The 103,243-nt window shown below is 60.0% G+C and carries 88 protein-coding genes and 2 pseudogenes; 33 read left to right on the top strand and 57 right to left on the bottom strand.

The features are described from left to right. A pseudogene (locus AC3WN7_RS11305) lies at positions 1–329 on the top strand (hypothetical protein); the annotation flags it as partial. Here AC3WN7_RS11305 and fapF read toward each other — a convergent pair. From fapF to pnuC, 8 genes are all read right to left on the bottom strand, one after another. After that, positions 301–1,608 carry a fibril amyloid transporter FapF gene (gene fapF / locus AC3WN7_RS11300; RefSeq protein WP_102673834.1) on the bottom strand — a complete coding sequence of 436 codons (1,308 nt, stop codon included), beginning with the start codon at positions 1,606–1,608 and terminating at the stop codon, positions 301–303. The pseudogene AC3WN7_RS11305 and the gene fapF sit on opposite strands and share 29 nt — an antisense overlap. A 45-nt stretch (positions 1,609–1,653) precedes the next feature. Further along, a complete protein-coding gene (fapE, locus tag AC3WN7_RS11295) occupies positions 1,654–2,415 on the bottom strand; it encodes a fibril amyloid subunit FapE (protein ID WP_102673781.1) in 762 nt (253 codons plus the stop codon). A 26-nt stretch (positions 2,416–2,441) separates the two neighbouring features. Continuing rightward, positions 2,442–3,122 (bottom strand): fibril amyloid maturation endopeptidase FapD, encoded by a 681-nt coding sequence (gene fapD, locus AC3WN7_RS11290; protein WP_095966687.1) that lies wholly within the window; start codon positions 3,120–3,122, stop codon positions 2,442–2,444. 61 nt (positions 3,123–3,183) lie between these two features. After that, complete coding sequence (fapC, locus tag AC3WN7_RS11285; protein WP_095966688.1) at positions 3,184–4,011, bottom strand: amyloid-like fimbrin subunit FapC; 828 nt, start codon at positions 4,009–4,011, stop codon at positions 3,184–3,186. A gap of 64 nt (positions 4,012–4,075) precedes the next feature. Next, positions 4,076–4,690, bottom strand: a complete 615-nt coding sequence (gene fapB, locus AC3WN7_RS11280) for a fibril amyloid subunit FapB (RefSeq protein ID WP_102673782.1) — start codon at positions 4,688–4,690, stop codon at positions 4,076–4,078. A 1-nt stretch (position 4,691) separates the two neighbouring features. Continuing rightward, a complete protein-coding gene (gene fapA / locus AC3WN7_RS11275; RefSeq protein ID WP_095966690.1) occupies positions 4,692–5,138 on the bottom strand; it encodes a functional amyloid chaperone FapA in 447 nt (148 codons plus the stop codon). A gap of 346 nt (positions 5,139–5,484) precedes the next feature. Further along, on the bottom strand, positions 5,485–6,009 hold the full coding sequence (locus AC3WN7_RS11270) for an AAA family ATPase (protein ID WP_015095001.1): 525 nt from the start codon (positions 6,007–6,009) through the stop codon (positions 5,485–5,487). After that, the gene (pnuC, locus tag AC3WN7_RS11265; RefSeq protein ID WP_095966691.1) at positions 6,006–6,569 is read right to left on the bottom strand and encodes a nicotinamide riboside transporter PnuC; all 564 of its coding nucleotides are present in this window, start codon (positions 6,567–6,569) and stop codon (positions 6,006–6,008) included. Before pnuC ends, AC3WN7_RS11270 begins: the two co-directional genes overlap by 4 nt. Before the next feature lie 232 nt (positions 6,570–6,801). Between pnuC and AC3WN7_RS11260 the strand changes: the two genes are divergently transcribed. Together AC3WN7_RS11260 and AC3WN7_RS11255 are read left to right on the top strand one after the other, a co-directional pair. Beyond that, positions 6,802–7,632 carry an undecaprenyl-diphosphate phosphatase gene (locus tag AC3WN7_RS11260; protein WP_095966692.1) on the top strand — a complete coding sequence of 277 codons (831 nt, stop codon included), beginning with the start codon at positions 6,802–6,804 and terminating at the stop codon, positions 7,630–7,632. Beyond that, positions 7,629–8,060 (top strand): DUF1294 domain-containing protein, encoded by a 432-nt coding sequence (locus tag AC3WN7_RS11255; RefSeq protein ID WP_102673783.1) that lies wholly within the window; start codon positions 7,629–7,631, stop codon positions 8,058–8,060. The genes AC3WN7_RS11260 and AC3WN7_RS11255 overlap by 4 nt, the downstream gene beginning before the upstream one ends. Positions 8,061–8,068: 8 nt before the next feature. On the opposite strand, the gene AC3WN7_RS11250 is transcribed toward AC3WN7_RS11255, so the two are convergent. Then, complete coding sequence (locus tag AC3WN7_RS11250) at positions 8,069–8,428, bottom strand: MmcQ/YjbR family DNA-binding protein (RefSeq protein WP_095966694.1); 360 nt, start codon at positions 8,426–8,428, stop codon at positions 8,069–8,071. Continuing rightward, positions 8,425–9,333 (bottom strand): LysR substrate-binding domain-containing protein, encoded by a 909-nt coding sequence (locus AC3WN7_RS11245; RefSeq protein WP_102673835.1) that lies wholly within the window; start codon positions 9,331–9,333, stop codon positions 8,425–8,427. Before AC3WN7_RS11245 ends, AC3WN7_RS11250 begins: the two co-directional genes overlap by 4 nt. Positions 9,334–9,464: 131 nt before the next feature. On the opposite strand from AC3WN7_RS11245, the gene AC3WN7_RS11240 reads away from it, so the two are divergent. Next, complete coding sequence (locus tag AC3WN7_RS11240) at positions 9,465–10,076, top strand: FMN-dependent NADH-azoreductase (protein WP_095966695.1); 612 nt, start codon at positions 9,465–9,467, stop codon at positions 10,074–10,076. Between the two features lie 167 nt (positions 10,077–10,243). Continuing rightward, on the top strand, positions 10,244–11,281 hold the full coding sequence (locus AC3WN7_RS11235; protein WP_095966696.1) for an alpha/beta hydrolase family protein: 1,038 nt from the start codon (positions 10,244–10,246) through the stop codon (positions 11,279–11,281). A gap of 13 nt (positions 11,282–11,294) precedes the next feature. On the opposite strand, the gene AC3WN7_RS11230 is transcribed toward AC3WN7_RS11235, so the two are convergent. Together AC3WN7_RS11230 and AC3WN7_RS11225 are read right to left on the bottom strand one after the other, a co-directional pair. After that, positions 11,295–12,482 carry an MFS transporter gene (locus AC3WN7_RS11230; protein ID WP_102673784.1) on the bottom strand — a complete coding sequence of 396 codons (1,188 nt, stop codon included), beginning with the start codon at positions 12,480–12,482 and terminating at the stop codon, positions 11,295–11,297. Between the two features lie 262 nt (positions 12,483–12,744). Continuing rightward, positions 12,745–14,331 carry an ABC-F family ATPase gene (locus AC3WN7_RS11225; RefSeq protein ID WP_033044478.1) on the bottom strand — a complete coding sequence of 529 codons (1,587 nt, stop codon included), beginning with the start codon at positions 14,329–14,331 and terminating at the stop codon, positions 12,745–12,747. Positions 14,332–14,819: 488 nt separating this feature from the next. Here AC3WN7_RS11225 and lpxO point away from each other — a divergent pair, with 488 nt between their 5' ends. Further along, the gene (lpxO, locus tag AC3WN7_RS11220) at positions 14,820–15,719 is read left to right on the top strand and encodes a lipid A hydroxylase LpxO (protein WP_102673836.1); all 900 of its coding nucleotides are present in this window, start codon (positions 14,820–14,822) and stop codon (positions 15,717–15,719) included. Positions 15,720–15,769: 50 nt separating this feature from the next. Here lpxO and ku read toward each other — a convergent pair whose 3' ends face one another. Next, on the bottom strand, positions 15,770–16,630 hold the full coding sequence (gene ku, locus AC3WN7_RS11215; protein ID WP_102673785.1) for a non-homologous end joining protein Ku: 861 nt from the start codon (positions 16,628–16,630) through the stop codon (positions 15,770–15,772). Between the two features lie 193 nt (positions 16,631–16,823). On the opposite strand from ku, the gene AC3WN7_RS11210 reads away from it, so the two are divergent. Next, complete coding sequence (locus AC3WN7_RS11210; protein ID WP_102673786.1) at positions 16,824–17,171, top strand: hypothetical protein; 348 nt, start codon at positions 16,824–16,826, stop codon at positions 17,169–17,171. A gap of 65 nt (positions 17,172–17,236) precedes the next feature. Beyond that, entirely contained in the window at positions 17,237–18,388 is a 1,152-nt protein-coding gene (locus AC3WN7_RS11205) for a PQQ-dependent sugar dehydrogenase (protein ID WP_102673787.1), read from the top strand. A gap of 127 nt (positions 18,389–18,515) precedes the next feature. Here AC3WN7_RS11205 and AC3WN7_RS11200 read toward each other — a convergent pair whose 3' ends face one another. Then, a complete protein-coding gene (locus AC3WN7_RS11200) occupies positions 18,516–18,851 on the bottom strand; it encodes a DUF2834 domain-containing protein (RefSeq protein ID WP_102673788.1) in 336 nt (111 codons plus the stop codon). Positions 18,852–19,098: 247 nt separating this feature from the next. Here AC3WN7_RS11200 and ilvA point away from each other — a divergent pair, with 247 nt between their 5' ends. Next, positions 19,099–20,112 (top strand): threonine ammonia-lyase, biosynthetic, encoded by a 1,014-nt coding sequence (ilvA, locus tag AC3WN7_RS11195; protein WP_102673789.1) that lies wholly within the window; start codon positions 19,099–19,101, stop codon positions 20,110–20,112. 31 nt (positions 20,113–20,143) lie between these two features. Here the strand turns inward: ilvA and eco are convergent, their stop codons facing one another. Further along, positions 20,144–20,626, bottom strand: a complete 483-nt coding sequence (gene eco, locus AC3WN7_RS11190; protein WP_095966703.1) for a serine protease inhibitor ecotin — start codon at positions 20,624–20,626, stop codon at positions 20,144–20,146. A 294-nt stretch (positions 20,627–20,920) separates the two neighbouring features. Between eco and AC3WN7_RS11185 the strand changes: the two genes are divergently transcribed. Beyond that, positions 20,921–21,187: a DUF1652 domain-containing protein gene (locus tag AC3WN7_RS11185; RefSeq protein WP_102673790.1), complete on the top strand. Its 267-nt coding sequence runs from the start codon at positions 20,921–20,923 to the stop codon at positions 21,185–21,187. On the opposite strand, the gene AC3WN7_RS11180 is transcribed toward AC3WN7_RS11185, so the two are convergent. The 15 genes from AC3WN7_RS11180 to AC3WN7_RS11110 all read right to left on the bottom strand — a co-directional run bounded on the left by AC3WN7_RS11180 (position 21,184) and on the right by AC3WN7_RS11110 (position 36,395). Next, complete coding sequence (locus AC3WN7_RS11180; RefSeq protein ID WP_095966704.1) at positions 21,184–21,579, bottom strand: hypothetical protein; 396 nt, start codon at positions 21,577–21,579, stop codon at positions 21,184–21,186. The two genes, AC3WN7_RS11185 and AC3WN7_RS11180, sit on opposite strands and share 4 nt — an antisense overlap. A 91-nt stretch (positions 21,580–21,670) precedes the next feature. Beyond that, the gene (locus tag AC3WN7_RS11175) at positions 21,671–21,937 is read right to left on the bottom strand and encodes a DUF2790 domain-containing protein (RefSeq protein ID WP_102673791.1); all 267 of its coding nucleotides are present in this window, start codon (positions 21,935–21,937) and stop codon (positions 21,671–21,673) included. 289 nt (positions 21,938–22,226) lie between these two features. Continuing rightward, the gene (locus AC3WN7_RS11170; RefSeq protein ID WP_102673792.1) at positions 22,227–23,171 is read right to left on the bottom strand and encodes a carbohydrate kinase family protein; all 945 of its coding nucleotides are present in this window, start codon (positions 23,169–23,171) and stop codon (positions 22,227–22,229) included. A 13-nt stretch (positions 23,172–23,184) separates the two neighbouring features. Further along, the gene (gene xylB, locus AC3WN7_RS11165) at positions 23,185–24,681 is read right to left on the bottom strand and encodes a xylulokinase (RefSeq protein ID WP_102673793.1); all 1,497 of its coding nucleotides are present in this window, start codon (positions 24,679–24,681) and stop codon (positions 23,185–23,187) included. A gap of 152 nt (positions 24,682–24,833) precedes the next feature. Then, positions 24,834–26,306 carry a mannitol dehydrogenase family protein gene (locus AC3WN7_RS11160; RefSeq protein ID WP_102673794.1) on the bottom strand — a complete coding sequence of 491 codons (1,473 nt, stop codon included), beginning with the start codon at positions 26,304–26,306 and terminating at the stop codon, positions 24,834–24,836. Between the two features lie 16 nt (positions 26,307–26,322). Next, positions 26,323–27,426: an ABC transporter ATP-binding protein gene (locus tag AC3WN7_RS11155; RefSeq protein WP_102673795.1), complete on the bottom strand. Its 1,104-nt coding sequence runs from the start codon at positions 27,424–27,426 to the stop codon at positions 26,323–26,325. A gap of 160 nt (positions 27,427–27,586) precedes the next feature. Continuing rightward, positions 27,587–28,417 carry a carbohydrate ABC transporter permease gene (locus AC3WN7_RS11150; RefSeq protein WP_095966710.1) on the bottom strand — a complete coding sequence of 277 codons (831 nt, stop codon included), beginning with the start codon at positions 28,415–28,417 and terminating at the stop codon, positions 27,587–27,589. 8 nt (positions 28,418–28,425) lie between these two features. Beyond that, a complete protein-coding gene (locus tag AC3WN7_RS11145) occupies positions 28,426–29,352 on the bottom strand; it encodes a carbohydrate ABC transporter permease (RefSeq protein WP_095966711.1) in 927 nt (308 codons plus the stop codon). Between the two features lie 145 nt (positions 29,353–29,497). Continuing rightward, positions 29,498–30,808: an ABC transporter substrate-binding protein gene (locus AC3WN7_RS11140; protein ID WP_102673796.1), complete on the bottom strand. Its 1,311-nt coding sequence runs from the start codon at positions 30,806–30,808 to the stop codon at positions 29,498–29,500. 190 nt (positions 30,809–30,998) lie between these two features. Next, complete coding sequence (locus AC3WN7_RS11135) at positions 30,999–31,418, bottom strand: hypothetical protein (RefSeq protein ID WP_095966713.1); 420 nt, start codon at positions 31,416–31,418, stop codon at positions 30,999–31,001. 95 nt (positions 31,419–31,513) lie between these two features. Then, positions 31,514–32,419 (bottom strand): AraC family transcriptional regulator, encoded by a 906-nt coding sequence (locus AC3WN7_RS11130; protein ID WP_102673797.1) that lies wholly within the window; start codon positions 32,417–32,419, stop codon positions 31,514–31,516. Between the two features lie 108 nt (positions 32,420–32,527). Beyond that, entirely contained in the window at positions 32,528–33,397 is an 870-nt protein-coding gene (locus AC3WN7_RS11125; protein WP_102673798.1) for a phosphatidylinositol-specific phospholipase C domain-containing protein, read from the bottom strand. 177 nt (positions 33,398–33,574) lie between these two features. Further along, positions 33,575–34,450, bottom strand: a complete 876-nt coding sequence (locus AC3WN7_RS11120) for a phosphatidylinositol-specific phospholipase C domain-containing protein (RefSeq protein ID WP_207258324.1) — start codon at positions 34,448–34,450, stop codon at positions 33,575–33,577. 212 nt (positions 34,451–34,662) lie between these two features. Next, complete coding sequence (locus AC3WN7_RS11115) at positions 34,663–35,958, bottom strand: glycosyltransferase (RefSeq protein WP_102673799.1); 1,296 nt, start codon at positions 35,956–35,958, stop codon at positions 34,663–34,665. A 74-nt stretch (positions 35,959–36,032) separates the two neighbouring features. After that, entirely contained in the window at positions 36,033–36,395 is a 363-nt protein-coding gene (locus AC3WN7_RS11110) for a response regulator (protein WP_102673800.1), read from the bottom strand. A gap of 256 nt (positions 36,396–36,651) precedes the next feature. Here AC3WN7_RS11110 and AC3WN7_RS11105 point away from each other — a divergent pair, with 256 nt between their 5' ends. The 5 genes from AC3WN7_RS11105 (at position 36,652) to AC3WN7_RS11085 (ending at position 43,196) form a co-directional block, all read left to right on the top strand. Then, on the top strand, positions 36,652–40,143 hold the full coding sequence (locus AC3WN7_RS11105) for a response regulator (RefSeq protein ID WP_102673801.1): 3,492 nt from the start codon (positions 36,652–36,654) through the stop codon (positions 40,141–40,143). Further along, positions 40,143–40,976 carry a CheR family methyltransferase gene (locus tag AC3WN7_RS11100; protein ID WP_102673802.1) on the top strand — a complete coding sequence of 278 codons (834 nt, stop codon included), beginning with the start codon at positions 40,143–40,145 and terminating at the stop codon, positions 40,974–40,976. The genes AC3WN7_RS11105 and AC3WN7_RS11100 overlap by 1 nt, the downstream gene beginning before the upstream one ends. Further along, positions 40,973–41,566: a chemotaxis protein CheB gene (locus AC3WN7_RS11095; RefSeq protein WP_102673803.1), complete on the top strand. Its 594-nt coding sequence runs from the start codon at positions 40,973–40,975 to the stop codon at positions 41,564–41,566. Before AC3WN7_RS11100 ends, AC3WN7_RS11095 begins: the two co-directional genes overlap by 4 nt. Then, positions 41,560–42,741 carry a hybrid sensor histidine kinase/response regulator gene (locus AC3WN7_RS11090; RefSeq protein ID WP_095966722.1) on the top strand — a complete coding sequence of 394 codons (1,182 nt, stop codon included), beginning with the start codon at positions 41,560–41,562 and terminating at the stop codon, positions 42,739–42,741. Before AC3WN7_RS11095 ends, AC3WN7_RS11090 begins: the two co-directional genes overlap by 7 nt. Positions 42,742–42,818: 77 nt before the next feature. Beyond that, entirely contained in the window at positions 42,819–43,196 is a 378-nt protein-coding gene (locus AC3WN7_RS11085; RefSeq protein WP_007970583.1) for a response regulator, read from the top strand. 4 nt (positions 43,197–43,200) lie between these two features. Here the strand turns inward: AC3WN7_RS11085 and AC3WN7_RS11080 are convergent, their stop codons facing one another. From AC3WN7_RS11080 to AC3WN7_RS11070, 3 genes are all read right to left on the bottom strand, one after another. Then, the gene (locus tag AC3WN7_RS11080) at positions 43,201–44,871 is read right to left on the bottom strand and encodes a response regulator (RefSeq protein ID WP_102673804.1); all 1,671 of its coding nucleotides are present in this window, start codon (positions 44,869–44,871) and stop codon (positions 43,201–43,203) included. Continuing rightward, a complete protein-coding gene (locus AC3WN7_RS11075) occupies positions 44,868–46,370 on the bottom strand; it encodes an ATPase domain-containing protein (RefSeq protein WP_095966724.1) in 1,503 nt (500 codons plus the stop codon). The genes AC3WN7_RS11080 and AC3WN7_RS11075 overlap by 4 nt, the downstream gene beginning before the upstream one ends. Positions 46,371–46,481: 111 nt before the next feature. Continuing rightward, complete coding sequence (locus AC3WN7_RS11070; protein ID WP_095966725.1) at positions 46,482–47,537, bottom strand: tetratricopeptide repeat protein; 1,056 nt, start codon at positions 47,535–47,537, stop codon at positions 46,482–46,484. Positions 47,538–47,923: 386 nt separating this feature from the next. On the opposite strand from AC3WN7_RS11070, the gene AC3WN7_RS11065 reads away from it, so the two are divergent. The 4 genes from AC3WN7_RS11065 (at position 47,924) to AC3WN7_RS11050 (ending at position 55,441) form a co-directional block, all read left to right on the top strand. Next, positions 47,924–52,060 (top strand): hypothetical protein, encoded by a 4,137-nt coding sequence (locus AC3WN7_RS11065; RefSeq protein ID WP_146022365.1) that lies wholly within the window; start codon positions 47,924–47,926, stop codon positions 52,058–52,060. A gap of 85 nt (positions 52,061–52,145) precedes the next feature. Continuing rightward, the gene (locus AC3WN7_RS11060) at positions 52,146–54,281 is read left to right on the top strand and encodes an FUSC family protein (protein WP_102673806.1); all 2,136 of its coding nucleotides are present in this window, start codon (positions 52,146–52,148) and stop codon (positions 54,279–54,281) included. After that, complete coding sequence (locus AC3WN7_RS11055) at positions 54,271–54,471, top strand: DUF1656 domain-containing protein (protein WP_102673807.1); 201 nt, start codon at positions 54,271–54,273, stop codon at positions 54,469–54,471. Before AC3WN7_RS11060 ends, AC3WN7_RS11055 begins: the two co-directional genes overlap by 11 nt. A gap of 4 nt (positions 54,472–54,475) precedes the next feature. Further along, complete coding sequence (locus AC3WN7_RS11050; RefSeq protein ID WP_102673808.1) at positions 54,476–55,441, top strand: HlyD family secretion protein; 966 nt, start codon at positions 54,476–54,478, stop codon at positions 55,439–55,441. 219 nt (positions 55,442–55,660) lie between these two features. On the opposite strand, the gene AC3WN7_RS11045 is transcribed toward AC3WN7_RS11050, so the two are convergent. From AC3WN7_RS11045 to mexE, 3 genes are read right to left on the bottom strand one after another with little or no spacing between them, the layout of a single operon-like run. After that, positions 55,661–57,082: an efflux transporter outer membrane subunit gene (locus AC3WN7_RS11045; RefSeq protein ID WP_102673809.1), complete on the bottom strand. Its 1,422-nt coding sequence runs from the start codon at positions 57,080–57,082 to the stop codon at positions 55,661–55,663. After that, positions 57,082–60,261 carry an efflux RND transporter permease subunit gene (locus AC3WN7_RS11040; RefSeq protein ID WP_095966731.1) on the bottom strand — a complete coding sequence of 1,060 codons (3,180 nt, stop codon included), beginning with the start codon at positions 60,259–60,261 and terminating at the stop codon, positions 57,082–57,084. Before AC3WN7_RS11040 ends, AC3WN7_RS11045 begins: the two co-directional genes overlap by 1 nt. Before the next feature lie 12 nt (positions 60,262–60,273). Continuing rightward, positions 60,274–61,527 (bottom strand): multidrug efflux RND transporter periplasmic adaptor subunit MexE, encoded by a 1,254-nt coding sequence (mexE, locus tag AC3WN7_RS11035; RefSeq protein ID WP_102673810.1) that lies wholly within the window; start codon positions 61,525–61,527, stop codon positions 60,274–60,276. Positions 61,528–61,977: 450 nt separating this feature from the next. Here mexE and AC3WN7_RS11030 point away from each other — a divergent pair, with 450 nt between their 5' ends. Next, complete coding sequence (locus tag AC3WN7_RS11030) at positions 61,978–62,985, top strand: Ldh family oxidoreductase (protein WP_102673812.1); 1,008 nt, start codon at positions 61,978–61,980, stop codon at positions 62,983–62,985. A 125-nt stretch (positions 62,986–63,110) separates the two neighbouring features. On the opposite strand, the gene AC3WN7_RS11025 is transcribed toward AC3WN7_RS11030, so the two are convergent. The 16 genes from AC3WN7_RS11025 to AC3WN7_RS10950 all read right to left on the bottom strand — a co-directional run bounded on the left by AC3WN7_RS11025 (position 63,111) and on the right by AC3WN7_RS10950 (position 79,785). Continuing rightward, complete coding sequence (locus tag AC3WN7_RS11025; protein WP_102673813.1) at positions 63,111–64,691, bottom strand: aldehyde dehydrogenase (NADP(+)); 1,581 nt, start codon at positions 64,689–64,691, stop codon at positions 63,111–63,113. Positions 64,692–64,844: 153 nt separating this feature from the next. Beyond that, the gene (abaF, locus tag AC3WN7_RS11020; protein ID WP_102673814.1) at positions 64,845–66,239 is read right to left on the bottom strand and encodes a fosfomycin efflux MFS transporter AbaF; all 1,395 of its coding nucleotides are present in this window, start codon (positions 66,237–66,239) and stop codon (positions 64,845–64,847) included. 72 nt (positions 66,240–66,311) lie between these two features. Beyond that, positions 66,312–67,229, bottom strand: coding sequence for a dihydrodipicolinate synthase family protein (locus AC3WN7_RS11015; protein ID WP_095966736.1), 918 nt, complete (start codon positions 67,227–67,229; stop codon positions 66,312–66,314). A gap of 126 nt (positions 67,230–67,355) precedes the next feature. Further along, on the bottom strand, positions 67,356–68,384 hold the full coding sequence (locus AC3WN7_RS11010; RefSeq protein ID WP_102673815.1) for a trans-3-hydroxy-L-proline dehydratase: 1,029 nt from the start codon (positions 68,382–68,384) through the stop codon (positions 67,356–67,358). A 117-nt stretch (positions 68,385–68,501) separates the two neighbouring features. Continuing rightward, positions 68,502–69,224 carry an amino acid ABC transporter ATP-binding protein gene (locus AC3WN7_RS11005; RefSeq protein ID WP_047530195.1) on the bottom strand — a complete coding sequence of 241 codons (723 nt, stop codon included), beginning with the start codon at positions 69,222–69,224 and terminating at the stop codon, positions 68,502–68,504. Continuing rightward, the gene (locus AC3WN7_RS11000) at positions 69,217–69,867 is read right to left on the bottom strand and encodes an amino acid ABC transporter permease (protein ID WP_095966737.1); all 651 of its coding nucleotides are present in this window, start codon (positions 69,865–69,867) and stop codon (positions 69,217–69,219) included. Before AC3WN7_RS11000 ends, AC3WN7_RS11005 begins: the two co-directional genes overlap by 8 nt. 10 nt (positions 69,868–69,877) lie before the next feature. Then, positions 69,878–70,543 carry an amino acid ABC transporter permease gene (locus tag AC3WN7_RS10995; protein WP_007997725.1) on the bottom strand — a complete coding sequence of 222 codons (666 nt, stop codon included), beginning with the start codon at positions 70,541–70,543 and terminating at the stop codon, positions 69,878–69,880. Beyond that, positions 70,536–72,314 carry a cis-3-hydroxy-L-proline dehydratase gene (lhpI, locus tag AC3WN7_RS10990; RefSeq protein ID WP_102673837.1) on the bottom strand — a complete coding sequence of 593 codons (1,779 nt, stop codon included), beginning with the start codon at positions 72,312–72,314 and terminating at the stop codon, positions 70,536–70,538. Before lhpI ends, AC3WN7_RS10995 begins: the two co-directional genes overlap by 8 nt. 10 nt (positions 72,315–72,324) lie before the next feature. Continuing rightward, positions 72,325–73,143 carry an ABC transporter substrate-binding protein gene (locus tag AC3WN7_RS10985; RefSeq protein ID WP_102673816.1) on the bottom strand — a complete coding sequence of 273 codons (819 nt, stop codon included), beginning with the start codon at positions 73,141–73,143 and terminating at the stop codon, positions 72,325–72,327. Between the two features lie 409 nt (positions 73,144–73,552). Then, positions 73,553–74,302 carry an AraC family transcriptional regulator gene (locus AC3WN7_RS10980; RefSeq protein ID WP_102673817.1) on the bottom strand — a complete coding sequence of 250 codons (750 nt, stop codon included), beginning with the start codon at positions 74,300–74,302 and terminating at the stop codon, positions 73,553–73,555. 74 nt (positions 74,303–74,376) lie between these two features. Then, positions 74,377–75,633 carry an NAD(P)/FAD-dependent oxidoreductase gene (locus tag AC3WN7_RS10975; protein WP_102673818.1) on the bottom strand — a complete coding sequence of 419 codons (1,257 nt, stop codon included), beginning with the start codon at positions 75,631–75,633 and terminating at the stop codon, positions 74,377–74,379. Continuing rightward, positions 75,630–75,866 carry a (2Fe-2S)-binding protein gene (locus AC3WN7_RS10970; RefSeq protein ID WP_102673819.1) on the bottom strand — a complete coding sequence of 79 codons (237 nt, stop codon included), beginning with the start codon at positions 75,864–75,866 and terminating at the stop codon, positions 75,630–75,632. Before AC3WN7_RS10970 ends, AC3WN7_RS10975 begins: the two co-directional genes overlap by 4 nt. Next, the gene (locus AC3WN7_RS10965) at positions 75,859–76,974 is read right to left on the bottom strand and encodes an NAD(P)/FAD-dependent oxidoreductase (protein ID WP_102673820.1); all 1,116 of its coding nucleotides are present in this window, start codon (positions 76,972–76,974) and stop codon (positions 75,859–75,861) included. The genes AC3WN7_RS10970 and AC3WN7_RS10965 overlap by 8 nt, the downstream gene beginning before the upstream one ends. Beyond that, on the bottom strand, positions 76,971–77,903 hold the full coding sequence (locus AC3WN7_RS10960) for a 4-hydroxyproline epimerase (RefSeq protein WP_102673821.1): 933 nt from the start codon (positions 77,901–77,903) through the stop codon (positions 76,971–76,973). Before AC3WN7_RS10960 ends, AC3WN7_RS10965 begins: the two co-directional genes overlap by 4 nt. 114 nt (positions 77,904–78,017) lie before the next feature. Continuing rightward, positions 78,018–78,701: a GntR family transcriptional regulator gene (locus tag AC3WN7_RS10955; protein WP_095966743.1), complete on the bottom strand. Its 684-nt coding sequence runs from the start codon at positions 78,699–78,701 to the stop codon at positions 78,018–78,020. Between the two features lie 169 nt (positions 78,702–78,870). Continuing rightward, positions 78,871–79,785: a LysR family transcriptional regulator gene (locus tag AC3WN7_RS10950; RefSeq protein ID WP_053160139.1), complete on the bottom strand. Its 915-nt coding sequence runs from the start codon at positions 79,783–79,785 to the stop codon at positions 78,871–78,873. Between the two features lie 269 nt (positions 79,786–80,054). On the opposite strand from AC3WN7_RS10950, the gene AC3WN7_RS10945 reads away from it, so the two are divergent. From AC3WN7_RS10945 to pgm, 4 genes are all read left to right on the top strand, one after another. Next, positions 80,055–81,077, top strand: a complete 1,023-nt coding sequence (locus tag AC3WN7_RS10945; protein ID WP_095966744.1) for a zinc-dependent alcohol dehydrogenase family protein — start codon at positions 80,055–80,057, stop codon at positions 81,075–81,077. Between the two features lie 569 nt (positions 81,078–81,646). Further along, positions 81,647–83,137 carry a hypothetical protein gene (locus AC3WN7_RS10940; RefSeq protein ID WP_102673822.1) on the top strand — a complete coding sequence of 497 codons (1,491 nt, stop codon included), beginning with the start codon at positions 81,647–81,649 and terminating at the stop codon, positions 83,135–83,137. A 40-nt stretch (positions 83,138–83,177) separates the two neighbouring features. After that, complete coding sequence (locus tag AC3WN7_RS10935; protein ID WP_102673823.1) at positions 83,178–84,578, top strand: aminotransferase-like domain-containing protein; 1,401 nt, start codon at positions 83,178–83,180, stop codon at positions 84,576–84,578. A gap of 111 nt (positions 84,579–84,689) precedes the next feature. Beyond that, complete coding sequence (gene pgm, locus AC3WN7_RS10930; protein ID WP_102673824.1) at positions 84,690–86,336, top strand: phosphoglucomutase (alpha-D-glucose-1,6-bisphosphate-dependent); 1,647 nt, start codon at positions 84,690–84,692, stop codon at positions 86,334–86,336. Positions 86,337–86,563: 227 nt separating this feature from the next. Here pgm and AC3WN7_RS10925 read toward each other — a convergent pair whose 3' ends face one another. After that, on the bottom strand, positions 86,564–87,259 hold the full coding sequence (locus AC3WN7_RS10925) for a pirin family protein (protein WP_095966748.1): 696 nt from the start codon (positions 87,257–87,259) through the stop codon (positions 86,564–86,566). A 279-nt stretch (positions 87,260–87,538) separates the two neighbouring features. Between AC3WN7_RS10925 and AC3WN7_RS10920 the strand changes: the two genes are divergently transcribed. Beyond that, entirely contained in the window at positions 87,539–90,013 is a 2,475-nt protein-coding gene (locus tag AC3WN7_RS10920; protein WP_102673825.1) for a UvrD-helicase domain-containing protein, read from the top strand. A gap of 162 nt (positions 90,014–90,175) precedes the next feature. Here AC3WN7_RS10920 and AC3WN7_RS10915 read toward each other — a convergent pair whose 3' ends face one another. Continuing rightward, entirely contained in the window at positions 90,176–90,448 is a 273-nt protein-coding gene (locus AC3WN7_RS10915) for a DUF1652 domain-containing protein (protein ID WP_007970606.1), read from the bottom strand. Between the two features lie 264 nt (positions 90,449–90,712). Here AC3WN7_RS10915 and AC3WN7_RS10910 point away from each other — a divergent pair, with 264 nt between their 5' ends. From AC3WN7_RS10910 to AC3WN7_RS10895, 4 genes are read left to right on the top strand one after another with little or no spacing between them, the layout of a single operon-like run. Beyond that, a complete protein-coding gene (locus AC3WN7_RS10910) occupies positions 90,713–91,528 on the top strand; it encodes a helix-turn-helix transcriptional regulator (protein WP_102673826.1) in 816 nt (271 codons plus the stop codon). Between the two features lie 51 nt (positions 91,529–91,579). Further along, positions 91,580–92,986 (top strand): NAD(P)/FAD-dependent oxidoreductase, encoded by a 1,407-nt coding sequence (locus AC3WN7_RS10905; RefSeq protein WP_102673827.1) that lies wholly within the window; start codon positions 91,580–91,582, stop codon positions 92,984–92,986. A 43-nt stretch (positions 92,987–93,029) separates the two neighbouring features. Next, positions 93,030–93,371 carry a cupin domain-containing protein gene (locus AC3WN7_RS10900; protein WP_015095054.1) on the top strand — a complete coding sequence of 114 codons (342 nt, stop codon included), beginning with the start codon at positions 93,030–93,032 and terminating at the stop codon, positions 93,369–93,371. A 44-nt stretch (positions 93,372–93,415) separates the two neighbouring features. Further along, positions 93,416–94,501 (top strand): polyamine ABC transporter substrate-binding protein, encoded by a 1,086-nt coding sequence (locus tag AC3WN7_RS10895; RefSeq protein WP_102673828.1) that lies wholly within the window; start codon positions 93,416–93,418, stop codon positions 94,499–94,501. Between the two features lie 46 nt (positions 94,502–94,547). Here the strand turns inward: AC3WN7_RS10895 and AC3WN7_RS10890 are convergent, their stop codons facing one another. Together AC3WN7_RS10890 and AC3WN7_RS10885 are read right to left on the bottom strand one after the other, a co-directional pair. Beyond that, the gene (locus tag AC3WN7_RS10890; protein ID WP_095966754.1) at positions 94,548–95,219 is read right to left on the bottom strand and encodes an MliC family protein; all 672 of its coding nucleotides are present in this window, start codon (positions 95,217–95,219) and stop codon (positions 94,548–94,550) included. Positions 95,220–95,356: 137 nt separating this feature from the next. Continuing rightward, positions 95,357–95,581 carry a YgdI/YgdR family lipoprotein gene (locus tag AC3WN7_RS10885; protein WP_095966778.1) on the bottom strand — a complete coding sequence of 75 codons (225 nt, stop codon included), beginning with the start codon at positions 95,579–95,581 and terminating at the stop codon, positions 95,357–95,359. 259 nt (positions 95,582–95,840) lie between these two features. On the opposite strand from AC3WN7_RS10885, the gene AC3WN7_RS10880 reads away from it, so the two are divergent. The 3 genes from AC3WN7_RS10880 to AC3WN7_RS10870 are packed head-to-tail and all read left to right on the top strand — an operon-like array spanning position 95,841 to position 101,663. Next, positions 95,841–97,445, top strand: coding sequence for a VRR-NUC domain-containing protein (locus tag AC3WN7_RS10880; RefSeq protein WP_256585640.1), 1,605 nt, complete (start codon positions 95,841–95,843; stop codon positions 97,443–97,445). Next, positions 97,442–99,727, top strand: a complete 2,286-nt coding sequence (locus AC3WN7_RS10875) for an ATP-dependent DNA helicase (protein WP_102673830.1) — start codon at positions 97,442–97,444, stop codon at positions 99,725–99,727. Before AC3WN7_RS10880 ends, AC3WN7_RS10875 begins: the two co-directional genes overlap by 4 nt. 16 nt (positions 99,728–99,743) lie before the next feature. Further along, positions 99,744–101,663, top strand: coding sequence for a hybrid sensor histidine kinase/response regulator (locus tag AC3WN7_RS10870; RefSeq protein WP_102673831.1), 1,920 nt, complete (start codon positions 99,744–99,746; stop codon positions 101,661–101,663). Here the strand turns inward: AC3WN7_RS10870 and AC3WN7_RS10865 are convergent. After that, positions 101,641–103,002 carry a cation:proton antiporter gene (locus AC3WN7_RS10865; protein ID WP_102673832.1) on the bottom strand — a complete coding sequence of 454 codons (1,362 nt, stop codon included), beginning with the start codon at positions 103,000–103,002 and terminating at the stop codon, positions 101,641–101,643. The two genes, AC3WN7_RS10870 and AC3WN7_RS10865, sit on opposite strands and share 23 nt — an antisense overlap. 35 nt (positions 103,003–103,037) lie before the next feature. Between AC3WN7_RS10865 and AC3WN7_RS10860 the strand changes: the two are divergent. Further along, positions 103,038–103,243, top strand: a pseudogene (locus tag AC3WN7_RS10860) (hypothetical protein); the annotation flags it as partial.

The following is a 103,243-nucleotide window of genomic DNA, read 5'->3' as shown; positions in this document are numbered from 1 at the left end:
CAGCGTGGGCATGGCCCCTTGTGGGAGCTGGCTTGTCGGGTCGCCGCATCGCAGCGATGGTCGTTAACGATAACGCGTGTGAGCTGGATAAACGCGGCGCGCTTGAGCCCATCGCCAGCAAGCTGGCTCCTACAGTTTCAGCGTGGGCATGGCCCCTTGTGGGAGCTGGCTTGTCGGGTCGCCGCATCGCAGCGATGGTCGTTAACGATAACGCGGGTGATCTGGATAAACGCGGCGCGCTTGAGCCCATCGCCAGCAAGCTGGCTCCTACAGTTTCCCTGGATTGCGTGAAGAGCCTGGTCAGAAGTAGTAAGGGAATTTCAGGCTGAACTGGAAGTCGGGGGCGTCGTCCGTCATGCCAATGGACAGGTTGGGTACGATGGTCAGTCTGTCGGTGGCCGCAATGGTCATGCCGATGTTGAAGTAACCGGCGTTGGCATCGCTGGACACCACCGATTGCCAATCCCCGCCATCTTCCTTGAGCTGGCTTTTGCGTTGCACCAGGTCAGAGACCGAGAACGACATGCTCATCTTTTCGTTCAAGGCGAACGCAATACCGGCGCCAATCTGGAAACTGTCGCCAATGCGTACTTTGCCCGGGGTCTTGAGCGCCGGGTTGGAGCTGATGTCGTCGAAAGACTCCTCCAGGTTGTGCGTGTACGACAGGCTGCCGAACAGCACTGCCGGATCGAAGGTCTTGACCAGAGAGATCCCCGGCGTGATCGACCAGACGCCGTTACCGGTAGGCAAGGATTCAGGCACGGCCAGGTTGGAGTTTTCGTCTACCCGAACCAGCTTGATGCCGAACGGGTCTTTGCCGGTCGGTGCCTTGACGCGCAAGGTCAACACGGCATCCGGCGTGTTGGCCGACTCGTCGAGGAATTTGTAGGCGATACCGAAGTTGACGTCGCCAATGGTCGGGTCTTGCTTGACGGTGTCTTCGGTCGTGACGTTGGCGGCACCGCTATTGCCGCCACCGGACTGGTACGTGGACTGGCGGTAGACCACCGGCACGTTCAGGTCGAACTGCCAGCGATTGTTGAAGTTGTAGCGGCCGGTGAGGTCCAGCGTCCAGGTGTCAGCCTTGATCCGGTCCAGGTTGATGGCGCCGAGAAAGATCGAGTCCAGGGCGAGAAAACCGTTGAGGACCAGTTGGCGGGTATCGTACCTGGAGTAGGTTATCCCGGTTTCGACGCTGAACTTGCCACCGCCGAAGAACCCGCTGGCCTCGTCATACAGGTTTGAAACGCTTTGCGCCGGTTGTGAGTCTTCGGCCAGCGATTGTCCATACGAACTGCCGCTGCCTCCGGCGGCCCCCCCTGAAGCCGCCGCGGCACCGGTGCCGGTGGCGACGTTTGGATTGCTCTTCAGGTCCGCTGGTGACTTGGCCAGGCGTTTGGGAGGGGGGGCAGCGGGCTGTTCTTCGACCTGGCGGACCCGTTGCTCAAGAACCGCCAGCGCTTTTTGCTGGACTTCGTATCGTTGTTTCAACTCCAGAAGCTCTCGTTTGAGAGCCTCCAGTTCCGGGTCAGGTGCTGCCTGCACCATCGCCACCGGAAGTAGAGAGCACAAGCATATAGCTGCACGCAGTGATACCGATCGGTACATGAAAAAGCCGTCCATTTGTGCCCAATGGTCGTGACTTAGCGTAGCTCAATACCCCAAGGTCCGTAATGCAGTGAGTTGGTTCAGGTTGTAGCCCAATGCACCGGCACTCGGGCTTTTATTGTCGAGCACGACGTTGAGTCGAGTCATGTTGTTGACCACATTGCTGCTGCCCAGCAACCGGGTGTCTTGAAGTAATCCGCCCTGGGCGACTTGTTGCAGGCTTGAGCCCTGGTTGTTGTTGGCAGTAATGGCCAGCTGAACACCGCCGCCGGTCGCGGACACGGAGACACTCCCTGCAGCATTGCTTCCGGTGATGGTTTGACCGGCTATCAGCGCCTGGCCCCGGCTTTGCACCGGCGCTGGGGCCGTGCTGGCCTCTTTGACGTTGATGGCGATTTTGTTGTTTGAGCGGTTGCCATCGCCTGCAGCCCGTGTGACCTGGGTAATGCCCTGAGAGGTGCTCAATCCGGCGCCACCGGTTACACGACCGGTACCCGAGTTGGGCGAACCGCCTTTACCGCTGTGTTTGATGGTTGATACGTAGAACTCGGGCTTGACCGTTTCGGCTTGAAGACGCATCGAGGTGGTTGCCCCGATCAGGTCACCACTGGCGTTGCGCCAGGTACTGCTCATGACAACACCGAAGCTGATGATCCGCCCCGGCATCACATACCGGCCACGCAACTCGGCCAGTTCCTGGTCCTTGATTTCGATGGGTCTGAACTCATCAGCAAAACCTGAAGTGGTCGCTGCCAGACAGGCAGTGACCACCCAATACGAGGTTTTCATTTGCTGCTCCCGGAGCATCCTGCCCCCTGTCATCTTATTGGCGATTAGAAGAAGTCGCTCTGTATGAAACCAAATTCCATCAATTCAGCATCTTTGACCGGGTTGAAATTATCCATCTTGTTCTTGGCAGTCAGCGGTTCCGGTGGACTGCGTAACGCATTGGTCTTGTCGTAACCGGCACCGATGATAGCGAAGACAATGCCATTCCAGCCTTTGACAAAATCATCATGGGAGTAGCGTTTGTGACCGAGCACCGGGTCACCGATGTAGACCCAGTTCTTGTCCGCCCGCTGCAACACTACAAAGTGCTTGTAGCCACGAGTTTCCATCAGTACGACCACCGGAATCGTCACGGCATCGAGTCTTTCAGGCGGGATCTTGTAACCCCGGGCGCGCATGCCGATGCTTTCTATGTAGCGCTTCATGTCCAGCATGGAAAAACCCTGGGTACGGACCAGGTCCTGGTCGGCGAAGACCAGCATGCCTTTGATGATGTGCTCCTCATCGACGTCGAGCCAATAGGCCTGGCGCAGGATCGTTGCCAGCGCGGCGGCGCCGCAGCTGAAATCGGTTTTCTGTTCGACGATGTCGCTGAACTTGCGCTCACGCAAACTCTGTACGTGCTTGTACACCAGCACGCCGCCCGGCAGGGCGGCAACCGGCATCTGTGCAGCCTGGGTCAGGCCAGACAGGCACAGCAGAACGAAAAGGGCCGTCTTACGCATGGACGATACGCCTTCAGACCAAGGAAATGCGCCGTCGCCGGGGCTTTCATGGCGGTCGCGATTATGGGCATGATTTACAGCCTGCGGCGATGGACAGCGAGTTGCTTTGCTGGTTGCCGACGCCGGACGATACGTTGGCTCCGCCGTTGCCGGAGAAGTTGTTCATCGAACTCGTGATCGAAGCATTGTTGGTTACAGGAGGTCTCCAGCCTTCTGGCGTCATCACTTGTTGAGTGGTTATGCCGGACAGACCGAGTACACCCACGGGTACGAATTCAGTCCTGGCGTTGTTGGTGACGTTCAGCCCGGACGTGCTTTGGTTGGCCGCCGCCGCGGCAACTGCTACACGGCCGCCGGAAACGGCAATTGCCAGGTTGTTTTTCTGTTGGTTGAAGTCGCCGGTGGTCACGTTGATGCCGATGTTGCCGGAACCGCTGTTGCCCGCGTTATTGAGCGATGTGTTGTTGGTGTTGGAGTGGTTCCTGGCGGTGTTGCCAGTGCTCCTCTGAGTCGCGCTGGAGACGGTTACGGCGGAGCCGAAGATGAAGGCTTCGTCAGCCGTGGCGAGGGCGGCGGCGTTGTCTTGCTGGTTGCCGTTACCCGCTGCAACGTTGGCGCCCATGTTGCCGTTGGAGTTGTTCAGGGAGTTTTCGATTTTGGCGTCGTTTTGGGTACCCCGGTTCACTACTCTGCTGTCACTGCTTTCCTGCGAGTCCAGCACGGCGGCCCCGGCGCCTGAGGTAATCTGCAGAATCTGATCCAGCGACGGGCTATCAGGCTGTGGGTTGTTGCCCTGTCCATTGCCCTGCACGGGATCCGCCTGGGCTGCAAATGCCATCACTGCTGCCAGGGCGAAAGCCAGTGGTTTGAGAGCAGTTGTCGGGTTCATGGTGATTCTCCGTGCTCATTAGTTGGTCAAGTGTTGATACTTCCCCATTGGCACTGTGTCGGGGTCAGTCAGAGACCCGGATACTCAGGGTGTTAGCCATTCGGTTCCCCACCCCGGCACTCTGGTTCACCTGGATCACGCCCCGGCTACCGGTGAAGGCCTGGTCGCTTGTCACGACCTGGCGACTGCCGTTTGGGGTGCCAGTTGCTCCCGAGTTCGGTAGCAACGCCACGTTCTGTTGAGAAAGAGCACTGTCGTCGATGGCTTGTGGTGCAGCGCCGATGCTGATGCGCAGGGCGTTGGCCATCTGGTTGTTCGCCCCGGCACTCTGGTTGACGCCCAGTACGCCGTTGCCATTACTGAAAGAGGTGCCACCGATATCGGCCGTCGCATCCATCGACGGATTGGCTGGCGTGGTGATGCTCTGCCTGACGCTGGTGGTCGCCCCGGTTTCGGTTCCAATGGCGATCGCGCGGACGTTGGCCTGCTGCTGTTGATCACCCGCCGCCTGGTTGACGCTGAAGTTGCCTCGGTATTGGGTACCGGAATCCAGGAGGGTGGCGTTGTTCACCGAACTGACGCCCGAATCGGCCATCACGCTGGTGCCGCCGAGCAGGGCAAGTAACAGGGCAAATAACTGGGCAGGTAAAAAGGCAGGTAAAAAAAGGGAACGATCCATCTCATTGCCCCCCCGTTATTCTGCCCAGTGGACTGAGGCCGCTGCTCATGGCGCGGTTGATGGTTCCGGAAATGGTGCCGCCGCTGCCACCACCGTGGCCGACGGACATGCCGGGCAAACCGTTGGGGTTGGTGATGACATTCAGGCCGTGCATGCCGCCCGGGTTTTGCCCGAAGCTGTTATGAGGGGTCGTTCCGGTGGTTACCCCGGCGATGTCGGCGTCGCTGAGTTCGCCGGTGACGCGGGCAGAAGGGTTGGCGCTGATCGTGGCCGGGTTCGGATCCCTGCCGCCGCTGCGACCGATGAGCGTTGGGTGAACGGTACGGTCAAGCACGATGACACCGTTGCCTTCGGCTTGAACGTTTAAACTGAGAACAGTGCCAGTAGCGGTCGCGATCAGCAGGAGGCACATCAAGCCTTTTTTTTTGAATATCTCCACGACATTCATTCCTTCATTTGTAAGCTGGCCACGGTCAGCTGTGTGAGGAATACAGCGAAAGCTGTGCCGCCTTTTGAATATCGAGGTGATTCAATGGCTTACAGACTTGGTTCGGGAACCCTTTGTCGAGGGTGTACCAACGGTGAGACGAATCCCTGCGCTGGCAGCCCGTAATTGCGGACAAACCCCTCTGGAACAAGGGTTCTAGCGTTGTTGTAACAATGCCTTAACACCTCCGGCGAGCAAACGAGGAGGAGCGTTGAAATGAATGGTTTCAGGCAGGGAGGGTGTTTCAGGATCGGACACTATCCCCCCCGCCGCAGGGGGAAGATGGGGGAATTGCCCCAAACGCGGGTCAGGCGCCGAGCAATCGGGTCACGGCGTTCAGTGCCTGGATTCGGCGTTCTGCCCAATCTCCGTGCAGCACTTGAACCGGTTGTGCGTGGTGTTCAAGCCAGGCCAGGGTCTGCTCGAAAAATGCCTGGCGCTCACTCAATCGGGGCTGGCAACGCTGGCCGTCATCCGTCCACTCGACGTGCTCCGGTGACAGCAGCAGGTGCAAATCGTAATGCCGGGCCAGTAGCGTTTGTTCAATCCAGGCGGGGCAATCGCCAAACAGGGTCTGGCTCCAGAGAATATTGCTCAGCAGGTGCGTGTCGAGGATGAGCAAAGGTGGCTGTTGCGCCCGCGCCTGGTCTTCCCATGCCAATTGACCGCGGGCGATGGGCGTAATGTCGGCCAGCGTGGTGTCCCGCGGATTCTGCTCGATGAACCAGCGCACGTACTCGTCAACCAGCATCCCGCCGAAACGCTGTTGCAACTCGGCCGCCAGCCAGCTTTTACCGCTGGATTCAGGGCCTGTGAGGACCAGGACTTTCATGCGCGCAATGCCGGATCGGCACGCCATTCGCGCCAGCCCTGTACGGCGATGACGGCGAACAACCCGTACAGGGTGGCGGTCAGGTACAGGCCTTTATAGACGAACAACCCGACGAATATCACATCCAGAGCGATCCACAACGGCCAGCACTGGACACGTTTTTGCGCCATCCAGACCTGCGCCACCAGGCTGAACCCGGTCAGCGCCGCATCAAGCCAGGGCTGTGCAGCGTCGGTCCAGTGGGCCATGGCGGCTCCCAGCGACAGACTGCCGACGGCACCAATGACCAGGCTCAACACCACGGTTCGAGCGTCGAGGCGACTGACTTCGCGACCATGGGTCGTGTCGCCAACCCGTGTCCACTGCCACCAGCCGTAAAGCTGCAAGGCGGCATAGACAACTTGCAGCAGCATGTCGGAATACAGTTTCACCTCAAAAAAGATCCAACTGTAGAGCAGCACCATGACCAGGCCGATAGGCCAGCACCAGGGGTTCTGTTTGACCGTCAGCCAGACGGCAATGACACCGAGGGCGGCGGCAAACAGTTCAAGCCCGGACATGGAGATACCTTGGGGAAATCAAAGAGGGGCGGATTGTAACCGCCGATCGGACTTGTCTGATAGGATTTCGCCCCCCGCACGGGTAAAGCTGATTCAAGGTGGTTTTTTCACAGGATTTTAACGGTTCTGTGGTGATCCTTGATGCGCGGGAGACCTCAGCCAGGCTGATCGCAAAAAGCATTTGAAAAATATTAACGGGGCATGCCGGCGTGCATAGCCTTTTGGGGGATTGATGGATCTTTGGACCGCCTTTCAGGCATTGATTCTTGGGGTTGTAGAAGGACTTACCGAGTTCCTGCCCATTTCCAGTACCGGCCACCAGATCATCGTGGCCGACTTGCTCGGCTTCGGGGGCGAGCGGGCGATGGCGTTTAACATCATCATTCAGTTGGGTGCCATCCTGGCGGTGGTGTGGGAGTTTCGACGCAAGATCCTCGACGTAGTCATCGGTCTGCCAACCCAGCCGGGCGCCCGGCGGTTTACCGCAAACCTGTTGATCGCGTTCTTGCCGGCCGTGGTGTTGGGCGTGATCTTCGCCGACCTGATCCACCATTACCTGTTTAATCCCATCACCGTGGCAACGGCGCTGGTCGTGGGCGGGATCGTCATGTTGTGGGCCGAGCGCCGCCAGCATGAAGTACACGCCGAATCCGTGGATGACATCACCTGGAAAGATGCCTTGAAAGTCGGCTTCACCCAATGCCTGGCGATGATCCCGGGCACTTCGCGGTCGGGCTCGACCATCATCGGCGGTTTGCTGTTCGGTCTGTCGCGCAAGACCGCTACCGAGTTCTCGTTCTTCCTGGCGATGCCCACCATGGTCGGCGCAGCGGTGTACTCGGGCTACAAGTACCGTGAACTGTTTGTCCCGGCGGATTTCCCGGTGTTCGCCATCGGCTTCGTCACGGCGTTCATTTTTGCGATGATTGCGGTCCGCGGGCTGCTCAAGTTCATCGCCAACCACAGCTATGCGGCGTTTGCCTGGTATCGCATTGTGTTCGGCCTGATCATCCTGGCGACCTGGCAGTTCGGCTGGGTCGACTGGAGTGCGGTCAAGCCGTGAGTGACTCAAGCTCGCGCAATAACCCCGGGCGCCAGCCCGGGGGACAGATCCGCCATTCACGGCTGAAGTGGCTGGTGTTTGCAATCCTGTGCGCGTTGCCGCTGTCGGGTTCGGTGTCGTCATGGCTGCACGGGGTGTCGCTGATTCCCCTGGCGGTCTACGGCATTGTCAGCGTCGTGACGTTTTTTCTGTACTGGAGCGACAAGCGCAAGGCGCGCGCCAATCAATGGCGGACGCCGGAGAATGTCCTGCATGCGCTGGAGCTCGCCGGCGGCTGGCCCGGTGCATTGCTGGCCCAGCAGGCGTTTCGCCACAAAACCCGCAAAGTCTCGTACCAGTTGGTGTTCTGGATCATCGTGCTGTTGCACCAGGTGTTCTGGATCGATCACCTGTTTCTCGGCGCACATTTGTTCGCCTTGACCCGATAAACAACGCCCTACAGCAACAGTCCGACTTGAGTGCGCTTGGGCAGTCTGCTCACCACTAATTGGTGGGAACGCTGCAGCAATCCCTGTAGTTCTTCGCCACCGAGCGGGTAGGGCGTTTGCATGATGATCCACTGGGCGCGGGCCAGATACGGCGCCGGGTGAATGCCCGGGCGGTCGCAGTGACCGAGAAACAGATCCTTGTCGACCTTGAAGGCCAGGGAATCACCCCTCAGGCCCTGCAAGGCGAACATCTTGTTCCCTGCAATCGAAAACACCCGCACACCTCCCCATTTGTAATCTTCCCGAGCACCGGGCAGGGCGAGGCAAAATTTCGCGACATCCTCTTCGCTCATCCGTCCAGTTTTCATATCAACCGTTCCCCACAGGCATTGAATGATTCGACCAGATGATCAATCCAGGCGCGTACCGCCGGCATCACCCCGCGTCGATGAGGATAGACCGCCTGCAGCCAGCCACCGGGCAGGGACCACTCGGGCAACAGCTGCACCAGTGAGCCGTTTTCCAGCTCCTGTTCGCAATACATCATGGGCAGCATCGTAAAGCCGATGCCGGAGAGGGTGCTGGCCTTGCGCACGATAAAGTCATCGATGCCCAGCCGGGCCTCGAGCGCGAGTTCACAACTCTTGCCGTTTTGATCCAGCAGGCGGATGTGCACCAGGCGGTCGGCTTCCAAGGCGCCGAGCACCGGCAGGCTTTTCAGATCTTCGGGGTGATTGATCTCACGACCTTTGAGGAAACCGGGGCTGGCGACCATCAGCATCTGCGCCTGACGCAGGCGGCGGGTGACCAGCAGCGGGTCTTCGTCGCCCAGCTCCCGCACACGCAGGGCAACGTCAATGCCTTCGTTGACCAGGTCAACCCGGCGGTTGAGCAGCATGACCTCCAGCTGGACCTGCGGGAACCGTTCCAGAAAGTCGCTGATCACCCCCGGTAATATTTCGTGGGCCAACCCGACCGGGCAGGACACCCGCAAACGCCCGCGGGGTTCACTGGACATGCTGGCCACGGCCTCGTCGGCCATTTCCGCTTCCAGCAGCATCGCCTGGCAGTGCCTGAGGTAGCGTTCACCCACTGCGGTCAGTTTCAGCTGTCGCGTGGTGCGTTGCAGTAAACGTGCACCCAGGCGTTCTTCCAGTTCGGCGATGCGCCGCGACAGTCGGGACTTGGGGATGCCCAGCAAGCGTCCGGCTGCCGCGAATCCGCCGGCTTCCACGACTTTGGCGAAGTAATACAGGTCGTTGAGGTCTTGCATGATGTGCATCCGATTGTTCTATCTGTGGGACGAACTATCGCATTGTTGCCGACTAATCAGCTATTGGTTTCGTCTGTAGGATTAGTCCCATCAGATCGCCCTTGTGGGCGATCCTCACTTGGAGATCCCACATGAAACTGCTGCACATCGATTCGAGCATCCTGGGCGACAACTCGGCTTCCCGTCAGTTGAGCGGTGATGTCGTCAAGGCCTGGCAAGCCGCCGAGCCGACCGCCGTCGTGACCTACCGCGACCTGGCCGCTGACGCCATCAGCCATTTCTCTTCCACTACCCTGGTCGCCGCCGGCACCACCGCTGAACTGCGCAACGCCGCACAACAGCACGAAGCCGAACTGAGCGCCTCGACCCTGGCCGAATTCCTGGCTGCCGACGCCGTAGTGATCGCTGCACCGATGTACAACTTCACCATCCCGACTCAGTTGAAGGCCTGGATCGACCGCATCGCCGTCGCCGGCCAGACCTTCCGCTACACCGAAGCCGGCCCTGAAGGCCTGTGCGGCGGCAAGAAAGTGGTGATCGTTTCGACTTCCGGCGGCATGCACGCCGGCCAGGCAACCGGTGTTGCCCACGAAGAATATTTGAAGTTGCTGTTCGGTTTCATCGGTATCACCGACATCGAAATCGTCCGCGCCGAAGGTCTGGCTTACGGTGACGACGTTCGCAGCAAAGCGATGAGCGCTGCTCACGCGCAAATCAACGAGCAGTTGTTCGCCGCAGCGTAAGGCTTGCGTAAAAGTTAGCAACCGTTCCGGTAAACCAAAAAAAACTCTGTATTCTGGTTGCGCAAGTACCAGCTACGGAGTTTTTTGTTTCTGGTCGTTTCAATATGTGGCCCGACTTATGCTATTCAGGGGGTACGTCTCAAGTCCGGTAACAAGGTGGGCATCTCATGGTGCGTCTTTGTGCAACTTTACTGATTTGCCTGCTCTGCAGCCTGAATACAGTGCACGCCGCGCCTGCACCGCATCCGCACTGGAGCGTCGGCTTTCATGAGATGACGTTTCTCGACCCACTGGACCTGCAGCCGATGCGCGCCATCGCCTTCTATCCTTCCAGTGATTGGGAGCACACCAGCAAACTCGAGGGTTATACCGTCGAAGCCGGGGAGGACACCAAGGTCGCGATAGGCCGGTTCCCGATGCTGATGCTGTCCCACGGCAACACCGGAACCCCCCTGGCCTTGCACGACCTCGCCACCTCGCTGGCACGCAAAGGTTTCGTCGTGGTGGCGGTGATCCACCCCGGTGACAACTCCAGGGACCACAGCCGCCTCGGTACTTTGAGTAACCTGTACGGCCGGCCGATCCAGATTTCCGAAGCCATAACGGCCACCCTGGGCGACCGCATGTTGTCCCCCTTCGTCAACGCCGATCAGGTTGGCGTCATTGGTTATTCGGCCGGTGGCGAGACCGCATTGATTCTGTCCGGCGCCACGCCGGACCTGGATCGCCTGCGCCGTTATTGCCAGGAACGTCCGGACGACCGCGACGCCTGCAATACCCAAGGCGAATTGATTGTCGACCGCGACGACCTGCAACCGGTGGCGGACCCACGCGTGCACGCCTTGATGCTGATGGCGCCGTTGAGCCTGAAGTTCGGTCGCCACACCCTGGCCGATGTGCACGTGCCGGTGCTGCTTTACAGCGGTGATGGCGACAAGCTGGTGGCGGTGGACAAGAACGCCGCGGCACTGGCGCGCAAGTTGCCGACGGCGCCTGACTTCAAGTTACTGGCGGGAGCAGGGCACTTCGTCTTCATGGCGCCGTGCAATGACGAGCAGATAGCGATCATGCCCGCGCTGTGTACCGATGCCGATGGCGTCGATCGGCAAGACATTCATCGCAATCTGATCTCTGAAGCCGGAAGCTTCTTCTCGCGCACCCTGGGCAGGGCGACCCGGGCCGGGATGCAGACGGCTGATCAATAGCTCCTGCTGAGGGTCAAGCCATGGCGCGGTGCTTGAGCAGCAGGGTCAGTCCCAGGCCGATCACCGACAACAACGCCGCACTGAAGAAAATCCACGAATACCCCATGTTCAATGCGATCGCGCCCATCAAGGGGCCGGCGATCGCCAGCGCCAGGTCGAAAAACACCGCATAGGCACTCAATCCTGCCCCCCGGCTGGAGTTGGGCACCTGTTTGATGGCCTCGACGCCCAGCGCCGGGTACACCAGCGACAGGCCGAAGCCGGTCAGGCCGGCGCCAATCAGCGCGTACCCGGTCGATGGTGCCAGCCACAGCAGCACCAGGCCCACCGTCTCGATGCACATGCAGGCAATGGCGCAGGTGAACCCGCCAAATCGGTTGATGGCGGAAATGAACAGCAGCCGCGACAGAATGAAACAGACCCCGAACACGGTCAGGCAATAGGCGGCACCGGTCCAGCCGCGATTGACGTAATACAGGGTGATAAAAGTCGTCAGGGTGCCGTAGCCGATGGAAGCCAGGCTCAGGCTCGCGCCAAACGGCGCAATGCGCCCGAACACCGCCCAAAACGGCAAGCGTTCACCACGTACCACCGGCACCGAGGGCTTGTTGCGAATCAGCAATAGTGCAGCCAGGGCCAGCAGCGACAGGGCGATGCCCAGGCTGGCGAAACCGAGTTGTTGCACCATGACCACGCCCAGCGGCGCACCAATGGCAATCGCACCATAGGAGGCGATGCCGTTCCAGGAAATCGACCGCGCGGTGTGCTCGGCGCCCACCTGACCCATGCACCAACTGATGGTGCCGACGCCGATCAAGCCTTGGGCAATGCCCAGCAACAAGCGCCCGGCGATCAGGATCAGCAGGCTGAGCAATGGAAAACCTTGCAACAGGGTCGACAGCAGCGTCAGCAGGCCACTGAGCACAATCCCGGACAAGCCATAGATGATCGCCCGCTTGGTGCCGACGCTGTCCGACATGCGCCCGGCCATGGGGCGACTGAGCAGGGTGGCGAGGTATTGCGAGCCGATGGTCAGCCCGGCCACGATGGCACTGAACCCCAATTGCTCGTGGACATAACCCGGCAATACCGCAATCGGCAAACCGATGCAGAGGAAGGCAATAAAGGTATAGAACACGATGGAGACGATCTGCAGGGTGATCGCCATGGCGCTTTGCGGGGGCACTTGCTGCACAGACATGAGGGCTCTTTCGCGGGCGGCGGTGGGAGAACTGCATCATGGCGCGGTGGTGGGGTAAAAGGAAGCAGGCTAACTAATTATTGCTGGTATCGAGGGCCTCTTCGCGAGCAAGCCCGCTCCCACAGGGGAAATGCATCCCAAATGTGGGAGCGGGCTTGCTCGCGAAGGATTCGGTACCCAACAAAATCCTGGCCATGAAACACAAAAAGCCCCGTCACATGGACAGGGCTTTTCACTTGCAGCTAAAGGCTTTTAGCTGCCCTTAGAACACCACACCCTGACTGCGCAGGTAGTCGTCATAGGTGCCGCTGAAGTCGGTCACGCCGTTCGGGCTCAACTCGATGATGCGGGTGGCCAGGGACGATACGAACTCACGGTCGTGGCTGACGAAGATCAGCGTGCCCGGGTAGTTTTCCAGCGCCAGGTTCAGCGCCTCGATGGATTCCATGTCCAGGTGGTTGGTCGGTTCGTCCATCACCAGAACGTTCGGCTTTTGCAGGATCAGCTTGCCGAACAGCATGCGGCCTTGCTCACCACCGGAAATGACCTTGACCGACTTGAGGATCTCGTCGTTGGAGAACAGCATGCGGCCCAGGGTGCCACGAATGATCTGCTCGCCCTGGGTCCACTGGCCCATCCAGTCGAACAGGCTGACGTCGTCTTCGAAGTCATGGGCGTGGTCCTGGGCGTAGTAGCCCAGCTCCGCGCTTTCGGTCCACTTCACGGAACCGGCGTCCGGGGTCAGCTCACCCATCAAGGTACGCAGCAGGGTGGTCTTGCCGATACCGTTCGGGCCGATGATCGCCACGCGCTCGCCGGCTTCGACGGTGAAACTGAAGTTCTTGAACAGGGTCTTGCCGTCGAAGCCCTTGGACATCTGCTCGATGGTCACGGCCTGGCGGTGCAGTTTCTTGGTCTGTTCGAAGCGGATGAACGGGCTCACGCGGCTCGATGGCTTGACTTCGGCCAGCTGGATCTTGTCGATCTGCTTGGCGCGGGAAGTGGCCTGCTTGGCTTTCGAGGCGTTGGCCGAGAAGCGGCTGACGAACGTTTGCAGTTCGGCGATCTGGGCTTTTTTCTTGGCGTTGTCCGACAGCAGTTGCTCGCGGGACTGGGTCGCCGCGGTCATGTACTCGTCGTAGTTGCCCGGGAACAGGCGCAGCTCGCCATAGTCCAGGTCGGCCATGTGGGTGCAGACGCTGTTGAGGAAGTGACGGTCGTGGGAAATGATGATCATGGTGCTGTTACGCACGGTGAGAATCGATTCCAGCCAGCGAATGGTGTTGATGTCCAGGTGGTTGGTCGGTTCGTCGAGCAACAGCACTTCCGGATCGGAGAACAGCGCCTGGGCCAGCAATACGCGCAGCTTCCAGCCCGGAGCCACTTCGGACATCGGACCGAAATGCTGTTCCAGGGGAATACCCAGGCCCAGCAGCAGTTCACCGGCGCGGGATTCGGCGGTGTAGCCGTCCATTTCGGCGAATTCGGTTTCCAGCTCGGCCACGGCCATGCCGTCTTCTTCGCTCATTTCCGGCAAAGAATAGATGCGGTCGCGCTCGGCCTTGACCTTCCACAGCTCTTCGTGACCCATGATCACGGTGTCGATCACGGTGAATTCTTCGTAGGCGAACTGGTCCTGGCGCAATTTACCCAGACGCACGTTCGGCTCCAGCATGACCTGGCCGCCGGACGGCTCCAGGTCGCCGCCGAGGATCTTCATGAAGGTCGACTTGCCGCAACCGTTGGCGCCGATAAGGCCGTAACGGTTGCCACCGTTGAACTTGACCGAAACGTTTTCGAAGAGCGGCTTGGCGCCGAACTGCATCGTGATGTTAGCTGTAGAAATCAAAGGTTTTTCCTGCGAAGCATTCAGAGTAGCTAGGGTTGCGGCAGTACCGGTTCAGTACCCGTTTCCACTGTCCGGTCCGCGGGACATTCATCCCGATCGGCAGTGGAAGTTCAATCTGGCATTAAGTGGACAGCAGCATGTGGCGCGCCTGACCCGAGTCGACGTGCGCTGAAAGGGGAATTTCCCGCTTTCAACCTGGGGGCGCGTAAAGTTTGGCGGCGATTGTACTGGTCTGGCTCTTTAAACGATAGGGCGTTGAGGCCGCAGTGACGTTTCGACGGATTTTGTGGACAGTTTTTCACAGTTACAGGTTAACTATCGGTTACAAACTGTGGCTAAAATGCCATCTGTCGGCTAAGCGCCGATCGTCGGTGTAGCTCAATGGTGCTACAGGGCCGCTGTTTCGTTTTCAGCCGCTGCACAAGACCCGGAGACCGGCATTCCGGTAAAGGGCGCAGTTTGTTTTCTTCTGACGTGTGACGATTTCCGTGAAACTGATCATTGCCGTTATCTACGTTGTCTCTATTGCGTATGTCCACCTGCGTGGCCAAGTGCGCCATAAGCTGGGCCGCCAGTTGAGTGATCACTCGACGTTTCTGGCTCCGATCAATTGCTTTCTTTATCTGTTTTCGAAAATCCCCAACAAACCCTATCTCGACCCGGCCGACTTCCCCGACCTGCGTCCGCTGCAGGCGCACTGGGAAGAAATTCGTGCCGAAGGCCAGAATTTGCTTCGGGCCGGCCAGATCAAGCGTTCGAACCAGTTCGATGACGTCGGTTTCAACTCGTTTTTCAAGACCGGCTGGAAGCGCTTCTACCTCAAATGGTACGGCGACAGCCATCCATCGGCCATGAAGCTCTGCCCGCGTACCACCGAGCTGGTGCAGAGCATTGGTTCGATCAAGGCGGCAATGTTCGCCGAGTTGCCACCGGGATCCAGACTGGTGCGCCACCGCGACCCGTATGCCGGTTCGTACCGTTATCACCTGGGTCTGGAAACCCCAAACGCCGAGGGTTGCTACATCAATGTCGATGGCCAGGACTACCATTGGCGCGATGGCGAAGCGGTGATGTTCGATGAGACCTACATTCATTACGCAGAAAACACCACGCAGCAAAACCGCATCATTTTGTTCTGCGACGTCGAGCGGCCAATGAAATACAGGTGGGCAGCAGCATTCAATCGCTGGTTCAGTCGCCATGTCATGTCGGCGGCGGGTGCGCCAAACGAGGCGGGCGACAAGACCGGCGGCCTCAACCGCCTGTTCGGCAAGATCTACAAGGTTCGCCTGCACGGCAAACAACTGAAAAAACGCAACCGCAAGCTTTACTACCTCGAAAAGTGGTCGATCTTCGCGGGGTTGCTGGTGGTCATCATTCTGATCTGAGTGGTATGTCCGGGCGGCGTCCAGACGATAAGGCCGGTACATCCAGCCAATCACTGACCGGCTTTCTTCTTCGCCGCCGGTTTGCTGTTCGCCTTGGGCCTGGCCGTTGCTTTGCCGGCACCCTTGCTGCCCAGGCTACGCTTGAGCAGTTCGGTCAGGTCAATGACATCCGCCGTTTTACGTAGCTCTTCACCAGAGGCGGTTTCGACGTCTTCAATCTTGCCTTCGTGCGCCTTCTTGTCCACCAGGGCCATGATCTTGTCCTCGAAACCATCCCGATAGTCCTGCGGCGACCACTGGGCGCTCATGTCCTCCACCAGGCGCCTGGCCATGTCCAGCTCGCCCTTGGCCAGTTCCGGCCGGGTCACTTCGCTGCCCAGCGCCAACTCATCGAGGCTCCGGACTTCCGCCGGCCAGCGCAGCATCACCAGCACCAGCGCCGACTCCAGAGGCATCAGCGCGGCCAGGTGCTGACGGGTGTGCAGTACCACATGGGCGAGGGCGACCTTGCCGGTTTTGCTCAGGGTTTCGCGCAGCAGGGCATAGACCTTGCCGCCGCGCTTGTCGGGCGCCAGGTAGTAGGGTGTGTCGATGTTCTGCAAGGGAATCTGCTCGCCGTCGACAAAGGAAAAAATGTCGATGGTCTGGGTCGAGAGCGGGTGAGCGCTGCGGATCTCCTCCTCACTGAGCACCACGTACCGGCCTTTTTCGTATTGCACGCCCTTGACGATGTGCTCCTTGGTGACTTCCTTGCCCGTGACCTTGTTGACACGCTTATAGCCCACCGGGTCCATGCTGCGGCTGTCGAGCCAGTCGAAATCGACGCCCCGGGAAGACGTTGCCGAGACCAGCGCCACGGGGATATGCACCAGTCCGAAGCTGATTGCGCCTTTCCAGATTGCCCGTGCCATGGTCGTCTACTCGCGAGTGATGTTCAGGTGACCTGCGGCCTCGAGCAAAAGTTTCCGTGGCCTTTGGGGCCGTTCCTTTAACCGGATCAACGTCGTGTTACATCTTGCCGGGGAGGTTTTTGTTAACAAATACGAACCCCGGGCGTAGCGTGATATCGAAGTCCTTATCCACGTGACGTAGCGAGGCACCGCCATGAACCGATACGTGTCTGGCGCCATTGCGCTGGCCCTGAGTGCTGTACTGGGCCCAATGGTCGAGGCCGATACCTCTGCTTCGCTGCGCATGGCCCAGAATCTGCCGGGCAACACCAACAATAATCCTTACAGCAGCCCGATCAACCGGGCCAACCCCAACAGCATGCAAGGCACCCGACCCAGTGCCCCGGCCATTCGCGGGCCCAATACCGTGCCGGTCCCGCGCCCGCCGACACTGGACAACGGCGGCATCGGTAATCGCTACCCCGAGCGGAGCGCTCCCGCCAGCCCACCGACATTCATTCCCAATCCTGCGCCACGAGACGCCGGCACCGGCAACCGCTGAGCGGCCGGCATGACGTGTGCCCAGGGGTTTTTTCAGACCTTATGATCATCAGAAAAGGAGTCTGCATGTTGCGTAAAAACTCATTGGCAATCCTCTGTACCAGCGTATTGATCACCGCCACTGTCCCTGTGCTCGCCGCGCCCACCCAGACGATGAAAAGCGAAGAGGGCACACTCGAGGTGACCCCTGTCGTGACGGGACTGGAGCACCCCTGGGCGCTGGCATTCCTGCCGGATGGTAAAAGCATGCTGGTCACCGAGCGGCCCGGCAACCTGCGGCTGGTCACCGCCGACGGCAAGCTGTCGGCACCGCTCAATGGCGTGCCGGCGGTCTGGGCCAAGGGGCAGGGCGGCTTGCTCGACGTCGCGCTGTCACCCGATTTCAGAAAGGACCGGATGGTCTATCTGTCCTATGCCGAAGGGGGTGGAGAGGACAACAAGGCGGGAACTGCGGTGGGGCGCGGCCGGCTCTCCGACGATCTGACGGCGATCAAGGACTTTCAGGTGATCCTGCGCCAGGAACCCAAACTCTCGCAAGGCAACCATTTCGGTTCGCGGCTGGTGTTCGATCGCGACGGCTATCTGTTCGTGACGCTGGGGGAAAACAATGAACGCCCGACCGCCCAAGACCTCGACAAGCTGCAAGGCAAGGTGGTGCGAATCTACCCGGACGGCACGGTGCCCAAGGACAACCCCTTTGTCGGCCAGGCCAACGTGCGCCCGGAAATCTGGTCCTACGGGCAGCGCAACCCGCAAGGCGCGGCGCTCAACCCGTGGAACGGCACGCTGTGGGAAAACGAACATGGCCCTCTGGGCGGCGATGAAATCAACATCATCGAGCGCGCCAGGAATTACGGCTGGCCGCTGGCGACCCATGGCATCAACTACTCCGGTAAACCGATTCCCGAAGCCAGGGGTGAAACCGTTGAAGGCACCGTTGCCCCGAACCATGTCTGGGAAAAGTCCCCGGGCCTGAGCGGCATGGCGTTCTACGATGCCGATCGGTTCAAGGCCTGGCAACGCAATGTGTTCATCGGCGCGTTGGTCAGCCAGGAGCTGATTCGTCTCGAGTTCAATGGCGACAAGGTGGTGCACGAGGAACGGTTGCTCGGGGCGTTGAGAAAGCGCATTCGCGACGTGCGACAGGGGCCGGACGGGTATTTGTATGTGTTGACCGATGAAGAGGATGGTGCGTTGTATAAAGTCGGATTGAAGTGAAGCTCACACGCCGCCTTCGCGAGCAAGCCCGCTCCCACAGAGGATTTCAGTGTGAGGGCGCAAAACCAGTGAACAACACAGCCCCAGTGTGGGAGCGGGCTTGCTCGCGAAAGCAATTTCAAGGCTTCTACAACTGTCGAGTCGTAGCAGGCAATTTTCGGCGATCCTGAACCCCGCGTACCACCAGATACAACAATGGCCCGACCGACACAAACACAGCGGTGATCAATAGATAAGGCACCACCGAAAGCGTCGACAGCCCGCGCTTTCGCGCATCCCGGTACATCCAGATACCCGCCAGCGTCGCCAGCAAGTACAGATCGATCACCACCTGCGCAGTATCGGGACGTGACATCAGGCTGATGCCGAAGTCGATCAGCGATTGTTCGGCCTGGAGCATCACCGAAAGGGTATAGCCGGCAAAGGCGATCAGGGCGATAAGGGGCAGGGCAATGGCATTCATGTGTTCCTTCCTTGGGCAATGACTGGAATCGGCAGCCTAGAGGGATCTGCACAAATTTGCCATTGACTTGCCATCAACGCCCGGCTAATTTCGAGCCATGACTTCCACCGTATTGCGCTGCCAGCCAAGCATTATTACCGCCATTCCTCATTTGGCGGGCTAGCTCACGACTGCAGCACCCAACCCGCCCTCGAGGCGGGTTTTTACTTTCTGTCTCCTGGGCCCCGATCCATGTCAGGAGACGACCATGAGTTTTACAACCGACCAGCAAGCCCTGCTTGAACGCTACGTCAAAAAAATCCTTGCCGCGCCGGTGTATGAACTGGCGGTGCGCACGCCGTTGCAAACGGCACCGGCCTTGTCCGAGGTACTGGGCAACCAGATCCTGCTCAAGCGTGAAGACTTGCAACCGACCTTTTCCTTCAAGATCCGCGGCGCCTACAACAAGCTGGTGCAACTGAGCGACACGCAAAAGGCTTGCGGCGTGATCACGGCTTCTGCCGGTAATCATGCGCAGGGTGTGGCGCTGGCAGCGCGGGAGTTGGGGATCAGTGCCACCATCGTAATGCCTTCCACTACGCCGCAATTGAAGGTGATCGGAGTTCGTAGCCGGGGCGCCGATGCGGTATTGCATGGCGAAAGTTTTCCGTTTGCGCTCACCTATGCACTGGAGCTGGCCGGGGAAAGCGGGCGCACCTTTGTTTCGCCCTTTGACGATCCGGATGTGATCGCGGGCCAAGGCACGGTCGCCATGGAAATCCTGCGTCAGCATCAAGGTCCGCTGGATGCGATCTTCGTGCCGGTGGGGGGCGGGGGGCTGATCGCCGGCATCGCCGCTTACATCAAATACTTGCAGCCGCAGGTGCGCATCGTCGGCGTCGAGTCGGAGCATTCGGCGTGCCTGCAAGCCGCGTTGCTGGCCGGTGAGCGAGTCATCCTGCCCAGGGTCGGCACCTTTGCCGATGGAGTGGCGGTGGCGCAGATCGGCGCTTACGGTTTTGAGGTCTGCCGGTTTTGCGTTGATGAGGTGGTGACGGTCAGCAATGACGAGCTTTGCGCCGCCATCAAGAATATCTACGACGATACCCGCTCGATCACCGAGCCTTCCGGTGCACTGGCCGTGGCCGGAATCAAGCAGTACGTGGCACAAAGCGGGGTCCGTGGTCAGACCCTGGTCGCCATCGATTCCGGTGCCAACATCAATTTTGACAGCCTGGGGCATGTGGCCGAGCGCGCCGCGTTGAGCAGCGCGCCGGCATGACCCTGGTGCAGGCCGATAACAGATGCCCGGGTTATTCCTGAATGGCCTTCTCGACCTTGTTCGACGCCGACCAGATTCGGTAGCGCACTTCGATGTCCTTGGGCACGTAGAGCACGAGCGGCAGCTTGCTGTTGTAACGCAGCAGGAAGCCGTCACCGACCACCGGCACAAAATCCTGTTTGCTCGTGCCGTCCGGGCAGGCCATCAGCGTGCTCATCGGGCCAATGACTTTTTCCAGGCGATAGAAGGGGTAGCCCCAACCCTCGAGGTTCTTCTCTTCGAGAATGCCGCCCAGACGCGGGCGGTTGCAGTCCACGGTCATGGTTTTGCCGGCCAGGATCTCGACCTGGAAGTCGTCTTCCCGGGGCTGTGGCGCCAGGTGAATCACCTGGCGGATAAACCCGCTCCCGGCTTTCGGATAGGGCGCGGTGTCTTCGAGTTTGGCGGCATGTGCCACGCTGGCAAGGCCCAGTGCGAACAGCGCAGCGCCAGCGTTAACGGTCAAAGAATTCATGATGCTTCCTTGCTTGAAGTGAAGGGCGGCATTTTCACTGTCGAGTGGTACGAATGCAAATCCGCGGCGCCCAGCGTGCAAATTGCAGGGGGCGCCAGGGGCGTATAATGCAAGCTGCACGGCAGGTTTTACAGGTGACTGACCTAAACCCTTGAATTGCCGATGAGCTGCGCTCCGAAATCCGGGGTATGTTTTATGCTGTAGCTGTCCTTGAAGCTTGCCGGGCTTTTATATGAGAGAGCATACGAGCGAGCGTTGATGTTGATTGGCAGTCTCACAAAGGAGAAGGTCGCCATGTTTCTTTCTGCCTTGGAACTTCGCAATATCATCGAAGCCAGCTTTTTACCCAAACGTTGCGAGTGCACGTTGTCACCGGATCTGTCGATGACCGTGAAGATCTATGCCGACGGGCAAACCGATCAGCTCGATCTGATGGTCACCGGCATCGATGCCTCCGGACTCAATGGTTGTCGGGAAATAAACGAGTTGATCACCCAACTGCGTTCCAGACAGCATCACGTAGAAGACGAACCATACTCCATGCTGGGCAGGGCGCTTTAACCTGCCGTTTCGAGCTCCACCGACACGCGCCGGGTCTGGAAGAATGCCAGGCCCAGCGCCAGTTCAAGCCCGACAGCCAGCAACATGCCCGGCCCGACATGGCCGGCGAGCCATTCGGCAAAACCCAGCACGGCCAATCCCCAGCAGCCGACGACGAAGCCGAGGCTCAGCGCATTGCGGGTTGCGCAAGGGGGGGCGTTGCGAACCAGATAAGAGATCACGCTAAACGCTGCGAACAGCACCGCGGTGCGGCGCGCGACCAATCCCGCCACGAATGAAAATTCGATACCCCACAGCGACAGTAGCCATTGAGGTGCCAAACCCCAGACCAGGCTCAGCAAAAGGCATAAGGCGGCGGTAAACATCGACAAGGTGCGAAACGAAAACTGCATGGCCAATCCTTGCGGGCAGTGAGGGGGGCGCTAGAGCATAGCGCCGCAGCCCTCAAAGGAACACCGTCAAGTATCAAATCAGACGTTTCGGTCAGCCTTGGTTCTCGCAGGCGTCGGAAAGTTTACGGTAGGTGATTTCTGCGGGCTTTCCCGTGTCATCGAGGTACTTCATGTCGGCCATCACCACTTTGCACTCCAGGGTGTCCGGCTCGGTCAGTGAAATCACTTTGCTGACATGCAATGGCATGCCGTAGTGATAGGGCACGGCTTGAGAGGTAGCGGTGTCATTGGCCTGTGCCAGGCCGGTAAACGCGGTGCAGGCGAGGGCGGCGGTAACCAGCAAGGTGCGAGTGTTCATCAGCGATCTCCAGTGCGTACGGAAAGTCAGTTCGATGTGTGGCCTGTCGAACCTGCCGCACCGGGCGTCAGAACAGTCTGAGGGCGTGCGGTCCAGTGAAGTGTTGGACCGCACGGTTAAACGAGGGTTAACCCGGCTGAACGCCGCCTGTCGCGAAGGCGCGATCCTGTGTATCAGTTAAGACCATCGCGAGCAGGCTCGCTCCCACATAGCCCGAGCGTCGACACAAATGTCATGAACGCCCCGCAACCTTGTGGGAGCGAGCCTGCTCGCGAAGAGGCCCACAAATTCAGCGCAAATCCAACTGCTCCCGATAAGGCAGATCCGGCCCGGTCTTGCTGCACGTCAACGCCGCCGCCTGCACCGCGAACTTCAGCATGCCGTCAATCTGCTCGCGGCCAAGTTGCTTTACTCCCGCCACCGAATCCAGTTGCTGCTCGGTCAACCAGGCAATCAACGCCGCTTGAAAGGTATCGCCGGCGCCCACGGTGTCGGCGATTTTTACCGCGCAGGCCGGAGTCGACCACGAGCCGTGGGCCCGGCTGAACACGGTCGCGCCTTCGCCACCCCGGGTCAGGAACACCAGCTGGCAGCGATGCTGCATCCAGCCCTCGATCACTTGCGCCGGGTCCTGGCCTGGGTACAACAGATGCAGGTCCTCGTCGCTGACCTTGATCAGGTCGGCCAATTCCACCAGCATCGCGATCCGTTTACGCCACCGTTCAATGTCCGGTTCCGGGTTCAGGCGCACGTTCGGGTCGAGGCTGATCAGGCGTTTGCCGCTTTCCCGGCGCACCAATGCCAACAGGGTGTCGGCAATCGGCTGCACCACCAGGGAAAACGATCCGATATGCAGGCCGCGTACTTCAGGCCCGAGTGCCGGCAGGTGCTCCGGCTGCAACTGTCGATCGGCGCAGCCTTCGCCACGGAAGCTGTATTGCGGCGAGCCATTGGCGCCCACGGCGACCATCGCCAGGGTGGTCGGCGCGGCGAAATCCAGCAGGAAGTCCTGGCGCACACCTTCATCCTGCAGCACCTGCAACAGGCGCCGGCCCAGGTAGTCGGTGGACAACCCGGCCAACAACGCCGAATCCACGCCCAACCGGCGTAATCCCACGGCCACGTTGAACGGCGAGCCACCGGCGATGGCTTTGAAATTCACTTTGGACGCCAGACCACCGGCGTCGTTTTCACTGAAAAAATCGAACAGCGCTTCGCCACACACCAGGTACATAGTTGTTCACTCTTCAAAGGGTTGCGACTTGCTGTCGATAGCGTTCATAAGCCTGCTGACTGGCTCGTACATTGTCGGCGACCGGCAGGGTTTCACTGGCCGGGTCGAGTTTCACGCAGCGCTCGCACAAGTCCGCCAGGCTGAGTTCGTTCCCGGTTCCCCGGGATACGCACCAGGCCGCCTGGATCGCCGCACCCAGGGCCGCGGCCTCGCTGTGTTCCGTGCAGATCACGGGGGTATTCATGATGTCGGCGACGATCTGCCGCCACACCGCGCTTTTCGAACCGCCACCGATCAGCCGAATGCTGCGGCTTTGTAAGCCATTGTGGCGTAGCAGGTCCAGTCCGTAACGCAAACCGAACGTCGTGCCTTCGACGACCGCGCGACACAGGTTGGCCCGGGTCAGGTTGCTCATGGTCAGGCCCGACAGGCAGCCGCTGGCATGGGGCAGGGCGGGCACCCGCTCGCCGTTGAAGAACGGCAACATGCTCACGCCTTCAGCACCGATGGGCGCTTTGGCAACCAGTGCGTTGAACTGATCGATGTCGAGGTCCAGCAAGTCGCGAATCAGGCCGGTGGCATTGGTCAGGTTCATGGTGCAGATCAATGGCAGCCAGCCGCCGCTGGAAGAACAGAACGTGGCGACTGCGGCATCCGGGGCGATGTTCGGCTGATCGGCATAGGCGTACACCGTGCCTGACGAGCCGAGGCTCATGGTGATTGCACCGGGCTGGATATTGCCGGTGCCGATGGCCCCCATCATGTTGTCGCCGCCGCCACTGGACACCCGTGCCCGCGGATTGATGCCCAGGTGCTCGGCAATCCCCGGCACAATCGTGCCGACAGCCTGGTGCGCGTCGATCAGTTCGGGTAGCGCCGCTTGCAGGCGTCCACTGGGGTCGATGTCGCGCAACAACTGCACATCCCACTGCCGGGTACGCACATTGAAGTACCCGGTGCCCGAGGCATCACCGTATTCGCTGCAACTGCGGCCGGTGAGCCAATGGTTGAGGTAGTCGTGGGGCAGCAGGATACGGGCGATCCGGGAAAACACCTCGGGATGTTGCTCTTTGGTCCAGAGCAGCTTGGATACGGTATAGCCCGGCGCGATGACCACGCCGAGGCGCTCCAGCGAAGCCTGTTCGCCGCCGAGGTGGGCCAGGAGACGGTCATTCTCCGGCGTGGTTTCGGTGTCGCACCAGAGCTTGGCCGGACGCAGCACCTGGCCCCGTTCGTCGAGCAGCACCAGGCCATGCTGCTGGCCGGACACGCCAATGCCGAGGATCGACTGGCCATCGACCCTGGCCGCGAGCAACGCGCGGCGGGTGGCCGTGGCGAAGGCTTCCAGCCACTGACGGGTGTCCTGTTCGCGACGGCCATTGGCCGCGCTGATCAGGCTATGGCTGGCCGCGCCCTGGCCGAGCACTTCACCACTGACTGCGTCGAGGATGATGGCCTTGGTGCCCTGGGTGCCGCAGTCGATGCCGAGGAAGCGTTGTTGGTTTGGCATAGTGGATCCTTGGATCATTCAACATGGATGTCGCCTGTCAGGCCGCCTTCGCGGGCAAGCCCGCTCCCACAGGTCATGCGCAGAACTTGAAATGGCGCTTTCCTGTGGGAGCGGGCTTGCTCGCGAAGACGGCAGCAGCTCCGCCGCAGGACTTACGCCAACACCCGCTCCAGCGTCCGCGACACCCCCACCTCGCGCAAACTGTTGCAGCACCACTCGAACGCCGCGACAAACTCCGCCGAGCGGGGTATCGCCGTACCAAAAATATCTTCGACAGCCAGCAACCGCTGGGTAATCAGCACATCATCGGCCACCAGCGCCTGGCAGAACCCGGCACGAGGATCGGGAATGCTGTACGTGTCGCCATGTTCATCCACGCCCTTCAGGTACAAGGCCCACGCCGCCACCACCAAGGCCGCGCGTTTGGTCTCGCGGCCATCGGCGATCAGGCCGTTGATGGTCGGCACGGTGAATTTCGGAAACTTCGAAGAGCCGTCCGAACACACCCGTTCAAGCTGGTCGGCAATCGCCTGATTGGAGAAACGCGCCACCAGGGTGTTCTTGTACTCGGTCAGGTCGATTCCCGGCACCGGGGCCAGTTGCGGCGTCACGTCCAGGTCCATGTAGGCGCGCATATAGCGTACGAACAACGGATCGTTCATGGTCTCGTGGACGAAACGGTAACCCTTCAGGAATCCCAGGTAGGTCAGCGCCAGATGGCTGCCATTGAGCAGCTTGATCTTCATGTCTTCGTAGGGCGTGACGTCGTCGGTGAACTGCACGCCGACCTTTTCCCAGGCCGGGCGACCGTTGACGAAATTGTCTTCCAGCACCCATTGCACAAAGGGTTCGCAGACCACCGGCCAGGCATCGTCCACCCCATGCTGGTCCGCCAGTTGCAGGCGGTGCGAGGTGCTGGTCATCGGCGTGATGCGGTCGACCATGGCGTTGGGGAAACTGACGTTGGCGTCGATCCAGTCGCGCAGTGGGCTGTCGTGCAAGGCGGCGAAGGCCAGCAGGGCCTTGCGGGTGACGGCGCCATTGTGCGGCAGGTTATCGCAGGACATCAGGGTGAAGGCCGCTGTGCCGGCGGCGCGGCGCCTGGCCAGTGCGGCACAGAGCAGGCCGAACACGGTCGTTGGCGTGTCGGGGTGCGCGAGATCATGCCGGATCTGCGGCAAGTGCGCCATGAACTCACCGGTACTGTCGTCGATGCAGTAACCGCCTTCGGTGATGGTCAGCGAGACGATGCGGATCTCGGGGCTGGCCAGTTTGTCGATCAATGCCCGGGTGTCGTCTTCGGCCAGCAGCATGTCGCGGATGGCCCCGATCACCCGCACTTCGGTATCGTCGCCATCGCCGAGCTCGAACAGGGTGAACAGGTAGTCCTGATCCTTGAGATCGTCACGGGCGCGACGGTCCTCGGCACGCAGGCCGATACCGCAAATGGCCCAGTCCAGGCCTTCTCCGGTGTTCATCAGCGCATCGGTGTAAAACGCCTGGTGGGCGCGATGGAAGCCGCCGACGCCGATGTGCGCAATGCCCTGACGGGTATCGTCCAACGCGTAGGCGGGCAGGGCCACTCCGGGAGCGAGGCGGCTGAGGTTCTGTTTATTGAGTTTCATCACAGGCTCTCTGGGATCAGGCGGCAACGCGCAACGGGCGAGTCAACGCCATGCCGTCGGCATCGAATAAATGGCAGTGTTGCGCGTCCAGGTGCAGGCTCAGGGTTTCGCCGTAGCGGCTGGCCAGGTCGCCGCGGACGCGCAGGGTCAGGGCTTCGCCGGAGGAAGTCCGGACGTGGCAGAACGTGTCGCTGCCCAGGCGTTCGCTGACATCGGCGGTGACCTGCAAGGTGCAGTCGCCGGGCTTGGCCAGTTCCAGGTGTTCCGGGCGAATGCCCAGGGTCACTGCGCTGCCGACGCTCAGGTTGGCGCCGCTCAGAGCGAGGCTGATGCAAGTGCCGGCGTCCAGTTGCACCTCGCAGCCCTGGCTGTCGACGCGGGTGACCTTGCCCTTGAGGAAACCCATTTTCGGCGTACCCAGGAAACCGGCGACGAACAGGTTGGCGGGCTGGTGGTAGAGATCCAGTGGCGAGCCGACTTGCTCGATCTTGCCGCCGTTGAGCACAACCACTTTGTCGGCCATGGTCATGGCTTCGACCTGATCGTGGGTGACGTAGATCATCGTCGCTTGCAGGTCTTTGTGCAGGCGCAGCAATTCCAGGCGCATCTGCACCCGCAGGGCCGCGTCTAGGTTGGACAGCGGTTCGTCGAACAGGAAGATTTTCGGGTTGCGCACGATGGCCCGGCCAATCGCCACACGCTGGCGCTGGCCGCCGGACAGTTGCTTGGGCTTGCGCTCCAGCATCGGCCCCAGTTCGAGGATGCGCGCCGCTTCGCTGACCTTTTTCTCCACTTCGGCTTTGGCCACGCCGGCAAGGTCAAGGGCGAACGACATGTTCTTGCGTACGCTCATGTGCGGGTACAGGGCGTAGGTCTGGAACACCATCGCCAGGTCGCGCTTGGCCGGACTCACTTCGGTGATGTCGCGGCCATCGAGTTCGATGGTGCCGCCGCTGACTTCTTCGAGCCCGGCAATCAGGCGCAGCAGCGTGGATTTGCCGCAGCCCGACGGGCCGACGAAGACCACGAATTCCTTGTCGTTCACTTCAAGGTCGATGCCCTTGATGATGGAAAAACCTTCGAAGCCTTTGTGCAGATTCTTGATTTTCAGGTTGGCCATGGTGATGGGCCTCCGTTTTCGTTATTCGGTTGAACCTGTAGGAGCGAGCTTGCTCGCGATGAACTAGCGGGCGGCGCTTTCATCCAGGTGGTACACGTTATCGTTCACGTCCATCGCGAGCAGGCTCGCTCCCACAGGGATCGCATTTGGTCGGGGGGCTTCATTTCACAGCGCCGAACGACAGGCCGCGGACCAACTGTTTCTGGCTGATCCAGCCGAAGATCAGGATCGGCGCGCAGGCCAGGGTCGAGACCGCCGACAACTTGGCCCAGAACAGCCCTTCGGGGCTTGAGTACGAGGCAATCAAGGCGGTCAGTGGCGCGGCTTTCGACGAGGTCAGGTTCAGCGACCAGAAGGCCTCGTTCCAGCACAGGATCAGCGACAGCAGCACCGTGGACGCCAGGCCACCCTTGGCGATCGGCAGCAATACCCGGAGCATCTCCTGGACCAGCGTTGCGCCATCCAGCCGCGCGGCTTCGAGGATGTCCCTGGGGATGTCCTTGAAGTAGGTGTAAATCATCCAGACCACGATCGGCAGGTTGATCAGCGTGTAGATGACGATCAACGCAATCCGCGTGTCGAGCAGGCCGAAACTCTTGGCCAGCAGGTAGATCGGCATCAGCACGCCCACCGGCGGCAACATCTTGGTCGAGAGCATCCACAGCAGCGTGCCTCTGGTGCGCCGGGTTTCGTAGAACGCCATGGAGTAGGCCGCCGGCACCGCGATCAGCAGGCACAGGGCCGTGGCGCTGAAGGAAATCACCACCGAGTTCCAGGCGAAGCTGAAGTAGTCGCTGCGCTCGTTGATGTGCAGGTAGTTCTCCAGCGTCGGTGTGAAGATGAACTGTGGCGGCGTGGCGAAGGCCTCGATTTCGGTCTTGAAGCTGGTCAGTACCATCCAGAAGATCGGGAAGAAGATCAGGATCGCGATGGCCCAGGCCAACGTACCGAGCAACAGGCTTTGCAAACGACGGGATTGTTGAAGAGTCATGGCAGGCCTCAGGCTTTGTCGGTCAGGTTTTTGCCGATCATCCGCACCAGAATGATCGCCGCGATGTTGGCGATGACCACCGCGATCAAACCGCCCGCCGAGGCCATGCCGACATCGAACTGCACCAGCGCCTGGTTGTAGATCAGGTACGCGAGGTTGGTCGAGGCGTAGCCGGGGCCGCCGTTGGTGGTGGTGAAGATTTCGGCGAACACCGAGAGCAGGAAGATGGTTTCGATCATCACCACCACCGCGATCGGCCGCGCCAGGTGCGGCAGGGTCAGGTGCCAGAAGATCGCGATGGGGCCGGCACCGTCCAGGCGAGCGGCCTCTTTCTGTTCCTGATCGAGGGACTGCATGGCGGTCATCAGGATCAGGATGGCGAACGGCAGCCATTGCCAGGAGACAATGATGATGATTGACAGCAGCGGGTAGTGCGCCAGCCAGTCCACCGGTTGTGCGCCGAACAGTTTCCACACGTAGGCGAGAATCCCCGACACCGGGTGGAAGATCAGGTTCTTCCAGATCAGCGCGCCGACCGTGGGCATGATGAAAAACGGCGAGATCAGCATGACCCGCACAATGCCGCGACCGAAAAACTCACTGGCCTCCAGCAGTGCACTGATCAGCACACCGAACACCACGCTGATCAACAGCACGCTGCCCACCAGCAACAGGGTGTTGGTGGCGCCGGGCAGGAAGCCTGAATCGGTGAGGAAGTAGGTGAAGTTCTCCAGCCCGACGAACGCGTTCTCGCCGGGATCGAGCAGGTTGTAGCGAATCGTCGAGAAGTAGAGGGTCATGCCCAGCGGCACGATCATCCACAACAGCAGCAGTGCCACCGAAGGGCTGACCAGAAACCAGCCGGGATTGGCCACGCGGCTTTTGCGCTGCGGCTGGGCAATGTCCATGTGAGCTTTGGCAGTTGATGTATTCATGGTGATCAGAACCGGTTGAGTACGGGCAGATGAAGATCAACTGTGGGAGCGGGCTTGCTCGCGAAGAGGCTGGTACATCCGATGCATCTTTTGCGACTGGAACTCCGCTTTCGCGAGCAAGCCCGCTCCCACATTGGTGACGGGGTTACTTGGGATACCCGGCGCGTTTCATCTCGCGCTCGGTGATTTGCTGGGCCGCCGCCAACGCCTGGTCGACCGTGGTCTGGCCGATCAGCGCCGCCGAGAAGGATTTGCCGACCTGGGTACCAATGCCCTGGAACTCGGGAATGGTCACCAACTGGATGCCGATGTAAGGCACCGGTTTGAGCGTCGGCTTGCCCGGGTCCGCGGCCTTGAGCGATTCGAGCGTCACCCTGGCGAACGGCGCGGCACTCATGTAGGCCTCGCTGTAGGTCGAGGCCCGGGTGCCGGGCGGCACGTTGGCGATGCCGTCTTTTTCCGCGACCAGTGCGCTGTATTCCCGGGAAGTGGCCCAGGCGCTGAAGGTTTTCGCCGCGTCCTTGGCCTTGGAACTGGCCGGAATGGCCAGCGCCCAGGAATACAACCAGGCCGAACCCTTGTCAGTGACCTGATGCGGCGCATAGGCGAAACCGACGTGATCGGCGACCTTGCTCTGGCTCTTGTCGGTGACGAACGAGCCGGCGACGCTGGCATCGACCCAGATCGCGCATTTGCCGCTGTTGAACAGCGCCAGGTTTTCGTTGAATCCGTTGCTCGATGCACCCGGCGGGCCGGATTGCTTCATGGTCTCGACGTAGAAGTTCAGCGCATTCTTCCACTCGGGCCCGATGAATTGCGGCTGCCACTGTTCGTCGAACCAGCGCGCGCCATAGGCATTGGCGATGGTGGTGGCCAGCGCCATGTTCTCGCCCCAACCGGCCTTGCCGCGCAGGCAGATGCCGTACTGTTCCCGGTCCGGTTTGTTGAGTGTGGCGGCGAACTCACCGATCTGTTCCCAGGTCGGGCGCTCGGGCATGCTCAGGCCGGCGTCCTTGAACAGGTCGGTGCGGTAATAGGTGATCGAGCTTTCGGCGTAGAACGGCAGGGCGTACAGCGAGCCTTTGACCGACAGGCCTTCGCGCACCGACGGGAACACGTCGTCCAGAGCATAGCTGGCCGGCAAATCCTTCATCGGCTCCAGCCAGCCTTTGGCACCCCAGAGTGCCGCTTCGTACATGCCGATGGTCAGCACGTCGAATTGCCCGCCCTGGGTGGCGATGTCGGTGGTCAGGCGCTGGCGCAGGACGTTTTCCTCGAGCACCACCCAATTGAGCTTGATGTCCGGGTGCTCGGCCTCGAAGGTTTTCGAGAGCTTTTGCATGCGGATCATGTCGCTGTTGTTGACGGTGGCGATGGTCAGGGTCTGGGCGCCAAGGCTGACACTGCTGAGGGTCATGCAGGTGAGGGCAAGCAGGGTTTTTGCCGAAGGTTGCATCGTGCACTCCTTTTCTGCACCCGGCGGGTTACAGAAGGACAGTTATTGTTTTTGTGTCTTCCGAAGGCAGGAAGAATGTGCACTGATTACAACCTTCAATACGGACGATGACAAAGCGTTGGCAGCACTTTGGCTGATACTATTTTGCACTGATGGAGAGTTGCTGAAATGCTAATCCTTGCTTTGCAGCTCACACGGGCGCTCGCACATGGATTGAATCAATCGACATGGTTTGTCCGGTGGCCAATTTAAACTGCACGAAGAATTTTCCATCCGCATCGGCTTTTGCACCTGTAATCAGGTACGAACTGTGCTGACGAAAAGGCAGCCCCTGGATCTCGTGGACACCAGCGGGATGCTCAGCAATCAATGTTTCGCCGGGAAAAAGACCGCGGAGGCGGATCAGCACCCGGACGTCAATCGACGGCGTAAGTTGCTCCCCAAAATCCCGCCGGGCGCGGGTTGAAAACCAGCAGTTCTCTTCGGTGATGTCATCCTGTTTTATTTCACCTTCGCCCGTCCACTGTTGGGTTTCTCCCGGTTTGTTGAAGCGTGCGTATTCGTCGATGATTGTTGGAGTGACGGAATCTTGCGAGGAATCGGGGCGCATGGTCTGAGGTCTCGATGTGGATGGCTGGGGTGCTGCAAGCATGGATAACCCATCACGGCCAAACCACTGTCAAAACTACCAGTTCCGACCAGCGGCTATCCCTGGTTTTGCTCGGTCAGCCGCTGCACCACCAATCGCCGGTAATGCGAAGGCGTCATGCCCTTGAGCTGCTGGAAGCGCCGGTTGAAGTTGGAAATGTTGTTGAAGCCCGATTCGAAGCACACGTCCGTGACCGGTTTGTTGCCATCGGCCAGCAACTCGCAGGACTTGCTGATGCGCAGGCGATTGACGAATTCGATGAAATTGCGCCCGGTGGCCTGTTTGAATACGCGGCTGAAATATGTGGGCTTCATGCCCAGATGTTCGGCGACTTCTTCCAGCGGCAATTCCCGGCCGTAATGGGCGAAGATGTAATCCACCGCACGGTTGGTACGATCGATGTTGTTCTCGTCGGCCAACTGCGGCGTCGTGGCGCCGGAGAGCAATTGGTAGTCGTCGGTGGCGGCGAGCAATTCGAGCAGGATGAAAAAATGCCCGAGCCGGGTCATGCCGCTGGTGTCGGCAATACGCTGCATCAACTGCATGGCCTGGGCAATGGTGTGCTTGCTGCGAAACTCGATGCCGTACTGCGCGCGCTCCAGCAAGGGTGCCAGGGTCTTGAGCTCGGCGAACACGTGATAGCCGCTGTCGAACAACTCGTCGGTGAAGTTGACCAGCATGTCGCGCTTGGGCACCACTTCGTCCTCGGCCACCTGGCTGATCCAGTTATGCGGCAGGTTGGGGCCGGTCAGGAACAGGGTTTGCGGATAGAAGTTGCCGATGTAGTCGCCAATGAACACCTTGCCGGAGCTGGCGACGATCAGGTGCAACTCGTATTCCTTGTGGAAATGCCAGCGCACCAGCGGGCAGGGAAAACCGTGCTGGCGGTAAATGATGGACAAACCATTGTGGTCGTCCATCAACTCATAGGAAGGATCGGTGACTCTGGCAATACGGGGCATGTCGATGCACTTTTCTTGTTATCGCGTCCTGATCATGCCTCTTGTGGGGGGGCTAATGCCAGTTGTCGATGTCGTGAAACCTGACAGGAGCCTTCTCGGCTTTCGCGACTATCTGGCTCTTCTGGCATTTATCAAGCTTGCGCTACGGCAGTAGGCAACCAGTTGCGACTCCTCCATGAAATCGACATTGATAATGTTGCACCTTTCGCTTCGGTTGTGGGTGGCAGGGTCAAACCAGTTATCCAGTTCATCATGGATATCGACGGGGCCTCCAGCTTTTGAGTAGCTTGTGGCGGACAGTGACCACAAGCGGGTACGGGGAGGTGGCGACCTCAACACGTTCGTGATGTGCTGCTCCAGTTCCTTGACATTTGTGTCGCCAATTCCGCTCCATTTGTGTTCGATTTTCTCGCAGAACCAGGCGGGATTTAACTCCGGATGTTGTTGGGCCGCTACCAGAACTCGCTGCTTGCCGCTGATTTTCTTAAGCTCGCCAAGTGGCAGGCCTCTATTGCCGGTAGGGATTATTCTCTCGCCAAGATAACGCAGCATCATCTCGCTGAAGAGTGCGTAGTCGAACGATTGTTGCCCGTCCTTGAGTTGATGAAAATCCAGAATCACAAACTCGTCAGGGTTATCGCGCAAAAACAGATTCACTGCAGCAAATAAAGCTAACAGGTTACGAGATGAGCGATAGCCATTGTGCTGGAATCGGAATTTTTCAAACTCTGGGGCCGCGCCGTCAAAGTCCAGTCGTAAATCCAGTGCGCGTGAACCGTTGTTCAGTTGAGCTGCGAACGAATCGTGCTGGCAGGCCAGCCAGTGGGCGCCGGGGATCAGTGGATAGCTCGCTTGCCGGTCGCACCCTGCATTGTGTGTGCCGGGTAGCGTAAGTTCACCAAGCGAGAGGTTGTCGATTGCCGGTGTAGCGCTCATCCAGTTATAGAGTGCGTAATCGTCTCGGGTCGTATTGTTCATTAATGCGTCCTTGCATTGATTGATGAATGACAAGTTGTGCCAAAGTAGTGTTGATTGAAGGCGATCAAGTATTTTGTCGTGGGACGCGCGCGGTCAATCATCAACTTCATACGGGATGTTGGGTAGCGGCAGGCCAGCGAGTGCCGGTCCTGCGCACTTTATTGGTTCTCGCCTCGATCATGTCTTGTGCAGTGAGGGGCCGTAAACAGCCTTCATGCTGCTGGCACTCCAGCAGTAACGGACAATTTCAGATGTGTCGAAAAAGTCGGTATTGATGATGCTGCAACGCGTCACCCAGTCTGCGGTGGTATTGAACCAGTCGTTGATCTTTTCTTTGATATTCCTTGGTCCGCCAAATAGCGTGTAGGCAGTTGCCGACAATGACCAAAAAAATGTGTCGTAAGGCGCATCTTCCAGGGTTTCCGCAATATAGGTCCGCAGATCGCCGGAACCGGTGAATGTACTGTCGCGCCATTTGTGGGGGATGCGCGGCCAGAAACAGTTATCGTCCAGACCAGGCCTGAACTGCGCTGCCATGACAATTCGCCGACTTGTACTGGAGCGCTTGAGTTCGCCCACGGTGGCATGCCTGTTGGCAGGAAGTATGACCCGCATCCCGAGTCGCCGCACCAGTTGCTCGTTGAGCTTCTTATAATCGAAAGGCTTGCCGCCATCCCTGAGTTCATGAAAGTCCAGTACGAGGAATTCATCCGGGTTGCGATCAAGAAACGACAGCACTGCCTCGATCAATTCGTCCAGTACCCGACCCGAGCGATGGCCACTGTGCTGAAAGTAAAAAACCGCTTGCGGATCTTCCGCGTATTCGAGGCGAATATCCAAGGCCCGTGCGCCATTGGCCAGTTGCCAGGCAAATGAATCGCTCTGGCAAGTGGTCCAGTTACCGGTCACATCATCAAAATCAGGTGCTTTTTTGTCCATGCCGGCGTTATGGGTGCAGGGCCAGACAATATCGGTGAGTTTTAATCTGTCTACGTCGAGGATGTTGCTCATCCAGTTCTGTTTGTAGATAAATTCCGTTTTTTTGACTGTCATGGTTGTTCCTTTGTCTGAATGCACTGGCAACCTGAAGGCTTCAGGTTCCAGGCAGCCCGAAACTATCCGGAGTGACAAAGGGAGGGGTGTTACTTATCTACAGCGTCGCAGTGCCTTGAATAGGTTAGCCACCCTGAAATGCAAAACGCCGACGGAATTCAGTGAGTATCCTGTCGGCGTTTTGATGGGGATGTGGACGAGCGCTACAAAATTTATGCTTGATTGCGATTTTTTTCCTCGATCCATTGCGCCATGTACTGGGTACTTTTGTGTTGATGATGGCGCAACATGCTGCCGGTAAAGTTATCGCGCCTGATCTGTGGCAGATACCTCTGGCATTCGATCAGCTTTTCGATCAACGCAGGGCCATGGGTGGACTGCGGGTAGCGGCTGCTCAGTAGGTGACGGGCCTGGGCCTGGGCGACAAGCCACTGCGCCTTGTCCTGATAAAGCCGCACGGCGCTGTCGGCGAATTCGCGCGCCGTACGGGTTATGGCACCGGGCCAGGGCTCTTGATCGTGCATGGCTTCCGCGCCCACTGGCGTGGTGACATTGGGTGTTCCACAGAGCATCGCATCGACGATCTTGCCTTTGATGCCGGCACCGAAGCGCAGCGGTGCCAGGCACACCCGCGTCTTGGACATCACCTGCAAGGCATCTTCTGCCCAGTTAAGTACATGAAAGCCCTGTGCCGCGTTGTGCAGGGCAGTGGCCTTGGGCGGGGTGTACGCGCCATAGATGTGCAACTGCGCATCAGGCAGTTGCGCGCGAATCAGCGGCCAGATCGCGGTTTTCAACCAGAGCACCGCATCCCAGTTGGGCGCATGGCGAAAGTTGCCGATGTGCAGGAAATGCGCGCGATCTTCATACCCTACTGGCGCGCCGGCCGGAAGATCGACCATCAATGGGCACCAGTGCAGCAAGTTGCGCGGAATTCTGAACTGCTCGACCAGCAATTCGATTTCCACTTCGGAAACCATCAGCGTCAAATCACAACGATAAAACGAGGCGATTTCGCGCTTGGCCAGATCGGTATTGGCCATGTGTTCAAACTCTTCACGCGACGCCGGGGCGAACAGGCCGCTGAAGTCATTGTTGTCCTCGCTGGCCTTCAAGCGCTCCTTGAGGCGTTGATGCCGACCCTGCCTGAGGCTTTGCAAGTCGCAACTTTCCAGCACGCGCAACGCATCGGGACAATACTTCTCGACCCGCCAACCGAACTGTTCCTCCATCATGAATTGGTCGAACAGCACGATGTCGGGCGCCAGTTCACTGATGAATGTGTCGAAACTGCTGTTGTTCAGCTCGATGGGTACTTCACGAATACCCAGTGCCGTCAGGTCTGCGCGCTGTTCGCCGAAACCTGCCGGGCTGCTGAAGGTGATCTCCCAGCCTTGCTGCAGGAAAACCTCGAGAATCTGCATGACATGCCCGCTGGCCGCTGAAGAGCGGGGCTCGGGCCAGACGTAACCAATGACCAGGACTTTGGTTGCGCGGGGCTCAATCATGTACGGAATTTCCTTGAAGCGAAGACAGGGCAGGGACGAAAACGGCGCGCATTAAACCACAGTGGATCGCCAGGTCACCCGAGAATGCCTTTGACCTTGTCGCGCAACTGATCAATGGAGAAGGGTTTGCCGATCACGTGCATGTCGGCGGGCACGTCAATGCTTTCGGCATAACCGCTGGCAAACAGAATGGGCAGGGCAGGACGCAAGACACGTGCTTCTTTGGCCAGCTCGCGGCCATCCATGATCGGCAGGCCGACATCCGTCATCATCAGGTCAATGCGTTGCTTCGAGTCCCTGAGCGTCTCCAGCGCCTGTACGCTGCCGTCGGCCTCCAGCACCTTGAACTCCAGCTCCTCCAGTACGTCGACAATCAGCATGCGCACGATGGCATCGTCTTCGACGACGAGGATGGTGTAGGCGTTGGCGGATGACATAGTGGACTTCCTGAAAAGATTGGCATTGCCGGTCGCTGGAAATCACCGGCCTCTTGCATCAGTAAGTGGCAGATCCAGACAAGTTCCCGAGGTGGCGCAAAAAAGCAGGCGACGCAGGTCAGCAAGGATAACCCGTCGTTTAGCGTGGGCGCAGCGGAATGTAGGTCTCTGCGCGAAAACATGTCAGAAAAATGGATCCATGTGCCAGTTTTGGGGCAAACTCCTTGCATTCTGACAGTTCGACAAGGCCTGCCCCATGACCTCTGCGTCCTCGGTTGATGAGCAACGATTTCGTAAACTCCTGAGCCGCAATATCAGCCTGCCGTTGGGGCTGGGCCTTATCAGCGCGGTGTTCTTCGTTTCGCTGATCACCTATCTGCTGTCGACGATCCAGTGGGTGGAACACACCGACCGGGTGATCAATAACGCCAATGAAGCGGTCAAGCTGACCGTGGACCTGGAGACCGGGATGCGCGGTTTCCTGCTCAGTGGCGACGAGCACTTCCTCGACCCTTACGAAACCGCCAAGCCGCGGATTGCCGTGGCCCTCAACACCTTGCTCGAGCTGACCGCCGACAACCCGGTGCAGACCGACCGCTTGCTGCGTTTGCAGGCGTTGCAACAGGAGTGGGCCAGCTATGCGCAATCGTTGATCGATTTGCAGCGCAGCAGCGGTGATTATCGCTCGGTGGTGAAGGCCGGGCGGGGCAAACGCCTGACCGATGAAATTCGCACGCAGTTCGAGGAGGTGATCGACTCCGAACAACAGTTGCGCACCACGCGCAATGAAGAGGTGCGGCGCACCACTGTCTGGAGTATCAGCCTCTATCTGTTGTTCATTGCCGGCGTCAGTGGTTTGCTGGCGTATGTCGGGCGTCGCGATTTGCTCAGCCTTTCACAAAGCTACAGCGTCAGTCTCGCAGCCCAGCAAGCCAGTGCCCAGCGCCTGGAGCAACAGGCCTGGTTGCGCAACGGCCAGACCGAGCTCGCTGAGCAGGTGCTGGGACAGTTGAGCCTGAACCTGCTGGGTCGCAACATCCTGCAGTTTTGCGCGCAGTACCTCGGTACCGCCGTGGCGGCGATCTATGTTCGGGAAGACCACGGCGGTCTCAGACGCATCGCCAGCTACGGTTTTTCCCGCGAACAGGAAGAGCGCGAGCAGCAGATTTACAGCGATGAAGGCATTGTCGGTCAGGTGGCGCAGCAGGCGCGGCTGATTCGCCTGGACGAGGTACCGGGGGATTATTTCAAGGTCAGCTCCGGCCTCGGTGACGGTTTGCCGCGCAGTGTGCTGGTGGTACCGACCAGCGACGACGACCGGGTCAATGGTGTGATCGAGTTGGGTTTCCTGCGTCCGCTGGATGACCGCGATGTCGCGTTGCTGGAATTGATTGCCGGCAACATCGGCACGTCCATCGAGGCCGCACGCTATCGCCAGCGCTTGCAGGAAGTGTTGGCCGAAACCCAACAGCTCAATGAAGAGTTGCAGGTGCAGCAGGAAGAGCTCAAGACCACCAACGAGGAGCTCGAAGAACAGTCGCGGGTGCTCAAGGAGTCCCAGGCGCACCTGGAAACCCAGCAGGTGGAGCTGGAGCAGACCAACGAACAACTCGCCGAGCAGGCACAAGTGCTGGCTGAGCAACGCGACGCCATGGACCTGAAGAACTCCGAACTCAATCAGGCGCAGATCCAGCTCGAAGAGCGCGCGTTGGAATTGCAGCGTTCGAGCAAGTACAAGTCCGAATTCCTCGCCAACATGTCCCACGAGCTGCGCACGCCGCTCAACAGTTCGTTGATCCTGGCCAAGCTGCTGGCGGAAAACCCGGAAGAAAACCTCACGGCCGAGCAAGTGAAGTTCGCCGAGTCGATCTACTCCGCCGGCAATGACTTGCTCAACCTGATCAACGACATTCTGGACATCTCCAAAGTCGAGGCCGGCAAGCTGGAAATCCGTCCGGAGAACACCAGTGTGGCACGCCTGGTCGATGGCCTGCGGGGCCTGTTCCAGCCGTTGGCCATGGACAAGCACCTGGATTTCCAGGTGGACTTGCTGGACGGCGCGCCGCTGATGCTGTTCACCGACCGCCAGCGCCTGGAGCAAGTGCTCAAGAACCTGTTGTCCAACGCCGTGAAGTTCACTGAAAGCGGCAGTGTCAGCCTGTCCGTCGCTGCGGCGCCGAATGACGGCATCGCGTTCAGCATCCGCGATTCGGGGATCGGCATCGAGGCGGATCAACACGACAGCATTTTCGAAGCCTTCCGTCAGGCCGATGGCACCACCAATCGGCGCTACGGCGGTACCGGGCTGGGCTTGTCGATCTCCCGCGATCTGGCCGCGCTGCTCGGCGGTACCATCAGCGTGACCAGCAAACCGGGGCAGGGCAGTGTGTTTACCCTGGTCATGCCGCAGCAGTACGTGGAACCGGGCGAGGTGCCTGTCGAACCGATGCGGGCCGTTGCGGTGGCGGCTGTACCGAATGCAGTGCCGCCCACGTTGTCGCCATTGGTGGCCGAAGTCGACATTGCGCGTTTCGACGACGATCGCCACAAGGGGCCGTTCACCAGCCGCTGCATTCTGGTGGTGGAGGACGAGTCGAACTTTGCGCACATCCTCTACGATCTTGCCCATGAGCTGGGTTATCAGTGCCTGGTGGCCCATGGCGCCGACGAAGGCTACGACCTGGCCAAGGCCTTCATCCCCGACGCGATCCTGCTGGACATGCGGCTTCCGGATCATTCCGGCCTGACCGTGCTGCAACGCCTGAAGGAGCACGCCGAAACCCGGCACATCCCGGTGCATGTGATTTCGGTCGAGGACCGGGTCGAAGCGGCGATGCACATGGGCGCCATTGGCTATGCGGTCAAACCCACCACCCGCGAGGAACTCAAGGACGTATTTGCGCGCCTGGAGGCCAAGCTGACCCAGAAGGTCAAACGTGTACTGCTGGTCGAGGACGACGACCTGCAGCGCGACAGCATTGCCCGCCTGATCGGCGACGATGACATAGAGATCACCGCCGTTGGCCTGGCGCAGGAGGCACTGGACCTGCTGCGCGCGTCGGTCTTCGATTGCATGATCATCGACCTCAAGCTGCCTGACATGCTCGGCAACGACCTGCTCAAGCGCATGTCCACCGAAGACATCTGCTCCTTTCCACCCGTCATCGTCTATACCGGGCGCAACCTGACCCGCGATGAAGAGGCTGAACTGCGCAAGTATTCGCGTTCGATCATCATCAAGGGCGCGCGTTCGCCAGAGCGGCTTTTGGACGAGGTGACACTTTTTCTGCACAAAGTCGAATCGCAGTTGTCCCATGACCGGCAGAAGATGCTCAAGGTCGCCCGCAGTCGCGACCGGGTCTTCGAAGGACGCAAGGTGCTGCTGGTGGATGACGATGTGCGCAACATTTTCGCCCTCACCAGCGCGCTGGAGCAAAAGGGCGCAGTCGTGGTCATTGGTCGTAATGGCCGGGAAGCGATTGAACGACTCAATGAAGTGGAGGACATCGATCTGGTGTTGATGGACGTGATGATGCCGCAGATGGATGGCTTTGAAGCCACCGTTGAAATCCGCAAGGTCCCGCGTTGGCGCAAATTGCCGATCATCGCGGTGACGGCCAAGGCCATGAAGGACGATCAGGAGCGCTGCCTGCAAGCCGGCGCCAACGATTACCTGGCCAAGCCCATCGACCTGGACCGCCTGTTTTCGCTGATTCGCGTGTGGTTGCCGAAGATGGAACGCATCTAGTGGAGCGCCATTCTTCAGGGGAGCGAAGTAGCGAAATCGAATTGCGCCTGTTGATCGAGGCGATTTACCTCAAGTACAGCTACGATTTTCGCGATTACTCCGGCGCGTCGATCAAGCGTCGGGTCAATCATGCGTTGAGTCAGTTCGAGTGCCAGACCATCTCGGCGCTGCAGGAAAAGGTCCTGCACGATCCGGCCGCTTTCATGCAACTGCTGCAGTTGCTGACCATTCCTGTCAGCGAGATGTTTCGTGACCCCTCGCACTTCCTGGCCATCCGCAAGGAAGTGGTGCCGCTGCTGCGAACCTACCCCTCGATCAAGATCTGGATCGCCGGATGCAGTACGGGGGAAGAGGTGTATTCGATGGCCATTCTGTTGCGCGAAGAGGGCTTGCTCGACCGTACCATCATCTACGCGACCGACATCAATCCGCGCTCTCTGGAAAAAGCCAAGCAGGGGATTTTCTCGATGGAGAACGTCCGTGCCTACACTGCTAATTACCAGCAGGCCGGTGGCCAGTGTTCATTTGCCGACTACTATACGGCGGCCTATGGGTACGCGATTTTCGACAAGACACTGCGCGAAAACGTGACCTTCGCCGATCACAGCCTGGCGACGGACAGTGTATTCTCCGAAACTCAATTAATTTCATGTCGTAACGTATTGATTTATTTTAATAAAAAGCTTCAGGATCGAGCGTTCGGACTGTTTCATGAGTCCCTCTGTCATCGCGGATTCCTGGTGTTGGGCAGCAAGGAAACCCCGGATTTCTCGTCTTTTGGCGATGAGTTCGAGCCGTTGGTCAAACAAGAACGGATCTATAGAAAAACATGAACAGTGCAACGAGCCTGCCAGCTATCGAAGCGATCGTGATCGGAGCCTCCGCCGGTGGCGTTGAGGCGCTGTTGAACATCCTCGGCCCGCTGCGCGAAGGTTTTTCGTTGCCGATCATTGTTGTGCTGCACCTGCCGGACGAACGCCGCAGCCAGCTGGCGGATGTGTTTGCCCGCCGGGTGGCCATCCCGGTGCTGGAGGCGTGCGACAAGACCTCGGTCGAGGCCGGCACGCTGTATTTCGCCGCGCCCGGTTATCACCTGTCGGTGGAGCGGGACCGCAGCTTTTCCCTGAGCCTGGAGCCTCGAGTGCATCATTCGCGTCCCGCCATCGATTACCTGTTCGAATCGGCTGCCGACGCCTACGGCGCCGGGCTCGTTGCAGTCTTGCTCACAGGCGCCAACCGCGATGGCGCGCACGGGCTGGCCCAGGTCAAACAGCGCGGTGGCATCACCGTCGTGCAAGACCCGCAAGAGGCTCAGGTCGCCACCATGCCCCAGGCTGCGCTGGATATGCACCGGCCAGACCACATACTTTCTGTACGCGGCATCGGCCGTCTGCTTGTCGAGATGGAACGAATCGCATGCTGAGTAATATCCAGGCCAAACTGCTGATCGTGGACGATCTGCCGGAGAATCTGCTGGCGCTTGAAGCGCTGATCAGGCGTGAAGACCGGATTGTGTACAAGGCGCTGTCCGCCGACGAAGCCTTGTCACTGCTGTTGCAGCACGAATTCGCCATGGCCATCCTCGATGTGCAGATGCCTGGCATGAATGGCTTCGAGCTGGCCGAGTTGATGCGCGGCACCGAAAAAACCAAGAACATCCCGATCGTTTTTGTCAGCGCCGCCGGGCGTGAAATGAACTACGCGTTCAAAGGCTATGAAAGCGGCGCCGTGGACTTCCTGCACAAACCACTGGACATCCACGCGGTCAAGAGCAAGGTCAATGTGTTCGTCGACCTGTATCGCCAGAGCAAGGCGATGAAGGAACAAGTGCTGGCCCTTGAGCAAAGTCGCCGCGAACAGGAAGCCCTGCTCGAGCAACTGCAGAACACCCAGCTGGAACTGGAGCAGGCGGTGCGCATGCGCGATGACTTCATGTCCATCGTCGCCCACGAAGTGCGCACGCCGCTCAACGGCCTGATCCTTGAAACCCAGCTGCGCAAGATGCACCTGGCCCGGGACAACGCCGCCGCCTTCACCCTGGACAAGATGCACGCCATGGTCGACCGCGACGAGCGGCAGATCAAAAGCCTCATTCGCCTGATCGAGGATATGCTCGATGTCTCGCGCATTCGCACCGGCAAGCTGTCGATCCGACCGACACGGTTCGATCTTTCGACGCTGGTTCGCGATTTGCTGCACAACTTTTCCCGGCAGATCGACGCCGCCGAGACGTCGGTCAGCCTCGATGCCGAGCAACCGGTGATCGGAAACTGGGATGAATTTCGTATTGAACAGGTCATATCCAACCTGTTGACCAATGCCTTGCGCTACGGGGCCAAGAGCCCGGTCTCGGTGAAGGTATACAGTGAAGGAGGCCTGGCGCTGGTAGACGTGCGCGACCAGGGGATCGGGATCAGCGAAGAAAACCAGACGCGCATATTCCAGCAGTTCGAGCGCGTATCGGCCAGGCAGGCCGTCGCCGGACTGGGCCTGGGATTGTTTATTTCAGAACAGATCGTGACCGCCCATGGCGGTACAATTACCGTCCAGAGCCGGATTGGCGAGGGCGCCTTGTTTCGCGTTTGTCTGCCGCTGTAGGAAAACAGCCAGATAAACGCAACCTCTGATCGACCCCACGGTCGTATCAGCAGCAATTGACCGAACAAAGGCTTCCCATGAGCGAAGATGCACAAGACGTAGTACTCGTTGTCGAGGACGATCCCTCGATTCTGATGGTGCTGTCCGCTTACCTGTCGGGCGAGGGTTATCGCGTATTGCAGGCCGAAAACGGCGAACAGGCTTTTGAAATCCTGGCGAGCAAACCCCACCTGGACATGATGATCACCGACTTCCGCCTGCCCGGTGGAATCTCCGGCGTGCAGATCGCCGAACCCGCCGTGAAGCTGCGACCGGAACTCAAGGTGATCTTCATCAGCGGCTATGCCCAGGAAATCCGCGAGACCGACAGCCCGATCACGCGCAAGGCGCCGATCCTGGACAAGCCATTCGATCTGGATAAGTTGCAGGAACTGATGCAGGACATGCTTTCGTAAGCATTCAGGCGCTGATCATCTCCCGCACCTTCGCCGTCAACAGGTCGAAGGTGAACGGCTTGGTGATCATCTGCATGCCCGGATCGAGGAACCCGCCGCGCACGGCGGCGTGCTCGGCGTAGCCGGTGATGAACAGCACCCTGAGATCGGGCCGCAGCTGCCGGCCGATTTCCGCCAGTTGCCGGCCGTTCATGCCGGGCAGGCCGACATCGCTGATCAGCAGGTCGATGCGCTGGGCCGAATCGAGTATCGGCACCGCGCTATCGCCATCACAGGCTTCGACGAAGTCATAACCCAGGTCGCTCAACACCGTGCTGACCAGCACTCGTACCGCCGGATCGTCCTCGACGATCAATACCGTCTCGCCATTGTTGGCGAAGGGCGAGTGTCCGACATTGACCGGATGCTCCTGAGGCAGATCACCCCCGAAGCGTGGCAGAAACAGACTCACCGTGGTGCCTTCGCCGACTACGCTGTGGATGACGACATGACCGCCTGACTGCTTGCTGAAGCCATAGATCATCGACAAACCCAGCCCGGTGCCCTGGCCGATGGGCTTGGTGGTGAAGAAGGGGTCAAAGGCGCGGTTGACGATGCTTTGCGCCATGCCGCAACCGGTGTCGGTGACGCTGAGCACGACGTAGTCACCGGCATCGAGATTGCTCTGGGACTGAGCAAAGTCCTCGTCAAGGTGCCGGTTCGAGGTAGAGACCACCAGCCTGCCGCCATTGGGCATGGCATCGCGGGCGTTGATCACCAGGTTGAGCAGGGCGCTTTCCAGTTGATTGGGGTCGGCTTCGGCCACCCACAGTTGTTCATCGAGTTGCATGTCCAGGCGAATGCTTTCGTTGATGCTGCGTTGCAGCAGTTCATCCATGGAGATCACCAGGGCGTTCATTTCCACGGGTTTGGAATCCAGCGACTGGCGGCGGGAAAACGCCAGCAGGCGGTGAGTCAGGGCGGCCGCGCGGTTGGCCGAGGTCACCCCCAGATCGATCAGGCTGTCCAGGTCTTCGGTACGCCCCCGGGCCAGGCGTCGACGCAACAATTCCAGGCTGCCGATGATGCCGGTCAGCATGTTGTTGAAGTCATGGGCGATGCCGCCGGTGAGCTGGCCGACGGCTTCCATTTTCTGCGACTGGCGCAGCGCCTCTTCGTTGTGACGCAGTTGCGCGGTACGCTCTTCCACCTGCTGCTCAAGGGTTTCGAGGGTGTTTTGCAGGCGCAATTCACTCTGGCTCAGGTCGATCAGCCGATCCCTGGCCTCGTACTGTCGTCGCCGTCCGCGCAAGGCGGTGGTAACCAGACTGATCAGTGTGATCGGGTGAAAGGGCCGTTCGAGGAAGGTGACATTGCCCAACTGCGGGCCGAAACGTGATGCCGGATTCTGTTGCGGGCCGCCATGGTGCGTCATCAACACGATCGGCAGGTCCGACCACGCGGGCTGTTGTTCAATCAGCCTGATCAGCGGTTCGAGATCACGACCCAGCAGCGCTTCGCTGGAAATCAGCAGCAGGCCGGCACCGAGCTCCAGCTCGGCGCACAGCCCGGGCAGGTCCTGGCTGATCACCCCATGAAACCCGGCTTCGTTGAGCATCATCAAGGCAATCTGGCTGTCACGCCCTCGCGGCGCAAGGATGAGGGTGCGCTCGGGTGTCGCCAGCACCGCAGTCACCGGATATCTTCCGCAAGCAAGGGGTTGCTCGCCCCGAGATAGGTGGGCACCCCGCGCAGTACGCCCTGGAAGGCTTCCAGCGGTTCACCGATGGTCATGCCCTGGGCGCTGATGCGGTATTCACGGATGGTCGATTCATGGCTGCCGGTGCGTTTCTTGATGATCGAAATGGCCCGGCGTACCTTGCCCAGGGCTTCGAAATAACGCAGCAGGATCACCGTATCGGCCAGGTAGGTGATGTCGACCGGGGCCTGCATGTCGCCGACCAGGCCATGCTGGGCCACCGTCATGAAGGTCGCGGCGCCTTTTCGATTGAGGTACAGCAACAACTCGTGCATGTGCAGCACCAGGGCGTTCTCTTCCGGCATTGCCGCCTGATAGCCATTGATGCTGTCGATCACCACGGTCTTGATATTGCCTTCGTCGACACAGCGCCGGACCCGGTGGGAGAACTCGCCGGGAGACAGCTCGGCGGCGTCCACCTGTTCGACCAGCAAATTGCCGCTGTCTTGCAGGGCCTGCAAATCGATGCCGATGTTCTTCATGCGCTCGTACAGCAACCCCAGCTCTTCATCGAAGATGAACAATGCGGCTTTTTCACCCCGGGCCACCGCCGCGGCGGCGAACACCATGGAGATCAGTGATTTGCCGGTCCCGGCCGGACCGAGAATCAAAGTGCTGGACCCGGTTTCGATGCCGCCGCCCAGCAGCGCATCCATTTCCCGGATGCCACTGGTCAATTGCTGGCGCAGGTACTGACCGCGATGTTCGGCGGCCACCAGACGCGGAAATACATGCACGCCGTCGCTGGCGATGGTGAAGTCATGAAAGCCGCCCCGGTATTTCTGGCCGCGGTACTTCACCACGCGCACGCGCCGTCGCTCGGCACCGTAATTGGGCGTCAACTCTTCCAGGCGAATCACGCCGTGGGCGACGCTGTGCACGGTCTTGTCCAATGACTCGGTGGTCAGATCGTCGAGCAACAAGACCGTGGCGTCATAACGCACGAAATAATGTTTGATGGCCAGAATCTGCCGGCGATAGCGCAGCGAGCTCTGTGCCAACAGGCGAATTTCGGAAAGGCTGTCCAGGACGACGCGGGTCGGTTTGACCCGTTCGACCACTTCGAAAATCTGCCGGGTGGCCTCGCCCAGCTCAAGGTCGGAGGAATAAAGCAGCGTCTGCTGCTGTTCGGCATTGAGCAGGTTTTCCGGAGGCGTCAGCTCGAAGATGTGGACGTTGTCGTCCATCTCCCAACCATGGGACAAGGCGCCCTGGCGCAGCTCGCGTTCGGTTTCGGACAGCGTGATGTACAACGAGCGCTCGCCGGCTTGCGCGCCGGCCAACAGGAAGTGCAGCGCCACCGTGGTCTTGCCGGTTCCCGGTTCGCCTTCCAGTAGAAACACATGACCGCGGGACAATCCTCCATCGAGGATATCGTCAAGGCCTTCGATACCGGTGGCCGCCTTGGTACGGTTCAATTCGTTGATTAGAGACAAATAAGAGTCCTCTTGTGGCCAGGAACAATGAGGCAGCCACTTGCAAGAGCCGCAACGGGCTGCCTTTTCACTTGACCCCTGGCCCGGACGAGCGTTCAACCTTTTTTGTATTCAGAGCCCCTGCTGCAACGACGGATCATCAGGGTTCATCTGTTCGAGCTGTGCGGTCAGGATCTGCACGTTTTGCAGCTGCCCGCTTTCCTTCCAGTAGTTGATCAGCAGCACCCGTGCCTTGCGATCGTTCGGATGGCGCTGAACGATTTCCTGCAACTGTATCTGCGCCGCTTCGAGTTCCTGCTCACCGCGCAACGTGGTCGCCAGGTCGTAGCGGTAATCCCGGTTATCCGGCTCAAGCTCAACGGCCTTGGACAGGCCGAGCAGGGCGAATTCGCTTTGGTCGTGATGCAGTAGCCAGAGCCCCAGGGCATGTTGCAGATACGCCGAGTTGGGCTGTGCCTGCAGTTGCCTGGCCAATAGTTGCCGGGCGGCGTCGTTCTGGCCCTGTTTGTCCAGCACTTCGATTTGCAGCACCAGCGCCGGCAGGTTGTCCGGCGCCAGGCGCAGGGTATTGTCCAGCGCCTGTTGCGCTTGCTTGAGTTCGGCGTTGTGCAGGTGCAGCCGGGCCAGCTGATATTGGTTTTCGGCGCTTTGCGGCTCGCTCTTGAGCACCAGCTCCCAGGCATCGATGGCTTGCTCCAGCGGCCCGAAATACAGGCCGAGTTCGTCCGGGGACAACCCCAGCAGCGCATTGATTGCCGCCAGCCGCACGCTCTGTTCGCTGTCGTCGAGCAATGGCCCCAGCAAAAGACTGCGCTGGCCGTTCGGTACCAGGGCGCTGACGCTCCTGATCGCGGCGATACGCACTTCGGGCGACTCGTTCTGCAAGTCGGCATCCGCCAGTTTCAGGGCCACCGAGCTTGGATAATTGGGCAGCTCGGCATGCAACCAGACACGGCGCTTGGGGGACAGGTCCGGACGCTTCAACTGCTGATAGAGCACCCGCGCAGCACCTGGTTGACCGCCCCGGGCCGCTGCCAGCGCTTCGCTGTAACCGTGCTTGATGGCTTCGGGAACCACCGGGGTGGTATCGCGCAGGGAAAACCATGCAAGGCCGATGACGAGCAGGGCGAAGAGGCTGATAAACAGATAGCGGCGGGACTGGGACATGCAAAAAATCCGGGAGATGAGGCATCAGCAAAAGAGTGCCAGCTTCGATCAGTCTGGGAAGGGAGTCAAACCTGTGTGGCTCTGAGATGCCGTCACCATGTTCCTGGTGGGCGGTTCAGTAGCGTTTTTTACAAGTCGTTTACCGTGACAGTGCGTAGCCTCGCGAGAACTGAGTCAACTGAAACGGAAAATCCCGAGTGCCTCTCCCTCCTAGCGTCACAAGCATCAGACATGCGCCATCCACAACCTCTTTATCCTGCGATCAAATGAATAGAACGTTGGTTTTCGACGAGGTCCGGCATACCGAGAACACGCCCCTGGTTCTGCACAAGTCCGGTCGTGCACCTGCAAGGTCCACGGGCACTAATGCCGATATTCCACCCCCAATGCTCGCACGCAACGCCTTCGAAGATCGCTTCACCAGTCAGGATGATCTCGAACAGCAGTGGTCAGAACTCAAGGCGCAATTGCAGACGGAGTCTCTTACCGAGCAAGAAATACTAGCTGTTCTGAGAAGCGGTATTTTGCAAACGAACACTGGCAAAGCCATTGCCGGGCTATTTGCAGCCGCAATGTTTCGGTCGATCCGACCATCGGGGTCGACGACCGACGATCGTTTGAAAACAATAGTTGATGTGGTTTGTCATTTGCCGCCCGGCCAATGGCAGGCGGCGCTGGGTGAAAACATCAGGTTTACGAGTGGACTAAACCCCGAGCGGGTGACGGGCTTTATCCAGTCACAGCTGGATCGTTCAACAGCGCTGCTGAATGAGCGAATGGCAAACAATGAGGTGCTTACAGACTCTCAGTGGGCAGCCCTCAAGCAGATTACACAGCAAGCCCGGACCTATATTCGTCATTCAAGTGAAAGCGTGCTCAATAGCGCCCTGATGATGCTTGAAGACGCGTGCGTTGTTCGACCTTCTCCCAAGGACGCGCATCAGCAGTTGGCCAAGTTCCTTGATGAACTGCGCAAGCCGCTACAAAGCGAGCGTGTGCGGTGGCCGGACCGCTTTCCGATAGAGGTCGAAGTGATCTGCAATCAGCTTGAACCCGCCGAAGAGGATAAACAGACTTGGCTGGAGTGGGTGATCGGCCCCAGCTGGCTGGAAAGCTTGCTCGGGCGACCGATTTCATTTTCAACGCCGATGAACTCATCGGAACCCGCGCAAGATGCAAAGCCAACCACCGAGAAGTCCACGCCTCTGCTATCGACCTTGCAGGCATTCGAGCGCAACGCCGACTTTTACTTGAACGTCAGCACAAAAGGTTCGAGCAGTACCGAGGGGGTTGCTGCCAGGTTTTTGTGGGTCTGCAATGTGCTGGATTCGTTCGGGGCGTTGAGATTGGACAGCAGGCATATTGCAATCGGTCGACCGGCTTCGACACAAGACGACCAGACGAGCAGGGGGGCAACCGAAGATCTGCCGGCATCCTCGGTTGATTTGTCGGGACATCAACCCGATGCCGCCTCCCATTCGTTCGAACAGTTTGCTGCGCAGTTGGACGGCGTTTTAACCCGGGCCATCAACAGCATTACGCCCTGGAACAGCGCTTATGCCGAAGAGCTGGATGAGGTTAAAGTTCTGCTGAATGAACAAGTCTACAGCCCTACAACCGAAGCTCTGCCCTCCGATTCATTCTGGTCCCGTATGCCCGACATGGACGCACTGGGAGAGCAACTGGGCAATTGGCTGAGTGCAATGAGTGGGCGTTTGCTCAGCACGGGCGTCGCGGTCCTGAGCCGAACGGGAGACTTGATAGAGCGCAATTCGCGTGGTGCCGTGGGAGTCTTTGCTGCCTACGTGGCGATCAGCAACCTTTACATCAGTTGGCATCTGCCTGCCAATGACGAAACTGCCGAAGCAAGACAATCGAACTCAAAACCGGACTTTGAACCTGATGAAGCATTCGTTGTTCATGAAAATACAATAGAGGGCATCACTGAGCTCCTTGATGAACAGCCAGACTTTGCAGCCAGGGTTCTACAGCGTATCAGCGAATCCGACTATCTTGATCCGGGCGACGATCCACAGCTGATAGAAGATATCGAGGCGCTTTTAAAACAGACCGTCCAGGGTAGTGCCGATGTAACTTACCAGGATTATCTCGAAGAAATTATCCAGTTGGCGGCTGCCGATGCTCACGAAGAATTCGAGGAGTTCGAGGAATATTCAGGAGGAGGTTCAACCACGGAGCATGCTTCAGCTCAGGTGGAAACTGATGACATCCATGGTGGCGTGCGCAGGAAACGAAGCCTGGGCGGTAACATGCAAACAAATGAAAAAGGCGTATCCGCACATGCTTCTGCTCGTTGGCTAATTGAGGCGGGACAACACTCATTAAACGCTCACGCAACAGGTCGCCCGGACGAGGAAATAGCTCCTGGTATGACGATTGGTCAGGCAGCTGACAGATTCATCAATACGCTTGAAGGCCTGCAAAAGGTTTCCGATCCTTCAGTTTTTATACGGACAGTCATCGAGGAAACCATTGCTGGTTCGAATCTGCCGAAGGACATAAAGTCAACGCTGAATTATAAAACCAAATTCACAGTTTGGTTTCGAGGGTTGCCAGAGAAGCACACGCCTGGAGAGCATATTAGGAAAAGATATAATCTGGCACAATTATTTACGGGGCAACATAAAAAAGAAGCGAACGGCAAATCAATTACCATATCGTGGCCTGATCGTTACACGTCGCAGTTTATTGCGCAAGTTGACGAGATGGATCTTCTGGAATTGTATAACGAGCACGCGCAGGGAATACTTTCACAGCCAGATGTTTTTGATTTTTGGAGGGTTGGCAAGCAAAAAGAACTGGAACGCGCCCTGAAAGTATTCCTGCAGGAAGGTAAGGGCACGGCGCAAAACAAGAATATTGCAAAGAAGTTTCTTGATGGCAAGATCAAGGCGCAAACGATCTCGATTCGTGATGGTGGTCTCAGTACTCCTCACAAAGTGAGTAACGCCGTTTATTTGCAAGACTGGAGTAATTCAGGGGGGTTGTTCGTTTTTTTGGGTGGGAACAGCACGGTGATCGAGCACCCTCCCGAATTGAGACAAAGAACGAAGTCAATCGAGCAGTTTCCAGAGCTGCGAGGTAATTTGTCCATGCGAATTGCTCTGAATGAACTTTTGGGGCGGGGCGAATATGACTTCAAGTACAGCCTGGGTTTTATCGATCCTGAAAAATTAGAACTGGAACCATTGGATTTTTTTAACATATTTAACCTTCCTTCATTTTTCGCAAAAAAGATAGATGGAAAGTTATCCTATGAACCTATTCTGTTTGGATGGCCAGACAGTGATGTCGAAGCGATTTATGAGGAGCTTTACAAAAGACAAGGTGATCAGGTCAAGGCTGCCATAGACACGTTGACCTCAACCTTCGCCGAGCGCATGACAGATGCCATTTTGGCATTGGTGTCCGATGCACTTGCCATGCTGTCGATGTGCACCGCATTTATTCCTGGCCCTGGTGCTCTAGCAGCGGGAATGTCGATGTTGTTAGGCTTTGGCTCGGTAGGGGCAACTTATGTACGAGGTGAACTGGAGGACGATCCGGGCCTGGCAGCGCAACACAAGGCCAATGCGTTACGTGGAGCCATTTTCGAACTTGTCGGGCCATTTATAGGGAAAGTGGCTGGTAAAGCTATTCCCAAGTCTTCATACAAAAAAATTGGCAATGAAGTAATCGAGCGGATGGCTTCGTCAGGGCGTGTGTCAGATGATGTAGCTAAATATTTATCGGAAAAAAAGCCAAAAAATCCCATTCTGGAAGCAGTAAAAAAAATACCTAGATGGGTCGCTCCTGTGGAGAAGGATATCTTGGAGATACTTTCAAAGGTTGACTGGAAGTTTATAAATCATCGAGCTGCAAACAAGTTTATGCGATTGAATCGTGGACCGAAGGTTGCGCAAAAATTAATGGATAGAACAGGGGTGACGTATTTTGGTGGGCCATCAAAGGGTTATGTGTATAGGGGGGTCGTCATGCGAGGGGATATGCGTCCGCCAAGCGAAATTTTTGAGGAGGGCTTCAAGTTGCGCAAGGAATATACGGATATAAAGCAGATTAATGGAATGCAGGGTGGTTTTGGCGGAGATGCAAACGCACTTGGTCTGGACGGGAAGGGAATATCAACCTCTGCTTATTACAGTGGTGGTAGACTGGGGGCGGCTTATTATGGGGGCAAAAGAGGAGGATATACGTATGTCGTTGATGGTCGAGATATAGAAGGTTTTCATATGTATTATAATAAAGAGCTGGCAACTAATCCTGGTTCAAAACTTAGGAAAAAGGCCTACGAAATCAACTACCCAAATGACATTCCGCCGGAAAAAATACTAGGCGCTTATGACGCTAACAAGATCTTCTACCCCAACCCAACAGCCATCGGCAGAAGTGTTGCACTAAGCACTCCTAAACATGGTTCAAATGTTAAACTTCCGATGCAGAAAGCAGCAACTAATAGTACAGGCATTACTTTCCCTCTGAGCGGCGAGCGAGCCAACCAATAAACCTGAATATCGCCTCGGCAGGGATTCCTGTCGAGGCGCCGCACAAATGACTACGCTTGCTGGAGACAGTCCGACAGGCTTTCCCATGCAAGCGCTGCTGCAATACTTCAAAGCGATGCTCAACCCCGGCCCCGGGGTGTTGCTGTTTGCCTTGCGAACCATCGCGGCCGGTTTGTTGACCCTGTACCTGGCGTTTTTGTTCGATCTGGACCAACCCAAGTGGTCGATCATGGCCGTGGTCATCATCAGCCAGCCACTGGGCGGCATGGTGCTGGCCCGCAGTTTTGGCCAGGTGATCGGCACCACGTTGGGGGCAGCCGTGGCGGTGTTGATCATGGCGATCTTTCCCCAGGCTCCGCTGCCGTTCATCACCACCCTGGCATTGTGGCTGGCGTTGTGCACCGCCGGTGGCACCTTGTTGCGCTATACCAGTTCCCAGGCATTTGTCCTCAGCGGCTACACCGCCGTGGTGGTGGCCTTGCTGGCGGTGCCGGATCAGGACGGCATGTTTCTGCTGGCGGTGACCCGCGTCACCGAGACCTTGCTGGCAGTGGCCTGCGTGTGTCTGGTCAGCCTGCTGACCGCCAGGCCTGAAACCGTCGCCCGTGACTACTTCGCCAGGATCGACCAGATCACCCGGTTGCTGGCCACCCATGCCAGTGCCGTCATCCGCACCGAAGAGAGCGAAGCCGATTTCCAGCAGCGACAAATGCAGCTGTTGGGCCAGATCAGCGGTCTGGAGGGCGTGCGCCGGCACATGTACTTCGATGCGCCGCGGTTGCGCAGTGCCAACGGCCTGGTGCAACTACTGGGCAACCAATTGGTGTTGTTGACCGCGCGGTTGACAGCCCTGCGCCACCAGCGGCTGCTGTTGACCGAGCGTTGGGAGGGCGAGTTGCCCGAGGAAATTCAACGTTTGCGGGCCGAAGAACTGGCGTTTCTCGATGAGCTGGCGCGGGAGGGGCGTTCGCTGTCCAGTGACAAGCGCCATCATTTCACGTCGTTGCAACAACGCTTTGATGAGCTGGCCTACAGAGCCGAACAATTGACCGAGCCGTTGCCGGCCACCTTGCGCTCGCTGGCCTGGTCACTGCGCTGGGAGCAGGCTCGCCTGCTGCAGCAGCTGGAGCAGATTCTGGAATTGAGTGACGCCATCCAGAGCGGGCGACCGGCCAGCAGCGTGTTTCGCGGGCGGGAAAATCCGCTGCATCTGGACTTCACCCTGGCGACCATGAATGCCATCCGGGCTTTTTCCGCGCTGTTGATTTGCGGCTTGATCTGGATCGAAACCGGCTGGGACGGTGCGCGGGGCGGGATGGTGCTGGTGGGCATCCTTTGCTCGCTGATGTCGACCTTTCCGAGGCCGCTGCTGGCCGTGCAAAGCTACGCGAGGGGATTTGGGCTGGCACTGCTGGCCTCGGCGCTCCTGCAGTTCATGTTCGTGCCGATGATCAGCAATTTCGAGATGCTTGCCTTGCTGTTGGCGCCCTTGCTCTATGCCGTTGCGGTGGGGCTGGCCAGTCCGGCCACGACAGGCACTGGCATTGGTCTGGGACTCACGACTTTTCTGCTGCTCGGTCCGTTGAACGTAGGGATCGGTCAAAACACCGCCATCCAGTGGTTCGAATTTGCCGGGGCCTATACCTGCGCGACCGTGCTGGCGTTGAGCGTCTATGCGCTGATCTTTCCGTTCAGGCCGGATTTGCGCATGGGGCGGCTCTATAAAGAGAACGGCGAGCAGGTGTACGCCTTGCTGAAAACCGCGCCGACCGATGAACAGCAGTTTGCTTTCGAGAGCCGCATGGTTGATCGCCTGACCATGATGCTGGGGCTGCTGCCGGCAACGCAGGAGCCACAATCCCATGAGCGCTTTCAAGTCAGCCTGGCCTGCATGGCACTGGGGATTGCGATGAATCAGCTCAGGCAGCAGGGGCAGAACAACGCACTGTTGAGTCCGGATCTGCAAAGTCGCCTGTTTTCCACCGTCCGGGAAACGGGCAGGCTGGTTGCCGGCCGGCCCGGGGTCGAAGTGGCACAGGTGCTCGATAGCCTGCACACCCTGGGTGACGAACTGGATGCTCTGCATACCGATGTCCATGAGCGCTTGTGGTCGGTGTTCCGTATGCGCGTGGCGCTGTTGATCGTGGTGTCGTTCGTCGAGCGTTATCGCGGCTACTTTCAACCCTCCGGCATTGAAGGAGACCCTGTCCTTGCCCATTGATCTGGAAGTGGGTGGCGCCTATCTGCCCCCGATTGCCCAGGCGTTGCTGCTGGGCTTGCCGATTTTCCTGTTGCTGGCCTGGGTGCTGCGCCGCCTCGGTGTGCTGCAGTTCGTCTGGCATGAGGCCTTGTTCGAAGGCGCGTTGTACGTCTGCGTCTGCGCCACCTTGATACTGGTGATGGGAGTCTGATGCCTTGAAGAACATCCTTCCCCGACTCACGACGCTGGCGGTGGTACTGCTGGCCTTGGTCCTGGGCTGGTTCGCCTGGGAGCATTACACCCGTGCCCCCTGGACCCGGGATGCCCGGGTGCGTGCCGATGTGGTGACTCTGTCCGCCGATGTGTCGGGGCGTATCGTCAGCCTGGCCGTGCAGGACAACCAACATGTGAACAAGGGTCAGGCGCTGCTGGAGATCGATCCGGCGCGTTACACGCTGGCGGTGGAGCATGCCAAGCGTGCCGTCGAGGTGTCGAAAGCCTCGCTCGGGCAGGCCCAGGCGTCCATTACCGCCAGCGAGGCCTTGCTCAAGCAACGTCAAAGCGAGGAGCAACGGCGGCGCACGCTCAAGGACCGTTCGGCGATTTCCGGCGAAGAGTGGGAAAAAGCCAACACCGATGTGTCGGTGGCCCAGGCGGATCTGCTGCGAAATCAGGCCAACCTGGTGTTGGCCCAGGCCAACGTACAACTGGCCATTGCGGCCTTGACCCAATCGGAGCTCGATCTGCAGCGTACCCATGTCGTCTCCCCGGTGACGGGCTATGTCACCAACCTGCTGACCCGGGAGGGCGACTACGCCTCGGCCGGGGGGCCACTGCTGGCGCTGGTGGACAGCGATTCGTTCTATGTCAGCGGTTACTTTGAAGAAACCAAGTTGCCGCGGATCGGCGAGGGCGACCGGGTCAGGATCGAGTTGATGAGTGGCGAAACCTTCGGCGGCAAAGTGCAGAGCATTGCCTTTGCCATTGCCGACCGGGAAAACCTGCCGGGCGGTCGCCTGTTGGCCAACATCAACCCCAGTTACACCTGGGTCAAACTGGCGCAGCGGGTGCCGGTGCGGATCGAGATCGATGCCGACTATGCCGGTAAAGACAAACTCAGGGCGGGGACCACGGCCACCGTGACCGTCCAGGAAAACCAAAAATCCAAAGACCAACAATAACCGCACTCTGTAGGAGCGAGCTTGCTCGCGATGGTCGTTAACGATACCGCGTGCTTACCGACTAAACGCCGCGCTCTTGAGTCCATCGCGAGCAAGCTCGCTCCTACAAGAAAATTCATTGCCTTTTAAAAGGCAAAAAAAGCCCCGCGACCGAATGAGACGCAGGGCAAAGGAATTGGTTGGTTGCGGCCAACCAAAGGAGCGCCTTAAACCATCGGGCTAATTGCTGGCGACCGTCTCGGGCTGCCAGCCGCCCCCGAGGGCCTTGTAGATGGCGACGATGCCGCGATACAAATCGACTTCGGCCTGGGCCTGGGTGTCTTCGGCCGCCAGGCGTTCACGCTGGGCGTCGAGCAGCACGAGGAAATCGGCGGTGCCTTCGCGGTAGCGAATCTCGGCGAGATCGGCTGCGGAACGGCTGGACTCGCTCTGGCGAATCAGCGAGATCAGGCGCTGCTGGCGCTTGCCGTAGTCGCTGAAAGCGTTTTCCGACTCTTCCAGGGCCAGCAACACTTGCTGTTCGTAAGTCGCCAGTGCGCCTTCGGCATCGGCGTCGGCGGCGCGCAAACGGGCGCGCACGCTGCCCAGGTCGAACGCCGCCCAGGTGATGCTCGGGCCCAGCGCCCAGGCGTTGGCCGCCGAGGAGCCGATTTGCGAACCGCGCCCGGCGGTGAAACCAAGGAAGCCGCTGAGGCTGACTTGCGGGAACAGGTCGGCCTTGGCCACGCCGATCCGCGCCGTGGCCGACGCCAATTGGCGCTCGGCACTGCGAATGTCCGGCCGGCGTTGCAGCAGTTCACCCGGATCACCGATCGGCAAGGCTTTGGCAATCGCCGGCAAGTCTTTCGGGCTCAGGTCCACGGTCAGCTTGTCCGGACGCTCCCCCAGCAGCGTGGCGATGCGGTTCTTCTCCCGAACCTGTTCGGCCTGCAATTGCGGCACGCTGGCTTCGACCGACGCCAGTCGCGCATCGGCACGTTCCACATCGAGTTGATCGCCGACGCCGGCATCACGCAGGTTGATGGTGATCTTGCGCGACTCCTGCTGGTTCTCCAGGTTGGCCAGGGCGATCTTTTCCCGCAGTTGCGCGCCGCGCAGTTGACCGTAGGCATCCACCAGTTCGGCAATCATGCTCACCTGAAGCTGGTACAGATCGGCTTCAAGCGACTGTTGCTCGGCATTCGCTGATTCCAGGTTGCGCTGGATACGGCCAAACAGGTCGATCTCCCAGGCCATGTCCAGGCCCAGGTCGTAGCGTTCGCTGTTGACCCGGTCGGTGGTCTGGCCAGGAATCTGGCCCTTGCCCAAGTCACTGCTGACACGGCTGGTGACGACCGGCAAGTTGTCGTTACTGATGTCATCGCGGATCGCCCGTGCGGCTTTCCAGCGGGCAAAAGCGACGCGCAGATCACGGTTGCCCTTGAGCGATTGCGTCACCAACTGGTTGAGGGTCGGGTCTTCGAACTGCTGCCACCAGATGCCTTCGAAACGCGAACGGTCAAAGTTCTTCTGGCCGGCGGCGCCATCGGTGGCGGCCGTGATGTTGGCCGCCTCGGTGTTGGGCGTCTGGTAATCCGGACCCACGGCACAGGCACTCAAGGCCAGGACCAGCAGGCTCGGCAGGAAGGCTTTCAAACTCATCAGTGCGACTCCAGCTTCAGGGCGACCTTGGCGGCTTTGCGCGCCTGGCCACGCTCGACAAAGTTACGAATCAATACGTAGAACACTGGCGTCAGCAACAGACCGAAGAAGGTCACCCCGAGCATCCCGGAGAACACCGCCACACCCATGGCGTGACGCATTTCGGCACCGGCACCGCTGGAGAACACCAACGGCACAACCCCCATGATGAACGCGAAGGAGGTCATCAGGATCGGCCGCAGACGCAGACGGCAAGCTTCCAGTACCGCGGCCAGCGGGTTGAGGCCTTCCAGCTGTTTGTCCTTGGCGAACTCGACGATCAGGATCGCGTTCTTGCACGCCAGGCCCACCAGTACGATCAGGCCGATCTGGGTGAAGATGTTGTTGTCACCGCCGGAGGCGATCACACCGGTGATGGCCGACAGCAGGGTCATCGGTACGATCAGGATCACCGCCAGTGGCAGGCTCCAGCTTTCGTACTGCGCCGCCAATACCAGGAACGCCAGCAGGACGCAGAGCGGGAACACGAACAGCGCGGTGTTGCCGGACAGGATCTGCTGGTAGGTCAGGTCGGTCCATTCGTAGGTCATGCCGTTCGGCAGTTCTTCCTTGAGCAGTTTCTCGATGGCTTTTTCGGCCTGGCCGGAGCTGTAGCCGGGGGCTGCCGCACCGTTGATTTCAGCGGTGATGAAGCCGTTGTAGTGCATCACGCGGTCAGGGCCCGAGGTGTCGCTGACCTTGATGAAGGTCGCCAGCGGGATCATCTCGCCTTTGTTGTTACGCACTTTCAATTGGCCGATCTGGTCGGATTCGAGGCGGAACTGCTGTTCGGCCTGAACGTTGACCTGATAGGTGCGCCCGAAACGGTTGAAGTCGTTGGCATACAGCGAACCCAGGTAGATCTGCAGGGTGTCAAAGATGTCGCTGACGGCCACGCCGTGGGTCTTGGCTTTTTCCCGGTCGATGGCGGCATCGACCTGCGGCACGTTCACCGTGTAGCTGGTGAACAGGCCGGCCAGTTCCGGCACGTTGTGGCTCTTGGCGATGATGTTCATGGTTTCCTTGTACAGCTCGTCGTAACCCAGGTTGCCCCGGTCTTCGATCTGCAGGCGGAAACCACCAATGGTGCCCAGGCCTTGCACTGGCGGCGGCGGGAAGATCGCCATGTAGGCTTCCTGGATGTTCGCATACTGGCCGTTCAAGGCACCGGCAATCGCACCGGCGGACATGCTCGGGTCTTTACGCTCGTCGAACGGTTTGAGGGTCACGAACACGATGCCGGCGTTCGGGCTGTTGGTGAAACCGTTGATCGACAGGCCAGGGAAGGCCACCGCGCTTTCCACGCCAGGCTGTTTCAGGGCCAGGTCGGACATGCGCTTGATCACGTCTTCGGTACGGTCCAGGCTTGAGGCGTCCGGCAATTGCGCGAAGGCCACCAGGTATTGCTTGTCCTGGCCGGGTACGAAACCGGTCGGGGTGCTGGAGAAGCCGAAAAAGGTCAGGACCATCAGACCGGCGTACAGCAGCAGGGCGATGCCGCTTGAACGGATCACACGGGCAACGGTGCCGACGTAACCATGGCTGGCCTTCTCAAAGAAACGGTTGAACGGACGGAACAACCAGCCGCCAAACATCTTGTCCAGCACCCTGGAGAAACGGTCTTTCGGTGCGTCATGGCCCTTGAGCAACACAGCAGCCAGTGCCGGCGACAGCGTCAGGGAGTTGAAGGCCGAGATCACCGTGGAAATCGCAATGGTCAGGGCGAACTGCTTGTAGAACTGCCCGGTCAGCCCGGAGATGAACGCAGCAGGAACGAACACCGCACACAGCACCAGCGCCGTGGCAATGATGGGACCGGTCACTTCACGCATGGCGCGCTTGGTGGCTTCAATCGGGGTCAATCCGAGCTCGATGTTCCGCTCGACGTTCTCCACCACCACGATGGCGTCGTCGACCACGATACCGATGGCCAGTACCAGGCCGAACAGCGACAGGGCGTTGAGCGAGAAGCCGAACAGGTGCATCACGGCAAAGGTACCGATCAGCGAAACCGGCACAGCCACCAGTGGAATGATCGAGGCGCGCCAGGTCTGCAGGAACAGGATCACCACCAGCACCACGAGGATCAGTGCTTCGAAGAGGGTGTGAACCACCGCCTCGATCGAGCCGCGCACGAAGATCGTCGGGTCATAGACGATGCTGAAGTCCATGCCTTCGGGGAAGCTCTTCTTCAGCTCGGCCATTTTCGCCCGGACTTCGTTGGAGATCTCGATGGCGTTGGAACCCGGGCGCTGGAAGATCGGGATCGCCACCGCCGGCTGATTGTTCAGCAGCGAACGCAGGGCGTACTGGCTGGAACCCAGCTCGACGCGAGCGATGTCCTTGAGGCGAGTGATTTCACCGTTGTCGCCAGAGCGAATGATGATGTTCTCGAACTCTTCCTCACTGACCAGGCGGCCCTGAGTGTTGACCGACAGCTGGAAGCTTTGGGCATTCGGGGCAGGGGGCGCGCCCAATGCACCGGCGGCCACCTGGCGGTTCTGTTCACGAATGGCGGTGACAACATCAGTGGCGGTCAGGTTGCGCGAAGCGGTCTTGTTCGGGTCGAGCCAGACACGCAGCGAGTAGTCGCCCATGCCGAACAGTTGCACGTCGCCGACACCGCCCAGCCGCGCCAGCTCATCCTTGATGTTGAGGATCGCGTAGTTGGACAGGTAGAGCATGTCGTAGCGTTTGTCCGGCGAGGTCAGGTGCACCACCATCGTCAGGTCCGGCGATGCCTTGTCCACGGTGATACCGATGCGCGTCACTTCCTCGGGAAGTTTCGGCTCGGTCCGGGTCACGCGGTTCTGCACCTGCACCTGCGCGTTGTCCAGGTCGGTACCCAGGGCAAAGGTGATGGTCAGGGTGATCTTGCCATCGGCGGTCGACTGCGAGGACATGTACAGCATGTTCTCGACGCCGGTGATGGCCTGCTCCAGGGGAGCGGCCACGGTTTCACCGATGACTTTCGGGTTGGCACCGGGGAAGTTGGCGCGCACCACCACGGTCGGCGGCACGACTTCCGGGTATTCGCTGATCGGCAACTGGAACAGCGAGATCGCACCGGCGATCAGAATCAGCAGCGACAGCACCGCTGCAAAGATCGGCCGTGAAATGAAGAATTGGGAAAAATTCATCGTAAAAATCCCTTAACCGCGTGGGGTCGTGGCAGCCAGTTTCACAACCGTGCCCGGCGCGACCTTGGCAGGCGCGACTTGGGGCAGGTTGCTGGCTTCCAGCGCTTGGCGTTGTTGTGCGAGTGCCGCTAGGGTTTGTTCGCTGGCCATCGGAATCACTTCAGGGGTGACCGGTGAGCCGGGACGTACCCGTTGCAGGCCCTTGACGATGATGGTGTCGTCCTTGTTCAGGCCACTGCGCACGATGCGCAAACCTTCGATCTTCGGCCCCAGTTCCACCGCGCGGTAGGCGGTCTTGTTGTCGCCGTCCATCACGATCACGAACTTCTTGCCCAGGTCGGTACCCACCGCTTCATCGTTGATCAGCATGGCGCTGTAGGTGCCGCTGCCCACCAGTTTCAGGCGTGCATACAGGCCCGGGGTGTAGCTGCCATCGCTGTTGTCGAACACGGCGCGACCACGGATGGTGCCGGTCTTCGGGTTGACCTGGTTGTCGACGAAGTTCATCACGCCCTGGTGCGGGTTGCCGTCCTCGTTGGACAGGCCCATGTACACCGGGGTGGTGGCGCCGCGTTTGCCCTGGCGAGCGAGCTCGGTGTACTTGAGGAACACACGCTCGTCCGCGTCGAAGTAGGCATAGACCTTGTCGGTGGAGACCACGCTGGTCAACGGCGTGGTGTCGGCGGTCACCAGGTTGCCGGCGGTGATTTCCGCACGGCTGACGCGGCCGCTGATCGGTGCGGTGACGCGGGTGAAGCTCAGGTTGAGCTTGGCCAGGTCGAGCTGTGCCTGAAGCGCACCGACTGCGGCGCGTGCTTCCTGGGCGGCGCTGGTGCGCGAATCGGCCAGCTCGGCGGAAATGGCGTTGCTGATGCGCAGGCGTTCACCGCGCTGGGCTTCGTTTTCGCTACGGGTGGCATTGGCGCGCGATTGTGCAACCAGGGCTTCGAGGCGGCGGACCTCAGCCTGGAACGGACGCGGGTCGATCTGGAACAGCAGGTCGCCTTTCTTGACCAGGGCGCCTTCAGTGAATGCCACTTCATCGATCTGGCCGGAGACCCGTGGACGAATCTCGACCGTTTCCGGCGCTTCCAGGCGCCCGGTGAATTCGTCCCACTCGTTGACCGGTTGTTCCAGCACCTTGGCCACGCTGACCTTGGCTGCTGGCATCGTGGCGGCGGTTTCCGGGGCCTTGCCGCAAGCGCTGATCACCACGACGGCCAACAAAGCCAACGGGAAGCGCAAATGTTTGAATGACTGTTCCATGGATGCATCCGCCAATGTATTGAGATTGGCGAATGATGCGCGGCGGGTTTGTATCTCACGAATCGAATGGGGCGAAGGTAACTATCATTCGGAATGATATAAGGCCCGAGCCAGCCCTCTAGATTGCGCCTTTGATTAATCGGCGATCAATTGGGTTGATGACAATTGTGTGTTGCCTCGTCTGCAAAGATCAGGCTTGGGACCGAGTCGTGCCCTTCGCGAGCAAGCCCGCTCCCACAAGGTACAGTGTGAACCCTGTGGGAGCGGGCTTGCTCGCGAAGAGGCCAGCAGCCTTCTACACAATCAGGATCAGGGACCCGTCATCAGCCATTGATTTAACAGGGTCCAACGGCCTGCACTGTGCCAATTTCGTCACCGCCACGGCCCAAACCCATCAAGCCATGACGCCTCGGATAGACCACCCTGACCGGTCTGCCCAAGGAGATGACCATGATCCGACTGACCCTGATCGAAGCTCGTGAGTTGGCTGAATCGATCTTGTTGCACAACGGTTTTAATCTGGCCCATGCACAAGCGGTGGCGGCGACGGTGGTTGTTGGCGAACGTGATGGCTGTGCCTCCCACGGTTTGTACCGGATTCTGGGGTGTGTGAATTCCCTGCGCGCCGGCAAGGTGTCAGCCGATGCCGAGCCACAGGTGATCGACCAGGCGCCATCGATTGTGCGGGTGGAAGCTGGCGGTGGGTTTTCGCAGTTGGCGTTTCAGGCGGGGTTGCCGTTGCTGGCGCAGAAAACCCGGGCCAACGGCATAGCGGCGTTGGCAATCAACCGCTGTGTCCATTTCTCGGCGCTGTGGGTGGAGATCGAGCAGCTGACGGCTGCCGGCCTGGTGGCGCTGGCGTGTAATCCGAGCCACGCCTGGGTGGCGCCGGCTGGAGGACGACTGCCGGTGTTCGGCACCAATCCCATTGCCTTCGGATGGCCGCGTGCGGGGCAAGAGCCGTTTGTGTTCGACTTCGCCACCAGCGCGATTGCCCGGGGTGATATCGAACTGCACCGGCGTGCCGGCAAGGCGATTCCCGAAGGTTGGGGCGTGGACGCCCAAGGCCAGCCGAGCACCGACGCCAACGTGGTGCTTGATAGCGGCGCGATGCTGACGTTCGGCGGGCACAAGGGTTCGGCGCTGGCGGCCATGGTGGAGTTGATTGCCGGGCCGCTGATCGGTGACCTGACCAGCGCCGAGTCGTTGGCTTACGACGGGGGCAGCAAGTCGTCGCCGTACCATGGCGAGTTGATCATCGCCCTTGACCCTCGGCGCTTTCTGGGGGACGCCACTGAAGAGCATTTGGCCCGGGCCGAAACGTTGTTCCAGGGCATTGAAGGGCAGGGCGCACGCTTACCGTCGCAGCGACGATACGCGGCGCGGGCACGCAGCCTGGTGGAAGGCGTGCAAATTCCCGAGGCGCTGTACAACGACCTGACAGCACTGCTGGCTTGAATGGAATGGGTGCGCCCACTCCTGTGGGAGCGAGCTTGCTCGCGATGACGGCAGCACATTCAACATCAATGTTGGCTGACAGTCCGCTATCGCGAGCAGGCTCGCTCCCACAGGGGGTCGTGTTGTTAAACCGGCTCGCGTTGGCTGCTGCCATCCACCAGCCGTGCAATCCCCAGCGGGTTGGCGTTTTTCAAGGCGTCGGGTAGCAAGGCGTCCGGGCAGTTCTGGTAGCACACCGGACGCAGGAATCGATCGATGGCCAGGCTGCCAACCGACGTGCCACGGGCGTCGGAGGTTGCAGGGTAAGGCCCGCCATGGACCATGGCATCGCAGACTTCGACCCCGGTGGGGTAACCGTTGAACAGTACCCGGCCGACTTTTTGTTCCAGCAGTATCAGCACGTCCCCATGGGTCTGAAGATCCGATGCTTCGCCAATCAATGTCGCGGTCAGTTGCCCGTGCAAGCCGTTCAACGCCTGCCGCAGCTCAACCTTGTCCGCCACTTCAACGACAAGGGTGGTCGGCCCGAACACTTCTTCCTGTAACAGCGGATCCCCATTGAGCAGCAGGCTGACGTCGGCCTTGAACAGTTGCGGCCATGCCTGATGTCCCTGCTGGTCGTGGCCCGCCAGGTGCTTCACGCCCGGATGCTCGAGCAAGGCCCGCACCCCTTTTTCATAGCTGCCGAGGGTGCCAGCATTGAGCATGGTTTGCGCCGGTTGTTCGGCCATCAGGTTGCCTAGCCGCGCAGTGAACGCCGTCCATTCAGGGGTGCGAATACCAATGACCAACCCCGGATTGGTGCAGAACTGCCCGCAACCCTGGACCACCGATGCCACCAGCTCACCGGCGATTTTCTCGCCCCGCGCGCGCAAGGCTTCGGGCAATACCAACACTGGATTGATGCTGCTCATCTCGGCGAACACCGGGATGGGTTGTTGCCGTGCTGCGGCCATGTCGCAAAGGGCACGGCCACCTTTGAGTGAGCCGGTGAAACCGACGGCCTGAATCGCCGGGTGCTTGACCAGCGCTTCACCGACACCCGCGCCGTAGATCATGTTGAACACACCCTTGGGCATGTCGGTCTGCTCGGCGGCGCGCAGAATCGCATTGGCCACGCATTCGGCGGTTGCCATGTGCCCGCTGTGGGCCTTGAACACCACCGGGCAACCGGCGGCCAGGGCTGCTGCGGTATCGCCGCCAGCAGTCGAAAAGGCCAACGGAAAATTGCTGGCGCCGAACACTGCCACCGGGCCGACGCCGATCCGGTACTGGCGCAGGTCAACCCGTGGCAGCGGCTGACGCTCCGGCAGGGCGCGGTCGATGCGCGCGCTGTAGAAATCGCCCCGACGCAGGACCTGAGCGAACAGACGCATCTGGCCGCTGGTGCGGCCGCGCTCGCCCTGAATCCGGGCGCTGGGCAGGGCGGTCTCGCGGGTCACCAGGGCAACGAACTCGTCATCCAGGGCATCCAGTTGCGCGGCGATGGCTTCAAGGAATTGCGCCCGGCGCGTCGCCGGCAAATTACGAAAGACTGGATAGGCGGCCGCAGCGGCCTGGACGGCCGCGTCGACTTCTTGCGCGGTGGCTTGCACGAAAGAGTAGGGCAGTGCTTCGCCGGTGCTGGCGTCATGGCTGCTCAGGATGATGTCGCCGACGGCGCTGCGCGCTCCGCCGATATAGTTGTGGCCAAGGATCTCAGGCATCAAAAAAGCTCCTGTCGAAAAATGGGGTAGCAACACAAAACCTCTGTGGGAGCGGGCTTGCTCCGGGCGGCGTTCCGACGAATAACGCAAGGACAACGCTTCCATTCAGACAACACGCGTTATCGTTGACGTCCATCGCGAGCAAGCTCGCTCCTACGCCAGAGAGTCGGCCCGGCGTGGGCCAGTTGAGGCTGGGTCCAGCGCAGCAACCCGCGCCGCCGACTCGGCATCCACCTGGCGCAATGACTTGCCACGGGTCTCGCGGGTCAGGCCGACAGCCACCACGGAAATCAGCGCGGCGCCCACCAGATACCAGGCGATCGGAGTCGAGCTGTGGTACTTGTTGAGCAAGGTGATGGCGATCAGCGGTGCCAGGGAACCGGCGAAAATCGGCGCCACCTGGTAGCACAGGGACAGAGCGGTGTAGCGTACGTGGGTCGGGAACAGTTCAGCCATCAGCGCCGAGTAAGGTGCATAAGTCATCGACTCGATGGCCAGGCCCAGGGTGATGGCGGCCATGATCAGCCAGTTGTTGCCGGTGTCCATCATCGGGAAACCGATGAAACCCCAGAACGCTGTGAGCACCGCGCCGGTCAGGTACACCGGCTTGCGCCCGATGATGTCCGACAGATAGCCCATCAGGGGAATCAGGAAAAAGTGCACCAGGTGCGCGCCGAACATCAGCAGCAGAATTTGCGAAGTGTCCTTGTGCACCACCAGTTTCAGATAGGTAATCGAGAACGTCACTACGGTGTAGTAGAGGATGTTCTCGGCAAAGCGAGCGCCGATTCCCACCAGCACCGAACGCCAGTGATGACGCAGTACTTCCACCACACCGAGCTGTTGCTGTTTGGTCTGGGCCTGACGGGCCTGGGCTTCCTTGAAGATCGGCGCGTCATCGACGCTGGTGCGAATCCAGTAACCGATCAACACCACTACCGCCGAGAACCAGAACGCCACGCGCCAGCCCCAGGCAAGGAACTGTTGCTCTGACAGGTTCGACGACAACAGCAGCAGGGCGAGCGTGGCCACCAGGTTGCCGGCCGGCACCCCGGCTTGCGGCCAACTGGCCCAGAAGCCCCGACGATTGTCCGGGCAGTGTTCAGACACCAGCAGAATCGCGCCGCCCCATTCGCCACCGAAAGCGAAGCCCTGGATCAACCGCAACAGCACCAGTAGCACTGGCGCTGCGTAACCGATCTGGTCGAAGCCAGGCAGGCAACCCATCAGGAAGGTGGTGATGCCGACCACTACCAGGCTCAGTTGCAGCAGGCGTTTGCGGCCGAATTTGTCACCGTAGTGACCGAATACCAAGCCGCCTAACGGCCGGGCGAGAAAGCCGACCGCGTACAAGGCGAAGGCGGCAATGATGCCGTCGATGGGGCTGTCGGTCTGGCGGAAGAACAGCTTGCCAAAAACCAATGCCGAGGCGGTGCCGTAGAGAAAGAATTCATACCATTCGGCGACGGTGCCCGCCATGGCGGCGGCCACCACGCGTTTGAGTCCCGAGGGTGTGGTTGCGCTTTGCGTGTGTTGAGGATTCGACATGCTGACGTACCTTGTTGAAACGCAAAAAACGGGCAGCCGGGCGGGGCCAGTAAAGACCCGCCCGGCAATCACTCAGAGACCGACGTCCGGCAGTTCCGGGCGGTTGGCCAGCGCCTTGGCCATGATCTGCTCGACGAATACGCGGTCGGCTTCCGGCAGGGCCAGGCGTGGCGGACGGGTCAAGGCGCTGCCGCGACCGGCAATGGCTTCACACAGTTTGATGCACTGCACCAGGTCGGCACGGGCATCGAGGTGCAGGATCGGCATCAGCCATTCGTAGATCGGCATGGCTTCGGCGAAACGACCGGCCTTGGCCAGGCGGAAGATGGTTTCGCCTTCTTTCGGGAACACGTTGGACATGCCCGAGACCCAACCTTCGGCACCCACGGCGATGCTTTCCAGCACCACGTCGTCGAGGCCGGCGAACAACACGAAACGGTCACCGACTTCGTTGCGCACGTCGATGAAGCGGCGGGTGTCGCCGGAAGAATCCTTGAAACACACCACGTTGTCGCAGTCGGCCAGGGAAATCAGGATGTCCGGGGTGACGTCGTTCTTATAGATAGGCGGGTTGTTGTAGACCATCAGCGGCACGTCGGCGTTTTTCGCCACGTAGCGGTAATGCTCGGCGGTCTCGAACGGCTTGGAACCGTAGACCAGCGCCGGCATCAGCATCACGCCATCGACGCCGACCCGGCGTACGGCATTGGCGACCTTGGCCGCTTGTAGGCTGGTGAACTCGGCCACGCCGCAAATTACCGGTACGCGACCACGGGCGGCATCGACAGCGACCTCTGTCACGGCGATTTTCTCTTCGGCGGTCAGCGAGGTGTTTTCACCCACCGAGCCGCAGACCACCAGGCCCGACACGCCGTCGCGGATCACGTTGGAAATCACCTGATGGGTTTTTTCCAGGTTGATGGAGAAGTCATCGTTGAATTGAGTGGTCACCGCTGGGAAGACGCCACTCCAGTTAATGCGCTTGCTCATTGTTACCTCCGGTTCGTTAATTGTATTTCGTATACGATATTTAAAATGACAATGCTCGGCTAGTGCTTTTTTTGGTTTTTCAGGGGTTTTTACTGGCCGTTGGTCTGGGGGGCAGGGATTGCGTGATCAGGCGCCGGGCCAGGTGTCGGACAGGCGATAGCCTTGTGGCCACGGATCGCTTGGGTCGAGCAGCAATTGATGGGTGCCGGTGATCCACGCCCGGCCGGAAATGCACGGGTAAATCGCGGCGCGGCCGGCAACTTCGGTCAGCGAATCAATGCGGCAGTGGAACTCCGAACCGATAATCGAACGGCCGACAAAGCGCTCGCCAACCTGCATCAAGCCTTTGGCCTGCAACACCGCCATGCGCGCCGAGCAACCCGTACCGGTGGGGGAACGGTCGATCTTGCCCGGTTGAATCACCACCGCATTGGCGCCGGTGGCGATGCCGTTCTCATGGACGATGGGCGCGGCGATCTGGCAGAAGGAAATGTGCGACCACTCGGGATTCAGCGGATGCACGAAGCCCAGTTGTTCGTTGGCCGCTCGAGTGATTTTCAGCCCGACTGCGACCAGATCGGCCGCTTCATCCGGGCGGATGGAGAAACCCAGGCCTTGGGCATCGGCAATCACAAAACTGTCGCCACCATAAGCGGTGTCAACCTTCAGCGAGCCGATGCCTTCGACTTCAATCCAGGCATCCAGGCGATCAGCGAAGGACGGCACGTTTTTCACTTCCACCCGTTGCACCTTGCCATCGCGGCAGTCGGCCAGGGCTTCGATCAGGCCGCCGGGCGCTTCCAGCACCAGGCGGGTTTGCGGCTCGGTCATGGGCAGGATGCCGCTGTCGAGCAATACGGTGGCGACGCACAACGAGTTGGAGCCGGACATCGGCGGGGTGTCCGCCGGTTCCATGATGATCCAGGCCATCTGCGCCCGTGGGTCCTTGGCCGGGACCAGCAGGTTGACGTGGCGGAACACGCCGCCGCGGGGTTCGTTGAGGACGAAGTTGCGCAGGGTTTCGTCCCGGGCGATCCAGCGCGACTGTTCCCACACGGTGGCGCCGGGCGGCGGGGCGACACCGCCCACGATCACGTCGCCGACTTCGCCTTCGGCGTGGCAGCTGACTACATGAATGACTTTTGATGAACGCATGGCTTGCTCCTTGTTTTGTCTGTTAGGGCCCTTTCGCGAGCAAGCCCGCTCCCACACTGATTTTGTGTACACCATTAAACCCTGTGGGAGCGGGCTTGCTCGCGAAGGGGCCATCCGCTACTTCACTGATTTCAGGAAGGCCGCAGTCTCCGCATGCACCGGATTGCCGATCACCTGATCCGGCGAACCAATCTCATGCACCAGGCCATTGCGGAAGAACGCCACACGGTCGGACACGTCCCGGGCAAAGCGGATTTCGTGGGTCACCAACACCATGGTCATGCCGTCTTCGGCGAGCATGCGCATGGTGTCCAGCACTTCACCGACCAACTGCGGGTCGAGGGCCGAGGTGGCTTCGTCAAACAGCATGTAGTCCGGTGACATGGCCAGGGCGCGGGCGATGGCCATGCGTTGTTGCTGTCCACCGGACAGCTTGCCAGGGAAAGTCTTGAGCTTGTCGCCCAGGCCGACGTGGGTCAGTTGCTTCACCGCCAGTTCTTCAGCCTCAGCCTTGCTTTTGCCCAGCACTTTGCGCGGCGCGAGCATGACGTTTTCCAGCACCGTCAGGTGCGGGAAGGCATTCCATTGCTGGAACACAATGCCGATTTTCTGCCGCAGGCGATTGAGGTCGGTGGCGCTGTGATGGACCTCGACGCCGTCAACGCGAATGTTGCCTTTCTGGATCGGTTCCAGGCCGTTGATGCACATCAGCAAGGTCGATTTGCCGGAGCCGGAGCCGCCGATGATCGACACCACTTCGCCCTTGTTCACCGTCAGGTTGACGCCCTTGACCACTTCGAGGTTGCCGAAGGATTTATGTACGTTGTCGATCTCAATCATTTTCTTGCCACCTTCTTTCCAGACGAGCGCCCAGGCGTGCGACCACCAGGCTCATGACGTAGTAGATAAGGCCCGCGATGCACAGCACCAGCAACGGTTCTTGGATGCGGGTGACGATGGTTTGCGAGGCGCGCAGCAGTTCGACGATGCCGATCCACATCACCAGCGCGGTGTCTTTCATGACACCGAGCACCAGGTTCAGCCAGCCGGGGAACGCTACCCGGGTGGCCATCGGCAGGACGATCCAGCGCAAGTCCTGCAAGAAGCTCAGCCCCAGCGAACGGCTGGCCCGGCGCACGGTGAACGGCACCGCCAGCACGCCGGCCCGCACGATCTCGGTGAAGTACGCCGCAGCGTAAACCCCCAACACAATGCAGCCGACGCTGAAGGCGCTGATGTTCAGGCCGATGATGCTTTTGAGTGAGTTGAACAGTACGAACTGGATCAGCAACGGCACGCTGCGAAACACGTCCAGCACCCAGGCCAACGGCAGGCTGGCCCGTGGCAACAAGGCCCGCAGCAGGCCGAATAACAACCCGGCCAAGGAACCGAGAATGATCGACCAGAACGTCAGTTGCATCGTGACCCACGCACCGTTGAGCAGGAACATCAGGTCATTCGAGGAAAAATCGGTGGAAAACATGGACAGCTCCTCAGTAACGGAACAACCGCCAGGCCATCAGCCGGGCTGCCGCGACGATCGCCTTGGCAATCAAGTAATACAGCACCGCTGCGATGGCGAAATACTCGAAGGTGCGGAAGGTTTTGACGTTGTATTCCTGGGTCACACCGGTCAGATCATTGTTTAGTCCGACGATCACCCCCAGCGACGTCATCAACACCGCCCAGACCATCTGATTGGTCAGCGGGTAGAACACGATCCGCAGCAGTTGCGGGACGATGATCATGCGGTAGGCCTGGAAGGCACTCATGCCGAGGGAACGCGCCGCACGCACCTGCGTGTCAGGTACGGCCTTGAGGCCGCCGCGAAAGTTCTCCGCCAGATACCCGGCATTGTTGAAGGTGATCCCGGCCAGCAGGGCGAACCAGGAACTGACGTGCAGGTTCAGCGAGCCGAGGCCAAAGTAGAGGATGTAGATCTGGAACAGCGACGGGGTGTTGCGGGCAATCGATACCCAACCGTTGCCGAACCCGCGCAGTAACGGGTGTTTGGCCTCGCGCATCACTGTCAGGGCCAGGGCGATCAGCACGCCGAAGATCATCGACAGCGCGGCGGTTTCGAAGGTGACGATGGCACCGGCAAGCATGTCCGGCAGGGCGCGCAGGGCGGAACGCCATTGGAAGCTGTAGTCAAACATGCGCAGGGCTCTCCAGTAGGGCAGCAGGTTGTAGCCAGGCCGGCAAACGTCCGCTGGCCGTTGCGGTGCAGGCCGCGTCGACGCATTCGGCAAGGCTGGCGAAGTGCACCTTGCGGCCGACCAGGCCCGGTGCGTAGTGGGCGTATTTGCCCGAGTTGGTCATCAGGTTTTCAGCCGCCAGGGGGATTACGGGTTCGCCGAGCATGCACCAGCAGGTGTCGGTGACCAGGGTCGCGCCAAACGCTTGGATCACGGCGATGTGCCCGGCCTCACGGGCCTGCTCCAACACGGCACGGCCGCAGGTGATGGCAAGCACCACATCCGGGTGTCTTTGTCGTCCCCGGCACAGTCGCGCCAGGTGAGCGAACTCGCTGAGGGAAAAGTGCGGGTTACCCAGCGACACCACATCCACCCGGTTATCGCGAGCACTGTTGAGTTCGCGCCAACTGCGCAGCAGGTCCTTCAGGGGGATTTTTTCCACGGCGATGGAAGTGTCCGCATCCAGCACCCGCGCCGGGTCAATGGCCTCCGGCGTGACCCCGGCGATGTGGAACAGTGGCGCCGCAGAGGTGGTGGCGAAGGCCGCGCCAAAGGCTTTGAGGTCGTCCAGGCTCGGCTTGCGTTTTTCCAGTCCCAGCACCAGCGGCACGCGACTGCCGGCCAGGGCACCAATGTGGTAACCCAGCAGCGGGTAGAAGGCATCGTCCAGTTCACCGAGGGCAGGCATCTCGATCTGCAACCGAGCCTTGCGTTGCGCGTCCAGGTGGCAGCCGATCAGCGGGGCACGACCGCTGAGGGCGATGCAGATGTCCAGGTAATCCGGGTATTTGAGGGTGCGTGCACCGAGCACGCTGTTGGCGTAGACCACGGCGTTAGATTCCGCCCAGACGATTTGCTCGCCAGCCTTCGGTGCAGTGTCGAGCAGGTAGGGCGCGCAGGTGAAACTGAGCTGTGCGCCCATCGCCATATAGGCATCGCCCAAGGCACTGGCCGGTTCACCCAGTGCCGGGTCGATACCCAGTTCACGCCAACGGCGCTGGTCGACGGAAATTGAATTGAGCGTGGTGGGCACTCGCACTTTTGCTCCCCATTGCACCAGCTGCCGGGCAAAGCGCAGGCTCGCAGGTCCCGTGTAAATGCAGCCGTCGATGTGTGCTTGAGTGACATCCACCAACTGGTCGGCACCCTGCAGTTCGGCCATACGCAGGACGATCTGCATGGCCATTTGCGCGGCCTTGCCATGCCGGCCATCGAGCAGCGCCCGATCGTGCTCGGTGAGCCTGATCGAGGCGATGCTGTCAGTGTCTGGTAATGGGCTGTCGAGCGCCTGCCAGGCGTCGCCCGGCAGGTGATCGAACAGGCTCAGCGTTGTGTTTTCGACCCGGGCGAAGGCCTGGCCGCGCAAGGCGGCGAAGGCCTCCCGACCGATGCACAGCACCGGCAGGGAACGGGCAAAAATGGTCTGCGCCACCAGCACGCCCAAGGTCAGGATCTCGTCGGCTTCGGCCAGCACCAATGCCGCCGGTGCATGGCCGTTGCTGATCAGTTCCATCAACACACTGCTGCCGGTGCACGAGCCGCGACCGCTGGGAATCGCCAGCACGCGGTCGGCCAGGTGTTGGCCGCTGAGCGGGTGATGGCGGTCGATGACTTCACCCGTGCAGGGATCGACTCCGCCCCAGAAACTCAAGCCGACATCGGCGAACAGCAGGGCGCCTTGCGCAGCACCCGCCACCAGGCTGCGCCCGGTCAGAGACATTGGCCCAGGCATGCCGGACATCTCAGTAGTAGACCTGAGGCACGGTCAGGTTGGTCGGCGAGATCTCGGTGCCGACCCATTTAACGAACAGCTCCTCGTAGCGACCGGTGCGCACCTGTTGGTTGACGAACAGGTTGAGGTAGTTGAGCAGGCCGTACTCGCTGCGCTTGGCGCCCAGGGACACGTAGTCGATGACGTACGGGGCGTTACCGGCGACTTTCAGGTTTTTGTATTTGCCTGACTTGAGGGTGGCGGCGGCCACGGTGTTGGTGACCACGGTGGCATCGATGTGGCCTTGGGTGACGGCCAGCAGGGTATCGTTTTGCGACTGGTAGGCTCGGAAACTGCCCGAGCCCCAGTTCTTCACGTCTTTCTCCAGGGCGATGGCCTCATAGGTGCCGCTGGTGTTGCCCACGGCTTTGCCCTTGAGGTCGTCGAAGTCATTGATGCCGGTGTCGTCGCGGGTCAGCACCACCATCTGGAAGGCAAAGTAGGGCACGGTGAGGCCAACGGTCTTGGCGCGTTCGAGGGTGTCGGAGGTGGACGCGACGATCACGTCAGCCCGCCCGGAGACCAGTGCCGGAATGCGATCCGGGAACGGCGTTTCCACCACTTCGGCCTCGACCCCGAGGATCTTCGCCAGGTCGCGGCAATAGTCCACATCGAAGCCGGCCGGCGAGTTGCTGGCGTCGCGAAAGCCCATGGGCGGGAAGTCCAGGGTCACGGCGCAGCGCAGCTTGCCCGAACCGATGATGTCGTCGAGCTTGTCGGCCTGGGCAGTGGCGATAAAGGAGGTACTGAGAACAGCGCTGAGGGCTACGGCAAATGCGGGGTTTTTCATAGAGGCCTCGTGACGTGAAGTGCTGTTGAATATCGTATTGGGGATTTCGTATACGATATTAACAATAGCAATCAACGTGCCCGATTCCAGTTCTGACGGTGAATAAATCGTCAGGCCTTGAAGTAGAGGTCTTGCGGGGGAGCAACGAGCGGGAGAGTGGAAGCCTGGGCAGACGATGGCAGTGTTACAGATGGGAGCAATGAGTGTGTGGACGCACCTTTAAGAAACACTGGCAGGTGAGAGGTGCGTGCCTGCTTATCGGTTCATTGCAGTTTTTGTGGTGGATGGACTGGCCTCATCGCGAGCAAGCTCGCTCCCACCATTGACCGCGTGCGCAAGGTAAATGCAATCCCCTGTGGGAGCGAGCTTGCTCGCGATGAGGCCCGGAAGAACACTCGTCATCACCCGCCTAACGCTGATTATCGCGATACTGACTCGGCGACAAACTGGTCAGCGCCCGAAACTGCCGGCTGAAGGCACTGTGGTCGGTGTAACCACAGCGCAAGGCAATCTCGGTAATCGGCAATTCGGTGTGCAGTAACAACCGCGAACCTTCTTCCAGGCGCGCCTTGTGAATCATTTGCCGTGGGGTGAGCTGGAACACCCGTTTGCAGTGCCGCTCCAATTGCGCCACGGAATAGCCAGCGATGGCGGTCAGTTCGGCGAGGCTGATGGAGCGGGCGAAGTGGCGGCGGATATGGGCATCCACGGCGGCGAGTTTCTGGAACGCCGGATGGTTCGACTGCGGCGATTGCAGGTCGCGGGAGATTCCGGCCAGGCCCACGATTCGACCCTGTTCATCCTTCAAGGCGAGTTTGTGGGTCAGGCACCAGATCGGCTGATTGCCATAATACAAATGCAACTCCAGCTGATCGGCCAGTTCGCGACCACTGGACAGCACGCGCCGATCCTGTTCGGTGTACAGCGGACCGAAGCGTTCCGGGAAGACCATTTCGGCGGTGCGCCCCAGCAGCTCGTCCCTGTGTCTGAAACCACAACGCCGGGCCAGGGTCTGGTTGACGAAGGCGTAGCGGGCCTCGCAGTCCTTGATGAAAAACACCACGTCCGACAAGGTATCGAGCAACGGCGCGATGGGTTGAAGGCTGTTCAGCAGCGTCGGCAGGTCGCAAGGTTTGAAGGTGGTGAGCGATGGATACATGGCGCCGGGAGTCTGAGGGTGACCCCCGGGATCATAGAGACTCGGCAGCGTGGCCGAAACCCCAGGCGTGGTCATCACGCCGGCGGGGTATCGTCCAGGGACATCAAGGTTTCGATCCGCGCCGGGCTGAAGGGTGGGCGCGGTGCCGAGGGCTGCCAACCAAACAAATGCTGCACAGCGCCGCCACACACCCGGCCCTGGCAGGCGCCCATGCCGCAGCGACTGGCGAGTTTGGCTTCGCGCCAGTCAGAGTGACCGGTCAATGCCGCGTACGGCACGTCTTCGCAGCGGCAAACCAGGGTGTCGGGTTGGGCCAGGGACTTGAGTCGCGGGTCGAGGGCGAACGCGCTGTTCAGCGCCTTGGCAAAACCCTGCCAGCGCGTCCGGCGCGGCCACAATTGCCTGGCGGCTTGCAGATTGCCGACCGCAGCGTGGCCGGCAATCGCACCTTCCACCAAGGCCAGCTCACTGCCGCCGAACCCTGTGCATTCGCCTGCCGCATAGTGATCGGCGCGGCTACTGGCCTGCCAGGCATTCACTGCGATGGCTTGATCTTCAATGGCGCAACCCAATGCCTGACCCAACTGGATGTTCGGAATCAACCCGAATCCACAGGCCAGCCGATCACATTCCAGTTCGACGATGTTGCCTTGTTGTTGCAGGCGCACGCCTTCCACTCGGTCGGTGCCAAGCGCCGCCAATACGTGGGTGGCAGTGCGGTAGCGGTGGTCGAACAGGCTGAACGATTGCAGCCATTTACCGGGCCAGCGCGGCAGTTGCGCGGCGAAACCGGCGAGGGCGCCGCGGCTGGCTTGTTCGGCGATGCGTTGCACTTGTGCGCCATGCTGTTTGGCGGTGGCGGCACTGGCCAGTAACAGCGGGCCGCTGCCGGCAATCACCACGCGCTCGTTCTGCACCGGCAAACCAGCCTTGATCAGTGCCTGCAAACCACCCGCACCGGTGACACCCGGCAGGGTCCAGCCGGGGAAGGGCAGCAGCAATTCACGGGCGCCGGTGCACAGAATCAGTTTGTCGTAGCCGATCAACCAGCCATGGTCGTCATCTTCCACCAGCAGTTGTTTCGCGCCGGGATTGGCGATCACCCGAGTACCGGCGTGATGGCGGATGTTGTTGCACGACGCCAGACGCTCGCGCAGGCGCCGGGCCTGACCGGGCACGTTGGCTTGAGGTCCGTCGCGCCAGATTTGCCCGCCCGGCAGCGGGTTGTCGTCGAGCATGACAATGCGGGCGCCGCTGGGGGCGGCGGCAAGGGCGGCGCTCATCCCGGCAGGGCCCGCGCCAATGATCAACAGATCAGCGTATTCATTCATGGGCGAGTCTCCACCTGCATGCCGTCACGGCACAGGGTCTGGCAAGCCAGGCGACGCCGGCCATCGATGGTCACCCGGCATTCCTGGCAAATGCCCATGCCGCACAGCGGCGCACGGCGCTGACCGCTGACCGAGGTGCGCGTGCAGCCGTCACTGGCCAAACTCAGGGCAGCGGCGACGCTGGTGCCTTCGGCGACTTTCAGGGCGTGGCCGTCCAGCAACAATTCAGGCATAGACCGGTTCTCCGAGAAAACGCTGGGGCAGATAAGGTTGTGCGGCCAGTGGCGGGGTTTCGTTGAACAGTTGCGCCACCAGTAAATCGGCGGTGCCGGGGGCGGTGGTTACGCCCAGTCCTTCGTGACCGACTGCCAGCCACAAGCCTTGACGTTGTGGATGCTGGCCCACCAGCGGCAAGCCGTCGGGGCTGGCGGCGCGAAAGCCGGTCCAGGCACGGATGCCATTGAGCCGGGCCAGCCCCGGCATGTACTCGGCGGCACGCTTGAGCATCTTGGCGAGCATCCAGCCTTCGACCTGCGGGTCGCTGGTGCCGAATTGCCGCGAGGCCCCGATGAACAGTTGCCCGGTGGGGCGCGGCTGGATATTGCAGGCGGTCGACGGCCCCGTGGCGTTGTGGGCACTGGTGACGTAACCCAGTTCCACCAGCGTATGGGTGACGCTGCCGGGGTAGCGGTCAGTGATCAGCAAGTGGCCTTTTTTCGGCACGATGGGCAATTCCGGGCACAGCTCGTTGGCTTGAATACCGTTGGCCAATACCACGGCATCGGCACTCAACCAACGACCATCATCGAGGCAGACGCGGTTGCCATCGACCGCACTGACGCGTGCCCGGCGCTGGCGGATGTTCGGTGTTTCGAGCATCCATCCGGCCGTCGCCGGGGCGTATAGAATGCCGTCGCCATTGATCAGCAAGCCGCCTTCCAGTCCTTCGCGCAGTTCCGGTTCGCGCTGGCGCAGGGCAGTGGCACCGATCAGTTCGCAAGCCACGCCCTGGGCTTGCAGGTTGAGGAATTTGCTGTGGGCCACCGCCATTTCTTCGGCATTGGCCGCCAGCCACAGCGTGCCGTTGCAGCGGTAGGCACAGCTGTCGGGCAGGTCTGCGCCCAGATCGCGCCAGCGCTGCAACGAATATTGACTCAGGGCCAGTTCGGCGGGGTTGTCGTCGAGTACCAGCAAGTGGCCCATGCCGGCGGCCGTGGCGCCGTGCAGACCGGCGTCCAGCACCAGCACCTGCAAGCCGCGACGGGCCAGCGCCTGGGCACAGGCGGCGCCGATAATGCCGGCGCCGATCACGATCACATCGGCCACCTGGCCCTCGTTCATGGTCGAATGCCCCAGGCGAACGGGTCGTCCTGTTCGATGATCAGGCTCGCCTCGGCACTGATGAACGCGCGACCACGAATGGTCGGCACGATGCGCTCACCCTGCAGTTCGTAGGAACCCTCGAACTCGCTGCCGATGATGCTGGCCTGGCGCCAGATCTGCCCCGGTTGCAACTTGTCGTCGGCCGCCAGGCATGCCAGTTTGGCACTGGTGCCGGTGCCGCAGGGCGAACGGTCATAGGCTTTGCCGGGGCAGAGCACGAAGTTGCGGCTGTCGGCGTGATCGTCATCGGCGAACAACTCGACGTGATCGATCAGGCCGCCGTCTTCACCGCGAATGCCTTGGGCTTCCAGTGCCTGCTGCACGGCGAAGGTGTAAGCGGTCAGCGCTTCGAGGTTGTCGCCGGCCACCCGCAGGCCGTGCTCGGCGACCAGGAAAAACCAGTTACCGCCCCAAGCGATATCACCGACCACTTGGCCGATGCCCGGCACCTGCACCGCCAGCGCCTTGCGATAACGGTAGGCCGGCACGTTGCGCACACTCACCGAATGGTCTTCGTGCAGGGTTGCCTGCACCGTGCCCACCGGCGTTTCGATGCTGTGCACGCCGGGGCCGATCTTGCCCAGGTGCGCCAACGACGCCACCAGGCCGATGGTGCCGTGGCCGCACATGCCCAGATAACCGGTGTTATTGAAGAAAATCACCCCGGCACAGGCGCCAGGGTCCACCGGCGTGCAGAGCAGGGCGCCCACCAGTACGTCACTGCCCCGTGGTTCCAGCATACAGGCGGCGCGCCATTGATCATGCTGTTCGGCTAATACCTTGCGCCGTTCGGCCATGCTGCCGGTGCCCAGCTCAGGAAAGCCGGCGGTCACCAGGCGGGTCGGTTCGCCACCGGTGTGGGAGTCGATCACAGAGATGCGTTTCATGGGAGGGCCACGTCCATTCGGTTGAGTGAACGCAAGAGTGGCCCGTGCGGCGGGGTGTCGGCTTGATGGATTTAGTCTGCGTCGATGACGAAATCGGCACAGCATCCACAGCGGTCAGTGGGGGTGGGGCAGGTGCTCGAACAGGGTCGTGCAGACGCCGGCAATGTGCTCGTCCAGAAGCTTCACCGCCAGTTCCACATCCCCGGCGCGGCAGGCCGCCAGGATCTCGCGGTGTTCGTGATCGGCCCGTTCCTTACCGGCCGACAAGCTCATCTGCATGCGCAGATAACGCTCCAGCTTGTCGTTGACCGAACGGATCAGACTCACCAGAAACGGTCGCTGCGCAGGCTCGTACAGGCAGGAATGCAGCTCCCAGTTGAGCTCGGCCCAGCGCCCCACATCGTCCTCGCCGATGAACTCCTGACAGATGCGCTCGGCACGGGCGAAGGTCTCTTCGGTCATGTTCGGAATGGCCAGGCGCAGAATCTTGTCCTCCAGCAACATCCGCACTTCGAACATCTGCGCCAGCTCCGCATCGGAAACCCGCGTGACCATCGCCCCGCGATTGCGCTGGAACATCACCAACCCTTCGGCCTCCAGCCGCTTGAGGGCTTCGCGCACCGGGATCTTGCTGACATTGAACTGGCGGGCGATGTCGTCCTGGCGGATCGGTTCATCCTCGGCAAAATGCCCGGCGACAATCGCATCCCGCAGATGGCGGGTGATGATTTCCGACGTCGAAGGCGTGTTACCGAGGTCGGGTGCGTTGAGTTTGGGTAGGTTCACGGCGGCGGTCATTTGGAGTGAGATAGCGCTAGGGTATACGAAATTCTTTTGCTGATCTTCCCCGGTTCGACGTCGGTGCGCCCGTTTTCATTCAGGCTTGCGCCGCGCCCATTTTACCGTTTGCCATGATTTACGCTGGAAGGATTGCCCGCTGCATAGCCGATCAGGCAGCCAACCCTTCTCAGAGACTATCCGGATCCCCAAAGAACATCTGAATCCGCGACCGTAACCAGCGCTCCCCCGGATCATTATCCTGCGACCCGCGCCACGCCATGTGCAGTTCAAAGCTGCGCACCGGCAACGGCGGATCTTCCGCGCGCACACCGCCTGCGGCCGTCAGCGCATCGGCCGTGTAGTCCGGCACGGTTGCGACGATGTCGGTACCGGCCAGCAAGGTACTCAAGCCATTGAACTGCGGCACCGCGAGCACCACATGACGTTTGCGCCCGAGCTTTTCCAGTTCTTCATCGATAAAGCCGCTGAGGTCGCCGGCGAACGACACCAGTGCATGGGGGCGCGCGCAGTAATCATCCAGGCTCAATGGCCCCGGCACGGTGTCGGCGCGCAACAGCTTGGGCTGGCTGCGGCGCAGTACCTTGCGCTTGGCGTTGGCCGGCAGGTCGGTGGTGTAGCTGACGCCGATGGAGATCTCGCCGGAGGCCAGCAACCCCGGCATCAGGATGTAGTTGACCCGGCGCACCACCAGCACGATCCCCGGCGATTCGGCGCGCAGGCGCTTGAGCAGCATGGGCAGCAAGGCGAATTCGACGTCGTCCGAAAGGCCGATGCGGAACACGGCGGTACTTGTGGCAGGATCGAACTCGGCCGCACGGCTGACCGCGGTGGAAATCGAATCCAGAGCCGGCGAGAGCAGGGCGAAGATCTCGATCGCCCGGGCGGACGGCTCCATGCTGCGGCCGGTACGCACAAACAACGGGTCATCGAACAACCCGCGCAGGCGCGAGAGCGCCGCACTGATGGCCGGCTGGCCGAGGAACAGTTTTTCCGCAGCACGGGTCACGCTGCGTTCGTGCATCAATGTTTCAAAAACGATCAACAGGTTCAGGTCGACACGACGCAGGTCATTACGATTCATCTGGAGTCCTGGCAGAGTCAGCAAACTTGACGTGGGCGGCCATATGAGAACAATGGCCAGCAGGAATATTAAGGGGAAAGGCTGGTACTCTGCACCGGGTAATTCAGATTTCCTGCAAAGGAGGCTTCGGTATCTTGCGGCATTTGACAATGTCGCCGCCGCTGCGGAATCAATGACAGGCATGTCGACTATTAATACCCACTGATAGTGTTGGGTTGAAAGCCCAGCTAGAGTTCATGGCATTAGAGGTTCATTTGGCGAGGTTTGTGATGTCCCGCACGATCCGTTTTCACAAGTTTGGTCCAGCCGAGGTGCTCAAATGCGAAGAGCATGCGGCGGCTCTGCCTGCACCGGGCGAAGTGCAGGTGCGCGTCGAGGCCATTGGCATCAGCTGGTACGACACGCTCTGGCGCCAGAACCTGGCGTCGTCCCACGCCCGTCTGCCTTCGGGCCTTGGCCAGGAAATGGCCGGTATCGTCACGGCTGTCGGTGAGGGTGTGGATGACCTGGCGATCGGTGACAAGGTCGCCAGTTTCCCGGCCCAAAGCCCGAACGACTATCCGGTCTACGGAGAACTGATTGTCCTGCCGCGCTCGTCGCTGACCCGTTACCCGGACGTACTGAGCCCGATCGAAGCCAGCGTGCATTACACGCCGCTGCTGGTCGCCTATTTTGCTTATGCCGACCTGGCACGGGTCAAGCCTGGGCAATTCGCCCTGGTGACCGACGCCAGCCATTGCGCCGGACCTTCGTTCGTACAGCTGGGCAAGGCCTTGGGTGTTCGTGTGATTGCCGCAACCAAGTCAGCAGAGGAACGTGAGTATCTGTTGTCGCTGGGCGCCGAAAAAGTCATCGTTACCGAGGAAGAAGATCTGCTGATACGGATCAACAAGATCACCGATAACCGCGGTGTGGATGTGGTCTTCGATGGTTTGGGCGGTCCTCAGATGTCGTTGCTGGGCGATGTGCTGGCGCCTCGCGGCAGCCTGGTGCTGTACGGCCTGCAAGGTGGCAACCAGACGCCATTCCCGGCCTGCGCGGCGTTCCAGAAAAACATTCAGTTCTTCGTGCACTGCATCGGCAACTTCACCGGCAAGCCGGAACTGGGCATCATCCAGGATCAGGTCGCACTGCAACGTGCCTTGCGCGACATCAACCAGTTGACCGCTGACCGCGTGCTGCTGCCGCTCAAGACTCGGGTCTTCCCGTTTGCCGAGGTGGTCGAGGCACACCGCTACATGGACGAATGCCCTTGTCGCGAGCGGGTCGCCCTACAGGTCGAACCGGCATAGCACTTACCCCAAGAGTCGACGCAACCCCCCCCCCAAGAGTCCGTGCCCACACGGACTCTTTCGTTTGTGCCCCCCCAAAAAAACCGTCGATCCGCAGGCCGGTCCAGCAACTGAACTGGTTTTTGCCCGTAATCTGTAGCTTCTAATCAGCCACTAAGCCCTGATAATTGAATGATTACTTTCATCTCAAGGAATGAGTCATGGCTGGGTGTCAGGCTAAAACTTTTCAATGTGCGCCCTCGGTGCACGCCTCCAATTTAGTTAGTTGTTGTGTAATAGCCAGAAAGACAGCAACAACTTCTTTCCTTATTTCTTGTGTTAAGTGTCTGTGGGACGTTGTAGGACGCTTCCTAGGACGCCGCCTTCAGTTGATAAAACCCTTGCCAGCCGCGCGTTACAGTCATGTCTGCAGTTTGCGAAAGCAGGACTGTTACGATCAATTCAAATGATTGCCAGACAATTCAAGTGCTAGCATTTGGCAATAAAGTCGATGACTCCATTTGTGCAGACAGTCCAGCGGAATGTGTTGTCCGCGCGATATTGAACTTACGAGTACCAGGTAAATAAAGATGACCAGCATCCATGACCAAGCGATGAACTATGTCTATCAACAAGTGCTGCAGCGATTGCTGGGTTTCTTCTCCCGTGCCGAGCGCACTGCATTGCAGTTGTTGATTCAGCGTCTGGCAGTGGCGGCGGGGGGCATGGAGCGCATTGGCGATTTCAAGGTGTTGGCGGTTCAGTCCGGGGCCCGCGACAACTGCTACAGCCTGGCGCTGTTGCGTGCGGCGCAATTGACCATCGCCACGCGGGCGCCGGCGACATTTCAGTTGCGCATCGCCTCGTTGCGGTTGAACGGGACAAGCCGGGCGGCCGTGGAAAACATGCACCGGACCAACAGCGCACTGTTCGTCTATGACGATCCTCGGGTCGAGGTGTTGATGGTCGATGATCGGGAAGTGTTGCCGTTCGATCACCTGACGCGGATCTCCGACGCTGGTCGCGAATCCAGCCGCCTGAACCTGTTGCTGATCGGTCATCGCCGGGCGTGGCACGGCGGGTTCGACCTGTGGGATGACGGATATCTGGCCACGGGCGAGTTCTACGGCCAAATCGCCCGCTGGGACGGTGGCGTCGACGCTTTGCTCGTCAGTGACACGCCGCGTCAGCAGAAACAGTTCATCGACGGCTTGAAGCGTGCCGCCACCAAGGCAGGGCTCAAGCCTTCGCCGGTGGGCGAGGCCGGCCACACGGGGTTGTTTGCATTGCTTGATGAGCTGGGCAGCGACTGTTATCAGGCGTTCTATGCCGATGACGTCCAGGCCCGATGGCGTCCTGAAGAGCGCTTTGAGACCTGCCGTCGTACCACCTGCATCGAGATTCACGACCTGCTGGTCAGCAACCTGGAGGAGCGCTGGTCATTGCTGACTGAATTTCTCGGCTTCCAGCCTGACGAACTGTCCGCGCAGATCAGCGACAACGAATTCGTCAGCGCGTCGATCTCGGCGCACGTACGTGGGTTGCAAGCGAGCTTCGTGCAGGGCCGCGATTATGAGTCAGGCGTTGCGCAATACCTGCAACGCGCCCTGGTGATGATGCGCCGCAAGCGTTTGCCCGAGCGTTTGTGCGAGCAGGCCATCGAGGTGTTCGGCAACCCGGCGACACTGGGCGATCAGCGTGCCCGAGCGGCGGCCGAGGCGCAAAAGAACCTGGGCCTGAGCGAAGCACAACTGGTGTGTCTGCTTTTTGCGCCGTTTATCGAAGAGGGTGCGGGGCTTGAGCGATTTTTGCGTCAGTGCCATCCGGGCATGCTGGTGGCCATGCCCGAGTTGCACCGGGCCATGCAGGGGCAGCCGGTCGCCGAACAGATCATGCAATGGATGATTGATGTCAGCGGATTGCCCGTCAGCCTGATTGGCCGGCTTTATCGCATGGAACGGGTGCCAGGCAGCGACGAAGGGGGGCTCGAAGCGCAGATCCAGTGCGCCGCGTTGCAAGAGGCAGCGGGCGATCCTGACACTGGCAACACGTTGGTGGATGAATGGTCAGCGGGTCACTGAGGGTGAGCGGACTATCAGCCAGTGCGGTCGGCCTTCAGCCATGAAAGGTCCACGAGAAACGGATTTCGCCTATCAGGCCGTTTATCGGTATCTGGGCAGCTTGATCAATGAGTCCGAAGGGGATTCACGCATCCGCCTGCCGTCGCTGCGGCAGCTGGCGGAGCGCCTCAATGTGTCGATCTCGACCATTCAGTACGCCTATTCGTTGCTGGAGAAGGAAGGGCGCGTGTTTTCGGTGGCCAAGTCGGGCTATTACGCATTGCCAGTGTCGTCTTTCAACCCGCAGGACAGCGGCAGCGATCTGCTCGAAGCTGTCTATGTCAATACCAGACGTCCGGGGATGCTGGTCCTGAGCGCCGATGAACCGGCTTTGTTGCAGCCGCTCGACAGTCCCTTGTTGCTGCTGGAGCGAGAGATGCTGCGCCAGTATCCAAGGCAGCCGCAGTCGCCCTCGCAACCCTGCGGCGAGCTCGAGCTGCGCACCGCCTTGGCCGCACGCTACACCACGTCACCCATGCGTTACTGGCATGCCGATGATGTCTACATCGGTGCCGACCTGCGCGGCGTCCTGGAAATTCTCATCGCCGTGCTGGGCTTGAAGGACGCCACGGTAGTGGTTGAGTCGCCGTGCGACTGGACGATCCTGCGCTTGTTTCAAGCCGCCTGTGTGCGGGTGATCGAGTGGCCTGTGCAAGCCGATGGTTGCCTGGATCCGCACCGGCTGAAAACCTTGCTGGAGACCGAGCCGGTACGACTGGTGATACTGTCATCGGCCCTCAACATGCCCCGTGGCAGCCTGGCGCCTGAGGAAAACAGGCAGGCCATTGCCCGGCTGTTGGCCGCGCATGACAGTTGGGTGCTGGAGAACGATTGTTATGGCGAGCTCGGATTCGACCCGGGCGGCCTGCGTTTTCGCGACTTGCTGGACCCTGAACGGCTGATGGTGTTTTCCGCGTTCGAGAAAATCATTGGACCGGAAGCGCCCTACGGCTACCTGCTTTCCAGGCACTTGAGCGCCGAACTGCAACGGCACTTCCTGCTGCGTTCGTTTCGACTGTCGCCGATTCGCCAGAAAGCCATCGCCCGTTTGTACAGCAGCGGCCGCATCGATCAACACCTGCTGGTGCTGCGACGGCTACTCAAGGAGCGCAAGAGTCAAATGACCCAGTTGTTGCAGGAGCGACTGGGAGACGCCTTGCATTTAGTCGAGCCGCAAGGCGGTGCAACGATCTGGGTGCGTTCGTTGCGCCGGGTCAATGTCCGTCGTGTGTTCCAGCGCCTGCTGGCGCAACAGGTGGTCATCGCACCGGGCGAACTGTTCAGCCTCCACGGTCTGCACGGGCAGCATTTGCGCCTCAGTCATACCTTCGGCGGTGATCACAACCTGGCGGCCGCGCTGGGATTGCTGGGGGATGCGCTGCGCCTGGAATCGATCGAGTGAGTGACAAAAAATAACAACCTCCACTGTGCTGGATCGATCCCATCGCGTTGCGGTCAAACTGCCAGTAAACTGCGACTCAATTCCTGAACCACTCGATTCCAGAGGTTTTGCATGACACTCAGTCCTTTTGCGGGTAAACCGGCACCGGCAGAATTGTTGGTCGACATCCCGCGACTGGTAACGGCCTATTACACCGGCCAGCCTGATGCCGCCATTTCGACCCAGCGCGTTGCCTTCGGCACGTCGGGTCACCGCGGTAGCTCGTTCGACTTGAGTTTTAACGAATGGCACGTGCTGGCGATCAGCCAGGCCATTTGCCTGTATCGTGAAGCTCAGGGCATCGATGGCCCGCTGTTTGTCGGTATCGACACCCATGCGCTGTCCACGCCGGCCGGTGCCAGCGCCCTTGAAGTGCTGGCGGCCAACGGCGTGACCGTGATGATTGCCGCTGGCGACGAGTACACCCCGACACCGGCCATTTCCCATGCGATTCTCTGCTACAACCGTGGTCGCACCAGCGGCCTGGCGGACGGCATCGTCATCACGCCGTCGCACAACCCGCCACAAAGCGGTGGCTACAAGTACAACCCCACCAACGGTGGTCCGGCCGATACCCACATCACCAAGTGGATCGAAGCCAAGGCCAACGAATTGCTGGCCAACAAGCTCGCAGGCGTCAAGCGCATCAGCTACGAGCAGGCACTCAAGGCCAGCACCACCCATCGTCACGATTACCTCAACACCTATGTCGCCGACCTGATCAACGTGATCGACTTCGACGCCATTCGCGAAGCCAAGCTGCGCCTGGGCGTCGATCCGCTGGGTGGAGCAGGGGTGCGCTACTGGTCGGCGATTGCCGAGCATTACCGTCTGGACCTGGACGTGGTGAACAAACAGGTCGACCCGACCTTCCGCTTCATGACCGTCGACTGGGACGGCCAGATCCGCATGGACCCATCGTCCAGCCATGCGATGCAAGGCCTGATCGGCCTGAAAGAGCGCTTCGACGTGGCGTTTGCCTGCGACCCTGACCATGACCGCCATGGCATCGTCACGCCGTCCGGCGGTTTGCTGGCACCGAACAACTACCTGGCCGTTGCCATCGACTACCTGTTCCAGAATCGTCCGCAATGGCGCGCCGATGCTGCCGTAGGTAAAACCGTGGTCAGCAGCGGTTTGATCGATCGCGTGGCCAAGCGCCTGGGCCGTCGCCTGTACGAAGTGCCGGTCGGTTTCAAATGGTTTGCCGATGGACTGTTCGATGGCTCCCTGGGGTTCGGCGGCGAAGAAAGCGCCGGTGCCTCGTTCCTGCGCAAGGACGGCGGCGTCTGGAGTACCGACAAGGACGGTTTGATTCCGGCCCTGCTGGCTGCCGAGATGACGGCCCGGACCGGTCGCGACCCGAGCCAGGCGTACCGTGCCTTGACCGATGAACTGGGTGAACCGTTCTCGGTACGGGTCGACGCCAAGGCCAACCCGGAGCAGAAAGCCCTGTTGAGCAAGCTGTCGCCGCAACAGGTCACCTCGACCCAACTGGCCGGCGAGCCGATCCAGAGCATCCTCAGCCATGCGCCGGGCAATGATCAGGCCATTGGCGGTCTCAAGGTCATGACCGAAAACGGCTGGTTCGCAGCGCGTCCGTCGGGCACGGAAGACATCTACAAGATCTACGCCGAAAGCTTTGTCAGCGACGACCACCTCAAGCAGCTGGTGGCCGAGGCGCAAACGCTGGTGGATGGTGCCATTTCCGCGAAATGATCGCGGGCACTGTGATGAGTGGGCACTGTGGCGAGGGAGCTTGCTCCCGCTCGACTGCGAAGCAGTCGTAAATCCAGACGATGCGGTGTTTCATGAAACCGCGTTTGCCGGTTTCAGGGTCGCTTCGCAACCCAACGGGAGCAAGCTCCCTCGCCACAGGTGATTCACATGTAAAAAAAGGGGCGACCAACACGGTCGCCCCTTTTTTTGCGATTGCCCTCAGCAGGTCACGCCAGGTCCACCAACACGATCTCACTGTCCTCGATGGCCGTCACCCGCAGCACCTGCTCATCGGCTACCGCGACACCGTCTCGAGCTTGTGCGCGCAAGCCATTGACTTCAATGACCCCGGTGGCCGGGACCAGGTAGGCACGACGACCGCTGTCCAACAAGTATTCGGCCGTTTCACCGGCCTTCAGATTGGCAGCCACCAGCCGGGCATCGGCGCGGATGCGCAGGCTCTGCTCGTCGCCTTGTTTACCGCTGGCCAGGGTGACAAAACCTTCGCGATCGCCTTTCGGGAACGGCTTGGCGCCCCAGGACGGTGCCAGGCCGGTCTCATTCGGGATGATCCAGATCTGGAAAATCCGGGTCGGCGTCGCTTCCAGGTTGTACTCGCTGTGGGCGATCCCGGTACCGGCGCTCATGACCTGGACGTCGCCCGCTTCGGTCCGGCCCTTGTTGCCCAGGTTGTCCTGGTGGGTAATGGCGCCTTCACGGACATAGGTGATGATTTCCATGTCCCGGTGCGGGTGTTGCGGGAAGCCGGTGCCGGGAGCGATCACGTCGTCATTCCAGACCCGCAGGTTGCCCCAGTTCATGCGCTGTGGATCGTAGTATTCGGCGAACGAAAAATGGTGATGTGCATCCAGCCAGCCGTGGTGAGCACCGCCAAGGGTTTTGAAAGGTCTGAGTTCAAGCATGATCGTCTCCAGAAAAGGTTCGTCATGGGGCGGGGCGCCTGAGCCACGAAGCGAGACCGGTGGTTGATGATGGCCATCATCCATCAGGCAACAATCGATAAAAAGCGTAAAAAATGCGGTATTCCCATCGAATGATTTGATATGAAGTAGGCTCAAAACTTTCTCATCCCACCTTCACTTCATCGCATAAGCCAATGAGTCATAAGCAATTGACTAGAACTCAATGGCAAATGCAGACACCATAGCGCCCAACAGCCTCACACCCTGGAGTCAGTCCGCGTGCCGCAACACACCCCCGATCTTCCGCCTGAACTTCGCCCCCTGGCCGAGATGCCGCTGATCAAGCGACTGCTAGCCCGATTCTTCGGTTACAGCCTGACCCGCCTGCACGCACAGCATCGTGCGTCGTGGTTGCATGGCCAGGCCGACGGTTTTCGCAGTGGTCACAGCGCCGGGGTCGATTACGGCTACAGGGAAGGCAAGCTCGAGGGGCTGGAGGAGGGGCGGCAGGTCCTGCTGATCCGCGACTCGCGCTCTACTGAACACCGTCCACCGAATGTCGATGACCTGCTGTTCGACGATTGGCGCCTGCCGTTGAGCGCCGAGTTGAAGAAGCGCATGAAGGCAGATGTGGCCCGGTTGCTGCCGGCCCATGCCCAGCCCAGCGCCGCACAGTGGAAAATGATCTTCAGCGACACGCCGTCCACCTCGGTGATCGCCGGTGCCGGCGCAGGCAAGTCGACCACGTTGGTGCTGCGTATATTGCTGTTGAGCCATTACCTGGGCTTCGAGCTGAGTTCGATGACGGTGGTGACCTTCACCCGCGAGTCGCGCAAGGACTTCATCAACAAGCTGATCGAACTGTTTGCGCTCTGGGGCCGCGCGATCAGTTTCAAGGAGGCGCGGGACCTGGTGCGCACCTTTCACTCGCGGATCCTGCCGATGGTGCGCAGTCTTCCGGGTTTCGAGCGACTACAGGCCTTCGAGAACCTCAGCCTGCGGGCTGCACAGGGTGACGAGGAGGTCGACAGCAATCCGTTCGACCTGCGTATCAACGACGCTCAGCGCCAACAGCTCAACGCTTGCTATCACCGCCTGCACAGTAACGACGAGCGTTTTCGCGAGCTGATCAAGCCTTTGTCCCGGCATGCCTTGCAACTCAAGGAACTGGAGCGGGATCATCCGGATGTGCAGAAACGCATGGGCGTCACCGAACTGGCGGCCAAGCGTGATGAAGAGTTGTGCGACGCCATTGAAGACCTGTGGTTTCGTGCCGGTGCCTGGCCCATCAAGGGCATCGAACCGAATCGCCAGTCGTTCGATATCAACGGCTCGACATTCCACTGTCACGGCTACATCCCGACGCTGGACGCCTGGGTGGTGCTGGGGTTCGATCCTCGGGAGAACCCGCAGGTCACGCGGCCCAATGCCAAGCTGACGGTGCGCGCAGAATGGGCAGTAAAGCGCACCCTGTTTCAAGCTTTCTGCCGTAAACCTTTGATATGGCTGGATAGTTACGAATCATCAAAGCGTGTTTTGGCATCGCTCGCCGGCGATGCCAGCGCCGGGCCGGGCTTCGATTACAAGGTCAAGGGCGAGCTCGCTTCCGCGCCGTTGCTCGATTGCTTTGTCGCCGCCGCCGGGTTCATCGAAAACCTCGGGCTGGATGTGCCGAGTGCGGTGGGACAGATGAGCTTCGCCAAGGACGATCCCGACCGGTTCTTCTTCGAGGCCCTGAGCCTTTACTGGCGGGCGCTGGAAGATCATTTGCTCGACCAGAAACCGCCGATCATGACCTACAACCGGATGTTCGCCCTGTTCAGCGAGCATTCGCCGGAGAACCTCAAGCTGCTGAGTGATGAGCTGCTGCGGCCGCTGTCACACCTGATGATCGACGAATTCCAGGACGTCTCGCCGCAGATCGTCTCCTGGATCAGGGCCAGCCTGGCGGAGATCCGCAGTCGCGGGCCGGCCATGCACGTCGGACGCGGTGCCCAGCGTTCCTCGCTGCTCTGTGTGGGCGATGACTGGCAGTCGATCTATGGCTGGCGCGGCAGTTCACCGAGCTACTTCATGGAGTTCAACAAGGAGTTCCCGTCGCCGAGCACCACCAAGGTCATGCTCAGCGACAACTACCGTAGCCACCAATACATCATCGATGCCGCCGAGCACATCGTGCGCGCAGCACCGGCGATTGCCGGGAAGAAAGCCAAGGCCAGCGGTGAGCCCAAGGCATTGCTGCCGGTGAACGTCCTCGATCGTGATGACCAGGGCATGGCGCAGCGCCTGATGGAGCATTACCGAAAGGGTGATTCAATCTTGATGCTTTATCGAAAAAGTAGCGATAAGTCATTGATAGAAGAGCATATTAAGCCAGTGCTTAATGCTGATTCGAGCTTGCCCCATACAGCTCGCAGGCTCAAACAACTGACGTATCACAGTGCCAAGGGCCTGCAGGCCGATGCGGTGTTTTTGCTGGGCGACTGCCAACACCTGACCAGTTCGCCCTACAAGAATCAGGTTTACCGGATGGCGGGCCTGGGCAAGGCCGGTGACAGCGAACCTTACGACAATGCCCAGAAGGACGAGATCCTGCGCCTGGCCTACGTGGGTATTACCCGCGCCGTCAGCCATTGCTATTGGTACGTCGATGCGCAAGACACCCAGGCCGAGAACCTGCCCAAGGCGTCCGACCGGATCGGCAAGGGCAAGGCGTTCTTTGTCGATCATCGTAAAAGCCAAACCACGGCCTGATTTTGTAGGAGCGAGCTTGCTCGCGATGGTCGTTAACGATAACGCGTATTTACTGGCTAAACGCGGCGCTCTTGAGTCCATCGCTAGCAAGCTCGCTCCTACAGGGAATAGCGCTCAACAAAAAGCCCACGTGATGTGGGCTCTTTTGGGAGTGGACAGGCTTCAGGCATAACTCCTGAGGGCCTGGGGTGGAACGAAGGCTTCAAGTTCATCCTCCACTGCTTCGATTATTCGTTCTACATCCGCGGCATTCATGACGGTGGCGCAAGGAATACCGGCAATGGCGATCATGGTCTCGCCAGTGGCACGATCGAAAAGACGGGCAATCATGCTGCCCGGCGCGTCCATGCTCGCCTCGAAACCCATGGGATGAAAATGCCAGCGCATCAGCTGGCAGGCGTTTGGAAACGTGACCTTACTGAACCCTCTATTCATGTGTTGCCCGCCTTCATTATCGAGCGCTTCCTTTAGCTCATGGTAGGAGGGAAGAACCTTCAATGGCTCAACCAGTGACAGTCTTTAAAAGTAGCATCCGGATGTGAAAAGAATGTGGTTTTTTCAGGTCGTTTGGCGATTGCCGCCATTTTTTTGATTCAGGTCACGCTTCCTTGATATTGGCGGCCCAAAACCCGCATCCGTTTAGTCGTTGAAGACAAAGCGGAAGTTGGGCAAGCTCGGTTTTTTGCGTCGAGACTTTCAATGCACGCCGAGGATGATGGCCCGCTGCAAACCCAGGCCACGGGCGAGACGGTCATGCGCTATCACTTGCGCTGGAAACACCGGGACCTGGACGGCGTCATGGCGCTCTATCACCCTGAAGTCCAGTACAACGACTTTTTCCAGAACCGGGTCATGGGCCTGGCCGAATTGCGCGACTATGTGCGCAGCAGCATGCCCCGGGATCCGGATGAAGCGCTGGAGCACTCCGACCGCATTCGACTGGACGGCAACACCGCCTTCATTCAGTACCGCATCACCCTGCGCGGTGGTGAAGGACTGGTGTCGTTCCGCGCCAGCGAGGCGATCACCGTCAAGGACGGGCTGATCTGGCGGGTCAATGAATACGCTTCGCTGGTGCATGAGCAACCCGTCAGCAAAGCCACCCACAGCCAACGCCCGGCGGTCAGCCGGCTGGGCCTGTCGCCTCGTCAGTTGAGCTTCATGGCCGATGACCTGCAGCAGTATTTCCAGCGCCAGCAGCCGTATCTCGACCCGGAACTCGACCTGCAACGGGTGGCGAAGGAGTGCGGGTACAGCCGTAACCAGATTTCCTATCTGTTGAACCAGGTGCTGGGCCAGAGCTTCTACCGCTACGTCAACCAGGCACGCCTGCAACACTTGCTCGCGGCACTGGATGACGCCACGCCACCGCTGCGTATCGATGAACTGGCGTTCGCTGCCGGATTCAATTCGCTGTCGGCGTTCTACAGCTGTTTCCGCCAGCACACCGGCCAGTCACCCAAGGCTTACGTCAAACAAATTTCTTTGCGTGCACGCGCGCAAGACAGCGCCTGAGCCCACGCACTAGGATCGACGCCATCGAAGTTTTCAGTGGCGGAGTCTTGCATGCCGGCGTGGCGCACTATCAGTTTGTGGATGGACCAGCTCGACGAGCCTTTGTTGGCGCGTCCGGCGCTGGAGCGGGACCTGGATGTGGACGTGGCGATCATCGGCGCGGGCTACACCGGTCTCTGGACCGCGTACTACCTCAAGCAGCACAAACCGGAGCTGAACATCGCCATTGTCGAAGCGCAGACCGCCGGTTTCGGCGCGTCGGGTCGCAATGGCGGCTGGCTGATGGGCAACTTGCTGGGTGAAGACCGCCTGCTGGCCGGTTTGCCGGTCGAAGAGCGCCGCGCTTCCTACGGTTTGTTGCATGGCATTCCGGATGAAGTGGAGATTGTCCTCGAACGTGAGGGCATCGACTGCGATTTCCGTAAAGGCGGGGTGCTGTATTGCGCTGCGCGTTACCCGGAGCAGGCGACCAGCCTGCGTCACCACCTGGACGATCTCCATCGCCAGGGCCTCGACGACAACCACTATCGCTGGCTGAGCCCGGAACAACTGGCGCAGCAGATCCGCGTCGCCAAACCCTATGGCGGCATCTATGCGCCGCACGTGGCGACCCTCCACCCGGCCAGGCTGGTACGCGGGTTGGCCCGGATGGTGGAGCGCCTGGGGGTCAGGATCTACGAAAACAGCCCGGTCACCCATTGGCAATCCGGCAGCCTGCGCACGGCGAAAGCGTCGGTGCGCTGTCACTGGGTCGTTCCGGCAGTAGAAGGCTACGCCGTCACCTTGCCGCCCCTGGGGCGTTATCAGATGCCGGTACAGAGCCTGATCGTCGCGACCGAGCCCTTGTCGGCGGCCACCTGGGATGAAATCGGCCTGAGCCGTGGCCAGGCATTCAGCGAGGCCAGTCGCCAGGTGACCTACGGCCAGCGCACCGCTGACAACCGTTTGATCTTTGGCGCCCGTGGCGGCTATCAGTTCGCCGGCAAGCTGCGCCATGACTTCGAGCTGACCACGGATGAAAAGGACCTGCGGCGCTACCTGTTCGGCGAACTGTTCCCGCAGTTGAAGAACGTGCAGATCACTCATTCCTGGGGCGGCAACCTGGGCATGTCCCGTCACTTCAAGCCGCACATGCTCTGCGACCGGACCAAAGGCATCGCCTTGTCTGGCGGCTACGGCGGGGAGGGCGTTGGCGCCAGCAACCTCGGTGGACGAACGCTGGCCGACCTGATCCTGGGGCGCGACACCGATCTGGTGCGCCAGCCGTGGGTCATCCCGCAGCGGGGCCTCGACGCGCTCAGGGCCTGGGAGCCGGAACCGATCCGCTGGCTTGGCTACAACGCAATCATCCGCAGTTTTGTCCATGAGGACCAGACCCTGGCCAACCCGGCTACCGCGCCCTGGCGGCGCAAGCTGGCCAGCGGGGTGGCCGGTTTCATGGAAGGTTTCATGCACTAAACGGCGCGCTCTTCATCGACAGGCCATATCGACAGGTAATCCCATGAGCATCACGCAATTCAAGCACACCGCAACCCTGAAGCTGGAGGAATCCAACCCGGTCGCCGTGCCCCTCGGCACGCCCGTGGCCGTGGCTTCGACCACCAGCGTCGAACGCGACGACGGCGTCGAGACCGGCGTCTGGGAATGCACCCCGGGGCGCTGGCGGCGGCAGATCGTCGCCCAGGAATTCTGTCACTTCATCCAGGGGCGCTGCACCTTCACCCCGGACGGCGGTGAACCGCTGCACATAGAAGCGGGCGACGCACTGATGTTGCCGGCCAACAGCCTCGGGATCTGGGACATCCAGGAAACCGTGCGCAAGACCTACGTCCTGATTTTCTGATCCTTGATTGCCTGCCAACAAAAACAACCTACAGGAATCGACTCATGCTCCGAAAGACACTGACCCTGGCTCCGCTGCTGCTGGTTGCATCGATCAGTCAGGCGGCCGAAACCGTCAAAATCTATAACTGGTCGGATTACATCGCGCCGGACACCACGAAAAACTTCCAGAAAGAAACCGGCATCGGCTTCACCTACGACGTCTACGACAGCAACGAAACCCTCGATGGCAAGCTGATGACCGGCAAATCCGGGTACGACGTGGTGTTTCCGTCCAACCACTTCATGGCGCGGCAGATTGAGGGCGGCGCACTGAAGAAGCTCGACAAGAGCCAGTTGCCGAACTGGAAAAACCTCAACCCGGTATTGCTCAAGGCCTTGCAGACCAACGATCCGGGCAACGAGCACGGCTTCCCGTACCTGTGGGGCAGCACCGGCATCGGCTACAACATTGCCAAGGTCAAGGCGGTGCTGGGCGACAACGCCCCGGTGGACTCCTGGGACTTGATTTTCAAGCCCGAGAACATGCAGAAGTTGCAGAAGTGCGGCGTGGCCATCCTCGACAACGGCCCCGAACTGCTGCCGGCCGCGTTGAACTACCTCGGCTTGCCGCCTCACAGCAAGAACCCGGACGACTACAAAAAGGCCGAAGCCTTGCTGTTGAAAGTGCGGCCCTATGTCAGCTATTTCCACTCGTCCAAGTACACCAGTGACCTGGCCAACGGCGATATCTGCGTCGCGGTCGGTTTCTCCGGCGACATCCTGCAGGCGGAAAACCGTGCCCGGGAAGCCAACAATGGCATTGACATCGGTTATGCGATTCCCAAGGAAGGCGCCGCCATCTGGTTCGACATGGTCGCGATGCCGGTCGACGCTCCCGACGAAAAGGCCGGTTACGCCTTCATGAACTATCTGCTGCGCCCGGACGTCATGGCCAGCGTCAGCAACTACGTGCACTACGCCAATGGCAACGAGCAGGCTGACAGCCTGATCGACCCGGCGATCAAGAACGACACCAAGGTTTACCCAAGCCCGGAAATGATGGGGAAACTGTTTGCCCTGGAAGCCATGCCATTGAACATCGACCGGGTTCGCACACGCGTGTGGAACAAGATTCGCACCGGCAGCTGAAGGCCTGATCAGGCAATCGGGACAGGATGTCCCGTTGCCATCCTTGTCAGCCGACCGGCTCGGCTGCGCAACTCATCTGGCCTGAGCCGGGTATCTGGAAAAAAACCTCATCGCCGATTTGCCAGAAGCTGTAGCTGCCTTTGTAATCCTTGCCCCTGTACTGGGTTCCGGAATTGTTCGGCACCTGGTTCAGCGTCACCGAGGCGTTGGCCCATTTGAGGAACACCACGCCCGGTTCGACCGTAAAGAAGGTCGCGGCAACCAATGCGTTGAACCCTGCGCAACGATAAGCCAAGGGGCCTTCGGAGAGCCTGCTGGGGTCCTTGGTTCTGGCAATGGCCGAACCCTGGCGCAGTTGGAACGCACGCTCGGCATAACTGGCGATGACGCACCCCTTGGCTTGCGGCCCGGCACCACACTGGTTACGGGACTCCATCCAGAACCGATGATCTATCTCGACTTTATTCGGGCGCGGCACTGAATGTTCGTCGGTGAGCGCCAGGCGATAAAGACGATCGAGTTCCAGGTCCATGCGCGCCAGCTGAGCGTCGTGACAGATAAGCTTTTCGGTGGATGCCTGGGGCGTGGTGCAATCGAAACTGGTTTTGTAAGTTGGCAAGGGTTTTGGCTTTGCCTTTGTCGCGGCGTCACAAAGGCTCGCCGTCACGCACGCGCTGACGGCGAGCACAGAGGCCAGAAGTGGCATGACCATTTTCATTTCGGCGTCACCTGAGTCTATGCGTGATGCCCGTATTGCAACGCCTGTGTCCAGGCGTTGCACATTCATTCGGTCGCACGGGGTCTATCGAGTGTAAGGCAGTGCTCGAAACCTGCCACATCGTGCCAGGAGAAACGTCAGTCTTCCTCGCGAATCGTCGCCACTTCATCGGCCCTGACTTTCACCATCGCTCCCGAAATGTCCTCGAACTCAAAGAATCCGTCCTTGGTTTTGGTCTTCGGCATGTCCTTGGTCAGGTACTGAGTGCCGTTCTGCAGGGTCACCACCGTAGGCGTCGAGCAACCGGCCAGCATCAGCAGGGCCGCGACGGCCAGGGGTAAGCCCAAAGTCTTGATGTCCATGATCACCTCCCGTTCGTTGTGAAGCAGTGCCATCCATTCGCGCCTGTCACTGCATGCCTATGGCGGTTGGTGCCGCCTGGGGGCAGAAAGTTCTACTGCCCGGGAAATATTCCGTACAGCGCCTCCATTTATCCTTTTCCGATTGCACCGGGCAGGGTGGAACTGGTATCTGTACGCATAACCAGTACTCGCTCGCCATGGCCCATTTCCTGTGACCGCAAATCCCCTCGACGATCCGTTTTACTACTTGAACAACTTCATGCAAGTGCTTGATTGGCTTGAGCAGCGCTTTGCCGATGTACTGAGCGTTGACGAGTTGCGTTTCATTAATGAGTTTAAGCGGTTGCCCCGTGAATCGCAGGCACTGCTGGTCAGAATGGTCATGCGCAAGGGCATTCATTTCAGGGCCGGCAAACTGCATTACGACGAAATCGGCGATATCCTCAGCGCCTCCGGCCCGCTGTTGGCACTCGGTTGGGTCGATGAGCGCATGCCGCTGGCGGTCGAGGAACTGTTCGAACTGCTGCTCAAGGGTGAAATCCTCCAGACCTTTGGCGCTGTCATCGATCAACCCAAAGGCAGGAAAACCGATTGGCTGCCAGCACTGAGCGAACAATTTCCCCAGGCGCAAAGCTTCAACGACTGGTGCCCGTGGCTCGATGAGCGCCTGCTCAGCCTGACCATCATGGAATTGTGCGATCGCCTGCGCCTGATGTTCTTCGGCAACCTGTATCAGGACTGGTCGGAGTTCGTCCTGGCCGACCTGGGTATCTACACCTACGAAAAAGTCGAATTCAGCGCCGAGTCCCGCGGCTTGCGCAGCCGCGAGGACGTGGATGCCTGTGTCTTGCTGCACGCGTACCAGCAACAGTTCGAAGCCGGTGAAACGCTGGAAGAGGTGGCCGGGCGCATCAAGGGCCTGGCGCTGGACAATCCCTGGTTGCAACGCCGGCGCGGCAAGCTGTTGTTCCAGATGGGCCAGCATTGCGAACGCATTGCGGATTTCGCCATGGCCCTGGATCTCTACCGTGAATGCGCTTATCCAGGTGCGCGTGCGCGACTCATTCGCGTGCTGGAGCGCAGCGGGGAGTTCGAGTCGGCGCTGGATCTGGCCGAGCTGGCCGAACAGGCACCGGAGAGTGCCGCCGAACACCAGCAGTTGCACCGCGTGCTGCCGCGCCTGCGACGCAAGCTCGGCGGGCCGCCGATCAAGCGGGCGGCGCCTCGGGAAATGCAGCGTCTGGACCTGCAACTACCAAGAGTCGATCCGGCAGTGTCGGTCGAGTTTTACGTTCAGGCGCATCTGGCTGAGGATTCGGCACCGATCCACTACGTCGAAAACAGCCTGATCAACTCGCTGTTCGGCCTGTTGTGCTGGCCGGCGATCTTCGCGCCTTTGCCGGGTGCGTTTTTTCACCCGTTCCAGCGCGGGCCGGTGGATTTGCTCAGCGAGGACTTCCAGGCCCGCCGGGCCGAACTGTTCCAGGCCTGCCTGGCCGAACTCGAAGACGGGCGCTACCGGCAGACCATTCGCCAACGTTATGCCGCCAAGTGGGGCGTGCAGTCGCCGTTCGTGTTCTGGAGCGTGCTCAGCGAAGAGTTGCTGGAGCAAGCCCTCGATTGCCTCCCCGCCGAGCATCTCAAGCACTGGTTCAATCGCCTCTTGCTGGACATCAAGGCCAATCGCGCCGGCATGCCGGACCTGATCCAGTTCTGGCCGCAGCAAAAGACCTACCGCATGATCGAAGTCAAGGGCCCGGGCGATCGCCTGCAGGACAATCAGTTGCGCTGGCTGGAGTTCTGCCATGAACACCAGATGCCCATCGCCGTGTGCTACGTGCAATGGGCGGAGCAGGACGCTTGAGCTACAGCATTGCGGTGCGGGCGCTGTGCGAGTTCACCGCCAAGGTCGGCGACCTCGACCTGCGCTTCACGCCGTCGCCCACTGCGCTGGAGGGCATTGTCGGGCACCGCACGGTGGCCTCGCGGCGCAGCGAGGGTTACCAAAGTGAAGTCGCCCTTGAGGGCCAGTATCAGACCTTGACGGTCAAGGGCAGGGCGGATGGCTATGACCCGGGGCAAAACTGCCTGGAAGAGGTCAAGACCTACCGCGGTGACTTGAGCAAACAACCGGCCAACCACCGTCAGTTGCATTGGGCCCAGGCGAAAATCTACGGCTGGCTGATGTGCCGCCAACTGGATCTGCCCCGGATCAACCTGGCGCTGGTGTATTTCGACATCGTCAGTGAAAAGGAAACCTGCCTGGTCGAGCCCCACGAGGCCGCGCAGCTGCAACAGTTCTTCGAACGGCAATGCGCGCGCTTCCTGCAATGGGCGCAACAGGAAGTCGTCCATCGTGACGGACGCAATCTCGCGGCGCAGCGCCTGGCCTTTCCTCACGCCGATTTTCGGCCGGGGCAGCGCCATCTGGCCGAGTCGGTGTTCAAGGCCGTCAGCACCGGACGCTGCCTGATGGCGCAGGCGCCCACGGGAATCGGCAAGACCCTGGGCACCCTGTTTCCCATGCTCAAGGCACTGGCACCGCAGCAGCTGGACAAAGTGTTCTTCCTGACGGCGAAAACCCCGGGACGCAAGCTGGCCCTGGACGCCGCGCAAGTGCTGCTGGCCAGGGCCGATGCGCCACCGTTGCGGGTGCTGGAGATGATTGCCCGGGACAAGGCCTGCGAACATCCGGACAAGGCCTGCCACGGTGAGTCCTGCCCACTGGCCCGGGGGTTCTACGATCGCCTGCCGGCCGCACGGCAGGCGGCCAGTCAACTGAGTCTGCTGGACCAGGGCGCCCTGCGCGAGGTTGCCCTGGCACACGATGTCTGTCCCTATTACCTGAGCCAGGAAATGGCGCGATGGGCCGACGTGGTGGTTGCCGACTACAACTACTACTTCGATTTCAGCGCCTTGCTGTTCGGTCTGGCCCAGGCCAATCACTGGAAGGTCGCGGTGCTGGTCGACGAAGCCCACAACCTGGTGGAGCGTGGCCGGCAGATGTACAGCGCCAGCCTCGATCAGGCGACCTTCAACGCTGTGCGCAGAACCGCACCCGAGGTGCTGAAAAAGCCAATGCAGCGAATCAGCCGCGAGTGGAATGCCCTGCATGACGCGCAAACCGGCGCCTATCAAGCCTATGACAAGGCGCCGGAAAAACTCCTTCAGGCACTGTCATCGTGCAGCGCCAGCATCGGTGACTACCTGAACGATCACCCACAAGGGCTGGACAGCGCACTGCAAGGCTTCTACTTCGACATGCTGCAGTTTTGCCGGGTAGCCGAACTGTTCGATGAGCAGTTCCTGTTCGACATCAGCAAGCGCGACCTCGAACGCAAGCGCAATCTCTCGCAGCTGTGCCTGCGCAACGTGGTACCCGCAGGGTTCATCCGCCCGCGCCTGACTGCCGCGCGCAGCACCGTGCTGTTTTCCGCGACCCTCAGCCCAAGGCACTATTACGCCGATTTACTGGGAACGCCGGCGGACACGGTGTGCATCGACGTCGAGTCGCCGTTTCATGCCGATCAACTGCAAGTGCACATCGTCAACCAGATCTCCACGCGGTTCGTGCATCGCCAGTCCTCACTCGAACCGATCGTGGACCTGATCGCCAGACAGTTCTGCAAGCGTCCCGGTAATTACCTGGCGTTTTTCAGCAGTTTCGATTATTTGCAGCAGGTGGCGCAGCTACTCGCCGAGAAACATCCGCACATCAGCCTGTGGTCGCAGTCCCGAGGCATGGGCGAGGCGCAACGCCAGCAGTTTCTCGACCAATTCCACGCCGACGGCCAGGGGGTCGGCTTTGCGGTACTGGGCGGGGCTTTTGGTGAAGGCATCGATTTGCCCGGTGCCCGGTTGATCGGTGCATTTATCGCCACCTTGGGGCTGGCCCAGCTCAATCCGGTGAACGAACAACTGAAACGGCGCATGGCCGCCATCTTTGGCGCCGGTTACGACTACACCTATCTGTTTCCCGGTGTACAGAAAGTGGTGCAGGCCGCCGGACGGGTCATCCGTACGCAACAGGATCAAGGAGTAGTGATGTTGATCGACGACCGTTTTGGCCAGAGCAAGGTCAAACAATTGTTGCCGCGTTGGTGGGCTTTCCAAATTCCCGGTATGACGCATACTCCAGAGAAATAATGAAGCGGTGGGATCCATGAGCGAAGATCGAATCAAGGTCAGTGCCATCGAAGACGGTCGTTTTCGGCTATTGATCGATGCGGTGATCGACTATGCGATCTACATGATTGATCCAGACGGCATCATTACCAGCTGGAATGCCGGCGCCAGGCGCTTCAAGGGGTATGAGGAAGCCGAGATCCTCGGTGAGCATTTCTCGCGTTTCTACACCGATGACGATCGTCGTGCCGGCTTGCCCCAGCGGACACTGGACACGGCGCTTGGTGAAGGGCGTTTCGAGGGCGAAGGCTGGCAGGTGCGCAAGGACGGCAGCCATTTCTGGTCCCATGTGGTCATCGATCCGATCTTCGACCCGTCGGGCACCTTGCTGGGGTTCGCCAAGATCACCCGCGACCTGACCGATCGCCGGGTGGCCGAGGAAATCCTCAAGCAAAGCGAGCAGCAGTTCCGTCTGCTGGTGCAGAGCGTTACCGACTATGCGATCTACATGCTTTCGCCGGACGGACGCGTGAGCAACTGGAACCTTGGTGCCCAGCGCATCAAGGGTTATTTGCCGGAAGAAGTCATTGGCCAGCATTTTTCGATCTTCTATACCCCGGAGGATCGCGAAGCCCGCGAGCCACAAAGGACGCTGGACATCGCCGTGCGTGAAGGGCGCTTTGAAAACAAGGGCTGGCGGATGCGCAAGGACGGTACGCGGTTCCTCGCCCACGTCATCGTCGATCCGATCTGGGGTGACACCGGCACCTTGCTCGGTTTTGCCAAGATTACCCGTGATATCACTGACGTCACGCAAGCGCAGCAGGTGCTGGAGCAAACCCGGGAGGCCTTGTTCCAGGCGCAGAAAATGCAGGCCATCGGCCAGCTCAGTGGCGGGATCGCTCACGATTTCAATAACCTGCTGACGGTGATCCTCGGCAATCTGGAAATCGTGCGCAAACGGGTGACGGACAATCCCAAATTAACCCGCTTGATCGACAACGCTACCCAGGGTGCCTTGCGCGGCGTTTCCCTGACCCAGCGCATGCTGGCGTTTGCCCGACGCCAGGAACTCAAGTCGGAACCTGTGCGGATACCGGCCTTGGTGGAAGGCATTTCCGGGCTGTTGCGCAGCTCCCTGGGACCTTTGGTGAAAATCGAAACGCACTTCCCCGAAGATCTCGAACCGGTGATGGCGGACCTCAATCAGCTGGAACTGGCCGTACTGAACCTGGCTACCAACGCCCGTGACGCCATGCCCAACGGCGGGACCATCAACTTCAGCGCCAGAAACCGCGAAGTGACCGACAGCACCACCTCATCCCTGGCCCCGGGATGCTACGTCTGCCTGAGCATTGCCGATACCGGCGAGGGCATGGATGAAACCACGCTGGTTTCGGCGATGGACCCGTTTTTCACCACCAAGGGCGTCGGTAAAGGTACGGGCCTGGGGTTGTCGATGGTTCACGGTTTTATTGAACAACTGGGCGGACGATTCATCCTCAAAAGCCAGAAGGACCATGGCACGACCGCCGAACTCTGGTTGCCGGTCGCCACCGGTGATTCGCCCGTGCAACCGGTAGCCGAAACGCCGGCCGTGACCGGACCCGGCCTGAGCGTATTGGTGGTGGACGATGACAGCCTGGTGTTGACCAGCACCTGCCTGCTGCTCGAGGACCTCGGGCATCGGGTCATCAGTGCGCCTTGCGGTGCCAGGGCGCTGGAACTGTTCAGCAGTGAACCGCAGATCGATCTGGTCATCACCGACATGGCCATGCCACAGATGAGTGGCGCACAACTGGCCAATGCCATCAGGAGCATGCGACCGGACGTGCCGATCATCCTCGCCACCGGTTATGCCGAGCGGCTGGAAGGCTTTGCCACCCATCTGCCGCGTTTGTCGAAACCTTTTACCCAACTCAACCTGGTGGAAATCATTGCCTTGGCGATGAAGTGACGCGGCGGTTGTGCTGTTCATAGCGGGCCAGCATTGGCTGGGTGCTGATGCCGTGGACCAGAATGCTCAGGGCCACCACCGAGAGCGTCAGGTCGGCACACAAGGTAGCCACCGAAGGCAACAGATCGTGGTTCAAGGCGTAGAACAGGTAGTAGAAACTGCCGATGCCGCGAATGCCGAACCAGCCGATCAACCAGCGCTGCGGGCCATTGAGCAGCGAACCCCAGGGCATCAGCCAGACCGCCAGCGGGCGAATCATCCCGAACAGCACCAGTGCGAGCACCAGCGCCCGCCAGTCCCAGTGTGCAACCAGCACGACCCCGAGCAAGGTGACCAGAAACACTTCCATGGCCCGTTCCACCAGGCTGCCGAACGACAGCATGTCGCCCATCATGATCCCGGCAGCGACTTGCGTGTCTTGCAGGTGGTCCACGTTACCGGCCACGGCCGCTTCGGGTTCGACATGCTGATGACCGACCACCGCCTGGACCAGGTGTTCGGCCGGTGCGTGGGTGCCACCGCTTGTCTTGACCTCGGCCTGGCGCAAGCCCAGGCCGGCGGCAAACACCGAGAGAAACCCGTAGCCCTGAATGGTTTCGGCCACGACATAGGCCAGTGCGATCAGGGCCAGGGCCAGGTAATCATTGGGTGAGAAGGTGCTGTCGGCGTTCTTGATGCGCATGAACAAGGTCAGGCGGCCAATGCCGCGCCCCATCCAGTAGCCGGTCAGCAGTCCGGCGGGCACGGCCCATAGCAGACGCTTGAGGATCCAGTCATCCAGACCGCTGGCAACACTGCCGTTTTGCTGCAAGAACAGCAGTCCCAGAATCACAAAGGGGAACGCGATGCCGTCGTTCAGTCCAGCCTCACCCGAGAGTCCGAACCTCACCGGATCGTCATCCTTGGCGTCATTGACCTGAACCAGCGAAGCCAGGACCGGGTCGGTCGGCGCCAGTATCGCCCCGATCAGCAGCGACGGTCCCCATGCCAGTGCGAAAGCGAAATGCAGCAGCAGGCAGACGCCGACAATCGTCAGCAGCATGACGGGGCCCGCCAGAGCGAACGCCACTCGCCATTGGCGATCACGCAGCGCGGGTCGCAGCTTGAGACCACAGACAAACAATGAAAACAGCACCGCGACTTCCGTCAGGTGCTCGATCCAGAATGCCGACTCCTTGATATCCAGCCTGAGCAAACCCAGACCCGCCGGACCGATGGCGACACCCAGTACCAGACACACCGCCGACGTGGTGACCGGCATCCAGCGCAGGTACGACGAAGTCAGTGCCAGCGTCAGCAACACAGCCCCCAACACCGCCACCCAGGTAATGAAGCTCATGGTCCGGATCCCAAAACAACCTTGTAGGAGCGAGCTTGCTCGCGATCGACGTAAACGATAACGCGTTCTATCTGAATAAACGCGTTGCGCTGGCGTTCATCGCGGGCAAGCCCGCTCCCACAGGGATCCGGGCTGTTGTCGAGCGGCTGGATCAGGCCTTGAGATGGCGCAAGCTGCGCTCCATCCGCGCGATGCAGATGACTTGTAGGAGCGAGCTTGCTCGCGATGGACGTAAACGATA

The organism is Pseudomonas sp. FW305-70, assembly GCF_058783925.1.
The sequence above is the reverse complement of the archived record's forward strand: the minus strand, read 5'-3'. Positions and strand labels throughout refer to the sequence as shown.

Coding starts and splice junctions, on each gene's coding strand:
- AC3WN7_RS10895 (WP_102673828.1), top strand. CDS start 93,416: ATGCTCCGAAAGACACTGACCCTGGCTCCGCTGCTGCTGGTTGCATCG.
- pnuC (WP_095966691.1), bottom strand. CDS start 6,569: ATGTCCGGGCTTGAACTGTTTGCCGCCGCCCTCGGTGTCATTGCCGTC.
- ilvA (WP_102673789.1), top strand. CDS start 19,099: ATGAGTTTTACAACCGACCAGCAAGCCCTGCTTGAACGCTACGTCAAA.
- AC3WN7_RS10975 (WP_102673818.1), bottom strand. CDS start 75,633: ATGAATGAATACGCTGATCTGTTGATCATTGGCGCGGGCCCTGCCGGG.
- AC3WN7_RS11105 (WP_102673801.1), top strand. CDS start 36,652: ATGACCTCTGCGTCCTCGGTTGATGAGCAACGATTTCGTAAACTCCTG.
- eco (WP_095966703.1), bottom strand. CDS start 20,626: ATGAATTCTTTGACCGTTAACGCTGGCGCTGCGCTGTTCGCACTGGGC.
- AC3WN7_RS11065 (WP_146022365.1), top strand. CDS start 47,924: ATGCTCGCACGCAACGCCTTCGAAGATCGCTTCACCAGTCAGGATGAT.
- AC3WN7_RS10945 (WP_095966744.1), top strand. CDS start 80,055: ATGTCCCGCACGATCCGTTTTCACAAGTTTGGTCCAGCCGAGGTGCTC.
- AC3WN7_RS10965 (WP_102673820.1), bottom strand. CDS start 76,974: ATGAACGAGGGCCAGGTGGCCGATGTGATCGTGATCGGCGCCGGCATT.
- fapF (WP_102673834.1), bottom strand. CDS start 1,608: ATGTACCGATCGGTATCACTGCGTGCAGCTATATGCTTGTGCTCTCTA.
- AC3WN7_RS11130 (WP_102673797.1), bottom strand. CDS start 32,419: ATGCCCCGTATTGCCAGAGTCACCGATCCTTCCTATGAGTTGATGGAC.
- AC3WN7_RS11135 (WP_095966713.1), bottom strand. CDS start 31,418: ATGCGCCCCGATTCCTCGCAAGATTCCGTCACTCCAACAATCATCGAC.
- AC3WN7_RS11070 (WP_095966725.1), bottom strand. CDS start 47,537: ATGTCCCAGTCCCGCCGCTATCTGTTTATCAGCCTCTTCGCCCTGCTC.
- AC3WN7_RS11110 (WP_102673800.1), bottom strand. CDS start 36,395: ATGTCATCCGCCAACGCCTACACCATCCTCGTCGTCGAAGACGATGCC.
- AC3WN7_RS10935 (WP_102673823.1), top strand. CDS start 83,178: ATGAAAGGTCCACGAGAAACGGATTTCGCCTATCAGGCCGTTTATCGG.
- AC3WN7_RS11115 (WP_102673799.1), bottom strand. CDS start 35,958: ATGATTGAGCCCCGCGCAACCAAAGTCCTGGTCATTGGTTACGTCTGG.
- AC3WN7_RS11245 (WP_102673835.1), bottom strand. CDS start 9,333: ATGCAAGACCTCAACGACCTGTATTACTTCGCCAAAGTCGTGGAAGCC.
- pgm (WP_102673824.1), top strand. CDS start 84,690: ATGACACTCAGTCCTTTTGCGGGTAAACCGGCACCGGCAGAATTGTTG.
- AC3WN7_RS11085 (WP_007970583.1), top strand. CDS start 42,819: ATGAGCGAAGATGCACAAGACGTAGTACTCGTTGTCGAGGACGATCCC.
- AC3WN7_RS11260 (WP_095966692.1), top strand. CDS start 6,802: ATGGATCTTTGGACCGCCTTTCAGGCATTGATTCTTGGGGTTGTAGAA.
- AC3WN7_RS11200 (WP_102673788.1), bottom strand. CDS start 18,851: ATGAATGCCATTGCCCTGCCCCTTATCGCCCTGATCGCCTTTGCCGGC.
- fapE (WP_102673781.1), bottom strand. CDS start 2,415: ATGCTCCGGGAGCAGCAAATGAAAACCTCGTATTGGGTGGTCACTGCC.
- AC3WN7_RS11210 (WP_102673786.1), top strand. CDS start 16,824: ATGAACCGATACGTGTCTGGCGCCATTGCGCTGGCCCTGAGTGCTGTA.
- AC3WN7_RS10980 (WP_102673817.1), bottom strand. CDS start 74,302: ATGTATCCATCGCTCACCACCTTCAAACCTTGCGACCTGCCGACGCTG.
- lhpI (WP_102673837.1), bottom strand. CDS start 72,314: ATGCCTGGGCCAATGTCTCTGACCGGGCGCAGCCTGGTGGCGGGTGCT.
- AC3WN7_RS11040 (WP_095966731.1), bottom strand. CDS start 60,261: ATGAATTTTTCCCAATTCTTCATTTCACGGCCGATCTTTGCAGCGGTG.
- AC3WN7_RS11000 (WP_095966737.1), bottom strand. CDS start 69,867: ATGTTTTCCACCGATTTTTCCTCGAATGACCTGATGTTCCTGCTCAAC.
- fapB (WP_102673782.1), bottom strand. CDS start 4,690: ATGGATCGTTCCCTTTTTTTACCTGCCTTTTTACCTGCCCAGTTATTT.
- mexE (WP_102673810.1), bottom strand. CDS start 61,527: ATGGAACAGTCATTCAAACATTTGCGCTTCCCGTTGGCTTTGTTGGCC.
- ku (WP_102673785.1), bottom strand. CDS start 16,630: ATGGCACGGGCAATCTGGAAAGGCGCAATCAGCTTCGGACTGGTGCAT.
- AC3WN7_RS10970 (WP_102673819.1), bottom strand. CDS start 75,866: ATGCCTGAATTGTTGCTGGACGGCCACGCCCTGAAAGTCGCCGAAGGC.
- AC3WN7_RS10995 (WP_007997725.1), bottom strand. CDS start 70,543: ATGTTTGACTACAGCTTCCAATGGCGTTCCGCCCTGCGCGCCCTGCCG.
- AC3WN7_RS11270 (WP_015095001.1), bottom strand. CDS start 6,009: ATGAAAGTCCTGGTCCTCACAGGCCCTGAATCCAGCGGTAAAAGCTGG.
- AC3WN7_RS10915 (WP_007970606.1), bottom strand. CDS start 90,448: ATGAATAGAGGGTTCAGTAAGGTCACGTTTCCAAACGCCTGCCAGCTG.
- AC3WN7_RS10870 (WP_102673831.1), top strand. CDS start 99,744: ATGAGCGAAGATCGAATCAAGGTCAGTGCCATCGAAGACGGTCGTTTT.
- AC3WN7_RS10940 (WP_102673822.1), top strand. CDS start 81,647: ATGACCAGCATCCATGACCAAGCGATGAACTATGTCTATCAACAAGTG.
- AC3WN7_RS11090 (WP_095966722.1), top strand. CDS start 41,560: ATGCTGAGTAATATCCAGGCCAAACTGCTGATCGTGGACGATCTGCCG.
- AC3WN7_RS10880 (WP_256585640.1), top strand. CDS start 95,841: ATGCAAGTGCTTGATTGGCTTGAGCAGCGCTTTGCCGATGTACTGAGC.
- AC3WN7_RS11235 (WP_095966696.1), top strand. CDS start 10,244: ATGGTGCGTCTTTGTGCAACTTTACTGATTTGCCTGCTCTGCAGCCTG.
- AC3WN7_RS11045 (WP_102673809.1), bottom strand. CDS start 57,082: ATGAGTTTGAAAGCCTTCCTGCCGAGCCTGCTGGTCCTGGCCTTGAGT.
- AC3WN7_RS10890 (WP_095966754.1), bottom strand. CDS start 95,219: ATGAAAATGGTCATGCCACTTCTGGCCTCTGTGCTCGCCGTCAGCGCG.
- AC3WN7_RS11060 (WP_102673806.1), top strand. CDS start 52,146: ATGCAAGCGCTGCTGCAATACTTCAAAGCGATGCTCAACCCCGGCCCC.
- AC3WN7_RS10865 (WP_102673832.1), bottom strand. CDS start 103,002: ATGAGCTTCATTACCTGGGTGGCGGTGTTGGGGGCTGTGTTGCTGACG.
- AC3WN7_RS10985 (WP_102673816.1), bottom strand. CDS start 73,143: ATGAAAAACCCCGCATTTGCCGTAGCCCTCAGCGCTGTTCTCAGTACC.
- AC3WN7_RS10960 (WP_102673821.1), bottom strand. CDS start 77,903: ATGAAACGCATCTCTGTGATCGACTCCCACACCGGTGGCGAACCGACC.
- AC3WN7_RS10900 (WP_015095054.1), top strand. CDS start 93,030: ATGAGCATCACGCAATTCAAGCACACCGCAACCCTGAAGCTGGAGGAA.
- AC3WN7_RS11170 (WP_102673792.1), bottom strand. CDS start 23,171: ATGTACCTGGTGTGTGGCGAAGCGCTGTTCGATTTTTTCAGTGAAAAC.
- fapC (WP_095966688.1), bottom strand. CDS start 4,011: ATGAACCCGACAACTGCTCTCAAACCACTGGCTTTCGCCCTGGCAGCA.
- AC3WN7_RS10950 (WP_053160139.1), bottom strand. CDS start 79,785: ATGAATCGTAATGACCTGCGTCGTGTCGACCTGAACCTGTTGATCGTT.
- AC3WN7_RS10905 (WP_102673827.1), top strand. CDS start 91,580: ATGCCGGCGTGGCGCACTATCAGTTTGTGGATGGACCAGCTCGACGAG.
- AC3WN7_RS11160 (WP_102673794.1), bottom strand. CDS start 26,306: ATGAAACTCAATAAACAGAACCTCAGCCGCCTCGCTCCCGGAGTGGCC.
- fapA (WP_095966690.1), bottom strand. CDS start 5,138: ATGAATGTCGTGGAGATATTCAAAAAAAAAGGCTTGATGTGCCTCCTG.
- AC3WN7_RS11030 (WP_102673812.1), top strand. CDS start 61,978: ATGATCCGACTGACCCTGATCGAAGCTCGTGAGTTGGCTGAATCGATC.
- AC3WN7_RS11180 (WP_095966704.1), bottom strand. CDS start 21,579: ATGCAGTTTTCGTTTCGCACCTTGTCGATGTTTACCGCCGCCTTATGC.
- AC3WN7_RS11005 (WP_047530195.1), bottom strand. CDS start 69,224: ATGATTGAGATCGACAACGTACATAAATCCTTCGGCAACCTCGAAGTG.
- AC3WN7_RS11155 (WP_102673795.1), bottom strand. CDS start 27,426: ATGGCCAACCTGAAAATCAAGAATCTGCACAAAGGCTTCGAAGGTTTT.
- AC3WN7_RS11125 (WP_102673798.1), bottom strand. CDS start 33,397: ATGAACAATACGACCCGAGACGATTACGCACTCTATAACTGGATGAGC.
- AC3WN7_RS10910 (WP_102673826.1), top strand. CDS start 90,713: ATGCACGCCGAGGATGATGGCCCGCTGCAAACCCAGGCCACGGGCGAG.
- AC3WN7_RS11010 (WP_102673815.1), bottom strand. CDS start 68,384: ATGCGTTCATCAAAAGTCATTCATGTAGTCAGCTGCCACGCCGAAGGC.
- AC3WN7_RS11095 (WP_102673803.1), top strand. CDS start 40,973: ATGAACAGTGCAACGAGCCTGCCAGCTATCGAAGCGATCGTGATCGGA.
- AC3WN7_RS10955 (WP_095966743.1), bottom strand. CDS start 78,701: ATGACCGCCGCCGTGAACCTACCCAAACTCAACGCACCCGACCTCGGT.
- AC3WN7_RS11185 (WP_102673790.1), top strand. CDS start 20,921: ATGTTTCTTTCTGCCTTGGAACTTCGCAATATCATCGAAGCCAGCTTT.
- AC3WN7_RS10925 (WP_095966748.1), bottom strand. CDS start 87,259: ATGCTTGAACTCAGACCTTTCAAAACCCTTGGCGGTGCTCACCACGGC.
- AC3WN7_RS11230 (WP_102673784.1), bottom strand. CDS start 12,482: ATGTCTGTGCAGCAAGTGCCCCCGCAAAGCGCCATGGCGATCACCCTG.
- AC3WN7_RS11250 (WP_095966694.1), bottom strand. CDS start 8,428: ATGAAAACTGGACGGATGAGCGAAGAGGATGTCGCGAAATTTTGCCTC.
- AC3WN7_RS11140 (WP_102673796.1), bottom strand. CDS start 30,808: ATGCAACCTTCGGCAAAAACCCTGCTTGCCCTCACCTGCATGACCCTC.
- AC3WN7_RS11205 (WP_102673787.1), top strand. CDS start 17,237: ATGTTGCGTAAAAACTCATTGGCAATCCTCTGTACCAGCGTATTGATC.
- AC3WN7_RS11175 (WP_102673791.1), bottom strand. CDS start 21,937: ATGAACACTCGCACCTTGCTGGTTACCGCCGCCCTCGCCTGCACCGCG.
- xylB (WP_102673793.1), bottom strand. CDS start 24,681: ATGCCAAACCAACAACGCTTCCTCGGCATCGACTGCGGCACCCAGGGC.
- AC3WN7_RS11145 (WP_095966711.1), bottom strand. CDS start 29,352: ATGAATACATCAACTGCCAAAGCTCACATGGACATTGCCCAGCCGCAG.
- AC3WN7_RS11240 (WP_095966695.1), top strand. CDS start 9,465: ATGAAACTGCTGCACATCGATTCGAGCATCCTGGGCGACAACTCGGCT.
- AC3WN7_RS10885 (WP_095966778.1), bottom strand. CDS start 95,581: ATGGACATCAAGACTTTGGGCTTACCCCTGGCCGTCGCGGCCCTGCTG.
- AC3WN7_RS11150 (WP_095966710.1), bottom strand. CDS start 28,417: ATGACTCTTCAACAATCCCGTCGTTTGCAAAGCCTGTTGCTCGGTACG.
- AC3WN7_RS11015 (WP_095966736.1), bottom strand. CDS start 67,229: ATGAGCAAGCGCATTAACTGGAGTGGCGTCTTCCCAGCGGTGACCACT.
- AC3WN7_RS11025 (WP_102673813.1), bottom strand. CDS start 64,691: ATGCCTGAGATCCTTGGCCACAACTATATCGGCGGAGCGCGCAGCGCC.
- fapD (WP_095966687.1), bottom strand. CDS start 3,122: ATGCGTAAGACGGCCCTTTTCGTTCTGCTGTGCCTGTCTGGCCTGACC.
- abaF (WP_102673814.1), bottom strand. CDS start 66,239: ATGTCGAATCCTCAACACACGCAAAGCGCAACCACACCCTCGGGACTC.
- AC3WN7_RS11120 (WP_207258324.1), bottom strand. CDS start 34,450: ATGACAGTCAAAAAAACGGAATTTATCTACAAACAGAACTGGATGAGC.